At 58.5% G+C, this 94,208-nt stretch carries 75 protein-coding genes, 1 tRNA gene and 1 pseudogene; 32 read left to right on the plus strand and 45 right to left on the minus strand.

The features are described from left to right. The first annotated feature begins 131 nt into the window (after positions 1-131). A tRNA-Met gene (locus tag AB5Z05_RS02310) sits at positions 132-208 on the plus strand. 59 nt (positions 209-267) lie between these two features. Here the strand turns inward: AB5Z05_RS02310 and AB5Z05_RS02315 are convergent. After that, positions 268-396 (minus strand): hypothetical protein, encoded by a 129-nt coding sequence (locus AB5Z05_RS02315; protein ID WP_265339925.1) that lies wholly within the window; start codon positions 394-396, stop codon positions 268-270. On the opposite strand from AB5Z05_RS02315, the gene AB5Z05_RS02320 reads away from it, so the two are divergent. After that, positions 380-1,879 carry a leucyl aminopeptidase family protein gene (locus tag AB5Z05_RS02320; protein ID WP_368150002.1) on the plus strand — a complete coding sequence of 500 codons (1,500 nt, stop codon included), beginning with the start codon at positions 380-382 and terminating at the stop codon, positions 1,877-1,879. The genes AB5Z05_RS02315 and AB5Z05_RS02320 overlap by 17 nt on opposite strands. Positions 1,880-1,893: 14 nt before the next feature. After that, positions 1,894-2,574, plus strand: a complete 681-nt coding sequence (gene yjjG / locus AB5Z05_RS02325) for a pyrimidine 5'-nucleotidase (protein WP_201910631.1) — start codon at positions 1,894-1,896, stop codon at positions 2,572-2,574. Positions 2,575-2,691: 117 nt separating this feature from the next. Here the strand turns inward: yjjG and AB5Z05_RS02330 are convergent, their stop codons facing one another. The 3 genes from AB5Z05_RS02330 to dusC all read right to left on the minus strand — a co-directional run bounded on the left by AB5Z05_RS02330 (position 2,692) and on the right by dusC (position 4,983). Then, positions 2,692-3,417, minus strand: coding sequence for a substrate-binding periplasmic protein (locus AB5Z05_RS02330; RefSeq protein WP_368150003.1), 726 nt, complete (start codon positions 3,415-3,417; stop codon positions 2,692-2,694). Positions 3,418-3,572: 155 nt separating this feature from the next. Further along, positions 3,573-3,941 (minus strand): RNA polymerase-binding protein DksA, encoded by a 369-nt coding sequence (locus tag AB5Z05_RS02335; RefSeq protein ID WP_019445807.1) that lies wholly within the window; start codon positions 3,939-3,941, stop codon positions 3,573-3,575. 97 nt (positions 3,942-4,038) lie between these two features. Continuing rightward, complete coding sequence (gene dusC, locus AB5Z05_RS02340) at positions 4,039-4,983, minus strand: tRNA dihydrouridine(16) synthase DusC (protein WP_368150004.1); 945 nt, start codon at positions 4,981-4,983, stop codon at positions 4,039-4,041. 123 nt (positions 4,984-5,106) lie between these two features. Between dusC and AB5Z05_RS02345 the strand changes: the two genes are divergently transcribed. The 6 genes and pseudogenes from AB5Z05_RS02345 to AB5Z05_RS02370 all read left to right on the plus strand — a co-directional run. Continuing rightward, positions 5,107-5,484 (plus strand): YbaN family protein, encoded by a 378-nt coding sequence (locus AB5Z05_RS02345; protein WP_019445809.1) that lies wholly within the window; start codon positions 5,107-5,109, stop codon positions 5,482-5,484. A 133-nt stretch (positions 5,485-5,617) separates the two neighbouring features. After that, positions 5,618-6,163 (plus strand): adenine phosphoribosyltransferase, encoded by a 546-nt coding sequence (apt, locus tag AB5Z05_RS02350; RefSeq protein ID WP_005352403.1) that lies wholly within the window; start codon positions 5,618-5,620, stop codon positions 6,161-6,163. Between the two features lie 172 nt (positions 6,164-6,335). After that, positions 6,336-8,831: a DNA polymerase III subunit gamma/tau gene (dnaX, locus tag AB5Z05_RS02355; RefSeq protein WP_368150005.1), complete on the plus strand. Its 2,496-nt coding sequence runs from the start codon at positions 6,336-6,338 to the stop codon at positions 8,829-8,831. A gap of 114 nt (positions 8,832-8,945) precedes the next feature. Further along, the gene (locus AB5Z05_RS02360) at positions 8,946-9,275 is read left to right on the plus strand and encodes a YbaB/EbfC family nucleoid-associated protein (protein WP_005333445.1); all 330 of its coding nucleotides are present in this window, start codon (positions 8,946-8,948) and stop codon (positions 9,273-9,275) included. Positions 9,276-9,592: 317 nt separating this feature from the next. After that, positions 9,593-10,435, plus strand: a complete 843-nt coding sequence (nfo, locus tag AB5Z05_RS02365) for a deoxyribonuclease IV (RefSeq protein ID WP_368150006.1) — start codon at positions 9,593-9,595, stop codon at positions 10,433-10,435. 165 nt (positions 10,436-10,600) lie between these two features. Then, positions 10,601-10,806 (plus strand): annotated as a pseudogene (locus AB5Z05_RS02370) (IS4 family transposase); the annotation flags it as partial. A 149-nt stretch (positions 10,807-10,955) separates the two neighbouring features. Here the strand turns inward: AB5Z05_RS02370 and kup are convergent. The 4 genes from kup to AB5Z05_RS02390 form a co-directional block, all read right to left on the minus strand. After that, positions 10,956-12,824 carry a low affinity potassium transporter Kup gene (gene kup, locus AB5Z05_RS02375; RefSeq protein WP_013723794.1) on the minus strand — a complete coding sequence of 623 codons (1,869 nt, stop codon included), beginning with the start codon at positions 12,822-12,824 and terminating at the stop codon, positions 10,956-10,958. Positions 12,825-13,337: 513 nt separating this feature from the next. After that, entirely contained in the window at positions 13,338-13,760 is a 423-nt protein-coding gene (locus tag AB5Z05_RS02380) for a GNAT family N-acetyltransferase (protein WP_368150007.1), read from the minus strand. A 165-nt stretch (positions 13,761-13,925) separates the two neighbouring features. Continuing rightward, positions 13,926-14,663: a hypothetical protein gene (locus tag AB5Z05_RS02385; RefSeq protein WP_368150008.1), complete on the minus strand. Its 738-nt coding sequence runs from the start codon at positions 14,661-14,663 to the stop codon at positions 13,926-13,928. Beyond that, entirely contained in the window at positions 14,656-15,123 is a 468-nt protein-coding gene (locus AB5Z05_RS02390; RefSeq protein ID WP_075114748.1) for a hypothetical protein, read from the minus strand. Before AB5Z05_RS02390 ends, AB5Z05_RS02385 begins: the two co-directional genes overlap by 8 nt. 528 nt (positions 15,124-15,651) lie before the next feature. On the opposite strand from AB5Z05_RS02390, the gene AB5Z05_RS02395 reads away from it, so the two are divergent. The 5 genes from AB5Z05_RS02395 to fdhD all read left to right on the plus strand — a co-directional run bounded on the left by AB5Z05_RS02395 (position 15,652) and on the right by fdhD (position 22,378). After that, positions 15,652-16,251, plus strand: a complete 600-nt coding sequence (locus AB5Z05_RS02395) for a 4Fe-4S dicluster domain-containing protein (RefSeq protein WP_368150009.1) — start codon at positions 15,652-15,654, stop codon at positions 16,249-16,251. A gap of 46 nt (positions 16,252-16,297) precedes the next feature. Further along, positions 16,298-18,442 (plus strand): formate dehydrogenase subunit alpha, encoded by a 2,145-nt coding sequence (fdhF, locus tag AB5Z05_RS02400; RefSeq protein ID WP_368150010.1) that lies wholly within the window; start codon positions 16,298-16,300, stop codon positions 18,440-18,442. Positions 18,443-18,638: 196 nt separating this feature from the next. Beyond that, entirely contained in the window at positions 18,639-18,938 is a 300-nt protein-coding gene (locus AB5Z05_RS02405; RefSeq protein WP_368150011.1) for a hypothetical protein, read from the plus strand. Positions 18,939-19,355: 417 nt separating this feature from the next. Continuing rightward, entirely contained in the window at positions 19,356-21,488 is a 2,133-nt protein-coding gene (locus AB5Z05_RS02410; RefSeq protein ID WP_368150012.1) for a sigma 54-interacting transcriptional regulator, read from the plus strand. Next, positions 21,485-22,378, plus strand: coding sequence for a formate dehydrogenase accessory sulfurtransferase FdhD (gene fdhD, locus AB5Z05_RS02415; RefSeq protein WP_368150013.1), 894 nt, complete (start codon positions 21,485-21,487; stop codon positions 22,376-22,378). Before AB5Z05_RS02410 ends, fdhD begins: the two co-directional genes overlap by 4 nt. Before the next feature lie 101 nt (positions 22,379-22,479). On the opposite strand, the gene asd is transcribed toward fdhD, so the two are convergent. The 4 genes from asd to AB5Z05_RS02435 all read right to left on the minus strand — a co-directional run bounded on the left by asd (position 22,480) and on the right by AB5Z05_RS02435 (position 27,079). Next, positions 22,480-23,592: an aspartate-semialdehyde dehydrogenase gene (gene asd / locus AB5Z05_RS02420; RefSeq protein WP_071910377.1), complete on the minus strand. Its 1,113-nt coding sequence runs from the start codon at positions 23,590-23,592 to the stop codon at positions 22,480-22,482. Positions 23,593-23,944: 352 nt separating this feature from the next. Continuing rightward, positions 23,945-25,252 (minus strand): D-amino acid dehydrogenase, encoded by a 1,308-nt coding sequence (locus tag AB5Z05_RS02425; protein ID WP_368150039.1) that lies wholly within the window; start codon positions 25,250-25,252, stop codon positions 23,945-23,947. 142 nt (positions 25,253-25,394) lie between these two features. After that, positions 25,395-26,915 (minus strand): cryptochrome/photolyase family protein, encoded by a 1,521-nt coding sequence (locus AB5Z05_RS02430; protein ID WP_236323333.1) that lies wholly within the window; start codon positions 26,913-26,915, stop codon positions 25,395-25,397. Further along, positions 26,915-27,079, minus strand: a complete 165-nt coding sequence (locus tag AB5Z05_RS02435) for a DUF2256 domain-containing protein (RefSeq protein WP_081849283.1) — start codon at positions 27,077-27,079, stop codon at positions 26,915-26,917. Before AB5Z05_RS02435 ends, AB5Z05_RS02430 begins: the two co-directional genes overlap by 1 nt. Positions 27,080-27,539: 460 nt before the next feature. Between AB5Z05_RS02435 and AB5Z05_RS02440 the strand changes: the two genes are divergently transcribed. Then, a complete protein-coding gene (locus AB5Z05_RS02440; RefSeq protein ID WP_368150014.1) occupies positions 27,540-28,925 on the plus strand; it encodes a tryptophanase in 1,386 nt (461 codons plus the stop codon). Between the two features lie 132 nt (positions 28,926-29,057). Here AB5Z05_RS02440 and cdd read toward each other — a convergent pair whose 3' ends face one another. From cdd to AB5Z05_RS02455, 3 genes are all read right to left on the minus strand, one after another. Beyond that, positions 29,058-29,942, minus strand: a complete 885-nt coding sequence (cdd, locus tag AB5Z05_RS02445) for a cytidine deaminase (RefSeq protein WP_368150015.1) — start codon at positions 29,940-29,942, stop codon at positions 29,058-29,060. A 197-nt stretch (positions 29,943-30,139) separates the two neighbouring features. Beyond that, positions 30,140-30,826 (minus strand): LrgB family protein, encoded by a 687-nt coding sequence (locus tag AB5Z05_RS02450; protein ID WP_236342163.1) that lies wholly within the window; start codon positions 30,824-30,826, stop codon positions 30,140-30,142. Continuing rightward, positions 30,823-31,179, minus strand: coding sequence for a CidA/LrgA family protein (locus AB5Z05_RS02455; RefSeq protein WP_005333279.1), 357 nt, complete (start codon positions 31,177-31,179; stop codon positions 30,823-30,825). The genes AB5Z05_RS02450 and AB5Z05_RS02455 overlap by 4 nt, the downstream gene beginning before the upstream one ends. A 160-nt stretch (positions 31,180-31,339) precedes the next feature. Between AB5Z05_RS02455 and AB5Z05_RS02460 the strand changes: the two genes are divergently transcribed. Beyond that, entirely contained in the window at positions 31,340-33,049 is a 1,710-nt protein-coding gene (locus AB5Z05_RS02460; protein ID WP_368150016.1) for a glycoside hydrolase family 36 protein, read from the plus strand. Positions 33,050-33,114: 65 nt separating this feature from the next. On the opposite strand, the gene AB5Z05_RS02465 is transcribed toward AB5Z05_RS02460, so the two are convergent. Both AB5Z05_RS02465 and sbcB read right to left on the minus strand, forming a co-directional pair. Then, on the minus strand, positions 33,115-33,615 hold the full coding sequence (locus AB5Z05_RS02465) for a hypothetical protein (RefSeq protein WP_368150017.1): 501 nt from the start codon (positions 33,613-33,615) through the stop codon (positions 33,115-33,117). Between the two features lie 155 nt (positions 33,616-33,770). Then, complete coding sequence (sbcB, locus tag AB5Z05_RS02470; RefSeq protein WP_368150018.1) at positions 33,771-35,198, minus strand: exodeoxyribonuclease I; 1,428 nt, start codon at positions 35,196-35,198, stop codon at positions 33,771-33,773. A gap of 343 nt (positions 35,199-35,541) precedes the next feature. Here sbcB and AB5Z05_RS02475 point away from each other — a divergent pair, with 343 nt between their 5' ends. Genes AB5Z05_RS02475 through AB5Z05_RS02485 form a run of 3 tightly spaced genes read left to right on the plus strand, consistent with a single transcriptional unit; the run spans position 35,542 to position 38,809 of the window. Continuing rightward, a complete protein-coding gene (locus AB5Z05_RS02475; protein WP_257697680.1) occupies positions 35,542-36,855 on the plus strand; it encodes an anaerobic sulfatase maturase in 1,314 nt (437 codons plus the stop codon). A 3-nt stretch (positions 36,856-36,858) separates the two neighbouring features. After that, positions 36,859-37,974, plus strand: a complete 1,116-nt coding sequence (locus tag AB5Z05_RS02480; RefSeq protein ID WP_236323340.1) for a tetratricopeptide repeat protein — start codon at positions 36,859-36,861, stop codon at positions 37,972-37,974. A 34-nt stretch (positions 37,975-38,008) separates the two neighbouring features. Beyond that, a complete protein-coding gene (locus AB5Z05_RS02485; RefSeq protein WP_368150019.1) occupies positions 38,009-38,809 on the plus strand; it encodes a formylglycine-generating enzyme family protein in 801 nt (266 codons plus the stop codon). On the opposite strand, the gene AB5Z05_RS02490 is transcribed toward AB5Z05_RS02485, so the two are convergent. The 8 genes from AB5Z05_RS02490 to AB5Z05_RS02525 all read right to left on the minus strand — a co-directional run bounded on the left by AB5Z05_RS02490 (position 38,806) and on the right by AB5Z05_RS02525 (position 48,227). Beyond that, positions 38,806-39,741: a LysR family transcriptional regulator gene (locus AB5Z05_RS02490; RefSeq protein ID WP_236323342.1), complete on the minus strand. Its 936-nt coding sequence runs from the start codon at positions 39,739-39,741 to the stop codon at positions 38,806-38,808. The genes AB5Z05_RS02485 and AB5Z05_RS02490 overlap by 4 nt on opposite strands. 187 nt (positions 39,742-39,928) lie before the next feature. After that, positions 39,929-41,311: a protein BatD gene (locus AB5Z05_RS02495; protein ID WP_368150020.1), complete on the minus strand. Its 1,383-nt coding sequence runs from the start codon at positions 41,309-41,311 to the stop codon at positions 39,929-39,931. Next, entirely contained in the window at positions 41,292-43,022 is a 1,731-nt protein-coding gene (locus AB5Z05_RS02500) for a VWA domain-containing protein (protein WP_368150021.1), read from the minus strand. The genes AB5Z05_RS02495 and AB5Z05_RS02500 overlap by 20 nt, the downstream gene beginning before the upstream one ends. Further along, positions 43,019-44,062 carry a VWA domain-containing protein gene (locus tag AB5Z05_RS02505; protein ID WP_139733156.1) on the minus strand — a complete coding sequence of 348 codons (1,044 nt, stop codon included), beginning with the start codon at positions 44,060-44,062 and terminating at the stop codon, positions 43,019-43,021. The genes AB5Z05_RS02500 and AB5Z05_RS02505 overlap by 4 nt, the downstream gene beginning before the upstream one ends. Next, the gene (locus AB5Z05_RS02510; RefSeq protein ID WP_139733157.1) at positions 44,055-44,576 is read right to left on the minus strand and encodes a DUF4381 family protein; all 522 of its coding nucleotides are present in this window, start codon (positions 44,574-44,576) and stop codon (positions 44,055-44,057) included. Before AB5Z05_RS02510 ends, AB5Z05_RS02505 begins: the two co-directional genes overlap by 8 nt. Beyond that, positions 44,576-45,559, minus strand: a complete 984-nt coding sequence (locus AB5Z05_RS02515) for a DUF58 domain-containing protein (RefSeq protein WP_368150022.1) — start codon at positions 45,557-45,559, stop codon at positions 44,576-44,578. The genes AB5Z05_RS02510 and AB5Z05_RS02515 overlap by 1 nt, the downstream gene beginning before the upstream one ends. Positions 45,560-45,567: 8 nt before the next feature. Further along, a complete protein-coding gene (locus AB5Z05_RS02520) occupies positions 45,568-46,545 on the minus strand; it encodes an AAA family ATPase (protein WP_368150023.1) in 978 nt (325 codons plus the stop codon). 143 nt (positions 46,546-46,688) lie between these two features. Beyond that, complete coding sequence (locus AB5Z05_RS02525) at positions 46,689-48,227, minus strand: arylsulfatase (protein ID WP_223849303.1); 1,539 nt, start codon at positions 48,225-48,227, stop codon at positions 46,689-46,691. A gap of 844 nt (positions 48,228-49,071) precedes the next feature. Here AB5Z05_RS02525 and AB5Z05_RS02530 point away from each other — a divergent pair. The 5 genes from AB5Z05_RS02530 (at position 49,072) to rplY (ending at position 56,410) form a co-directional block, all read left to right on the plus strand. Then, positions 49,072-50,349, plus strand: coding sequence for an HD-GYP domain-containing protein (locus AB5Z05_RS02530; protein ID WP_257725608.1), 1,278 nt, complete (start codon positions 49,072-49,074; stop codon positions 50,347-50,349). Positions 50,350-50,469: 120 nt separating this feature from the next. Continuing rightward, positions 50,470-50,892, plus strand: coding sequence for a CBS domain-containing protein (locus AB5Z05_RS02535; protein WP_368150024.1), 423 nt, complete (start codon positions 50,470-50,472; stop codon positions 50,890-50,892). Positions 50,893-51,132: 240 nt separating this feature from the next. Beyond that, positions 51,133-55,032 (plus strand): ATP-dependent RNA helicase HrpA, encoded by a 3,900-nt coding sequence (gene hrpA, locus AB5Z05_RS02540; RefSeq protein WP_368150025.1) that lies wholly within the window; start codon positions 51,133-51,135, stop codon positions 55,030-55,032. A gap of 95 nt (positions 55,033-55,127) precedes the next feature. Then, positions 55,128-56,006, plus strand: coding sequence for a hypothetical protein (locus tag AB5Z05_RS02545; protein WP_064336129.1), 879 nt, complete (start codon positions 55,128-55,130; stop codon positions 56,004-56,006). A 116-nt stretch (positions 56,007-56,122) separates the two neighbouring features. Next, positions 56,123-56,410: a 50S ribosomal protein L25 gene (rplY, locus tag AB5Z05_RS02550; protein WP_005333252.1), complete on the plus strand. Its 288-nt coding sequence runs from the start codon at positions 56,123-56,125 to the stop codon at positions 56,408-56,410. Between the two features lie 106 nt (positions 56,411-56,516). On the opposite strand, the gene AB5Z05_RS02555 is transcribed toward rplY, so the two are convergent. Beyond that, on the minus strand, positions 56,517-56,909 hold the full coding sequence (locus AB5Z05_RS02555) for a MerR family DNA-binding transcriptional regulator (protein ID WP_005360322.1): 393 nt from the start codon (positions 56,907-56,909) through the stop codon (positions 56,517-56,519). A gap of 122 nt (positions 56,910-57,031) precedes the next feature. Between AB5Z05_RS02555 and AB5Z05_RS02560 the strand changes: the two genes are divergently transcribed. Continuing rightward, positions 57,032-58,207, plus strand: a complete 1,176-nt coding sequence (locus AB5Z05_RS02560) for an acetyl-CoA C-acyltransferase (RefSeq protein ID WP_368150026.1) — start codon at positions 57,032-57,034, stop codon at positions 58,205-58,207. On the opposite strand, the gene AB5Z05_RS02565 is transcribed toward AB5Z05_RS02560, so the two are convergent. The 11 genes from AB5Z05_RS02565 to AB5Z05_RS02615 form a co-directional block, all read right to left on the minus strand. Continuing rightward, complete coding sequence (locus AB5Z05_RS02565) at positions 58,204-59,427, minus strand: EAL and HDOD domain-containing protein (protein WP_005333249.1); 1,224 nt, start codon at positions 59,425-59,427, stop codon at positions 58,204-58,206. The two genes, AB5Z05_RS02560 and AB5Z05_RS02565, sit on opposite strands and share 4 nt — an antisense overlap. Before the next feature lie 115 nt (positions 59,428-59,542). Continuing rightward, positions 59,543-60,811, minus strand: a complete 1,269-nt coding sequence (locus AB5Z05_RS02570; RefSeq protein ID WP_368150027.1) for an OmpP1/FadL family transporter — start codon at positions 60,809-60,811, stop codon at positions 59,543-59,545. 252 nt (positions 60,812-61,063) lie between these two features. After that, entirely contained in the window at positions 61,064-62,350 is a 1,287-nt protein-coding gene (locus AB5Z05_RS02575; RefSeq protein WP_368150028.1) for an outer membrane protein transport protein, read from the minus strand. Positions 62,351-62,752: 402 nt separating this feature from the next. Next, positions 62,753-63,532, minus strand: a complete 780-nt coding sequence (locus tag AB5Z05_RS02580; RefSeq protein WP_368150029.1) for a DUF3379 domain-containing protein — start codon at positions 63,530-63,532, stop codon at positions 62,753-62,755. Then, the gene (locus tag AB5Z05_RS02585; RefSeq protein WP_005333245.1) at positions 63,525-64,124 is read right to left on the minus strand and encodes a sigma-70 family RNA polymerase sigma factor; all 600 of its coding nucleotides are present in this window, start codon (positions 64,122-64,124) and stop codon (positions 63,525-63,527) included. Before AB5Z05_RS02585 ends, AB5Z05_RS02580 begins: the two co-directional genes overlap by 8 nt. Positions 64,125-64,137: 13 nt before the next feature. After that, on the minus strand, positions 64,138-65,649 hold the full coding sequence (locus tag AB5Z05_RS02590; RefSeq protein WP_368150040.1) for a hypothetical protein: 1,512 nt from the start codon (positions 65,647-65,649) through the stop codon (positions 64,138-64,140). A gap of 20 nt (positions 65,650-65,669) precedes the next feature. Next, the gene (locus AB5Z05_RS02595; RefSeq protein WP_158113027.1) at positions 65,670-67,121 is read right to left on the minus strand and encodes a VWA domain-containing protein; all 1,452 of its coding nucleotides are present in this window, start codon (positions 67,119-67,121) and stop codon (positions 65,670-65,672) included. After that, complete coding sequence (locus tag AB5Z05_RS02600; RefSeq protein WP_368150030.1) at positions 67,112-68,104, minus strand: VWA domain-containing protein; 993 nt, start codon at positions 68,102-68,104, stop codon at positions 67,112-67,114. The genes AB5Z05_RS02595 and AB5Z05_RS02600 overlap by 10 nt, the downstream gene beginning before the upstream one ends. Next, entirely contained in the window at positions 68,101-68,640 is a 540-nt protein-coding gene (locus AB5Z05_RS02605) for a DUF4381 domain-containing protein (RefSeq protein ID WP_368150031.1), read from the minus strand. The genes AB5Z05_RS02600 and AB5Z05_RS02605 overlap by 4 nt, the downstream gene beginning before the upstream one ends. Next, positions 68,625-69,527 carry a DUF58 domain-containing protein gene (locus tag AB5Z05_RS02610; RefSeq protein ID WP_368150032.1) on the minus strand — a complete coding sequence of 301 codons (903 nt, stop codon included), beginning with the start codon at positions 69,525-69,527 and terminating at the stop codon, positions 68,625-68,627. Before AB5Z05_RS02610 ends, AB5Z05_RS02605 begins: the two co-directional genes overlap by 16 nt. After that, positions 69,518-70,468: a MoxR family ATPase gene (locus tag AB5Z05_RS02615; protein ID WP_139407632.1), complete on the minus strand. Its 951-nt coding sequence runs from the start codon at positions 70,466-70,468 to the stop codon at positions 69,518-69,520. The genes AB5Z05_RS02610 and AB5Z05_RS02615 overlap by 10 nt, the downstream gene beginning before the upstream one ends. A 182-nt stretch (positions 70,469-70,650) precedes the next feature. Here AB5Z05_RS02615 and fadI point away from each other — a divergent pair, with 182 nt between their 5' ends. Then, positions 70,651-71,961, plus strand: a complete 1,311-nt coding sequence (gene fadI, locus AB5Z05_RS02620) for an acetyl-CoA C-acyltransferase FadI (protein ID WP_368150033.1) — start codon at positions 70,651-70,653, stop codon at positions 71,959-71,961. Beyond that, positions 71,961-74,108 (plus strand): fatty acid oxidation complex subunit alpha FadJ, encoded by a 2,148-nt coding sequence (gene fadJ / locus AB5Z05_RS02625; RefSeq protein ID WP_368150041.1) that lies wholly within the window; start codon positions 71,961-71,963, stop codon positions 74,106-74,108. Before fadI ends, fadJ begins: the two co-directional genes overlap by 1 nt. A gap of 168 nt (positions 74,109-74,276) precedes the next feature. Here fadJ and AB5Z05_RS02630 read toward each other — a convergent pair whose 3' ends face one another. The 4 genes from AB5Z05_RS02630 to AB5Z05_RS02645 all read right to left on the minus strand — a co-directional run bounded on the left by AB5Z05_RS02630 (position 74,277) and on the right by AB5Z05_RS02645 (position 81,538). After that, positions 74,277-75,797 (minus strand): SpoVR family protein, encoded by a 1,521-nt coding sequence (locus AB5Z05_RS02630; protein WP_368150034.1) that lies wholly within the window; start codon positions 75,795-75,797, stop codon positions 74,277-74,279. A 9-nt stretch (positions 75,798-75,806) separates the two neighbouring features. Further along, complete coding sequence (locus tag AB5Z05_RS02635) at positions 75,807-77,078, minus strand: YeaH/YhbH family protein (RefSeq protein ID WP_005360363.1); 1,272 nt, start codon at positions 77,076-77,078, stop codon at positions 75,807-75,809. 23 nt (positions 77,079-77,101) lie between these two features. Further along, positions 77,102-79,024: a PrkA family serine protein kinase gene (locus AB5Z05_RS02640; protein WP_033113275.1), complete on the minus strand. Its 1,923-nt coding sequence runs from the start codon at positions 79,022-79,024 to the stop codon at positions 77,102-77,104. A gap of 597 nt (positions 79,025-79,621) precedes the next feature. After that, on the minus strand, positions 79,622-81,538 hold the full coding sequence (locus AB5Z05_RS02645; protein ID WP_368150035.1) for an ATP-dependent DNA helicase RecQ: 1,917 nt from the start codon (positions 81,536-81,538) through the stop codon (positions 79,622-79,624). A 355-nt stretch (positions 81,539-81,893) separates the two neighbouring features. On the opposite strand from AB5Z05_RS02645, the gene sstT reads away from it, so the two are divergent. Together sstT and AB5Z05_RS02655 are read left to right on the plus strand one after the other, a co-directional pair. After that, complete coding sequence (gene sstT, locus AB5Z05_RS02650) at positions 81,894-83,144, plus strand: serine/threonine transporter SstT (protein ID WP_139402298.1); 1,251 nt, start codon at positions 81,894-81,896, stop codon at positions 83,142-83,144. A gap of 207 nt (positions 83,145-83,351) precedes the next feature. Continuing rightward, on the plus strand, positions 83,352-84,338 hold the full coding sequence (locus AB5Z05_RS02655; RefSeq protein WP_368150036.1) for a hypothetical protein: 987 nt from the start codon (positions 83,352-83,354) through the stop codon (positions 84,336-84,338). Positions 84,339-84,604: 266 nt separating this feature from the next. On the opposite strand, the gene AB5Z05_RS02660 is transcribed toward AB5Z05_RS02655, so the two are convergent. The 3 genes from AB5Z05_RS02660 to pabB form a co-directional block, all read right to left on the minus strand. Continuing rightward, a complete protein-coding gene (locus AB5Z05_RS02660) occupies positions 84,605-85,903 on the minus strand; it encodes a serine/threonine transporter (RefSeq protein WP_106843342.1) in 1,299 nt (432 codons plus the stop codon). Between the two features lie 216 nt (positions 85,904-86,119). Beyond that, positions 86,120-86,686, minus strand: a complete 567-nt coding sequence (locus tag AB5Z05_RS02665; RefSeq protein WP_005351753.1) for a CoA pyrophosphatase — start codon at positions 86,684-86,686, stop codon at positions 86,120-86,122. 42 nt (positions 86,687-86,728) lie between these two features. After that, positions 86,729-88,012 carry an aminodeoxychorismate synthase component I gene (gene pabB / locus AB5Z05_RS02670; protein ID WP_236323224.1) on the minus strand — a complete coding sequence of 428 codons (1,284 nt, stop codon included), beginning with the start codon at positions 88,010-88,012 and terminating at the stop codon, positions 86,729-86,731. Positions 88,013-88,306: 294 nt separating this feature from the next. Between pabB and AB5Z05_RS02675 the strand changes: the two genes are divergently transcribed. Continuing rightward, the gene (locus tag AB5Z05_RS02675) at positions 88,307-89,833 is read left to right on the plus strand and encodes a fumarate hydratase (protein WP_005351759.1); all 1,527 of its coding nucleotides are present in this window, start codon (positions 88,307-88,309) and stop codon (positions 89,831-89,833) included. Between the two features lie 209 nt (positions 89,834-90,042). On the opposite strand, the gene AB5Z05_RS02680 is transcribed toward AB5Z05_RS02675, so the two are convergent. Further along, positions 90,043-90,621: a PhnA domain-containing protein gene (locus tag AB5Z05_RS02680; RefSeq protein WP_368150037.1), complete on the minus strand. Its 579-nt coding sequence runs from the start codon at positions 90,619-90,621 to the stop codon at positions 90,043-90,045. 184 nt (positions 90,622-90,805) lie between these two features. On the opposite strand from AB5Z05_RS02680, the gene AB5Z05_RS02685 reads away from it, so the two are divergent. Then, complete coding sequence (locus tag AB5Z05_RS02685) at positions 90,806-92,026, plus strand: methyltransferase (protein WP_368150038.1); 1,221 nt, start codon at positions 90,806-90,808, stop codon at positions 92,024-92,026. Positions 92,027-92,333: 307 nt separating this feature from the next. Next, entirely contained in the window at positions 92,334-93,797 is a 1,464-nt protein-coding gene (locus AB5Z05_RS02690) for a chitinase (protein ID WP_201984398.1), read from the plus strand. The last annotated feature ends 411 nt before the right edge of the window (positions 93,798-94,208 follow it).

A 94,208-nucleotide genomic window follows, 5' to 3' on the forward strand; every position in this document is an offset into this window, starting at 1 on the left:
CATAACCCGAAGGTCGTCGGTTCAAATCCGGCCCCCGCAACCAAATTTTTCGTCAGCGTACGATTGTGTAAACAATCGAAAGCAGACAAACGCCATCAAGCTACTGCTCGGCTTGATGGTGATAATTCGGACGCGGGGTGGAGCAGCTCGGTAGCTCGTCGGGCTCATAACCCGAAGGTCGTCGGTTCAAATCCGGCCCCCGCAACCAACTTTCTGTACGTTCCCTTCCTGCATTGCCAATCATTGAACAATCCTTCTTGATGCTCGTCACCATCTGGTGATTGCTGCTATTTCTGACGCTTTTTCAAGACCAAAACTGGTCGTATCAACCATTTGTTGGGTATCATCAGGTATCTCTTCATGGATGAGGCACGCGCCTGTGATCACTTCCTTCACCTATCTTCCTCCTGCTATTGAAAGCCGGGATGCCACGCTGACCGAAGCCCTTGCCCAAGGGCTGCCGTTGCAACTGCTGCTGATCGCCGAAGAGCAGAAGGAGTCTTTACTTTCGCTGCCCGCCCTTGCGGGTCTCCAGACCCAGCTTGCGCTGGGGAAAAAAGCGCCCTTTACCCTGATGCATGGCAATACCCTGTTGCAGGTGATGTTTGTGGCCGGCAGTGTGACGCGGGATCACCGCCTCTATAAACAGATCAGAGGCTGGATTGCTCCTCTTTCTGGGCTCAATGTGGAGCGCCTCGGGCTGCATCTGGAAGGTTTTTCCCCCTCCGAGCGAGTGATGCTGGCCGAAGTGATGTTGTCAGCCCTGCTTGCTGCCAATATTTCGTTGCCCACCAGCAAGCGCCGCAGCGAAATCAGCTGGAGCTACCAGCAGATCAAGGTTTCACCCGCGGTGGTGCTGGACTTGGCGCGCCTTTACAGCGAAGCGGGGGGTAACGGGTTGGCTCGCCATCTGGCGGTGTTGCCTGCCTCCGAGCTGACGGCCGCCAGCTATCGCGAGTTTGTCAGCAAGCTGGCGCAAGATGAGGGGTGGCAGTGCCATCACTATGATCAGGCACAGCTGGCCGAGTTGGGGGCGGGGGCGTTTCTGGCCGTTGCTCGTGGCTCGGAAGACAATCAGGGGGCAATGGTCAAGCTCAGCTACTATCCACCCAAGCCGGTGCGCTGCATTGCACTGGTAGGCAAGGGGATCTGTCACGACTCCGGCGGTTACAACCTCAAGGTCTCTGGCAGCATGTATGGCATGCATCTGGACATGGGGGGCAGCGCGGTGGCGCTGGGGGCCCTCTACGCCATCAGCCGGGCTCAGCTACCCTACGAGGTACACTGCTGGCTGGCCATTGCCGAGAACCATATCGGCCCTCACGCCTATCGTCCTGGCGAGGTGGTGACTGCCATCAATGGCACCTCCATCGAGGTGGTCGATACCGATGCCGAAGGGCGAATGGTATTGGCCGATACCCTGGCAATGGCGGTGCAGGATACTCCGGATCTGCTGCTCGATTACGCGACCCTGACCGGGGCCTGCAAACGGGCGCTGGGTAGCCGCTACAGCGGCGTCTTTACCAATCGCAGCGAATGGATGGCATCACTGGTCAATCTGGGTCAGCGCAGCGGTGAGCGGATCTGGCCCTTCCCGCTTGATGACGATTACGACGACAACATCGAGAGCGAGTGGGCCGATCTGTTGCAATGTGCGCCGGGCAGTTCGCCGGATCACATTGATGCGGCCCGTTTCCTCGCCCACTTCGTGCCCGAGCAGACCCCCTGGCTGCACTTCGACCTGAGCGGTTTTCGCAACAAGGGGGGCAATGGGGTGGTCTCCAGCGAAGTAACCGGCTTTGGCGTGCGTCTCACGCTGGATCTGCTGGCCAGCCCGCTTGGCAGAGTTGGTCGCCAAGCTTCTGAACAATCTGAATGATAACAAGGAGTTCTGTGAAACAACCAAGCTATGACTGGGTGCTGTTCGATTTGGATGAAACCCTGCTCGATTTTCCGGTCGCCTCTGCGCTGACGCACACCTTGCAGATCTATGGCGTACAGGCTGATGACGCCAGCATGGCGCAGTACCACGCCCTCAACCATGGGCTCTGGCAGCAATACAACGACGGCGAGATCGATGCAACGGCGTTGCAGCAGACCCGCTTCTCCCTCTTTGCACAGCAGGTTGCCGCCGATCCCATGGCGATGAACAAAACCTTTCTGGAGCAGATCATTGCCCTTAGCATGCCTCTCGAAGGGGTGGTCGAGACCCTGCAGCAGCTACGCAGCAAGGTGCGGATGGGGATCATCACCAATGGTTTCAGCGTGCCTCAGCGGGGGCGGCTCGGCAAACTGGGCTGGAGCGAGTGGTTCGAGCCGCTGGTGATCTCCGACGAGATCCGGGTGACCAAGCCGGCGCCAGCCATTTTCCAGCACACCCTCTCCCTGATGGGGCAGCCGGATCCTGCGCGGGTACTGATGGTGGGGGATAACCCGAAAACTGATATTGCCGGGGCGGCGGCGCAGGGGCTGGCAACCTGCTGGTACAACCCGGCGCGGCAAGCGGGCGAGTGCGATGCCACCCACGAAATCCACCACTTCGCCCACCTTGCCGACATTGTGCTGGGACGCTGACAGGCAGAAGTAATCCATCACGTTATCGGTGACCAAAACGTCCTGGCAAGTTGCAACCAGGGCTGTTTGAGACAGGATTGGGTTTGCTTGAGACTGCAAGGGGAGCAGATGCTCCCCTTACTTATGAGTGTTTTCCTGTGAATGCAGGGGTCTGAACTGGTAGCGATCGAGGATCTGCTGATAGTCGGGACTCTGTTTCAATTGATCGATAGCCTGATTGATCCGCTGCAGTTGCGCTTCTGTGGTGCTCTCTTTGCTCAGCATCAGGTGAACCGGTGTCTGTTCGATATGCAGCAGAATATACAGCTTGTCCTGCATGCCATCCTTACCCTGCCACTCCTGCAGTCCGTGGGGATCCAGAATAAACCCCTGGATCCGTCCCCCTTGCAACATCTTCAGCAACTGATCCAGCCGCAGGCGCATCTGCAAACGGGGCTGCAGCTCGGGCCTTGCCATCAACTGGCGGAAGGTATTGCCGTAATCAAAGCCCTTGAGCACCCCGATATGAAAGTCAGGGGTGTTGATCAACTGCTCCAGGGTGGTAATCCCGCGCCAGCGATCGGCATCTTGCCGACGGATGACGATGGCCGTCTCCTCTTCCCGATAGGGGTGGCTGAAGCGGGCATATTGCTGCCGCTCGGCGGTGATATTGGCTGACATGGCCAGTTGAACCGTGCCGAATTTCAGCTCGTGCAACACGCGAGCCCAGGGCATTTCACTGAATTTGGCCTGATAACCGGCCCGCAGGAAGATGGCGTTGAGCAGCTCCACATCCAGTCCGCGGAGCTGTTGTTGTTCATTGCGATAACTGAAGGGCTGCCAGTCGACCCAGCCGACGACCAATGACTCCTGTGCCGTAGCCTGGCAACACAAACACCATAACAACAAGAGTCTGTACACAACGCATATCCTCGAACAGGCTGATACGGTTGAGTATTGGACAGGAACGACGGAGTAACCAGTGCTGAGGGTTGAGCGGATGCACAGATGTGCATCCCTCACAGTTCGTGGGCGTGGAATCCCTTGCGATAGCGGGCTTCGCAGCGCGGGCAGCGTTGCAGGGTCGGATCCTGTTCCAGCTGTTCGATGGAAAGCGGCTCTTCACAATCGGAGCAGAGGCCATAGAGGCCGAGATCCATCTGGCAGAGTGCCGCATCGATCCGCTTGAGGCGGGCCACGCTCTGCTCAACCTTCGGCAGATCCAGCCGGCTGGTCAGTTCCACCAGTTGATCCTGCTCGCAGTGACCGACCTGTTCGGCCCACTCGTCACGGCGGCAGGCTTTGAGCTGACCGATCAGCGTTTCTCGTACTTGGGCCCAGTCTGACAGCAGGCGATTACGCCAGACAGTCAACTGTGCTTGCGTCATTTCACACACATTATCCCCCACAGGACAGACGACAGATTCGGGGCAGTATAGGGATCCGATAACTCTATCAAGATGATATGCGTCAAGTTAAACGTGGTTAGCCGTGGCTTTTGGCTGCTTGCAGCAGGGCATCGCGGATGGGAGCCGTCTCTTTGAGTACCCGGATCTCCTGAAACAGCAGGTCCGCTTCGGGATATTCCCGCTTGAGATAGCTGAACCACTGTTTGATGCGGCTGGGGTAGTAGTCGGCTTTTTCGCTGGCAAGATCCTGCTCGGTATAGCTCACCATCAACTGCAGCACCTCGGCCCAGCTCATGTGCGGGCAGCCGGTTTTCATCACGTTGGCCAGATTGGGCAGGGAGATGGCGCCGCGCCCGACCATCAGGGCATCGCAACCCGAGACCCTGGCGCAGGTGAGGGCATCTTTATGATCCCAAATTTCGCCGTTGGCGGTGACGGGGATGGGCAGGGCGCGGCGAATGGCGTCCACATACTCCCAGTGGGCGGGGGCCTTGTACCCTTCGCGCTTGGTGCGGGCATGAACGGCCAGCTCGTTGGCTCCCCCATGAAAGACCGCCTGAGCGTTCTCTAGATAGAGATCCTTGTCGTCGTAACCGAGGCGAATTTTGGCGCTTACCGGCAGATGGGCGGGCACCGCCTCGCGCACCGCCTTGACGATGCGATAGATGGTCTCGGGCTCTTTGAGCAGCACCGCACCGCCCTTGCTCTTGTTGACCGTAGGGGCGGGACAGCCGAAGTTGAGATCGACGCCGGGGGAGCCCAGCTCGATGGCGCGCAAGGCGTTCTCGGCCAGCCACTCGGGGTGTTGCCCCAGCAGCTGGACCCGCACCGGGGTGCCTGCGCGGGTTTTGCCATCTTGCAGCAGTTCAGGGCAGAGGCGGTAGAACACCTTGGCGGGCAGCAGTTGATCGACGACCCGGATAAACTCGCTCACGCAGAGATCGTAATCATTGACGGAGGTGAGAACCTCCCGCATCAGGTGATCCAGTACCCCCTGCATGGGGGCCAAAATAACGCGCATAACGGCTTTCCGACGAGAGTGGCAAGAAAAAAGAGCGCAGATTGTAGTGGGGTTGCGGCCCGCTGTCAGCACCCGCTCAAACTCTGTTAGGCTAGAGGGAGATAAATCACGCAAGGAGAAGGAATGAAGCGTTGGTGTCTGATGGCGCTCGGGTGGCTGGCATTTGCCACCGGTATTGTGGGCATTGTGCTGCCGCTCTTGCCGACCACCCCCTTCATGTTGCTGGCTGCCGCTCTGTTTGCCCGCTCATCGCCCCGTTTTCATCGCTGGCTATTGACCCATCCCTGGTTTGGCCCGCCCATCGTGGACTGGCAGCAGTATCGCGGCATTCGTCGTCAGGCCAGACGGCGCGCCATTATCTTTATTTTGCTCACCTTTTCGGTGTCACTGGCGGTGGTGCCACTGCTGTGGGTCAAGGGGTTGCTGGTTGTCATAATGGTGATCCTGCTCACCTGGTTAATGCGTCTGCCGGTGCTGGAGCCAGTTGCAATGGCGAAGTGAAGTCCCTAAGCTATTGCAGCAATAATGCTATGGAGTCGGCCTGTCATTTTTGCGTGACAGGCTTTTTTATTTCCCGCAGAAGGGAATTGAGAAAAAATGGCCACCCCTGGGTCAAAAAATAAGCGGTCAACACATGAATCCGGAAACCCTGAAATTTATCGAAGCAAGCATCAAGACCATTCCCGACTATCCGAAGCCGGGCATTCTGTTTCGTGACATCACCAGCCTGATCGAGAACGCCGAGGCCTTCAAGGCCACCATCGATCTGCTGGCCAATCATTATCGTGATCAAGGGATCACCAAGATTGTTGGCACCGAAGCTCGCGGCTTCATCTTTGGCGCGCCGGTTGCCTATGCCATGGGGCTGGGCTTCGTGCCGGTCCGCAAGCCGGGCAAGCTGCCGCGCGAAGTGATCGAGGAGTCCTATGCCCTCGAGTACGGCACCGACACCCTGCAACTGCACACCGATGCCATCGTACCCGGTGACAAGGTGCTGGTCGTGGACGATTTGCTGGCGACCGGTGGTACCGTCGATGCGACCGTCAAGCTGATCCGCCGTGCCGGTGGTGAAGTGGCCGATGCGGCCTTCATCATCTCCCTGCCGTCTCTGGGTGGCGATGCCCGCCTGACTGCCGCTGGCATCAAGGTGGTCTCACTGGTCGAGCTGGCCGGCGAGTAATGCCTCTTCGGCCCGATCCTCTGCATCGGGCCTGCGTTGAACCGGTGCCCTTGCGGGCATCGGCTTGAAAATCAAGCGATCCCTCCCGCTGTCACCGATAGCCGATACAGCCAGCCCGCCATTTGTGTTAGCATCCGGCCTCAATGCCCTGTCTTCCCTGCATGATGGATTTATGAGCTATCAGGTTCTGGCGCGCAAATGGCGCCCCCATACGTTTGAACAAGTGGTAGGCCAGCAACATGTGCTGACCGCCTTGACCAACGCCCTGGATCAGGGACGGCTGCATCACGCCTATCTGCTGAGCGGTACCCGTGGGGTCGGCAAGACCACCATCGCCCGTATTCTGGCCAAGAGCCTCAACTGCGAGCAGGGGATCAGCAGCCACCCGTGCGGCGTCTGTGATACCTGCCGCGAGATCGATCAGGGCAACTTTGTCGACTTGCTGGAGATTGACGCGGCGTCCCGCACCAAGGTGGAAGATACCCGCGAGCTGCTCGACAACGTGCAGTACCGTCCGGCCCGCGGCCGCTTCAAGGTCTACCTCATCGATGAAGTGCACATGTTGTCGCGCCACAGCTTCAACGCGCTGCTGAAAACCCTGGAAGAGCCGCCCCCCTATGTGAAGTTTCTGCTGGCTACCACGGATCCGCAGAAGCTGCCCATTACCATCCTCTCGCGCTGCCTGCAGTTTCATCTGAAGAGTCTGGATCAGACCCAGATTGCCAAGCAGCTCGAATGGGTGCTGGATCAGGAGGGGCAGCCCTTCGAGCCCCGCGCCCTGCAGGCTTTGGCCAAAGCCGCTGACGGCAGTATGCGCGATGCCCTGAGCTTGACCGATCAGGCGCTGGCCCACGGCAATGGTAGCGTGCGCCTCGACAGCGTGCTGGCGATGCTGGGCACGCTCGATCACCGCCATCTGCACCAGCTGCTGGAAGCCATTTTGCGGCAAGATGCGCCAGCGACCATGGCCAAGATCACCGAGATCGCCACCCTGGGCCCCGATTTTGATCAGCTCCACGCCGAGCTGGAAGGCTTGCTCCATCGCATCGCCATGGCGCAACTGCTGCCTGCCAGTGTGCAGGAGCAGGGGGCGGATGCCGATTCCCTGCTGCAACTGGCCAAGGCGATGAGCCCGGAAGAGGTGCAGCTCTGCTACCAGATCGTGCTGGGTGGCCGTAAAGATCTGCCCTGGGCCCCCGATGGCCGCACCGCGCTGGAGATGACCTGCCTGCGGATGCTCGCCTTCTCCCCAAGGCGCGATGCCCTGCATCCGGCCAGCCTCACCGCGTTGCCCCCGTCAATGACGAGCAATGCAACGCCGGTAGCCTCCTTGCCGGGAAAGCGCCCGGCCGCTGAATCGGCCGCACTGGCACCGATCAGCGGCGCCGTGCCCGCGGTTGATATCTCCATGCCTGCGATGGCGGATGATATCGGCAACCCCGCCGATAGCGAGGAGGAGGCGCAAGCCGCCGAGCTGTTCAGCCAGCAGGATGAGTTGCTGCGCGAGGCTGCGGGCATGGGGTATCAACCCGAGCCCGCGTTGCCCCATGCGCAGTCCGATGTGCCAGCGCACTCAGCTGCACAGCCCGTTGATGCTGATGATCGAGTGCCTTCCGCAGTCGATATGGACTATTCCCGTAGCGCGCCGGTTACCGCTCCTGAAGCTGTTTCAGCGGTATCGAGCATGCAGAGCCTGCTTGGCAAGCGAAATATGCTGCGCAGCCGCCAGCGTGGTCAGGATGCCCCGGCGGCGCCCGCGCCGCGCGCAGTGCCGGTTGCGCCAGCTCGTTCTGTCGCGCCCGCCGCCGCTCCGGTCGTCACCCAACAGCCTGCTCCGGTCAGCCAACCGGCCGGGCAGGGGATGGCGGCGATGGGACACTATGATGAGCTGCCACCGGTGGATCTCTATGGCGACGGTTACGAGCCACAGGGTGACAACGGCGATTACGAAGAGTACCTCAATCAGGGCTTTGCCGGGCAGACTCCGGTGATAAGCCACGCCTCTGTCACGGCACCGGCCCAGCCATCCGATCTGCCACCCTGGGATCTCGACGGGCAGCCGAGCTATCGGCCCGGTGAGCACAGTGCGACGGCGCCTGCGGTGACGCCAGCACCTGCGGCCCAGCCACCCGTTGTTACCACGGCGGTGGCTGCTGCCCCTGTGACGCAGGATGAGCCCGCTCAGCCGGTGATGGAGACCATCGACTGGGATGAGCTCGAGAGCGACAGCGAGCCGCAAGAGGGAGAGGCGACTCGCCTTATCCCCTCCTCGCTGCTCAATGGTTGCGGCGACCCTTGGGCCGAGTTGATCGCTCACACTCAGGTGGGAGGGCGGCTGCGCCAGTTGGCCATCAACTCGGTGATGACGCGGGAAGGGGACAAGGTACTGCTAACCCTCAAGCCCGAGCAGCGCCATCTGGTGAGCGACAAGGCGCGCGCCGATCTGGCCGAGATCATCGGGCCAGCGCTGGGTCAACCGGTGCAGGTCGAGGTGACGCTTGGTGTGGTGCCTGACCAGGAGACCCCCCTTGAGATCGAACATCGCCTTTATCTCGGGGTGCGCGAGCAGGTGACCCGGGATCTGGAGCAGGATCCCAACGTACAGTTTTTAGTTCAGCGGTTTGGTGCCGTGCTTCATCACGAGAGCATTGAGCCCCTCAACCGCTAAATTCCGTGGCCGGGAGCTTGCTTCCGGTTGAAAAGCAGTTTGGCTGTCCCCATCTAGGACAGACAAGCCCACAGCCCGGCGCTGGATGCCGGATTTCAAGACGAGAGACGACATATGTTTGGTAAAGGTGGAATGGGGAACCTGATGAAACAGGCCCAACAGATGCAAGAGCGTATGCAGAAGGCGCAGGAGCAGCTGGCTCAGATGGAAGTGACCGGTGAAGCCGGTGCTGGCATGGTCAAGGTCACCATGACCGGTAGCCACAGCGTCCGTCGCATCGAGATCGACCCCTCCCTGATGGAAGATGACAAGGAGCTGCTGGAAGATCTGGTTGCCGCCGCTTGCAACGATGCCGTGCGTCGTGTGGAAGAGCAGAACAAGGCCAAGATGGGCGAACTGACCGGTGGCATGCAACTGCCGCCAGGCTTCAAGATGCCCTTCTAAGGCGACTCTCCCCGCGCATTCTTGCTCCCTTGTCGCTGGCCATTCGGGTCACGGCAAGGGGGACGGCCGAGAGACCCAAAGACGCAGCGTTATTGCTCAGGCGATACGCTGCGTTTTTTTATGGGCGCCATGCTGGCGCGGGCGGGCTCTAACTATCCCTTCTGGGGAGAGGTTGCCACAGCGAAGGCCGATTACGTCATGAAACGCAGCGCCTTGTGTAGGCGGCGCTATTTGTCGATACCCGCTATCGGATATCCCGGTTTGGCGTGGCTGGGCGGGATCGGCATAATGGCGGCTTGCCGTATCGAGGAGATTGTATGAAATTTATCGGAGCCCACGTCAGTGCGGCCGGCGGGGTGGATAATACCATCGCCCGCGCCCAGGCCATCGGGGCCAACGCGTTTGCCCTCTTTACCAAGAATCAGCGTCAGTGGCAGGCGGCTCCCTTGTCGGATGCCACCATCCGTGCCTTCAAGGCGGCCTGTGACAAGGCCGGTTTTCTGCCGGAGCAGATCCTGCCCCACGACAGTTACCTCATCAATCTGGGCCACCCGGATCCCGATGGTCTGGCCAAATCCCGCGATGCGTTTCTCGACGAGATGAAACGCTGCGAGCAGCTGGGGCTCTGTTATCTGAACTTCCATCCCGGTAGCCATCTCAAGCAGATCCCAGAGGCGGCCAGCCTCAAGTTGGTGAGCGAGTCCATCAACTGGGCGTTGGAGCGCAGTGAAGGGGTGACGGCGGTGATTGAGAATACCGCCGGGCAGGGGACCAACCTCGGCTGGTCATTCGAGCACCTCGCCACCATCATCGAGGGGGTGGAGGACAAGAGCCGGGTCGGGATCTGTTTCGATACCTGCCACGCCTTTGCCGCGGGTTACGATCTGCGCACTGCAGAGAGTTGCGCTGCCGTCTTTGCCGAGTTCGACCGTACGGTGGGTTTTCACTATCTCAAGGGGATGCATATCAACGGCGCCAAGTGCACCTTCGGTAGCCGGGTCGATCGCCACCACAGCTTGCGGGAGGGGAATCTGGGAGAGGCGGTATTCCACCACATCATGAATGATGATCGCTTCGATCGCATTCCGCTGATCCTCGAGACCATAGACGAGTCCATCTGGGGCGAGGAGATCAGCTGGTTGCGCAGTCTGGTGAAGTGATAGTCAGCGAGCTGTGATAGTAAAACCAAACAACTGCCACACCCAGAATCCCTATCATGGCTTCATGTACCGGATCTTTAGCGGCAACCAATTGAAATAGATGTAAAAAAGGCTTCGATAGTGATCTGATTTTATCGCTAAACACAATCAACACACGCGAAGCCTATGACCATTATCAATGCTAATCACTATCTGGAGCAATGCCCGGCTCCCGCCCGCTGTACTCGAGCTCATTGCTCGGCTCTGCAAGCTTTGTCTGCGTTACCTCTGCACTGCTGCGGGCCATGAGGGGCTGTTTACATCGTCATTTCAATGCCTTGCAACTGGTGAACGCGCATCAGGTTTCCTACAAACTGTTTCAAAATCAACTGCACTGGTTTGCCCCCTTCTCCCCTCGCGGGAGAAGGGCTGGGGATGAGGGGGCCGGTAATCGGGGTGAACGGAAACAACAGAGGGAGGCCCATGCCTCCCTCTCTATTGCTGATGTTTTCTATGCCTTTAAGAGGCTATCAACCCGCCATCAGATATCCACCTGCGAACCCAGCTCGATAACCCGGTTGGGCGGGATCTCGAACTGATCCGGGGCCCGCAGGGCGTTGCGCTGCAGCAGCATAAAGAGCTTGCCGCGCAGATAGAGATACCAGGGGCGGTCTTTCATGATGAGCGACTCGTGGGCCATAAAGAACGAGGTCTCCATCATCCGGCAGCTGAGCCCCTCGGCGTTGCAGCGGTGGAAGATCTCCTCCACGTTCGGGGTCTCGCGCCAGCCGTAGCTTGCCACCACCCGCCAGAAGGTGGGGGAGAGCTGCTCGATGCAGACCCGGCGCACATTGTGGACGTAGGGCACATCCTCCACCCGCAGGGTGAGCAGGATGATCCGCTCGTGCAGCACCTTGTTGTGCTTGAGGTTGTGCAGCAGCGCATGGGGGATCACATTGACCACCCGCGACATATAGACCGCAGTACCGGCCACCCGGGTCGGCGGGGATTTTTCAAGCGAGGCGATCATCGGCTCCAGCGAGTTGCCGTGCTCGTTCAGGCGGCGAATAAGCTGGAAACGCTCGCTCTTCCAGCTGGTCATCACGGTGAACATCACTGCGCCCAGGGTGAGCGGCAGCCAGCCGCCGGAGAAGATCTTGGCGAGGTTGGCGGCAAACAGCGGCACATCGATACAGAGCAGCGCGGCAAACAGGATAGCCACCAGATACTTGTTCCAGTGCCAGCTGTTCTTGGCCACCGAGCAGGAGAGGATCGAGGTGAGCACCATGGTGCCGGTCACCGCGATGCCGTAGGCCGCCGCCAGATTGCTGGAGTGCTCGAAGCTCATGATGACGATCACCACCGAGATATAGAGCATCCAGTTGATGACCGGAATATAGATCTGGCCGGACTCCTGCTCGGAGGTGTGAACGATGCGAATGGGGGAGAGATACCCCAGCCGCACTGCCTGCCGAGTCAGCGAAAAGACCCCGGAGATCACCGCCTGCGAGGCGATCACCGTCGCCATGGTCGCCAGCAGCAGCAGCGGCACCAGCGCCCATTTCGGCGCGAGCAGGAAGAAGGGGTTGGCAATGGCGGCGGGGTTACTTAGCAGCAGCGCCCCCTGACCGAAGTAGTTGAGTACCAGGGAGGGCAGCACCACGATAAACCAGGCGAGGCGAATTGGATTTTTGCCAAAGTGGCCCATATCCGCGTAGAGCGCCTCCACCCCTGTGATGGCCAGCACCACGGCGCCGAGGGCAAAGAAGGAGGTGGTCTGGTACTGGACAAAGAAGCGCACCGCCCAGATGGGGTTGAGCGCACCCAGCACCTCGGGGTTGTGGATGATGCCGCGCAGCCCCAGCACCGCCAGCGTCATAAACCAGATCAGCATGATGGGGGCAAACAGCTTGCCCACCATGGCGGTGCCATGTTTCTGGATGGCAAACAGCAGGGTCAGCACCAGCACCGAAAGGGTGACGATATAGGGGTCGAGGGCGGGGGTGAGAATGCTCAGACCCTCGATGGCCGACATCACCGACATCGCCGGTGTGATCACCACCTCGCCATAGAAGAAGCTGCCACCAATCAGGCCGAGGATGATCAGCAGCGGCGTCCAGCGGGTGGAGGCGTTGCGGGTTGCCAGCGACATCAGGGTGAGAATGCCACCCTCGCCGGCGTTATCGGCCCGCATCACAAAGGAGAGGTACTTGACCGACACCACCAGGATCAGCAGCCAGAAGATCAGCGAGAGAAAGCCGAGAATGGAGGCCGGCTCGACGCCGAACCCGAATTGACCTGACAGGCACTCGCGCAAGGTATAGAGCGGGCTGGTGCCGATATCGCCATAGACTACGCCAATCGCCGCCAGCATGACGCCGGGAGTGGCTTGTTGTTTATCACAGTTCATGAGTTCATCTTGTCAGTTTGATGTTTACACGTTTGCCACAGCAGATCGCCCCGAACACATCAGGTATGTGTGGATACAACATCGAGGGGAAATCAAAGGATTGTGATGGGAAGGGAGCTAATCGGATATAAAGATGCGTTTCATGGGACACAGTCTGTTCATCTGTCGTTAAGCTTATAATGACACACACTCTGCGGGTTCATGCTCAGGTATAAATAATCAAAACGTCCTTTTGAGTAAGGTTATTAATTGGCCGTTGATTGAAATATTCACCCGCTCTGCGGGCAACCGTTTGTTTTATCTAGGGAAGTGGTTTGGCCACTATTTTTTACCGAAGCGAGTGAAAAACAGACGATAAAATAGTGACTAATTAATTGCTGGCAGGGTGGCAAGAGGAAGGGGGTTGGGTAGCAATGGAGTCTTTTTGCTCTATAGCCTGTGATCAAAATGATCACAGTATTTAAATAGGCAAGAGGTGCAATGCGCTGCGCTTATTGCACCCTACGGTAATTATTACTCTCCATGATAGTGCTTCAATAAAAAGTAGCGGTCAGGACTATTTTTTACGCCGCTCACTTTACCGACTATTTTAAATCCCATTTTTTCATAAAATTTTGGTGCCTGAAATGAGAGAGTGTCGACTTGAGCAGCGATACATCCCCGTTTTTGTGCCTCACGTTCAGCAATCTCCATTAATTTAATGCCAAGCCCCTGACCTCGTTTGTCATCGTGTACCCAAAGCACCTCGATCAACAGTTGATGATAAATAGTACGTCCGGCAATGCCACCGACAACTTCGTCATTATCGTCATGAATGGCAACAATTAAAGGTTGGGAGCGTTCCTCACCCATTTTATCAAAATTAAATTGTCTAAGGTTATCAACAAGTACATTTAAGATGTCATCTTTATGTTCATTATGGATTTTTATATTCATCAAATCTTATTCCATTAAAATGTAATCGTAGGGTGCAATGAACGAAGTGAATTGCACCAAGTATTAAAGAGGCAAGAGGTGCAATGCGTTGCACTTATTGCACCCTACGGCACTAATTAGATGTATACAGTAATGCCACGACATAATATTTCACATATGCGTTTATTAGAAAACATCTAAAGTAGAAAAACGAAAAACCCTACCAGCAATATGTCGACCATCTTCATTGTTAAATGTTTTTCCCGTTCTCTCACATGTAAAGTAATCTATTTCATTTCCTTCTTCATCAGAGATTGTGGTAATGATGCAACGCTTATCTCTCGGATTTTCAACGAATGCGAAATGGTCTAATCTAATTATTTTTCTGTCAATACGTTGGCAAAGACCACCCATATAAATTTCATTTTCTATATGTTCACATGAGCTAAATAAGTTCCCACATATTGAGCAGTTTCCGACAGTTTCAACAATTCCTGGGCTATTAAAGAAATTCCAACTAGGGAATAAAATACGCTCCGCATTTTTTAAGTGAGATTGGAATGTCCTTACTCCTTCATAGTCATTGATTCTAATAGCTATGGAGAGATATTCTTGAGCATCAATTAAATTACTCCAAGAATCTTCAAACTGATGGTTTTTAAGTTTAAGCCACATATTTAAAGAGGATTTCATCGCATTAATCATACATTGCATATGGAAAAACTGATTAGCTGCAACTTCATTTTGGCGTTCTGCTGCCTGATGTTTATATTCTTTTAATTTAAGTAAATATTTCTCACACTCCTTAATTTTATCTGTTTGTACGTCTACGGATCTTGTATAAACATTGAATTTACTACATGAGTCAATAAAATCGCAGTAATCTTTATGGATTTCATCGAAGGTCAGAAATTGTTCACTCATTAGACAGACCCTTATCTAGAATTTTGTTGATGGAGTTTTCAAGATAGGGTAAACCATCTAAACTGCCTTCATAGGAAAACTCAGTTATTTTTATGTCATCTACTTCCTTGTAAATTAATTTAAATTTAATATTTCCGCTTCCATTTTCTTTAAAAAAGTCGGTTATATAGCTTGATATCACACCACAAGTAATAGATATCAACTCAGGGTTTTGAGTTACGGCTGTAGATGTAATTAATAGTAAAGGGCCAAACCAGTCACCAGAACGTTGATCTATTAAAATTTCAGGTTCGGTGAAATATTCAATATTTATTTTTTGGCTCGCATACTTGTAAAATGATATTGCTGTTGAATGGTATTCATAGTTATCAGTATCTAGATAATTACATGGAAGAATGACAATTCCATTTGAATCGAGGCTGAAATCATCTATATCAATGTTATTTATATCTAACTTCATATGACCTCTTGAATTATAAATGAGTTGTTAATTGGAAATTAGATATGCATCCAACAGAGCTGGTTGCCAAGTGGCACATATTAACCGGACAGGTGAAAAACTAAAGAGGCAGGGGCTTAAAATCGGCTCTGGCTCAACAAATTAGCCAATAAGTGGTCCATATTTGTTCTGTTTGACGTGATGATGGCCTGCCAGCTTGATAGCAAAACCAAACAATAAGCCGCTCCGGCATCCTCTCCGATTAAGCCTTTGATCCTTCCGATATGTAGGTGGGGCAGGGAGTTGGTAGCAGGTGTCGAGCTCGTCACTTTTGTCGTGTCGATCACACTTCCCACCCCGTTGTCACCCTCGTCAGTAGCGGTAAACAGCAAGCCACTCTTGCTGATTACTCCTTTATTTTCATATGGTTGTGAATTTTTATCGCGCCATTTTCCCGTTTTGGTCTGATAAATGCTTTGTGGGGGGCTGGCCGCCTCTTTGCCTGTCGGCGGGCGGCCCGGTGTAACGAACCATTTAGGATCCCTCTCTATGAACAGCTTCGTGATTGCAGATCCCAGTCTCTGTATTGGGTGTCGTACCTGTGAGGTGGCCTGCGCCGTTTCACACCAGTCAGGGTCTTGCAGCGGGACCCTTGAGCGGGAGGGCGGCCTGCATCTTGCCATCGAGGATGGACATCTGGTCTCCAAGGACAGCTACTTTCAGCCGCGCCTGAAGGTGATCGTGGGCAGCAAGGTGACCACGCCGGTGCTCTGCCGCCAGTGTGAAGACAAGCCGTGCGCCATGGCCTGCCCGAACAATGCCATCGTCAGCGAGGATGGTTGCGTCAAGGTGTTGCAGGAGCGCTGCATCGGCTGCAAGTCCTGCGTGGTGGCCTGTCCTTACGGCGCCATGGCGGTGGTGCTCAAAGAGGTGGCCCCCGCTGCCGATTCGCTCTTCAAGCGTCCGCAGACCAAGGCACAGGCGCTCAAGTGCGATCTCTGCCGTCACCGCGAGGCGGGCCCGGCCTGTGTCGAGGTGTGTCCGACCCAGGCGCTGCGGCTGGTCACGCCGGAGCATCTTGAAAACCTGAACCGGCAGAAACAGCTGGCCAGTGCCGAGGCACTGCTGGCGATGGCGGCGCGGGTGTGAGCGGGCTTGCCGAGCCGTTTTTCGTTAACAAACAAGAGTGTGAGTCATGAAAAAAGTCATTACCGTGTGCCCCTATTGCGGCACCGGTTGCAAAATCAACCTGCTGGTTGAAAACGACAAGGTGGTGGGGGCCGAAGGCGCCAACGGCCGGACCAACGAGGGGCAGCTCTGCCTCAAGGGCTATTACGGTTGGGATTTCCTGAACGACACCAACCTGCTGACCCCCCGTCTCAAGAGCCCGATGATCCGCCGCGAGCGCGGTGGCAAGTTCGAGGCGGTCTCCTGGGACGAAGCCATCGAGTTTGCCAGCAGCCGTCTGGCTGCCATCAAGGCGAAATATGGCCCGGACGCCATCATGACCACCGGCTCTGCCCGTGGCCCCGGCAATGAAGCCAACTATGTGATGCAGAAATTTGCCCGTGCGGTGATTGGGACGAACAACGTCGACCACTGCGCGAGGGTGTGACACGCACCCTCAGTCTCCGGTCTGGAGACAACTGTAGGCAACGGCGCCATGAGCAACGCCATTCCCGAAATTCAAGAGACCAAGTGCCTGCTGGTGTTTGGTTACAACGCTGCTGACTCTCACCCCATCGTCGCTCGCCATATCCTCAAGGCGAAGGCAAACGGGGCCAAGGTGATTGTGTGTGATCCCCGTATGGTGGAGACCGCCCGCATCGCCGATCAGTGGCTGCCGCTCAAAAACGGTTCCAACATGGCGCTGGTTAACGCCTTCGCCAACGTGTTGATCAATGAAGGGCTCTACAACAAGGCCTTTGTCGCCAACTACACCGAAGGGTTCGACACCTTCAAGGCCACAGTGGCCAAGTACACCCCGGAATATGTCGAGGGGATCACCGGCCTCAAGGCCGCCGATATCCGCGCCGCCATTCGCACCTATGCCGAGTCGCCTGCGTCCATGATCCTGTGGGGCATGGGGGTGACCCAGTACGGTCAGGCGGTGGACGTGGTCAAGGGGCTGGCGGGTCTGGCGCTGCTGACCGGCAACTTCGGTCGCCGCGGTACCGGTTGCGGGCCTGTTCGCGGTCAGAACAACGTGCAGGGCACCTGTGACATGGGGATGCTGCCGCACCAGTTCCCGGGCTATCAGTCGGTGGCCGATCCCGAGATAAGCGCCAAGTTCGCCAAGGCGTGGGGCGTGGAGTCACTCTCCCAAAAGCCCGGCTATCGCCTGACCGAGCTTGGCCACAAGGTGGAGGAGGGCAAGTGCAAGGCCTTCTACATCTTTGGTGAAGATCCGGCCCAGACCGAGGCAGATCTCGGTCAGTTCCGCCGCACTCTGGCAGGGATGGAGCTGGTGATCGTGCAGGATATCTTCATGACCCAGACCGCCGAGATGGCCGACGTCATTCTGCCCGCCACCAGTTGGGGCGAGCACGAAGGGGTCTACAGCTCGGCAGATCGCGGTTTCCAGCGCTTCTACAAGGCGGTGACGCCCCCTGAGAACGTGAAACCGGACTGGGCCATCTTCTCGTTGATGGCGACCGCCATGGGTTATCCCATGGAGTACCACAACACCGAAGAGATCTGGGATGAGATGCGTGCGCTCTGCCCGCTCTATGCCGGGGTCAGCTACGACAAGATGGCCGATCTCAAGAGCGTGCAGTGGCCCTGTCCGACCGAGGATCACCCGGGCACCAGCACCTTGTTCGAGGGGAATGTGTTCACCACCCCGAGTGGCAAGGGTCAGCTGATTGCCTCCGAGTGGCGGCCGCCGCTGGAGCAGCCCTGTGCCGAGTACCCGCTGGTGCTCTCCACCGTGCGCGAGGTAGGTCACTACTCCTGCCGCTCCATGACCGGCAACTGCTCGGCGCTGCAGACCCTGGCCGATGAGCCGGGCTATGTGCAGATCCACCCGAGCGATGCCAAAAAGCTTGGGGTGAAGGATCAGGCGCTGGTCTGGATCTCGTCGCGCCGTGGCAAGGTGATCACCCGTGCCAACTACAACGACCGGGTCAACGCCGGGGTGGTCTACATGACCTACCAGTGGTGGATCGGGGCCTGCAACGAGCTCACCATCGAGCACGTCGATCCCGTCTCCCACACGCCGGAGTACAAGTACTGCGCGGTGAAGATCGAGCGCATCGACAATCAGCCTGAGGCGGAAGTGTACGTCCAGACTGAATACAGCGCGCTCAAGGCGAAATTGCGCAGCGCAGCCAAAGGCTGACCCGCCCTAAAAAAGGACGTTCTGCACAAATAAGGGAACCCGACTCGGATTTATCGAGTCGGGCACCCTTTTATTACCCAAAAACAGGGGATAAATGATGCAACATGAAATTGGTCGCTTATTCGGAATTTTCTATATTGGCACCTATCTGGCGGCGATATTGCTGGGAATAGGTTGCTATATTTGGCGCGACGAGATGATATTTCTGCTCGGCTTCGGTTTTTTCGGCTGTTTTATGGCAGCACGACTCGCCATGGGCAGCGTATTTTCCGCCTTGAGTATTTCCAGTGCCTGGCTGATCGGGTTTATCTCCACCACCTTGATCAACTGCCTGCTGCTGGGGGTGATCACCCTGCTGGTCTACCTCACTCACCAGTGCGTCACCACCGAGCTTGCCGACAACGCCAGCTGGCTGCTGATGGCCTTCCAGAGCCTGTCGGCCCTCTTTATCTTCGGTGGCCTGAAGTGCTGCCACAGCCGGATCATCACCTCGTAAATTGCCGATGGATGGGCAGCAAACACCATCTTGAAACCCGCAGCCAGCGAAGAGGAAAGGGCAGATCTGACAGTTGACGGCGGCCCACTTTTCGGGCGCCTTAATTGAGATCAAGAACTGATGAAATAACCGGTTAAATATGGCCGTCAGATATATTAAATCGGATTGTAATGAAATTTGAGCTCATCTATGATGAGTCGCCATTCCAATATATCCCCCGATAACGATGTTACTTTTTGTTGTCGTTCGTTAATAACAACTCTGGAATTGCAACATGCGACAGTTTTCGTCACCGCTTTTCTTATTGGCAGCCGCTTTTACGGGCTGCGGCTATTTATTTTGGTGACGAGTGCTTGTCGTGATGCGATGGCATGGACAGCCTGACTGGTGACTAAATCGAAATAACGTGAGGCCGCAATGCTAAATGTGAGTGCCATCCCCCTGGACGAGATCTCTCCCATCTGGGACGACGGTTTCCTCCTGCTCTCCAAATCCCTCCTGTCGGCCGTGACGCTCGATGATTTTATCCACAAACTCAACAAGATAGATGCCAGCTTCGGCGGCGTGACCCGGGTCAACCTGATCCTCAACATGGGTGCGGACGAGGAGGCCATCTTCTACTTCATGGGACATTCCGGCCCAAAGCATCTGGTCTGCCCCAAGGCAGAGCTGCACCTCTCCCCCCGTCCTACCAAAGAGACCCCGGAACAGGCCATCATTCTCGCTGCCGCCCGCTTTGAGAATCGCTGCCCGGCGCTGGATCGCGAAGGGGTCTACGGGGGGCTGCGCTCCTACTGCCAGCTCCCCATCACCACCGCCCGCAGCCACCTTGGCGGGGTCGAGTTTATCAACACCCAGCTAGACAGCTTCACCATGGAGACCCTCGCCAAGCTGACCCAGCTGGCGGCCATTATCGCCATTGCGCTGGAGAACGTGCTCGACAAGGAGCGTACTCTGGAGCAGGCCAACTCCCTGCGTCTTGAGCGCGACAGCTGCAAAATTCTGGTGGATGTGACCAACGCGGTGATCAAACTGGTGCGCATCGCCGAGCTGCCCAAGAGCCTGTTTACCATCCTGCACCACCACTTCGGCATCAGCAGCTTGTGTCTGGCCGAATACAACGCCACCTCCGACAGCTTCAAGAGCTATCTGGTCAATCAGCACCAGAGCGATCAGCCGGGCATCATCGATCACTCCTGTTTTGAAAAGAAGTGCCTGCAGGGGGCCCTTGGCCACAGCGAGCCGTTTTTCGTCTATCGCGAACACGGCCACGGCTGCAGCAATCGCTGCCGCTTTACCTCCCAGATCCTGCCGCCAGAGGCCGACAGCTCCTGCATTTTGCCGCTGCGCTATCGGGGCAACCTGCTGGGGGTGTTGATCCTCTCGCACCCCAACGCCGACTTCTTTGCTGATATCGATATCTCCTTGCTGGAGCAGGTGGCGGCGCGCACGGCCATAGCCATGAATAACGTGCAGGCCCAGCAGGAGATCTCCAACACCAACGGCGCCAAAGAGAAGACCATTCGCATCAACGAGCCGCAGATGCAGGGGGAGTTCCCCCACATCATCTACCAGAGCGCCGTGATGGCGAACGTACTGGAGAAGGTGCGGCTGGTGGCCGAGAGCGACAGTACCGTGCTGATCCTCGGCGAGACCGGCACCGGCAAGGAGCTGATCGCCCAGGCCATTCACGCCCTGAGTGCCCGCCACGATCACGAGATGGTGAAGGTGAACTGCGCCGCCATTCCAACCGGCCTTATCGAGAGCGATCTCTTTGGCCACGAGAAGGGGGCCTTTACCGGCGCCCTGACCCAGCGGATCGGCCGCTTCGAGCGGGCCCACAAGGGCACCCTGTTCCTCGACGAAGTGGGGGATATGCCGCTGGATTTGCAACCCAAACTGTTGCGGGTATTGCAGGAGCACGAGCTGGAGCGGGTCGGCAACAGCAACCCCATAGCGGTGGATGTGCGGCTGGTGGCCGCCACCAACTGCGATCTGCTCTCCATGGTCAAGAACAAGCGTTTCAGAAGCGATCTCTACTACCGCCTCAATGTCTTTCCCATCGAGCTGCCGCCGCTGCGCGAGCGCCGCGAGGATATTCCGCTCTTGGTCAATTTCTTTATCAAGAAGATCGCCAAGCGGATGCGCCGCACCATCACCTCGATCCCCGCCGATGCCATGAAGATGCTGGTGTCGCTCCCCTGGTACGGCAATATCCGCGAGCTGGAGAACGTTATCGAGCGCGCCGTGGTGATGACCCGCGGCCATGTGCTCAACCTCTCGCCCGATGAGCTGATGCCCCTCAAGGGCTACCACAAGATTGAGACCCTGGTCTATGACGAGCCCGCCACGCCGCTCTTTGCCGAGGAGGGGCCGACCGATGAGCGCGAGGCGATCATCGCCGCCCTGCGTGACTGCAACGGCATCGTGGCTGGTGAGCGGGGGGCGGCCAACCGCCTCGGTATGAAGCGCACCACCTTGCTTTCGAAAATGAAGCGGCTCGGCATTTCGGCCCGGGATCCCGAGATCATTGATGGGGTCGCACCATGAGAAAGGCCATAGAGCTTGAGGCGCGGAGCGAGCAAAAACAGAACGAACAGTGCGAGCAGAGAGAACAAAGAGAGCAGAGCGAACAGAACGAGCTGGCCCGCTGCGCCATCCACCGCGAGGTGGTGCACTACCGCGCCGATACACTGACATGCGACAGCGAAATGGCGCTCCCCTCTGAGACGCCGGTGGCGCTGGTCTACAACGGTATCGCCCACAGCGTGATGATGTGCTCGGCTTCCGATCTGGAAGATTTTGCCACCGGCTTTTCGCTATCCGAGGGGATCATCGACAGCCTGCTCGATATCCACGACATCGAGCAGATAGACGGCTGTCAGGGGATTGAGCTGCATATCACCCTGGCCAACCGCTGCATTCATCGCCTTAAAGAGAAGCGGCGCACCCTGGCGGGCCGTACCGGTTGCGGCATCTGCGGCAGCGAGAGTCTGGAGCAGGTGATCCGCACCCAGCCAAGCTTGCCCGACAGCCAGCGTCTGGCGGTGGGGCATATCGACAAGGTGCTGAGCGCGCTGCGCCCGCTCCAGCTGCTGGGCCAGCGCACCGGCGCTACCCATGCGGCTGTGCATCTGGATGGTGAGGGCAATATTCTCGCCATCCGCGAGGATGTGGGACGCCATATTGCGCTGGACAAGCTGGTGGGCCATCTGTGCCGCACGGGTCGCCGTGACGGTGCCATTCTGGTGACCAGCCGCGCCAGCTTCGAGATGGTGCAAAAGTGCGCCAGCGCCGGAGTGGAAATATTGCTCGCCATTTCCGCTGCCACCGAACTGGCGGTCGAGCGGGCCGAGCAGACCGGGCTCACCCTGGTGGGCTTTTGCCGTCCCGGGCGGGCCGAGATCTACAGCGGCTGTCAGCGCATTCTGCTTAAGTGACAGCAAGAGTGAGAGCCTGCTAAAGGGCTTATAAAAACTGGCAATGAAAAAGGGCGGGGAGTGTGACTCCCCGCCCTTGTTGTATCTGCTGCTGTGGCGGCTTAGCGTGCCAGCAGGATACGCAGCATGCGGCGCAGCGGCTCGGCGGCGCCCCACAGCAGCTGGTCACCCACGGTAAAGGCGGCCAGATACTCAGGGCCCATATTGAGTTTGCGCAGACGACCGACCGGAATGCTGAGGGTGCCGGTGACGGCCGCTGGAGTCAGCTCGCGGGCGGTGATGTCGCGATCGTTGGGGATCACTTTTACCCAGTCGTTGTGGGCAGCCAGCAGCGCTTCGATCTCTGCCAGCGGCACATCTTTTTTCAGCTTGATGGTGAACGCCTGACTGTGGCAGCGCAGGGCGCCGATCCGCACGCAGAGACCATCCACCGGAATGACGGCGTTTTCGATACCCAAAATCTTGTTGGTCTCGGCCTGACCCTTCCACTCTTCACGGCTCTGGCCGTTGTCGAGCTTGGTGTCAATCCAGGGGATAAGGCCACCGGCCAGCGGTACGCCGAAGTTGTCCACCGGCAGGGTGCCGGAGCGGGTCTTCTCGGTGATCTTGCGCTCGATGTCGAGAATGGCGGAGGCGGGATCCGCCAGCTCGACCGCCACTTCATCGCGCAGCATCCCCATCTGGGTGACCAGCTCGCGCATATGGCGGGCACCGCCACCGGAGGCTGCCTGATAGGTAGCTACGCTGACCCACTCCACCAGATCGGCCTTGAACAGGCCACCGAGGGCCAGCAGCATCAGGCTGACGGTGCAGTTACCGCCAACGAAGGTCTTGATGCCGTTGTTCAGGGCATGCTCGATGACGTCGCCGTTGACCGGATCCAGAATGATGACGGCGTCTTTCTCCATCCGCAGGGCGGAGGCGGCGTCAATCCAGTAACCCTGCCAGCCAGCGGCTTTCAGGCGCGGATAGACATCCTTGGTGTAGTCGCCGCCTTGCGCGGTGATGATGATATCCTGCTTGGCCAGCGCCTCGATATCGAAGGCGTCCTGCAGAGTACCGGCATCGACGCCGAAGTTGGGGGCGGCCTCACCGGCCTGGGAGGTGGTGAAGAAGGTGGGTTGAATATGGGCGAAATCCTGCTCTTCCTGCATCCGGCTCATCAGAACCGATCCCACCATGCCACGCCAACCGACCAAACCTACTTTTTTCATATTGTCCTACCCTGGATTGCTGCTAAAGAAACTTGCGATGACACCCGTAACCCCTTGTCTGGCGACGCCTGTTTACAAGCGGTTTACAGGCCATTTAAAAAATATGCGCTGCGAAAAATGCGTCTATCCACATTACGGATTGTGACGGCTTGCGCAAGTCGAATTGCGCAATATTCTGTGCCGTTTGCTGCATTAACCGGCAGCCAGAGCACCGCTCAGGCAGACGGGGAGCGAGAAGGTCAACATCAGACGAAAAGGCCACCGTTTATGGCGGTGGCCTGTCAATAAAGCGGTTGAGGACGTCCTCTGCTGGGCGTAGTTGGCGAGTGAAACAGCCCGACAGCTTGGGTGCTTAGCCGTAACGAGCCAGAGTGAGCCCCTCATCGCTGATGGCGGGTTCGCTGCCGCTGATGAGATCGCACAGAAGCTGACCCGAACCGGCCGCCATGGTCCAGCCCAGGGTGCCGTGGCCGGTATTGAGCCAGAGGCCGGGAATGGGGCTTGGTCCCACCAGCGGGGTGCCGTCCGGCGTCATGGGACGCAGGCCGGTCCAGAACTCGGCCTTGCTGATATCGCCCCCTTCGGGGAAGAGATCGCCCACCACCATCGCCAGGGTGTCGTGGCGTCTGGGGTTGAGAGCGAGGTTGTAGCCCGACAGCTCCGCCATGCCGCCGACCCGGACCCGCTCGTCAAAACGGGTGATGGCCACCTTGTAGGTCTCGTCGAGCACGGTGCTGCGCGGTGCGGCCTCGGCGTTGATCATTGGCAGGGTGAGGGAGTAGCCCTTGACCGGATAGACCGGCAGCTCCAGCCCGAGCGGGCGCAGCAGCGGCCGCAAAAAGCCGGTGGCATAGCTGCCGAGCGCACAGACGATGGCATCGGCGCGATAGCGCTGCTCGCCCGCCCGCACCGCCACGGCGCGGCCGCGGGCTTGCTCAATCTCGTCGATATCGCAGTTGAAGACGAACTTGACCCCGAGCTTCTCGGCTTCAAGGGCAAGGGCCTTGGTGAAGCGGAAGCAGTCGCCGGTCTCGTCGCCGGGCAGGCGAAGGCCGCCGACGATTTTGCCACGCACCCGCGCCAGCGCAGGCTCTGCCGCCTCGCAGCCGCTGGCATCAAGGGATTGGTAAGGGACGCCATACTCCTCCAGCACCTCGATATCGCGCTCACTGGCATCGAGCTGGGATTGGCTGCGAAACAGCTGCAGGGTGCCGAGCTGGCGCCCTTCGTAATCGATGTTCAACTCGTCGCGCAGCAGCTTCATGCAGTCGCGGCTGTATTCGGCCAGACGCACCATGCGACCCTTGTTGGTGGCATAGGCGGTCGGGGTGCAGTTGGCGAGCATTCTGAGCATCCAGCGCAGCTGGAAGGGGTCAGCGGTGGGGCGCACGGTGAAGGGGGCATGCTTTTGCAGCATCCACTTGGCGGCCTTGAGGGGGATGCCGGGGGCCGCCCAGGGGGCCGCATAACCCGGGGATATCTGCCCGGCGTTGGCATGGCTGGTTTCAAGGGCAACGCCACCCTGCCGCTCCAGAAGGGTCACCTTGTGACCCGCTTTGGCCAGATACCAGGCGCTGGTTACCCCGATCACGCCGCCACCGAGAACCACTATCTCCATATCGTCTTTCCTTGACTGATCTCCTGATGTGGCCACCACCATAATCAGCCGCCACAGGATATTCAACCGCTCTGCGCAGGATTGGGATCTCCGTCTGCTTGCCTGTCACAAGCTGGTGTTTGGTGCGATGGTGAGCCTAATTGCCAGCGTAAAGCGCTGTGATGTTGTGAGGGACATGGCCCGCTTACAACTGCTCCAGCTTGATCAGGTAGTGCTCCGCCGTGGCCAGAATGGCCTGCTGCTGCGCTGCGGCTTGGCCATCCCAGTTGGCATAGGGGAGGGCGAGGCGGGGATTGCCGCCCAGTTTGTCCCGATTGCGCCAGAGAAAGTGCCAGTAGAGGCTGTTGAAGGGGCAGCTCCCATCACCGTGGCGGGCTTTGACCTGATAGTGGCACCCCTTGCAGTAGTGGCCCATCCGCTCGAGATAAGCGCCGCTGCTGGCGTAGGGCTTGCTGCCCATCAGGCCGCCATCGGCAAACTGGCTCATGCCGCGGGTGTTGGGCAGCTCCACCCACTCGATGGCATCCACATAGATACCGAGATACCACTGATCCACCTCGTCAGGATCGATCCCCGCCAGCAGGGCAAAGTTGCCGGTCACCATCAGCCGCTGGATATGGTGGGCGTAGCCATGCTCAAGAGACTGGCCAATGGCGTGGCGCACGCAGGCCATCCTGGTTTCGCCGCTCCAGAAGAAACCGGGCAGCGGTCGGTTGGCCCCGAGAAAATTGCTCTGCTTGTAGTCGGGCATCTTCTCCCAGTAGAGGGCGCGGACAAACTCGCGCCAGCCGAGGATCTGGCGAATAAAGCCCTCCACCTGTGCCAACGTGATAGTGGCCTGATTGGCCTGCCAGTGGGTCTCGGCGGCGCGGATCACCTCAAGCGGATGAAGCATCTTGCTATTGAGTGAAAACGACAAACGGCTGTGAAACAGACTCCAGCCGCGCTCGCTCAGGGCATCCTGATAGCGGCCAAAGTGGGGCATGCAGTGGGCCAGAAAATGGGCCAGCAGCTCGCGACTCTGGCGCCTTGTGATGGGCCACTGCAGCTTGCTGGCATCCGCCTCGCCGATGGTGCTGACTCCGTGGCGGGTCAGCATGGCATCAATCTCGCTCACCTCGTTGGCAAAGGTGAGGGGGTCCGGGATCGGCTGGCTCGCCGGCAATTTGGCGCGGTTCTCGTCATCAAAGTTCCAGCGCCCGCCAAGGGGTTGGCCGCGCTCATCGAGCAGCACTTGGTATTGCTTTCGCAGGGCGCGGTAGAAGAACTCCATCCGGCTGTGGGGATAGCGCTGCCAGCCATCGCGGGGAGTGAGAAAATGCTCGCTCTCCACCTCGGTGGCAGGGATGGCAAGGCCCGCCGCCCAGCTTTTCAACTGGCTGGCGAGGCGCCACTCGTCCGGGCTCTGCCAGGCAACGCTGTCGGCCTGATGTGCTTCGAGCTGAGCTGCCAGCAGGCCGGGCAAGTCGGGCCAGCGGGCGCTCTCATCCAGGGTCAGGTAACAGACGCGGTGGCCCGCCTTGCCAAGGGCTGCCGCGAAGGCGCGCATGGCGGCAAAGAAGGCCAGCACCTTCTGGCGATGGTGGCGGCAGTAGTCGGTCTCCTGGCGCAGCTCTGCCATCAGATAGCAGACCGCCGGATCCGGCGTGCGAAACCAGCTGTGACCGGCGTTCAGCTGATCGCCGAGAATCAGGCGCAGCTCCATCAGACTCGCTCCCCCTCAGGTTGCTGGCTGCTGTGACGAGCGTGGCGACAGCGTTCGCTGCAGTAGCGAACCTCCTCCCAGCTGCGCGCCCACTTGCGCCGCCAACTGAAGGGGCGCTGGCAGACGGGGCAGATCTTCTCGGGCAGATGGGGTTTGCGATGCATGATGGCTTCCGGCCCTGGCTGATGGGGGATGTGGCGTGTGGGTAGGGAGAATAACGAAGCGCGGGCGCGTGCGGATCAACCTCACTGCCAGTTTGCCGCGCAGATGCGCACTTTGTGAGCGGGCGCACAGCCCGTCGGTGCGCCCCTTGTTTGCAAATTAACCAGCCGTTAACGTGGCGAGGCTGCCCGTTGGCAGCATCCATCTATGGATCTTGTTGGCCACCGACTGTCTACAACCGATATGGAGGGGAGTGATGCCAATCATGACAGCTACGCCCCGGGCAGCTTGCCTGCTCGCCCACTGGTATACCCGGGATCCCATTCTCACCTTCGACTTTCCTCACCGCTGATTGGCGGCACCCGCCGTTTGAATTTGTCAGCCGGACGACCCTGATCGCCCCGGCCTCTTTGCCAATCCCGATTTCAAACACACTGGCCTTGCGCCGGTGAGGAGTCTTATATGCGTCGTATACCCGAGCCGTTTCGTATCAAGATGGTCGAGCCCATCAAACAGACCACTGGCGCCGAGCGCCGCGCCGCCCTCGAGGCCGCTGGCTGGAACCCCTTCCTGCTGCTGGCCGAAGATGTCTATATCGATCTGCTGACCGACAGTGGCACAGGCGCCATGTCCGACCGTCAGTGGGCCGGCATCATGATGGGAGATGAGGCCTATGCGGGCAGCCGCAACTTCGTCGAGCTGGAGCGCACGGTGCGCGACATTTTTGGTTACCAGCATGTGATGCCCACCCACCAGGGACGCGGGGCCGAGCAGATCCTCTTCCCCGAGCTGGTCAAACGCTGCAAGGGCAAGGCGCCGGTCTTTATCTCCAACTACCACTTCGACACCACCAAGGCCCACGTGGAGTTGGCTGGCGCGCGGGCCATCAACCTGCTCACCCCGAAGGCCCTCGACACCACGGCCCCTTACGCCTGGAAGGGGGACTTTGATCTCCCTCGCCTGACTGACACCATCGAGACCCTGGGGGCCGCCAATGTGGCCGGCATCATCATCACGGTGACCTGCAACAGCGCCGGTGGCCAGCCGGTCTCCATGGCCAATATGGAGGCGGTTTCCGAACTGGCCCGTCGCCACCATATTCCGGTGGTGATCGATGCCGCCCGCTTTGCCGAGAACGCCTGGTTTATCAAGGAGCGGGATCCGGCCTATGCCAAGTGCAGCATCAAGGAGATAGTGCGCCAGATGTTTGCGCTGGGGGACATCTTCACCATGTCGGCCAAAAAGGACGGGCTGGTCAATATCGGTGGGCTCTGTTGCTTTAAAGAGGATCTCGACCTGTTTCGCGCCGTGCAGGTGCGCTGCGTGGCGATGGAGGGGTTTGTCACCTATGGCGGCCTCGCCGGGCGGGACATGGCGGCGCTCGCCATCGGCCTGAGGGAGGGGATGGATGAGGAGTATCTCACCTATCGCATCAGTCAGGTGGCTTATCTGGGTGAGCGGCTGGCCGAGGCGGGCATCCCCATCCAGACCCCCACCGGCGGCCATGCGGTGTTTGTCGATGCCAAAAAGCTGCTGCCCCATATTCCGGCCGAGCAGTTCCCGGCCCATGCGCTCGCCTGCGAGCTCTATCTGGAAGGGGGCGTGCGCGGGGTGGAGATCGGCTCCCTGCTGCTGGGGCGCGATCCCGCCACCGGCAAGCAGGAGGCGGCGGACTTCGAGCTGTTGCGTCTGACCATTCCGCGCCGGGTCTACACCCGGGATCACATGGACTATGTGGCCGACTGCCTGATCGCGGTGAAAGCGCGGGCCAGCGACATTCGCGGGTTCACCTTCGACTACGAGCCGCCGCTGCTGCGCCACTTCACTGCGCGGCTGAAACCGGTCTGATCAGCGACCGGTTAGACGGGGTGATCAACCGCGCCAAGCCGTGAGATCAAGGGCTGCTCCCGGTTAAACGGCCCAGTAAAAAAGCCCCCGCACCTTGGTGCGGGGGCTTTCGTTTATCTAAGCAAAGCCGGGTCAGACCGCCTGATACTCCAGCTCGACCGAGCCCAGCGCCTTGAGGGTCGACTGGGCGGAGTCACGCTGGCTGATCTGGCCGTTTTTGTTCTCCAGCAGCACGGCGCGGCGGATGGTGGTGAGATCTTCGCCATTAAGCACCGCATGGGCGCAGGCCATCTGCATCGGCGGCAGGCTGGGGTTGAAGGCGGCGTTCTCGGCGTAGCGGCCAGAGAAGATGCGGCCATCGGCAAACTGCAGCGCCACCGCGGCATAGCCCTGACTGTAGGGGGCGTAGCTTTGACGGGCGGCGGCCAGCGCGGCTTGCCACAGCGGGTCTTCGCTTTGAAGCTCGAGCTCTGCGTGATCCTGCGGGCTCATCAGCGCATCCGTAATGTCGAGATCTGCCGGGCCAAACGAGTGGGGCAGGAAGGATTGCAGGGCGCTCAGGTCATCGGGCAGAGAGACCTTCAGGATCTTGGCGGTGCTCAGCTCGTTCATGAACTGACGGCAGTGGCCACAGGGGGTGTAGTTGACGGTGATTTCAGAGATACCGGTCTCGCCACCCAGCCAGGCGTTGGAGATGGCGGACTGCTCGGCGTGCACCGAGTGGAACAGACCCTGGCCCGCGAACTCCATATTGGCGCCGAAGTACCAGGTGCCGCTCAGGCCGCAGGCGATGGCACCGACATAAAACTTGGAGATGGGCGCGACCGAGCAGGCGGCAGCCAGCGGCAACAGGGCTAGGCGCAGGGCGCGATCATCGAGACCTGTGGCGGCTTTCAGGGTGGCGACTTGCTCCGGCGTGAAGCGGGCGTTGAAGTCGGTACTATCCAGCATGGGCTGCACGGCTGCTTTTAGCGGGGCAGAGAGGGTATCGAATGGCTTGGCAAAACGGGGATGCATAGTGTGTCCTCAAAGGCCAATTGGGCGGCCATTGTAGGGAGCAAGCTCGGGTAAATGTGTGAGCAGGCTCACGCCCTGACGGGCAAACGGAGGGGGATGGTAATGGAAACGTTTGTCTTGTGCAAATTGTGCGGCAGGTCGCACCCCGAGAGGCCAGCAGGCCCCTCGGAATGGTCAACAGGTGGTCAATGGGGTGATCAGATCAGCCAGTGATAGATGGCGAACAGCAGCGGGGCGACGGCAGCGGTGAGGATCCCGCACACCACCATGGCGAGCGATGCAAAGGCGCCTTGGGTGATCCCCTTCTCGGCGGAGGTGGCGGTGCCGATGGCGTGGGCACAGGCCCCCATGGCGAGCCCTTGGGCTTCCGGATCGGTCACTTTGATCAGTTTGAGCAGCGGGTAGCCGATCAGGGCACCGACAATCCCCACCACCACCACCACGGCGGCCGCAATGGCGGGAATGCCGCCGATGGACTGGCTGACGCTCATGGCGAGCGGGGTGGTGATGGATTTGGTGGCCAATGAGGCGAGCAGCGCCGGATCTGTGCCCATAAAATGACCGATCAGTAAGGTTGTGCACACCGAGATCAAGACGGAGGCGAGGGTACAGATTAGGATGGGCTTGAGCTTGGCCTGGATCTGGCGCGCCTGCTGATAGAGCGGCAGTGCCAGCGCCACTACTGCGGGCTCCAGCAGCATGGTAATGGGGCTGCTGCCGCGCTCGTACTGCTCAAGGGGCAGATCAAACCAGAGCAGCAGGCCGATGATCACCGCGGTCGGCACCAGCACAGGGTTGATGATGGGCCAGGGCAGGCGGCGATAGAGGGCGCGGGTGGCGAAATAGAGCGCCAGGGTCAGAGGGATCGCTAGCCAGAAGATCATTTGTTCATCCTCTGGTAGAGCCGACCGACGGTGGCGAGGATCAGCACGATCCCGAGCACGATGCAGAGCATGATGACGCCGAAGGATTGGCGCAGGGGCTCAAGCCAGGCCACCAGCCCGACAGCGACCGGCACGAACAGCACGCCCATGTGGCGCAGCAGCAAGCCAGCGCCCAGCTCAACCCAATGCAGCTTGATCAGCTGCAGGGAGAGCAGCACAAACAGCAGCAGCATGCCGATGATGCTGCCGGGAAAGGCGAACGGCAGGATGGCTGCCACGGATTTACCTGCCAGCAGGCAGGCGACGATGACCATAAAGTCACGAAAGTACAGCAAGGCGCGTTGCGCGATCACGTGAACCTCATCGACTGGGAAGAAAAATCGCAGTTTACCAGAGAGGCCGGGTCGCGGCATTAAAACAATAACAACTGAAATCAGTTCATTTGAGGCTGATTTGATTGGCAATTTTTGAAAATTGTCTGATAGAACCCTTTTCGAACTTCAAGGAGTAGTGATGACATCCCTCTTGTCCCGAGTTCGCCAGCTGGCGAACGATAATGCGTTGCCACCCCGTCTGTTGCAAACCCGTCAGTGGGAAGGGCCCCTGTGTCGGGTGCGACTCGACAACACCGGCCCTGATGCCACCCCGGTTGACCGCTGGGTGCTGTTTGACGGCAAGCTTGGCCTGCCGGTGGAGAGCGCCATCTATGGCGAAGGATTCCAGATGCTGGCCCAGACCATGGGGTGCTGGCAATCACCGCAACATGTCGGCCGTTGCCCCGATGCCAGCGTCTATCGCATCACCGATGACAATGGCTATCACACCATTCACAACCTGTTGCTGGTGGAGCATGGCAAGGGGTGGCTGCTGCTCGCCTTTGCCAGCTGCCACCGTTTTGGTGGGGAGTTTCGCCTCTACCCCGATGGTCGCTTGCAGATCCTGATGAACTGCGAAGGGCGGGAACTCGCGGCCGGTGAGCACTGGCAGAGCGAGGTGCTGATCTGCCTCGAAGGGGCGGAGCGCGAGGATCTGCTGGCCGAGCTGGCACGGCTGATCGAGGCTGAGCACGGCTCGCTGATCGGCAAGGTGAGTGAGCGCCCGAGCGGCTGGTGCTCCTGGTATCACTACTACGCCGAGGTAAGTGCCGCCGACATTCGCGAGAATCTGCAGGTGCGCGCCGAGCGCTTCCCGGCCTTGTGCTATGTGCAGATCGATGATGGCTATCAGGCCAAAATGGGCGACTGGCTCACACCATCGGCCAAGTTCGAGCAGGGTGTCGCCTCACTGGCTGCGGAGATCAAACAGGCTGGCTGCGAGCCAGCTCTCTGGGTCGCCCCTTTTATTGCCGAACCCGGTTCACAGGTGTTTCAGGAGCACCCCGACTGGTTTGTGAAGGGGGATGACGGCCTGCCGCTCCCCTCCGAGCGGGTCACCTATGGCGGTTGGCGCTGCACTCCCTGGTATGTGCTGGACGGCACCCACCCCGAGGTGCAAGCGCACCTTGAGCAGGTGTTCCGCACCCTGCGTGAGCAGTGGGGCATCCACTACTTCAAGCTCGATGCCAACTTCTGGGGCGCCATCCACGGTGGACGTTTCCACGATCCGGCCGCCACCCGGGTTGAAGCTTATCGGCGTGGCATGGCGGCCATCCTGCGTGGTGCAGGTGAAGGGGCCTTCCTGCTTGGTTGCAACGCCCCCATCTGGCCAAGCCTTGGCCTGGTGCACGGCATGCGGGTGAGTGACGATGTGGAGCGCAATGGCCACCGCTATCGCCAGATTGCCCACGAGGCCTTCTGCCGCGCCTGGCAGAACGACAAGCTCTGGGCCCTCGACCCCGACTGCATCTGCCTGCGGGATCTACCGAGCCAGCAGGCAAGTAAAGCTGAATACAGTTTCCATCTGGCTGCACTGGTGGCGAGCGGTGGCATGATGCTGGCCGGTGATCGGCTGCAAGATCTCGATGAGGAGCAGGCGGCGCAACTGCGCAAGTTGCTGGCGCTCTGCGCCGCCCGGGCACCCTCTGCCCGTTTCGAGTCGATGGACTTTGCCTGCGGTGAAGTGAGCCTGCCCGAGGGCGGCACTCTGCTCTGCCTCTTCAACTGGGAGGGGCAACCACAGGAGTTTCTGCTGCCAGAAGGGGGAACTGATTTTTGGCATGGGCAGGCAGTCGGTACGGCTGTCACCCTGCAAGGGGGCGAAGGGCGGGTGATCCGCTACGTCTGATCACAACATCACCACATACAATTCAGGCTCCATTACGGAGCCTGAATTGTTTCAATCAGCGGCTATCAGTAACGCCACTCAAAACCGACGGCGTATTTGGCTGAGCCATAGCCCGGGATATCACTGCCGGAGGCGATCGCCTTGAGGGTCAGCAACGGGGTGATGGGCACCCCCAGACCAAAACCGATGGCCAACTGATCATTGGGGTTCCCCATCAGATCGACCCGCATCACCCGATAGAGGGACATATCCTCGCTCAGGTGCATATAGGCTTGCGAAGCGCGGTTATAGACCTGACCAAATATCTCCAGCTGGAAACCTGACTGGGCGCTGATGGCCAGCGGTACCCCGACAAACTTGTAGAGATGGGAGCCGTTGAAGTAGCTGTTGGTTATCAGGGGAGTGAAATCAGTCTGTTGATAAAGAGTGTTGAAGTTCTGTTCTACGATGCGATAGGTCTGCTCGGGCAGGCGAGCAAGATAGTCCGGCACATCGAACCGGTATGCGGCGTTGGCTGCCAGCGGCAGCAGGGCCAGTAATCCGAGCAGTGCGTGGTGACGAGGCATCAGCAAATGGCTTCCGTTCGGCCAAAGAGATCTCTTGCTTGGGAGACATCCGCTCAGGATGTTGCAAGATATTGGTTTTTGGGGAAATCCCCTTCGTCATTATGACCTGAAGAAGGGGACGGGCGGGAAGGATTTATTGTGAAACTACTCACAACTCATAAATCTTCCAGATAGTGATAGAGACTCTTTAGAATCGCGAAGTTCCGTTCGTTACTCTGGTTCTGCTCGGCCAGCGCCTCGAGACGGGGCACATAGTCCGGCAGACGGCGGCTGAAGTAGTCGCTGCAGTGCAGGCGCCAGCGTTTCTGCTCCGCTTCGCTCAAGGTGTGCGGCCAGTTGCGGGCGCGGTAGCGGAACAGCATCTCCGGCAGCCGGGCGTCGGTAAAGGCGAACTCCCGCTCACCCAGCAGATCCGCGGGGGTGGCACGCACCAGATCCATGGTGGACTTGTCGCCATGGCCAAAGAATCCTGCGTAGAGCTGGGTATCGGGGTCGCTCTCATTGCTGCCGGCGAACTCCTGATTGAACACTTCCACCAGTTTTTCCCGCACCTCGGGGTGGGCGCGCAGCAGATCCAGGCTCTTGCGGCACTGCTCACGATTGATGCCGAGCTCGTCGGCGCGCTCCGCGGTCAGGGTGGCGGCCGGCGCCAGCACCGGGCACTTGTTGATGTGCACCAGTTTCACCGGAATGCCCGCCAGATCCCCCAGCTCCTCTTTTTTGGTATAGAGGCGCTCGCGGATCTCCTCGCTGGAGAGTTCAATGAGCGGGGTGGGGTCGCGGGTCAGGTCGACCATGATCACCGCGTTCTGGTTGGTGGGGTGCCAGGCGAGCGGTGAGACCCAGCTTGCACACCCCTGCCAGGGGGAGAACATACCGGAGACGTGTACCAGCGGTTTCATGGTCACCACGTCGATCAGTGCCTTCACCTTGTTCTTGTTGCGAAGGTCAAACAGGTACCCGAACAGCTTGGGCTGGGCCTTTTTCACCAGCTTGGCCATCTCGATGGTGGCCAGCACGTCTGAGAGTGCATCGTGTGCATTGGCATGGGCGACGCCGTTGGCGACCGTCAGCTTCTCCAGCCGAAAACTCGGTTTGCCCTCATCGTCAAAGGCCCACTCGATCCCCTCTGGTCGCAGGGCATAGCAGGCCCGCAGCATATCGAGAATGTCCCAGCGGGAGTTGCCGTTTTGCCACGCGTAGCCATAGGGGTCATAGAAGTTGCGATAGAGGGTGTAGCGGGTCACTTCATCATCGAAGCGGATGCTGTTATAGCCCAGCACGCAAGTATTCGGCGTGGCGAACTGCTCGTGGATCTGGCGAATGAAATCTGCCTCGCACAGCCCATCCTTCATCGCCTTTTGCGGCGTGATACCGGTAATCAGGCACGCCTCCGGATCCGGCAGGTAGTCTGCCGGAGGCTTGCAATAGATGACCAGCGGCTCGCCAATGAGGTTGAAATCCGCATCGGTACGAATACCGGCAAACTGCGACGGCCTGTCCTTGGCGGGGCTGATGCCGAAGGTTTCGTAGTCGTGAAAGTAGAATGTTGGCTCGTTGCCCGCGTGTGCTGTTTTGCTCATGTTGCTCGAGATGAGGTATCCGATGACGGTAGCGCCTGGCGCTAGGGTGGGCGGTGCCAGGCACCACAATTGTGTGCATGGTAAACCATAGCGCAGGCAGAACGAAGGGCGAGCCGCGCAGGTGGCGGTTTATTGGGCGGTTGTTCCCGATATCTTATGCACTTCTGTCTTGCTCACCGGGACTATACGACCAATTTATCTCGTAGGATGCGATGATTTTTTATGACATCAGAATGTTAGCTTGGTCCCATATCCGCTGGTTATAAGGGGTATAACCAGCGTGTGACAGCGGGAGCCTTTAGACTGCAGGCCTCAAAACAGCAATTTTGCAGGTGGTGCAGTTATGGTGATTACTCAGGGTCCACAGTTCAACGGCAAGGCATCCAAGCGGATGCATGTGATGGCCAAACCTATCGGGGCCGTGTGTAACATCGACTGTACCTACTGCTACTACCTCAGCAAGCAGGATCTGCTGGAATACAAGAAGGGGTGTTCGCCCCAGATGGATGAGCAGACCCTTGAGACCTATATCCGTCAATATATCGAGGGGCAGAATACCCCCGAGATCATCTTCTCCTGGCAGGGGGGCGAGCCGACGTTGCTCGGGCTCGACTATTTTCGCAAGGTGGTTGAGTTGCAGCGCAAATACCAGCCGCAAGGGGGGGTGATCGCCAACGATCTGCAGACCAACGGCATCCTGCTCAACGATGAGTGGTGTGAATTTCTGGCCGCCAACAACTTTCTCATCGGTCTGAGCATCGATGGCCCCGAGTTGCTGCACAACGCCTATCGGGTCAACCGAGCGGGGCGCGGTACCTTCAATCAGGTGATGGCGGCGGTGGCGCTGTTGCACAAATACAAGGTGAAATTTGCCACCCTGACTTGCGTCAACAACCTCACCAGCAAGAATGCGCTGGAGGTTTATCGCTTCCTGCGTGATGAGGTGAAGTCGCCCCAGATGCAGTTTATCCCCATCGTCGAGCAGAAGAGTTTTCGCACCACCGCGCCCCAGACCTGGCAACCGCAGGAGCAACTCAAACAGGGGGACAAGCGCCTCAATCCCTGGCATAAAAATTCGGTGGTTGAGCCCTGGTGCGTCTCGGCAGAGGGGTGGGGGGATTTTCTCATCACCATTTTCGATGAGTGGGTGCAGCGGGATCTGGGACGGGTCTTCGTGCAATATTTTGAGGCGAGTGTCGAGACCTGGATGGGACGCAAGAATCCCCTCTGTACCTTGGGGGAGATCTGCGGCAAGGGGCTGGCGATGGAGCCCAACGGCGATGTGTTTGCCTGTGACCACTATGTCTATCCCAAGTACAAGATCGGCAATATCCACCATCAGCCGCTCAGTGAGCTGGCGTATTCGCCCGCGCAGCAAGCGTTCGGCTTTGCCAAATCGCGCAGCCTGGCCCGCCAGTGCCAGCAGTGTGACTACCAGTTTGCCTGCTATGGGGAGTGCCCGAAGAACCGCTTTATTCGCACCCACGAAGGGGAGGCTGGTCTGAATTACCTCTGTGCCGGTTGGTACAAGTTTTTCAGCCATATCGATCAGTCGATGGCCTATATCCTGCGCCGTGCCGGTTATCCGGTGGCCCATGGCAAGTACCGTGATGCGGTGATGAATAACGGCGTCATGACACATGGTCAGAGGAAATAAGCGATGCAGAGCATGTTGAGTCGCCACGAGTTCCGTCACACCCGCTCCGGCACCATGGGCGCCTTGTGGCTGGCCCTTGGCATGACCCTGTCTGGCCCAGCGCTGGCGGTAGCCAGCCCTGCGCCGCCGGTCACCACATCAGCGAATGGGGCACCCACCGCATCCGTGGCGGCCAGTGCGCCCTCAGCCGCCCAGATCCAGCAGTGGGCCTACAGTGCGCAGGATATCTCCCTGCCAGCGGTGGAGCGGGCCGATGCCCTGCGTCAGCTGGCGGCTTATCCGAACCAGAACAGTCTGGTGGCGGTGGCCAGAAGCCTGCGTGATGAGCACGCATTGGTGCGCGAAGCGGCGGTGATTGCAGCCGATCCCTATCAGTTTGCGCACCGCTGGCGACTGCTCTCACCGCTGCTGGCTGACAGCAGTGCCGAGGTTCGCCACGCCGCAACCCTCAATCTGGCGCGCGATTATGGCGCCATGAATGAGGGGCAACTGAGCGCCATTGGTCAGCCGCTGGCGGAGGTGAGCGAGTATCTCGCCCGGCAGCAGGACCCTGCGCAGCAGCTGTTGCAGGCAGATCTCTATCGCTGGACCCGGCAGTGGGACAAGGCGCAGGCAAGCTACGAACAACTGCTGGCCAATCAGCCCGATAATCCCCTGATCTGGCTTGGTCTCTCTGACAACTTGCGGGCCCAGCAACGGGATGCCGAGGCGCTGGCCTTGCTCAACAAGGGGATTCTTGCGCTGCCGCAGAATGCCAACCTCCATTACGCCAAGGCGCTGACCCAGGTGCGCCTCGATCAGAAGAGCGAAGCGGCAGTCACCATGGCACAGGCGGCGGAGCTCGCTGGTAATAACAGCTACTTCTGGTATCTCAACGGGGTGCTGCAAGAGCCGCTGGATCTCGAGAAAGCCATCGGCTCGTTCGAGCTGGCCTACCGGATCTCCGGCGCGCCGGAGCAGCTCTATGCGGTGTGCGATATCTACCTTCGCCACGATCACCCCAAGAGCGACGCCTGCATGAGTGAACTTGGCAAGATTGCGCCCCCCGAGGTGCTGGCCGAGCTCAATAGCAAGCGCGCGAGCAAGACGAGCGTGCCGCCGGTTTCCGCTGGCCAGTGATAGCTGCCACTTCTCTTACTGCACAGGTCAGGTTATGACGATCATACCGTTCAAATTCGCAATTCCGTTGCTGGCGACCACCCTGCTGGTGGCTGGCTGCACCCTCTCGGTCAAACAGGGTAACCAGCCGCTCCATCCGCTGCGACAGAAGGTTGAAGCGGACATGGTGCTGGTGGAAGGGGGCCGTTTTGAGATGGGCTCCAACGACCCTGCCGCCAAAGCGAGCGAAGGGCCGCAGCATACGGTCTCGCTCAACAGCTTCTACATGGCAAAATTCGAGGTGACCCAGGCCCTGTTCGAAGCGGTGATGTGCCCCTCCATCAGCTATTTCCAGGCACCGGAGGTACCGGTCAACAACCTCAGCTGGCAACAGGCCAATCTGTTTGTGACAAGGCTCAATGAGTTGACCGGCGCTCACTACCGCCTGCCCACCGAAGCTGAGTGGGAGTATGCAGCCAAGGGGGGCAAGCTGAGTAAAGGCTATCGTTACAGCGGCTCCGATCAGATTGATGAAGTGGCCTGGTACAGCGGCAACGCCAAGAATCGCGCCTATCCGGTGGGGCTGAAAAAGCCTAACGAGTTGGGGCTATACGACATGACCGGCAATGTGGGGGAGTTTGTGGCTGATACCTATGAAGAGACCTTCTATCGCCACAGTCCTCAAGAGAACCCGAACAATGCCCAGAAGAGCAAGAGCCACCTCGCCCATAAGTCGGTGCGAGGCGGCAGCTACGCCTATGAGGCTGAATTGTCTGAAAATTTCCGGCGTGATTTTGCCAGCCAGTCGGTGATGATGGCTGACATGGGATTGCGACTGGTGCGTGATGCCCGTTAGGGCTGATCGATGGAGGTGGCCAGCCCCAGCTCGCTGACCACTTCGAACAACTGTTGGCGCAGCCAGCGGTGGCCCGCCTCGGTGGTCCGGCTGGGGTGCCAGATGGCCGACAGGCTGAATACTGATTCCTCGAAGGGGAAGGGGAGTACCCGCACATCATACATGCTGGCAAAGGTATTTATGATGGAGGTGGGCAAAACCCCGATGATCTCGCTGCACGCAATGATGGGCAGCATCTCCATGGCGGTCGGCACCCGTACCACGATATTGCGGTTGGCCATTTGCGGCAGGTGCTCGGCGGTGATCATGCTGCCTCTGACCTGCCACTGGGCCAACGCCACATGCTCCTCGGTAAAATAGGCCTCCACCGTCAAGTTGCTGCCCAGTCGCGGGTGGTTGCTGGCACACACCACCTTCACCTGCTCGCCATAGAGCACCTCGCTCTTGAGCATGCTGCGCCCGCTCTGGGTCATGTCGATGATGAGATCATAACGCTGCATCCGCAGGTCACTCTCCATATCCTCGGTAAAGAGGGGATGCACCTCGAGCGAAATACCCGGGGCGTGTGCCCGGATCTTGCCCAGCAGTGCTGGAACCAGTTGGGCGCTGACCAGTCTGACACAGGCGATGGAAAAGACTCGCTGGGAAGTGCGTGGATTGAAGGTGCGCGAGGTCGAGAGGGTCGAGCTGAAGTTTTTCAGTGCGGCCGCCATCGCCGGATAGATGTCGATGGCAAACGAGGTGGGCTCCATCCCCACGACCTTGCGATTAAACAGAGGATCACCGTAGATCTCCCGCAGTCGCTTGAGGGCCTTGCTGACGGCGGGTTGGCTGATCTCCATGCGTGTCGCCGCCCGGGAGAGGCTGCGCTCTTCATAGATGGCGACAAAGATCGGGATCAGGTTCAGCTCGGTACTTCGGATGTCTAACAAGAGAGGCCTCGTTACATGTTCGTGGAAAAATCACACTGCCTTGGCTCTGTCGGGTAGCCGGAGGGGAGAACCTGCCACGCCAGTCAGGTGGCGTGGCAGCCAGCGGGTATCCCACTTTGGCAGTGTAATGAAGTGGGCAAAGTGGGACAACCAGTGCAGGGGTTGGTTGCTGCGTGGCGCACTTTATTTATCTGTTTGCGTTGCTGGATGACTGATCCGCTGAGGTCGGTTTGCCAGTCAGGGGGGGCAATTCCGGCAGGGCCGCTTGCCAGCCGACAATGTGGCCCAACCGTGAGCGGATGTTGCCATGACTGGCGCCCCGTCGCCTTTGCAGGCGCACCAGCAGGCGCCAGCCCATCCTGAGCGCATCAGCCCGATCAAGGGGATCTTGCTGGAATACAGCCTGTTGTTGCTGCCAAGCCTGATCGGAACTGACACGGCTAAGTTCCAGCCAACCCCTCTTGGCCCGCAGATAGCGATAGGCCAGTACCCGCACCGCCCCCCACTGTCTGCTCCAGATGGCGGCCCCATATTGCCAGCCGAGCGGGCGAGGGTGGTGACGGTAGTAACGGGCCATAGCCAGGAGCGCCAGCACCAGCAGGGCTACACCACTGGCTACTCCAAGCAGCCGATGCCAGTAGGCCGCCAGCCAGGAGGCGGGAGTGTGGCGCACTTGCAGGGTCTGCCCAGGGAGGGTCAGGGTCTGCAGCTGGCCAGTCTGGCTGTTCCACCAGGCAAGCTCCAGCGCGGGCAGGGTCAACTCACCACCGCGCTGCACGATATAGGTAGTCTGATCTTCCCGTGTCGAGAGGTACTCCCCCCGATCCTGGGTATCGTTCAGTCGGGCTTGCGCCGGATAGGCCTGTACCCGCCCATCGCTTGCAAGCGGAGTGATCAGCGGCGGGATCAGCACCGAGAGGGTATCCTGTCCGTTGGCGGTAACAGTTCGGGTGATAGCATCCCCCACCCGCAGCTCGCCGTCAGCATGGTCATCCGCAGAGCGCTGCCAACGCTGGCTCAGGGTGAGATTGCTGGCGCTCAGCCAACGCCCGCCGACCGTCAGGGCAGGGTCGGGCAGAGCGGCGGCAAAACGCTGAGGGTGGGTGGTGAGGGTGATCTGCCGGGAGCCCCCTTCAGGGCGCGCCACGGTGGCCCGCACCGCGATGGCGGGGATCTCGAACTGGCCGGATTGCTGGGGATAGAGCGTCAGCTCCCTGCGCTGATGTGACCAGGTCTCGCCATCGCGGCGCAGGGTGAAGTTGGTCGCCAGCTCGCTGCGTGGCTTGACCATGACCCCCGGCAGCTCGAACTGGCCGATGTGGGTACCCGCGGTAAACCAGCGGTTGGTCGCCAGCTCCAGATAGAGGGTGATCTGTTGGTTGACGGCATAGGGGCGCTTCTCCTCCCCCTGATCTTTCAGCCAGCTCTTGAGGGTCACCTGAGTGGCGTCAGTCGCATAAGCGGCCTCGGCAGCCTGTGCTTCGACCGTGATCAGCACGGCCCCGAGCAGGGTAGCGGTCGCCACATATCCGCACAGCCAGTGGCGGAGTTTATTGCGCCGGTTGCACATGGGTAGGCTCCTTGTGGGTGGCAGAATGAGGACGGGCGGTTGCGCCCGTTTGCTGCGCTTGTAGCTGGAGGCGGAATTTGGCTTGCAGGAAGTCACCGGGATCAGACTCCACCCGGCGCAGCCACTTTTCGGCCTGCGCCGGATTGGCCAGGACCTGATCTGCGGTCAGGGTTTCGCGCGCCATCAGGGATGAAGCCACGGTCTCTTCCGCCCCGTCGGCACTGCGTGGCTCATCATCGGGCAGTTCACTGGAGTGATCAGGTCCATCCGGCGTGCCGGTCTGGCTCTGACTGGCGCGGTTGATCTCGTCAACAATCCGGCTCATCACCTGATAGTTGTGGGCGGCTGATTGGCGCACGCTCGGGTCGCTGGCCTCGTCAGCCAGTTTCCGGAACAGCCGGCGGGCGGCTAGATACTCACGCTGTCTGGCGAGGGCATTGCCGGCAGAGAGCAGAGCCTGTTCGGAGTCGGCTTGCAGGAATGCTGACTGGGCCAGCGCAAACTCGGCGCCATAGTAGTAGGCCACCCCCTTGTAGAAGGGATCTTCATAGTGTTTAGCCGCCTCCAGATAGTCCCCCTGCTGGAAGTACCACTGCCCCTGCTGATCCGGGGTGAGCCAGAGGTTGAACCACTGCTGTTTCAGCTCCTTTGCCCAGTGATTGATCGCAGGCTCTGTCGGCTCTGCGGGCGCCAGCGAGAAGGTGGTGGCCTGCGCAGGCGTCGTCTGTAACAGGGATAGACCTATGGCTGCCACCAGACCCCACTGCACCAGCCAGCCTTTGCGAAACCAGAGCAGCAGCAGGGCGACGACCGGAAAGAGCAGGTAGTAACCCATGTCCTGCCAGGGCATCAGGGAGTCGTTGTGGATCAAAAAGTTGCGTTCAATCCCCCGGTTGATGCGCTCTACGTCGCGATTATCCACCGTCATGGTGAGCAGGGTGCCATTGCTGTCACTGGCCAGTCGCCGTAATGAGGCAAGCTCCAGCGGGCGTTTGCCACTCAGGGCCGGGTCGCCAGCGGCCAGGATCAGCAGCTGACGGGATTGACCACGGAAATAGTCAGCCAAGGGGGCGATGGCGGCGGGGCTGATGCCATCACTCACCAGTAAAACGGTGCTGCCGGTCTCATCGGCCAGAAGTTCGGTGAGCAGCGGGATCACCTGTTCGGTGCGCTTGCCCGCTTTAGGCATGATCTCGGGACGGATGGCGGTGAGGATAGGGTCATAGACGGCACTGTCACGGGTCAGCGGCATGGCGGTGTGGGCAGAGCCGGCAAAGACCACCAGCCCGTTGCGCCCGCCATCGCGGGTCGCCAGCAGATCGCTGATCTTCTGCTTGGCCCGCGTCAACCGGTTGGGGGCGATATCCGTTTCCAGCATGGAGTCGCTGTTATCGAGCAGGATCAGCAGGGCGCCCTGATCTTCGCCAAAGGGGGAGGGTTCACGGCTCCAGGTCGGCCCTGCACAGATCAGGATGGTCAGCCCCATCAGCAGCCCCAGCACCTTGAGGGGCAGGTTCCTTTTCCAGCCGGTGTCCCCCAGCGTCAACGCCTCGCGCAGATGGGGCGGCAGCCGCTGTTGCCAGCTGTTCGCTTCATCCATGTGCCAGCGTAGCAGCAGGATGGCGACAAGGGGGAGCAAGGCCAGCAGCCACCAGGGGCGTAGAAAGTGGGCATTCAGCCAGAGCTGTTGCCAGTAGAGGGGATCCATCATGGCGTGTCTCCTGAGAGAGCAGTGCGCAGGCGGTAGCGCCTGAGGGTCAACAGGGAAAAGAGAGTGAGATAGAGGCCGACGCTGACGGCGATGAGGTAATGGTGCAGGCTTTCGCGAGTCTGAAAGCGGGTGCTTTCGTAGCGTTGTGGCTCCAGCTCACCGATCACCTGATAGGCGCGCGTCAGCTGCGCCTCATCAAGAGCCTGAAACAACTGGCCGCCGGTCAGGGTCGCCAACTGTTGCAGGGTATCGAGATCGAGAGCCTGTTCGCCGACGGTGGCCGGATCCCCCATGGCGATAGTATGCAGCCGCACGCCGTTGACCGCGGCTACCCGGGCCGCATCCCGCGGGCTGACAAAACTGCCGGTGTCGTTGCCATCGGTAAGGATGATGGCGACTTTCTCCCGCTTGGCGCTGTTCTGGTCTTGTTGCCCGTGGCGATCACTGTTGTTGAACACTTTGATTGCCAGACCGATGGCATCCCCCAGATGGGTGCTCTGGCCTGCCATGGCGACATCGGTCTCCTGCAGCAGGGTTTGCCAGGTGTCGAGATCGGCGGTAAACGGCGCCTGGACAAAGGCGGCATCGCCAAACAGGATGAGCCCGAGTCGATCTCCTTTACGCGTTGCAGCAAATTGTTTAAGCACCTCTTTGGCAGCGTCGAGCCGATTGAGGGACTTGCCGGGGTCGGGGGAGAAGTCGGTCTCGGCCATGGAGCCGGAGAGATCCAGCACTATCATCACATCCCGCCCGAACCGCTCGCGTACCTGAGGCGGGCCATAGATGGTGGGCTTGGCCAGCGCCAGCACCGCCAACAGCCAAACGGTGATCAGGGCGATCCGTTGCCACCAGCTGGCAGTCAGCTGGGTTGCCCCCTCACGCGGCGGCTCATCCAGCAGGTCGATCAGCAGGTCGAAGAAGGGCACCTTGATGGCACTCTGCCGGGTGCGATAGGCCGGAATAAGGCGAAACACCAGCAACGGCAGGGGCAGCAGCCAGAAACAGTGGGGGTGGGCAAACTCGAGACCGGCATCAAGCATGACGGGCCTCCGTCGCCAACGAGGCTGTTTGTATTGGAGTCTGGTGGTGGGCAAGCCAGTCGTTGCAGAGGGAAACGAGGCAGAGCTGATCACTCACGCTTAACACCACCTGATCACAGACCAGCGATACCAGCCAGCGCTCCCCCAGTTCGGTCGCGAAACGGGGCTGCCTATCAGCCATGGCATTGTCGAGGGTCTGCAGCAATGCCAAGCCAAACAGCTTGCCGTGCCGGTGATCTAGGTGGGTCAACACCTGCTTGATCAGGTGAAACAGCGCTAGATTGGCCCCGGCATCAGACCAGTTGATCGTGCGCAGGGCCGCCTGCGCTTCACGGCGGTAACGCTGTTGCCACCAGCGCTGTACCCGGTGATAGAGCCAGAGCAGCGCCAGCGCCCCCAGGCTCAGCGCCAGCAGCAGCCAGCCTGCGGTTTGCGGTTGCCAGCTGATGGTGGGTGGTACGGTCACGTCCTGCAATTCGCGCAGCATATAGGTGCCGGGCAGCTTGTGGTTCATCAGTGATCTCCTCCCAATGCGGTAATGAGGCGGGCGAGGTGGTGGCCACCGGTGTCGAGGGTGATAAGCGGCAATCCCTTGAGGGCCATCAGTCGCAGCAGTTGCTCTTTTTTCAGCTGCTGCTGGCGGGCTAGCCCCTGATCCAGCACAGGGATCTGGTGGGGAGCAATATTGAGCTGGTACTGGCCATCGCCGACTACCCAGCTGGCGTCAGCGGCTGTGGTCGACAGGGTCGACTCGAGGGGATCGGCGATGTGCAGTGCCAGCACATCGTTGTGCTGCTGCAAGTAACCGAGGCGGGTCAGGTCGGCCTCGGTGACGCCTGCCCAGTCGCTGAGAAAGATCAGGGTGGTATTTTTCAACTTGAGGCGGCCCAGCATCGCCAGCAGGGGGGCCATACCGGTCGCCTCGCTGTCGTGGCTGGTGGCCGAGAGAGCATGATTGGCGGCACAGAGCTGGCGCAGCCCTGCCAACCAGTGGCCACGGGAGCGCTGGCCTCTCAGCCACGCCACGCCATCGCAGTGCAAAATGGCGAGCCCGACCCGATCGTTCTCTTTGAGTACTTGCCAGCCGAGCAGGGCGGCGACTTCGGCGGCCACTACCGACTTCATCATCTCCACCGAGGAGAAGAACATGCAACTGCGCTGATCAACACAGAGGATCACGTGACGATCTTTCTCTTCGCTGTAACTGCGCACATGGGGGCGGCCGGTGCGCAGGGTCACTTTCCAGTCCAGGGTGCGAATATCATCCCCTTGCTGATAGTGGCGCAGCTCTTCAAAGTTGAGTCCACGGCCGCGAAAGCTTGACGGGTGACGGCCGCACAGCAGATTGCCGCTGTTTAGCCGGGGCAGCAGTGAAAACTGGCCGACCAGCCCCTGTAGCCGGACCAGCGTCAGGTAGTCACAGTGGATGCGGGGGTCACCACTGGGCGATTGCCCGCACTGTGTCAGCCTGTCATGGGATAAGGAGCGAGGTGTCATGGTATCGCTTACCCGATGACGACGTGATCGAGCAGAGTCATCACCACCTGCTGGTGATCCACCCCATCTGCCAGCGCGTCATAGCTGAGGGTAAAACGGTGGCCAAGCACGCTGGGCACCATGGCGCGCACATCGTCGGGCAGCACGTGGTTGCGCCCTTGCAGCCAGGCATAGGCGCGGGCGCACTTGTCCAGAGCAATGGATGCGCGGGGGCTGGCGCCGACCGCAATCCACTGTGGCAGCCCGGTGGCCGGGTAGCGATCGGGGTGTCGGGTCGCCATGACCAGCGCAATGATGTAGTGCTCCACCAGCGGTGAGACCGTCATGGCCGAGAGTTCTGATCTGGCCTGCAAGATGAGTTCAGGGGAAAGGGGGGCGAACCCCTCGTTCTGCTGGCGGGTACCGCGCTCTTCGGCCCGTACCAGCCGAATGATGGCAAGCTCTGCCTCATCATCGGGGTAGGCAACCGCGACCTTGAGGGCAAAACGGTCCATCTGGGCTTCTGGCAGCGGGTAGGTCCCCTCCTGCTCGATGGGGTTCTGGGTGCCCAGCACCATAAAGAGCTCGGGCAAGCGATGGCTCTTGTCACCGACGGTAACGGTGCCTTCTGCCATCGCCTCCAGCAGCGCCGCTTGTACCTTGGCGGGGGCGCGGTTTACTTCATCGGCCAGTACGATGCTGTTGAAGATGGGGCCTGGCTGGAAACGCAACTGGTGGGCTCCGTCACGCTCCTGATACATCTCGGTGCCGGTCACATCGGAGGGGAGCAGATCGGGGGTGAACTGAATGCGGCCAAAGCTGGTATTGAGGGCTTCTGCCAGTGCCTTGACCGAGCGGGTCTTGGCGGTGCCTGGCAAACCTTCAAGGAGCACGTGGCTATTGGTCAGCAGGCCGATGACCAGGGCGCGGATCACATGGGACTGGCCGACCACACTGTGACCAACTTGTTCGATGAGTTGCGAGATCTGTTGTTGCAAGGAGTTCATAGGGTTTTCCACAGGGTACATTTAACGAGACAGAGATAGGGCTAGGAGGGGCCAACGGGTTTTCAATTTCCAGCCGGCACGGGGCGAGCCGGCTGGAAATTGAAAACGCCCACCAGAGAGTGATGGGCGTTGGAGTCACCGCCTTACTTGATGGTGGCGACTTTTTGTTTGAGTGCATCCAGCTCTGCCAGTTTGCCCTTGAGCATCAGGCTCTGGGAGCTAATGCTGGCAGGGTTCATCTGGAAGCTCTGCTGCATCGGGTAGTTGGGCAGAGTGTCAAAGAACTCTTTCAGGATCCCCTGTGCAGGTACGAACAGCCACATGTTGTCTGCCATCCAGCGCAGATACATGCCTGACTCATGCGGTGCCTTCTCGAACGGATCAGCGCGCAGGTTGATGATCTGCGGCCAGTTCGGAGTCACACGCGCCGCGTCGGTGATGTTGCCCTCCATGGTGGCAAAGTTCAGTTTGAAGTCATTCCAGCGCACGGCGTTGAGTTCGCCGTTTGAGGAGAAGTAGAGCATGGAGTTGCGCGGGGAGGTGTCGGCTTTTCCGGCGAGGTACGGCATGAAGTTGTAACCGTCCAGTTTCACCCGCCACTGTTTGCCGTTGGCCTTGTAGCCCTTGGCAAGCTTCTCTTTCACATCCGGTACACCGGCAGCGGCTAGCAGCGTCGGCATCCAGTCCTGATGAGCCATCATGGCGTTGACCTTGGTGCCTGGCTTGATCACGCCCGGCCAGCGAACCAGTTGCGGAACCCGCATCCCGCCTTCCCATGTGGTGCCTTTTTCCCCATAGAAGGGGGTGGTGCCGCCATCCGGCCAGCTGACGGTCTCGGCGCCGTTGTCAGTGGTGTAGATCACGATGGTGTTGTCGGCGACCCCCAGCTCGTCCAGTTTGTCGAGCAGGATCCCCACCTGATCATCGTGCTCCAGCATGCCATCGGCATAGATGCTGACGCCGGATTTACCCTGATACTTCTCTTGCAGACGGGTCCAGACGTGCATGCGGGTGGCGTTGTGCCAGATGAAGAAGGGCTTCTTGGCCTTGACTGCTTTTTCCATGAACGCCAGCGAAGACTCGAGGAACTCTTCGTCAGCATGCTCCATGCGCTTGCGGGTCATGGGGCCGGTATCCTCAATCTTGCCGTCGGCAGAAGATTTGATGACGCCGCGTGGGCCGAACTTCTTCTTGAACTCCGGATCTTTCGGGTAGTAGTAGGTTTCCGGTTCCTCTTCCGCGTTCAGGTGATAGAGGTTGCCGAAGAACTCGTCGAAACCGTGCTTGGTCGGTAGATGCTGGTTCTGATCGCCCAAATGGTTCTTGCCGAACTGAGCCGTCATGTAACCCTGCTCTTTGAGCAGATCACCGATGGTGGGGGCCCAATCCGGAATGCCGTGGGTGGATCCGGGCATGCCGATGGTCAGCAGACCGGTACGGAATGGCTCTTCACCGGTAATGAAGGCGGCGCGGCCGGCGGTGCAGGATTGCTGACCGTAGTGATCGGTAAAGAGGGCCCCTTCATTGGCGATCCTGTCCAGGTTCGGGGTCTGGTAGCCCATCATCCCCTGGTTGTAGGCACTGATGTTCCAGTAGCCGATGTCATCGCCCATGATGGCAAGAATATTGGGCTTGGCGGCTGCTGTGGCACTACCAGCGGTGGCCATTAAGGCAAGGCTCATGGCTATTTTGTTTATTTGAATGGCCATTATTGGCTCCACTCCTAATCTGATGTGAATTGGTACACAAAATGGGCGATGAAAGCAGCGTGCGTTTAACGCGGTGGAAATATCATCCCGTGCAGGCTGTTGGAGGGGATGGAATACCCGGATGGGCACATTCCCCTTTATCGCTGTCGTTATGACCTGCAAAGAGTGATATGACCTGAATAGCCCGAGTTAACCGCCGCTTGGAAATCAGCTTTCAACATTTTCACTCTATAAATCCCGTTTATCCTTGTCGCCTTATAGCGAATATAACCGCTGGTTATCCGATATTTTTTCTCCAACCTTTCGGTCGCAGGCTATCGGGTGGGCTGGAGCGAGCATGGGAAGCTGTATCCAGAAGGCGGAGGTGTCTACCGCTATCGATGGCGACAAGGCGAATAAATGGGTGATGGAGTTCACAGTTCGGTTAATTAATTTGGGGATGGTGGCAGTTATGGGCGTTGTGGTGTGCCTTTATTCAAAATTCTTACTGGCAAACCGAGCACTCTTTAATTCTGATTAAGTCATAATTAAGTAAAGTTGGGGTGTTGATTGTTTCGCTCAGATATGAGTTTTTAAAATTGCTCACAATCTCTACGCGAGATTTAAAAAGTCTGCTCACATATTTTTGAATGGATAAATATGACTTGAATGGGAGTGGCCAAATAAATCCAGCTGTGATCTTTGTCTTTTCAAGGTGCACAGGTTCATAAATGCCTATAAAAACAAGGTAAAAGGCTCGGCTATTGACTAAGTTGATAGAAGGCGAGGCATAAAACAGCGCCAGTTTGATACGATAACATCGCATGGGACCCGGATCATGGACAGAGCGCAGGGCACAGCCCCCTTTTCGTTGCAAGTGGATCTAAGGCAGGTGGTGTATGCCTTGTCAGCCTCGCTGGATCTGGTGGGCATTGGCGATGTGGCCCACGGTAAACGGGTCGGGATTATGGCTGCCGAGTGCAGCCGGGAGCTGGGGATGAGTGAGGCCGAACGCTGTCTGCTGTTCGAATTGGGGGTGCTGCATGATATCGGTGTCTCCTCGACCATCACCCATCACCATCTGGTCAGCGAGTTCGATTGGGAGTCCTCCCAGCGCCACTGCGAGGTGGGATATCAGCTGCTCAAGGATTTCCGTTTGCTGGCCCCGCTGGCCCTGCCTATCCGTTATCACCATACCCACTGGCACCTGTTGCGCGAGATGGCCGATGTGGACCCCAATGTAGCCCGTCAGGCCAACCTTATCTTTCTGGTGGATCGCTGCGATGCGTTGGCGGCGCCCTACTATGGCGATGGTTCATTGTTGATGCATACCAACGAGATCCGCGCACGCCTGCAGGATTTCCGTGACGAGTTCTTTGCCCCCGAGCTGGTGGATGCCTTCCTGAAGGCGTCTCGCTCTGAGGCATTTTGGCTGCAGCTGGAAGCACGCTCCATCAATGATTACATGCTGGAGATGCTGCAGGTGCGGGAGCCTTGCCTGACCTTCAACGGGGAGCTAAAAGCGCTGGCGCAGATCTTCTCCGGTATTGTCGACGCCAAAAGTCCATTCACGATGACGCATTCACTCGGTGTGAGCAGGTTGTCTCGTGCGTTGGCAGAATTGATGGGGGTCAGTGCCATCCATTGCGACATGCTGGAGATCGCCGGTTTGCTGCACGATTTGGGCAAGCTCAGGGTGCCGGACGAGATCCTTGACAAGCCTGCCAGCCTGACGAAAGAGGAGCGGGCCATCATCAATACCCACAGCTTCGAGACTTACCAGATCCTGCGCCACATCGAAGGGTTTGAGGAGATTGCCTGCTGGGCGGCCTATCACCATGAGGAGCCTGACGGGGAGGGCTATCCGTTCCACCTGCCGGCATCCGCCATGGCGCTCGAAGCGCGGATCCTGCGGGTCGCCGATATTTTTCAGGCCATGGTGCAGGACAGACCTTATCGGCGCGGCCTGCCTGCCCGTGACGCATTGACCTTTATGCAGCAACTGGCGGATCAGGGGCGGGTTGATCCCGCAGTGGTGGCGGTGCTGGCCGATCACCTGCCGCAGATGATGATGGCAGCTATTCCGGATCGCGAGCCGGATCATGCCATCAATTGAGGGAGAGGCTGGCCGCTGACTCATACCGCCGCGAGCCAGCTATGCTTGGAACAAGCCGAGCATGGTGCCGGTACCGGCGCACAAGACGCCAGCTTGATGGACTACCGTAGGGGAGCAGATATGGAATCGCTAAAAGCCAAGGATTATATGCAGAGCAGACCCATCACCTTCACTGCCGACATGATGGTGCAAGCTGCGGTCGAGAAATTTCTGAACAGTCATCAGCTCGGTGGCCCGGTGGTGGATGGGCAGGGCCATCTGATTGGCTGGATCTCCGAGCAGGATTGCATCGCAGTACTGCTTAAGGAGGCCTATCACTGCGAACAGGTGGCGCAGGTCAAGGATGTGATGCGCAAGGAGGTGTTGTCGGTGGGGCCAGATACCAGCATTTTGAGCCTGGCGGAGATGATGATGGGGCAAAAGCCGAAGATCTATCCGGTAGTGGAGGAAGGGCGTCTGCTCGGTGTCATCAATCGTCACAATGTCATGCAGGCCATTCACGCCCAGCTCACCACCTGTTTTGTCCATCACACCCACAGTTAACCCTGTTTTTCTCTCTCCCAAGGCAAGCTTCGGCTTGCCTTGGCTATTTCATATGCTGCGACTTATTCATGTTATGCCATCTTACAATAATTGTTTTGCCATATCTGAGGATCGGCCAATCTCTCTGTCTTCCCATATATAACGCTACGTTAAGGCTTGCACCGCCCCCGCTCGCTCTTTAGGATCGCTCCCAGCTTATCGATATGGCCCCTCTGGGCACCTATTTAAGGAATTCGTACCTTGTCTCTCTCTATCGAGGCGCTGCGCCGCCGTCTCTCTGCCTGCATGAACCTCGACGCCCGCCGCCTTTCCAGCCGTCTGCACGGGGTCAAGAAGCTGCCTGAAGGCAAACAGGCCGCCGTGCTGGAGACCATCGCCGCCGATCTGGATGCCGCGCAAGCGCGCTATCAAACCCGTCTGGCCGGAGTACCCAAGGTCACCTATCCGGACAACCTGCCGGTCAGCCAGAAGCAGGCTGAGATCGCCAAGGCCATTCAAGAGCATCAAGTGGTGATCATTGCAGGGGAAACAGGCTCGGGCAAAACCACCCAGATCCCCAAGATCTGTCTGGCGCTCGGGCGCGGGGTGAAGGGCTTTATCGGCCACACCCAGCCACGCCGTTTGGCAGCCCGCACCGTCGCGGCCCGTATTGCCGAGGAGATGGAGTCCGAGCTTGGCCACTACGTGGGTTACAAGGTGCGCTTTACCGATCAGGTGAGCGAGCAGACCCACATCAAGCTGATGACCGACGGTATCCTGCTGGCGGAGATCCAGAATGACCGGATGCTGACCCAGTACGACACCATCATCATCGATGAGGCCCACGAGCGCAGCCTCAATATCGACTTCATCCTGGGCTATCTAAAGCAACTGCTGCCCAAGCGCCCCGATCTCAAGGTGATCATCACCTCGGCCACCATCGACCCGCAACGTTTCTCCCGCCATTTCAACAAGGCGCCGGTGATCGAGGTCTCCGGCCGCACCTATCCGGTAGAGGTGCGCTACCGCCCACTCGTCAGTGATAAAAATGAAGGGCTGGAAGAGCGTGACGAGCTGCAGGGGATCTTCGATGCGGTGGAAGAGCTGGCCGGTGAAGGGTTGGGGGACATCCTCATCTTCATGAATGGCGAGCGGGAGATCCGCGATACCGCCGATGCCTTGCGCAAACTCAACCTGCGCGATACCGAGGTACTGCCGCTCTACGCCCGCCTTTCCAACGCCGAGCAGAACAAGGTGTTCCAGCAACACGCCGGTCGGCGCATCGTGCTGGCCACCAACGTGGCGGAGACCTCGTTGACGGTGCCGGGCATTCGTTACGTTATTGACCCGGGCACCGCCCGCATCAGTCGTTACTCCTGGCGTACCAAGGTGCAGCGCCTGCCCATCGAGCCGGTCTCCCAGGCCAGTGCCAACCAGCGTAAAGGGCGCTGCGGTCGGGTGGCAGACGGTATCTGTATCCGCCTCTACTCGGAGGAGGATTTCAACGGCCGCCCTGCCTTCACCGACCCCGAGATCCTGCGTACCAACCTGGCATCCGTCATCCTGCAGATGCTGGCGCTCGGCCTTGGCAACATGGAGGCGTTTCCCTTCGTTGAGCCACCAGAGTCGCGTCATATCAAGGATGGTCTGACTCTCTTGAAAGAGCTGGAGGCGGTGCGCGAGCTGCCCGCCACCGGCGATCGCGAGGCCAAACTGCAGCTGACCGAAACCGGTCGCCAGCTCTCGCGCATCCCCCTTGATCCGCGTCTGGCGAAGATGGTGATCAGCGCAGCGCAGACCGGCTGTTTGAGCGAGGTGATGGTGATCACCGCAGCCCTCAGCATTCAGGATCCTCGCGAGCGTCCCATGGAGAAAAAACAGGCCGCCGACGAACAGCACAGGCGCTTTGAGGACAAGGATTCCGACTTCTTCGCCTTCGTCAATCTGTGGAATTACCTGAAAGAGCAGCAGGATCTGCTCGGCAGCAATCCGTTCCGCCGCATGTGCCAGAAGGAGTTTCTCTCCTACCTGCGGGTGCGCGAATGGCAGGACATTCATTTCCAGCTGCGCCAGACGGTCAAGGAGCTGGGTTTTAAAGCCAACCATGAACCGGCAGATTTCAAGACGGTGCACTGCGCGCTGCTTACCGGTCTCTTGAGCCATATCGGCAACAAGGATCTGGAAAAGCCCGAGTTCCTTGGTGCTCGCAATGGCCGTTTCCACCTCTTCCCGGCCTCGGGTCTGTTCAAGAAGCCGCCCAAGTGGGTGATGGCCGCAGAATTGGTGGAAACCTCGCGTCTCTACGCCCGCATCAATGCCAAGATTGAACCCGAATGGGTGGAGCCGCTGGCAGGCCACCTCATCAAGCTGCACCACAGCGACCCTCACTGGTCGAAGAAAAACGGCGCCGTGATGGCCAAGGAGAAGGTCACCCTTTATGGCCTGACCCTGGTCAACGAACGCACCATCAACTTCAGCCGTATCGATCCGGCGCTGTGCCGTGAGCTCTTTATCCGCCGCGCCCTGGTGGAGGGGGATTTCGAGACCCGTCACCGTTTCTTCAGCGACAATCGCAAGCTACTGGCCGAGGTGGAGGCGCTGGAGCACAAATCCCGTCGGCGCGACATTCTGGTGGATGACGAGGACTTGTTCCGCTTCTACGATGCCCGCTTGCCGGAGGAGGTGATCTCCGCCCGCCACTTCGACAAGTGGTGGAAAGAGGCGCAAAAGCGGGATCCCGAACTGCTCAACTTCGAGAAAGAGATGCTGATGAAGGGGGATGCGGCCCACATCAGCGATCTCGACTACCCCAACTTCTGGCAGCAGGGGCGCCTCAAGCTCAAGTTGACCTATCAGTTCGAGCCGGGGGAGGCCGCCGATGGCGTGACCCTGCATATTCCGCTGCCGCTCCTGAATCAGGTGGAGGTGAAGGGGTTCGAGTGGCTGATCCCCGGGCTGCGCCATGAGCTGTTGGTGGCCCTTATCAAGTCGATGCCCAAGCCGATGCGCAAGAACTTCGTGCCGGCCCCCAACTATGCCGATGCGCTGCTTGCCAGCATCAACCCCGAGCAGGGACCGCTGCTGGACGAGATGGAGCGCCAACTGCGCCGCATGACCGGCGTCACCGTACCTCGCGAATCCTGGGACTGGAATGCGGTGCCCGATCACCTGAAACTCACCTTCCGGGTGGTGGACGACAAGCACAAGAAGGTGGCGGAAGGCAAAGATCTGGAGGCATTGAAAGAGTCCCTGCGTGGCAAGGTGCAGGAGACCCTGTCGCAAGTGGCGGATGATGACATCGAGCAGTCTGGCCTCACCCTGTGGAGCTTTGGCGAGTTGCCCCAGGAGTACAGCCAGAAGCGCGGCGGGTTCGAAGTGAAAGCCTATCCGGCGTTGGTGGACGAGAAGGACTCGGTCGCTATTCAGCTGGTGGAGAGCCCAGTGGTGCAGCAGCAGCTAATGTGGGCCGGTCAGCGCCGGCTGGTACTGCTCAACGTGCCATCGCCCATCAAGTATCTGCAGGAGAAGCTGCCCAACAAGGCCAAGCTCGGGCTCTATTTCAACCCGTTTGGCAAGGTGGCGGAGCTGATTGATGACTGCATTGCCTGCGGTTGTGACAAGCTGATCGAGCAACATGGCGGGCTGGCTTGGGACGAGGCCGGTTTCGAGGCGCTCAAGGAGTTTGTTCGCGCCGAGCTCAACGATGCGGTGGTGGAGGTGGCCAAGCAGGTGGAAGCCGTGCTGACCCTCTCCCATGAGATCAAGAAGCGGCTCAAGGGCAAGATGCAGCTCGATACCGCCTTTGCCATGTCCGATATCCAGCAGCAGCTCGGCAACCTTATTCACAAAGGTTTTGTCACCGAGACCGGCTGGCAGCGGTTGCCGGACCTCTTGCGCTACCTACGGGCCATTGAGCGGCGTCTGGAGAAGCTGGCCATCGATCCCAACCGGGATCGGGTCTATATGCTCAAAGTGCACAGCGTGGAGTCGGAGTACAAGGCGCTGCTGGCCAAGATCCCTAAATCCCAGCTTATTCCCACCGAGGTGGCCAATATTCGCTGGATGATCGAGGAGCTGCGGGTGTCGTTCTTTGCCCAGAATCTGGGGACCCCTTATCCGGTCTCAGATAAACGGGTGCTTAACGCCATTGCTCAGTGCTAAGCTGCTATCTAACTGTTTTAACAGCATGATAGCGGGTGATGAGAAGGGGTTGCCGGTCAGGTCGCCCCTTCAAACCGCAAGTCAGGGAGGCAAGGATGCTGGGGATCTGGTTGAGTGTGGCGCAGGTGGTGATCAGCGGTTATCAACCCATCGCGGAACAAACCTGGGTGCAGTTGAACCCGGAATATTACCCGCTGGCGCGCACGCCGCCTGCGATGTTTGTGGCCTGGCGTGGCAATCAGTTTCCGCCGCTGGCCCAAAAGCAGAAGCATGGTCGCTGGCAGATCCTCTTTCCCGCCCGATTGGTGCCCCCCTTCGATCTGTTCGAGGGGGAGGCGCAGCTCTCCAAAACCTATCTGGCAAGGCTGCGGCGTATCGACGAGATGGCTTACGGGGTTGCCCCCGGCCAGGTCGCTGCAATCGTGCAGCAGGGGAGTGGTTCCCCTGCTTATCACGCGCAACCTGCCGCGCCCTTTATCGCCGAATTCCGCACACCTCAAGAGGCGTTCGGTGGTGTTGATATGCTCACCGACCCCGCCGAGAGCGAACCTCTACTGGTTCAGCTGGGGGTGACCTTTCGCACTGCGGGGATGAGTGGTGCCCAAGGATATGAGGGAGTAGCGAGCACCGATATGGCGCTCGCCAGCCACACGGCTAGCTTATCCGCAGGCAGTGACGCCATGCTTACTCTCTCGGCTCCTGCGGCCGGCGGTCCACAAACCGTGTGTCATCAGGTCGCAGCAGGGGAGACCCTGTGGCGCATTGCCAACCAGTTATCCAGCGCCCGGGGAGCCGATACCTACAGCTATTTGCTGGCGCTGGTGGCAGAGAACCAGCAGCGGCTTGGCAAGAGCATTCGAGTCAGAACGGGGGAGGGTCTCTACTGCCCGCGCGCCGAGACCCTGGCGAAGTTTGATGCCCTGAGCCCGGCCCAGCGTCAGCAGCAATTCGCCCGGTTGGAGCAGGGGCGCTAAATGCAGAGTCGGTGCCTTGTATCCGAATTTGGCCCGTGGTAGTATTCGCGCTCGTTTTGCGAGGTGTTGACCGGTCGCAGTTAGCACCATAAATTCATCCAAAAGAGATACATACTATGTCTTTCGTATTCCAAGCTGAAGTCCGTTCTGACCTGGGGAAAGGTGCGAGCCGCCGCCTGCGTCAAGCTGACCAAGTTCCTGCCATCGTTTACGGTGCAGGTAAAGAAGCTCTGTCCATCACTGTTGACCACAAGAAAATGATCCTGGCTCAAGAGAAGCCGGAATTCTATGAGTCTGTACTGACTCTGGTTATCAACGGTGAAGAAGTTAACGTAAAAGTGAAAGCTATCCAGCGTCACCCGGTACGTTACAAGCTGATCCACCTGGACTTCGTTCGCGTTTAATAGCGAACCGTCAGGTTGAAGAAAAGCCACTCTCAGGAGTGGCTTTTTGCTATCTGGCATCTTGTGAGCAGGCTGAAGGGACTTGCCTGATAAGCCAGCAAGGCGGTTATCCCAGCTGGCTAAGGGCTTGTTGGCAACGCTGCTCGGCGGCATCCAGCTCCAGCAGCACCATCCTGATATCTTCCATCTGCTGTTGCAGTGTCTCCCGTTTCTCCTCAACCAGTCCCAGCATGGTCTGTAACTGGGTGCGGCTGCTCTTGTCGGCATCATAGAGATCAAACAACTCGCGGATCTCGGCGAGGCTGAACCCGAGCCGCTTGCCGCGCAGGGTGAGCTTGAGGCGAACCCGATCCTGCTTGCTGTAAATGCGGGTTTGTCCCTCTCGGGCGGGATTAAGCAACCCCTGATCCTCGTAGAAACGGATACTGCGCGTCGTAATATCAAATTCCCGGGCCAGCTCACTGATGCTGAAGCGCCGTCCTTCATCCTTGTTGTTCATACAGACTTCTTGGCGAACTAAATCCTGTCTGCACCTTACCTAAACGTAAACTGCACTGCAACTCTTGTTCCATCGCGTCAGAACCCCTATGTTATGGCCATGTAACAAACAGAGGCAGGCAAATGGATATTGCAATTGTGGCGGCAAAACGGACTCCGATGGGGGCGTTTCAGGGGGCATTGGCAGAGGTAACTGCGCCTGAGTTGGGTGCCTATGCCATTGAGGCGGCACTACAGCAAAGTGGGCTGAGTCCGGAGCAGGTCGATGAAGTGTTTATGGGTAATGTGCTGGCGGCGGGCGTGGGGCAAGCGCCAGCCCGGCAGGCGTTGTTGAAAGCAGGGTTGCCAGATAGTGTGCCTGCTACCACGGTCAACAAGGTGTGCGGATCCGGCATGAAAGCAGTGATGCTGGCGGCGGATACCATCCGCCTTGGTGACAACAGGGTGGTGGTCGCGGGGGGGATGGAGAGTATGAGCCGTGCCCCCTATCTGCTGGATAATGCCCGCAGCGGCTTTCGGATGGGGCATCAAAAGGTGCTGGACCACCTATTCCTCGACGGTTTGCAAGATGCCTATGATGGCCAGCTGATGGGGATACATGCCCAGCGCAGCGCCGATCAGGCCGGTTTGACCCGCAGTGCCATGGATGAGTTTGCTCTTGCGTCGTTGCAGCGTGCGCGCGATGCGCAGCAAGCCGGCGCGTTTGCATCCGAGCTGGCAAGTGTCTATCGCGGTGATCGCTTGTTGCTGGCCGAAGACGAGCAGCCCAGCAAGGGCAGACCGGAGAAGATCCCTACCCTGAAGCCAGCGTTTGGCAAGGAAGGCACTATTACGGCGGCCAATTCAAGCTCCATCTCGGATGGTGCGGCGGCGCTGATATTGATGGATGGCGCCACGGCGCAAGCCTGGCAGGTACCAGTGCTGGCACGGATCGTCGGTTATCAGAGCCACGCGGCATTGCCCGCCGAATTTACCTCTGCGCCCATTGGCGCCATTTCACGCTTGCTGGCGCGTCTGGCATGGTCGGTGGAAGAGGTGGATCTATTCGAGATCAACGAGGCCTTCGCCATGGTCACCATGCTGGCCATGAGCGGGGTCGGCATCCCTCATCACAAGGTCAATGTGCATGGTGGGGCCTGTGCACTCGGTCATCCGTTGGGGGCGAGTGGCGCGCGCATTCTGGTGACGCTGATCGCCGCGCTGCGGCAACGGGGTCTGCGGCGAGGCGTAGCCGCGCTCTGTATCGGGGGCGGGGAGGCGACCGCTATCGCGGTCGAAGTGAATGATGAGGCGAATTAATTGGTGGCTTCCATCGCCAGCAGTTGTTCCGTGACCCAGGTGGTGGCGGCCAGATAGAGGTGACTCACCTTATCCTCGCTCAGCCCCAGGCGGGCTGTTCTGGCCGTGACCCGTGACCAGTTGGCGCTTTCGTAATCTTCACAAAACGCGAGGTAGAAACCCAGATTGCCTTTGCGCTCCAGCAGCGCCAGCCGAATATCGTCGATGAGAGGGATAGTGCCGAGCAGCTTGTCCATCGGCTGCTCCATCAGTACATCCAGCAGGGAGAATAGACCGGTGATAAAGGCCTGTTGTGCCTGCTGGCTCGGGGCGTGGGCGTGGGCCAGCAGTTCACAGAATCGGGCTCGGATCATCGACATCTGGTAGAGCTCGGCGCTCTTGCCCTTGCCGGCGCTGGTCGCGGCTACCAGCGAGACAAAGCGCTTTAGCTGGGTGTTGCCCAGATAGATGGCAGCCTGGCGAAATGACGAAATAGGGTTGGTGTGGCCTTTGAGATGGTTGACATAGCGCAACAGCTTGAGAGAGAGGGAGATATCCTGACCGAGTAGCTGCTCAATCTTGTTGATATCAGGCTCTGCCTCGTTGACCACGTTGAGCAACTGCATCACCACGACTTGTGCCGGCTCCATGGTGGCTTGCTTGACCATCTCGGGTCGACTGAAGAAAAAACCCTGGAACAGCTGGATCCCCAGCTGTTTGACCCGCTCGAACTCCGCCTTGTCCTCTACTTTTTCCGCCAGATAGGTGAGCCCCAGCGTCTGATGCCGCTGGATAAACACTTTGATCTGCATCAGGGGGGTGGCACGAAGATCAAACTTGATGATGTGGATAAAGGGGAGGAAGCGCTCCCAATCCGGTGACATGGTGAAGTCATCGAGTGCCAGTTGATATCCCAGCTTGTGCAGCTGTTTCACCTTTTCCAGCAGGGCATCATCCGGTGGGGAATCTTCCAGGATCTCAATCACCACTTTTTCGGGCGGCAGGCACTCTGCCAATCCCTCCAGCAGCAGTGAGTGGGGGAAATTGATAAAGCAGGGGCGGCCCCCCAACAGCTGATCGATATTTTGTTGGAGGAACTGTTCGACCACCAAGCGTGACGTCGCCTGCTGGGAGGAGATACTCGGGAAGACATTATTCAGACTATCGCGAAAGAGCAGCTCATAGGCATGAGTTTTGAGGTCTCTGTCGAGGATCGGCTGTCTTGCTACGTAGGAATACATGCCTTGCTCCAGTAAAGGTACTGGGTTGATTTTATGGTGTTGCAGAACACTATGCCAGTGTTCACCTTATTGAGTAAGGCAATAATTGGCATAGCGTTTTTTGCAGGGAAGGAATTTAGAAGAGATAGCTCAATTGTGCACCAGCCAGCCAGGCATCCCCTTCGGAAGTGCCCTGGAAGGTGGAGGTCGTCAGCGGATTACCCGGTTGCAGCTCCATTTTTTCAGTGACATCCACCTTTTTGCCATCGATCAGGGTCAGCCCCAGATCCACGGTCAGGTTGGGCGTGAACTGATACCCCATTCCCAGGCTGTACCAGAGCCGATCGGCATCCGGGATGGAGATGGTACGACGATCGGCTGGCACCGGGCTGGCGTCATAGGCCACACCGGAGCGCAGTTGCCACTTGGGAGTGACCTGATAGGTCATACCGATGGCGTAGCGCCAGCTATCTTCCCAGTGCTCGTCCTTGATGTGCATGTTCTGCAAATTGTTGAGATCAGCTTCCAACTGAACGAATTTGCTCCAGTTGGTCCAGTTCAGGCTGCCGTGGATAGCCAGCTTGTCAGTCAGCTGATGGAATGCCGCCAACTCTGCCGTCGCTGGCAACGGCAGATCCAGACTGCCGGTATCTCTGACCTCGGTAACGGAGCCATCTGCATTGGGTCGGCCCACGATAGCATCTCCCGAGAGGGTCAAAGTGACATCGTGACGGTAGGATAGGCCAATTCGGGTTTGTTCGGACAACTCCAGCAAGGTGCCGACATTCCAGCCCCATGCCCAGCCATCCCCTTGCAAATGTTTTGCGATCAGGTTGCGAGAGGGGAAGGTGCCACCGACTTCGCCTTCGCCCTGAATAGCAGAGATCCCGGCACCAATTGACCACATCTCATTGATCCGATAGGCGAGTGAGGTACCCAGATCCATGGTCTTGATATCGGAGACATTGCCAAAGTGTCCCGCGCTGTAGTTATCCGGCATCTTGACGCCAAGACCGTAGTAAGAGGTTGCCGAGAAGCCGAGTCGCCACTGCTCGTTGAGTGGAATGATCAGATAGGCGTTGGGTACCCAGGCTGCGGCGGCGATATCGTGTGCACTGGCATCGGAGGTTACGATACCGGCTTTGGTCGGCAAGCGGGTGTTACCTTCAATATTGACGTCAGGACTGACATAGATGACTCCGCCAGAGAGCGCCATCTGATCGAAGCGGGTCATGGCTGCTGCATTGCGGGAGAGCACACTGGCGTTATCCGCGATGGCGGCCTCACCGGCAAAGGCGCGTCCCAGGCCTGTAGCGGACTGTTCAGCCAGCTGGAACCCAGCGGCATGAGTCTGACCCGCGATCACCAGCAGGGCGATGGCGGACGGTTTGATGATGGGATGCATGGCAAAATCCTTGCTGTTACCCGAAGGTTCAATCGGTCATATGAATGGAGGCAGGATTTTATATGGTATGACCAGTAAGGCAACGGTAATGGCCAGTATCTGGATAAAACAAGATTAAATGCTGGGATGATGCACTCTAATAGCTTGATTGGAAAAGAAAAATAAACACGTGTGTGCTACATGTGTGCGCTGAAATCTAAGTTATGGATAAAAAAAGAGCGCCTGGCGGCGCTCTTTCCATTCTATCAATAATCAGAACTTCATGTTGAACTGGGCAGAAGCCAGGAAGGCGTTGCCGTGGGAAGTTCCTTTCCAACGCAGGCTGTCGGAGTGGCTACGCAGACCTTCGTTGACGTCAACTTCTTTACCGTCCAGATAAGCCATACCAAAGTCAACGCTCATATCGGTGTTGATATGGTAGGTGGCACCGGCGCTGTACCAGATACGGTCTGAGTCGGGAATGCTCAGGCTGCGGTAGTCAGCTTCGATCGGGGTGTTGTCATAGGCAAAGCCCATGCGAGCTTCCCAGGCCGGGTTGATATACCAGGTACCGCCGATTGAGTAACGAGTAGAGTCTTTAAACTTCTCATCTTTTTGCAGACATACGCCGCCAGCACATTGGCTGCTGGTTGCTTTCAGCTCCTGGAAGGCGCTCCAGTCAGTCCAGTTTACAGAGTAATGAACAGCAAACAGCGGGCTCAGGCGATGGTAACCGGCGAACTCGGCTTGTGCAGGCAGATCCAGTTTCAGATTGCCATCAACAGTGCGGTTCCCTGAAGTGAGCCCCTGGAAGTCACCATCAAAGCTCATATCGACCTGTGAACGGTAGGTCAGAGCAAAGCGATGGTTCTCATTGACTTCGTACAGAGTGCCAACGTTCCAGCCAAAGCCCCAGGTGTCGCCTTTCAGGTGAGCCAGGCGAGTATCTGTTGCCAGCGGGCCACCCTGGCTAGGTGGGTTCAGCGGACCCAGCAGACCAGCATAGCGGTTGAGTTCGGCGGCACCGTAAACGGCGTTGATACCGGCACCGACACTGAAGTGTTCGTTGATACGATAGGCAATGTTCGGGTTGATATTGAAGGTCATCAACTCGGTATCACCAGCACCGGCACCAGCCGGGAAGGTTTTGGAGTATTCGGTGGAGAGACCGTAGTTGGAGAAGATGCCAATACCCCAAGCCCACTGGTCATTCAGCGGCTGAATAAAGTAGGAGGCGGGAACGAAGGCTGCCGGAGCAATGCCACTTTCGCTGGCTGGAGCCATTTTGTTAGCGCCAGCGTAAACAGCACCATCCACATCCACATCCGGTTTGATGTAGGTGCCAGAGACAGAAACTGCCATCTTGTCGAAGGTGGTCATGGCGGCCGGGTTACGGGCCAGAACGGAGGCGTTGTCGGCAATAGCGGCTTCACCGGCATAGGCGCGACCCAGACCGGAGGCCGAGTGCTCGTTCAACTGGAATGCCGCGGCATGGACTTGACCGGTGGCCAGCGCGATGGTGGCGGCAATCAGGCTCTTCTTGAAAATAGTTGTCGTCATGGTGTTCTCTCTTGTAGGCAGATTTTTTTGCCGATATTGGCTGCACGTTCAATGCAAACCTCGACAAAATCCGTTTTTATTTCAGCTTCTTCCCAATCAATTCTGGCGTGATTCTATGGATCTGGTAGGAGGTAAGAAATCAGACCAGTGACAGCAGAATACATAAAAGTGATCGATGTGTTAATCATTTGTTTTAACTTGCTGTTTAATTCATCATTTTCAGGGTCTAAAGATGGATTATTGACCTGGATTGCCGATCTCCGTCACAAAAATAATTTTGTCAATTTTTCGAAATCTTGAGGCAAATGAGTGACAAAGGGGAGTAATCAGGGGGGGAACAGGCAGCGGCTCGTGACCGCCGCCTGCTATTGAGGATGGTTCTGAGGTTGTTAACCGGGGATGTTAAATGTCCCACTGCAGACGTGACTGCAGGGCGTTGGCAACGGGGGCAAGTGGCTCTTTCATCTCGCCAATCAGTACCATATTGGCGCCTTTGAGCTGGACTATCTCCCCTTTGAGGGTGCCATCTTCAAAGGTGGCCTGTTGCAGGGTTAATGGAACATGTTTGGGCACTAGAAAGAGAGTGACTGGCCCCATCTTTCCCTGAATCACCATATGCAGGGCCGGTCCCTGATAAAACGAGCAGTGATTGACATAGGTCACCTTGAGCCCATCCATCCCGCTCAAGGTGGCGCCATACTTCTCCATCTTGGCATTGATGTTATGCAGATTGACCTGCTCATCGACACCTTCAATAAAGGGTTCTTCGCCATAGACATGAGCCATCGCCACCTGTGCGAGGGAGAGGGCCGCAGGAGCCGTTTCTGGCAGCGTGATCCAGCGGGTGCTCATTCCCAGCAGGAAGGCGACCGATGCAGCCAGGGCGATCTGGCGCCAGGATGTCGATGTCCGGAGCTTGACTGGCGCCGTGCCAAGGGGTCGGGATGGCGGCATATCATCTGGCGCATCACTGTCTTGCAGCATGGCTTGCCTGAGCAGGATCCGCTCGGCCAGTCCGGCGGGAACCTCTACCTGCATGGCACGCTTGAGGCTTCTGTCGAAATGCTTCATCGCGTCGAGGTAGTTCCGATTAGCCTGGCTTGCTTCAGCGGTTTTGAGAAAGTCCGGTTGTTGATCGTTGGGCTGGATCATGGCGTTGCGGCGAAATTCGAGTTCATCCATGTCCGTGTCCTCTTGCTTGGTTCTTCTGCTCCATCGCCTCCTTGATCTGGTTGCGGGCGCGAAACAGTCGGGTCATGACGGTGTTTTTGTTGAGGCCGAGCATCTCGGCAATCTCCTCACCACTGAATCCTCCCACAACTTGCAGCAGTAGTGGCTCCTGGTACTCCTCGGGCAATCGGGCGATGTGACGGTGCAACCACTCGTTCTCCATCTCCTGTTCACTGTGCAGCGCATCGTGCTGGGGTTGAGGGTGATCGTCGAGATCCACCAGCTCCAGCTGTTTGCGTTCAAAGCGGCGGGCGTTCTCCCGTCTGAGGATGGTGATCAGCCACCCTTTGGCCGCCTTGTCATCCTGCAGGGTGTCGATAGCCTTCCAGGCACGCAGGAAGGTCTCTTGCACCAGATCTTCAGCCACGTTGGGGTCTCGGGTCAGCCAGTAGGCATACCGGTAGAGATCGCCGTGCAGCGCATGAACCAGTGCTTCAAATTTGGTTTGTTTGTCAGCCATGGGATCAGAGACCGGCGAAGTGGCCGGATCATTTCCACCAATATGCTGCTGAGCACGTTTTTTTCTAAAAAACAGCAGTGCCATAGGGCAATCCTTGTCAGGGGGCGTGGCGGCGGGAGCGGGAACTCCCGTGCGCCAGCAGGTAAATCAGATGCGCAATACCGGCCGTTTCATCAGCCCTGAGGGGGCGCGCCAGAGCGCGCCACTCGATGGGCGGACCAGAAGAGGGCCGTGCAAAACAGGCTCGCTCGAGTGCGGCGAGCGCGTTGCCGAGCCGATTATGCCCAGCGTCGGACAACTGGCCTAATTGATAATAGGAGACCTGCCAGCGCATGGTCGCCCACTTGATCAGCGCCTTGCGACTGGCATCCGGCTGGTGTTGGGCAAGGGCACGTTGCAGTTGATAGAAGGCGCGCCAACGGGGCCAGTGGCGCCATAGCGCACGCAGCGTTATGGCCAGCACGACCCACCAAAGGCTCTCTCGCAGTGCCACCTGCGATGTCTGCTGATCAGGTTGCCGATTTGTCGTTGTCTGAAACGTCAGCGTGATGGCGGGCAGGCTGGCCTGCTCAATCCGACCGCTTTGGGTATTAAACCAGGGCAGATCAATGGGGGGGAGCTGATAGTCACCGCTCTGCTCCGCAACCAGAGTCTGGCGCCACTGTCGCTCAAACAGCAGCTTGCCATCTCGGTAACGCTCCTGCTGTTGCTCGCCATCGGGATGTGCCTGTATGCCGCTTGGCAGTTGATGGGCCATCAGGGGGGCAAGCTGTATCTGGCTGCTGTCACCATTTTCCATGGTCAGGGTGAGGATACGGATCAGTGGTTCACCCACTTCCCCCGTGGAGGCCGGTTCAAGCCGTTGACCCAGGGTCAGCCGGGTGGCCACCGGCGTGGCGGGGGCTTTGTCGACCCGAACCTCGAGTGGTGCCGCGCGGGCCGAGAGTTTTTGCGGCTTGTTCCCTTGCTGCGTGAGCTGCCCCTGCAAGCGGGGTGAGTCGAGGAGCCATAGCCCAGGCGCTTTTGCCTGAACGAGCCAGCTGCGGGTGAGCCGGCCGGGTAGACCAGCCTGAACGGGGGCGATCCACTCGTCGCTACCGAGGCGACGGATGGTAAAGTGGGCAGAGCTGAGCTCGCTCAGGGCCGGGTTTTGCATGCTGGTAGGTAGCCACAGTGTCAGCCGGTAGATCACCGGCTGGCCGGGATAGAGCGGGCCCTGATGCTCAAGGCTAGCCTGCATCTCGAGGGGCGAGGGGGCAGCGGGTTGCGGCAGCGCCGCTGTTTTCACCTCTCTCAATGGCAGGGTGAGCGAGGGGGTAAACTCATTTCCCAGCTTGAGCGGGGCAATCACCACCTTTGTATTAGCGGGTGAGTCGCTCTGGTGCAGCGGGATCTGCCAGCGAGTCAGTTGTTGTACCGGGGTGGTGACCCGGCTCATGGTCACTCTGCCCACTGCAAATTGGCGCAGTAAGGGGGAGATCTCCAGTTCGTTGCTCTGGCGCTCGCCATCCGCTTCGATGATCAGTAGCCAATCGTTGGGGTCGGCCCCCGGCAGCAGCTCTGCCCTAGGGGGCAAAGCCCAGCAAAGTGGACTCGCGAGTGCGAGCAACAGCCCCCATCCTGCCCGCGTCACCAGGGCTCCTCCACCTTGATCAGATCTCGGCGCAGCGCCTCTTTGCGCAGTCGCTGCTCCAGCAGCAACACCGGGGGAGAGGGGGGCAGGGGCATTGCCGTCGCCTGCTGAGCGGCCGATGGTTCGGGTTGCTTGCTGTTGCTGGTATCGGGAGCCGCCGCCGCTGCGCCCTGTAACAGAGAGAGGTTATAGAGCGCATCTTCATGACCGGGTTCAAGCGCCAGGGCCGCCAGATAGGCCTCTTTGGCTGCGGCAAACTCCCCCAGTTGCAGCAGGGCATTACCGCGGTTGTAGTGGGCAGTGGCACTCGCTGCTTCCTGATAGGCTGCGATGGCTTGCCGATAGGCACCGGCTCGATACCAGGCGTTGCCGCGCCAGACCGGATCGTTGAAGGTGCGGGCGGCCCGCTGAAAATCCCCCTCTTGATAAGCCTGCATCGCTTGCAGATCTCCCTTCTCTGCTGCTTGCAGATCTTGTGGCGCAAGCAGCTGAGCTCCCACCATCAGCGCCATCATCAACCGGGCGCCGACTCTGGCCAGCAAGGCGAGCGGTAACAAGGGGATCAGCAACCAGGGGCCAAGATCCAGTGGCGCCGGGGTGAGGGCCGAGGTAGTGGTGGGCAGCGGTGCAAAGCGGGGGACATCGCTGCCAAGCCACTGCAGCTCACCGCCGAGACGGTTGGCCAGAGCGGCAATGGCCTGACTATCGGGGACGGGCAACTGCGCGGGCATGCGGGTGGCAAACCCCAACTCATTGGCCGGAATGGCGGGCATGGGGGCCGGTTGACCACTGCTGGCGAGTAGAATATCGAGGCGTGCCGACTGGGTGTCGCGGCAGAGAAGGCGTTGTTGGCAGGGCCACAGAGCAGCGATTTGGGCCATCTGATTCTGGGTGAGGTCGTCGGTGATCAGCAGTAGACGGGCCTGCTCACCGGGGGCCAGCTGCTTCATGGCAAGTGCCACAGCCCGTGCCGGGTTGCTGCCCTGCAGCGGCATGATATCGGGGCGCAAGTCGGGCAGTAGCAGCGAAAGGGCCTGATGATCCCGGGTTGGCGGCATGGCGAGGTAGGCGTCGCCTGCGTAGAGGATCAGCGCAATGCGCTCGCCCTTGGCGCGGCTCAGCAGCTGCTGTAATTGCCATCTGACCCGGGTTGCCCGATCCGGTTTGAGATCGGTGGCGGTCATCGAGCGTGACAAGTCCAGTAGCCAGATATCTAGCGGTGCTGCAGGCTGCTGTTGCAGCTCACCGCGCAGTGCCGGTCCGCTCAGAGCCAAAATGACGGGCAGGGTTGCCAACCAAAGCCAGGGGCGTTGAGGACGGGATGCTGGCAGCAGATAAGCCTGCATCGCAGGTGCGAGCAGCGGGGGCTGGCGACGACGGCGCCACCCTTGCCAGAGCCAGGGGATGAGTGCGATCAGCCACAGGGGGCGGAGCAAGATCAACTCCATCTGCGTGCGCCTCGTGTCAGCCAGCTACGCACCATGCGAAACTCCAGCCTGCCGTGCCCTGACGGCAGAAGCAACAAGCCACAAAGCAATGCCAACGGCCAGGGGTAGAGCTCGATCACCGGCTGGTACTGGGCAATCGGCATGGGGGCAGGTTCAAGGGTATTGAGAGTCGCGTTGATGGCATCGAGATCGCTTTGGGTGCGTGCCCGAAAGTAACGCCCCTGGCCTGTCTCGGCCAGCTCTTTCAGGAGCGGCTCGTCCAGTTCGCTGCTGGGATCGGCCTGACCGCTGCCTGCCTCATCATAGGGTTGGATAAAGGTATCGGGATCGGCCCCGACCCCCAGCGTGTAGATCCGTATTCCCTGCGCCGCGGCGAGTTTTGCCTCCTGCAGCGGGTCGGCATTGCCTGCGGTATTGCGGCCATCAGTGACCAGCAGCAGGGCGGTGGGGCGACCCGGATCTCCATGCTGACGCGCCAGCTGGATGGCTTCGCCAAGGGCGGTGGTTCGGCCGACAAGATCAAAATCGAGCTCGTCGCTCAAGGTCAATAGCGCCGGGATCTCCTGAGTGAGGGGAGAGAGCAGGTAGGCGTGATCGGCAAAGACAATGAGGCCCACCCTGTCTCCGGCCCGTTTGGCGATCAGCGTCTTGATCTGCTGGCGCACCGCCGTTAGCCGTGCTTGCTGCTCACCGTTATCGAGCATATCAGGGGTGCGCATGCTGTCTGACAGATCCACCGCCAGCAGCAGATCCCGACTCCCTTCATATTGAATAACCGGTTCTCCCCACCACTGTGGGCGGCAGAGGGCGAGGATAAGGGCGCACCAGAGCAGCATGGCGCGCCAAAGCGGTAATCCGGCCTGAGGACGCAGCAGCGCAAACCCGGGGTGAGCCAGATAGCCGCGGCGCAGGGGCGGCAAGCCGAAGCGCACCAGCAAGGGCAGCACCAGCGCCAGCGCAAACCAGGGCCAGGCCAGGATCATGGATGCCTCCGCGCGGTTTTACGCCTCGAGCGGGGGGCGAGCTGGAAGAAGAGGGTTTGACCCCAACGGCGATAATGTTGCTGAAGCTGTTCGCACTGCTCGCGAGTCGGGTTCTGGCTGCCATAGAGCCAACTGCTCCAGTGAGACGAGAACTGGCTGAAATCGCTGCCGCCGTGGCGATCGATGAAGGCGAGCCACGCCTCTCCTTGCAGCTGGCGCGCCTCGGGCCAGCGTTGCAGCGCTTCATGACGCAGAGCCTCCTGTATGCGTGCCACCAGCGGCGCCGGATCCCCCTCCAGCTGGCGGCACCAGCGGCGGTAACGTATCACCCTGAGGGCAATCAGGACGATCAGTAGCAGCAATAACCCTGTGATCAATAGCCACAATAGCGCCTGTACCCGAGGATCAATACTCTGTTCAATCAGATCAGGCCCCGGGTGGATGTCTCGCATCAGGGCGGCCAGTGGCGGAGTGATTGCATCGGAGGCTTGGCTGGGAATATCGACGTCGGTGGGGGAGCTCATCCCTGATGACATAACCCCTCCTGCCACTGCTGTTGCAGCGTCTGGCTGTTATCGAGCAGGTAGAGGCGCTGCACCAATGGCAACAGCAACTGCTTGCCGTGGACCAGTTGCTGTTCGGCGGCTTGCTGGTAGCGGCGGGAGAAACCGGCATGGCCCCCATCCAGCCAGCCCTGATAGTGCTGCCCTGGCCGATCGATAGCCACTGGCAGCTGGCCGTCAGGGGGAAGGGCTGCCTCAAGGGGATCGCGGATCTGCCAATAGTGAATATCGTGGCGGCGGGAGAGCAGTTGCAATTGCTGAAAGAACGCCGACTCGCAGGGTCTGTGATCGGTGATGATCGTCAGCTTGGCACCGTGAGGCAGCTTCACGCCGGACAAGGTGTCGCCCAGCGAGTGAGAAAGCGCCCGGCGGGCCAGCCCTTGCTGATAGAGATGGCAGAGGGATTCGAGCAGGGGCAGCACGCTGCCGCGCTGGCTCTGGTGATTTGGGATAAGCCCGTGGCAGATCAGGGTGTTGTGCTGCTTCTCCCCTTGCCAGATCAGGGCGGCCGCCAGCTCGCACCCCAGACGCGCCTTGAGCTGGAGCGTGGAGCCGAAATACATGGCGGGAGAGAGATCGAGCAGCAGCCAGTGCGCCTGATCGAGCTCCTCGCTATAGAGGCGGGTATAGGGACGACCGAGGCGTGCGGTCACTCGCCAGTCGATATGGCGTACCTCGTCACCAGCCTGATAGGCGCGCAGCTCGCGAAACGTGAGTCCGGGAGATCGGCCCGGTTTGCCGCGTTCGCTGTTGCTTCTGCCCGCGTGAGGTGGCTTCCTGGCCTTGGCCCAGAGCCGGATATTTAGCAGCCGTGGCAGCGACAGGGCGATATCGGGATGGAGCTCCTGCGCTAGGGACATGGCACCTGATCCAGCAGTTGGGCGATCAGGATATCGTTATCCAGATTGTCGGCCAGTGCCTGATAGCTGGGAATAAGGCGGTGGCGCAGCACAGGATAGGCTTGCAGCTGAATATCTTCCGGCAGCACATAATCACGTCCGGCGAGCCAGGCTCGGGCGCGGGCGGAGCGAGCCAGTCCCAGCGTAGCCCGAGGGCTGGCCCCCACGGCAATCAATGGCTCAAGGGCAGGGCACAGGCCGCTGCCCGGGCGGGTAGCACAGACCAGCTCCACCAGATAGTGCTCCAGTCGGCTTTGCATGGTCACCGCCAGCACTTCGCTGCGAGCACGCTGCAAGTTGGTCTGACTCAGAGTCACCGGCGCCGCGCCAAGCTGTTCGCCGCTGGCGTTGAGCTGCAAGATGGCGAGCTCCATGGTGGGGCTCGGGTAATCCACCATCAGCTTGAGCAGAAAGCGGTCGAGCTGGGCCTCCGGCAGGGGATAGGTTCCCTCCTGCTCGATTGGGTTCTGGGTGGCGGCGACCATAAAGAGGGGTGGCAGCCGCCAGCTCTTTTTGCCCACGGTGATCTGGTGTTCGGCCATGGCCTCCAGCAGCGCTGATTGCACCTTGGCCGGCGCTCGGTTGATCTCGTCCGCCAGCACCAGATGATTGAAGAGGGGGCCTGGCTGGAATACAAAACTGGCATCCTGCGGGTGAAACACCTCGCTGCCGGTGAGATCGGCAGGCAGCAGGTCGGGAGTAAACTGGATACGGGCAAAGCGTCCCTCGACGGCGCCAGCGAGCGCCTTGACGGCGCGGGTTTTGGCAAGGCCGGGGGCCCCTTCGATTAACACATGTCCTTCACATAACAGGGCAATCAGGAGCCCTTCTATTAGCTCCTCCTGCCCCAGGATCTGACTGCCAAGATAGTCCCTAAGTGCTCTGAACTCGGCCGCTGCCATGCGATAAACCCGTTGTTTTTATGGAAGTTGATCTTTTTATACTCTAGTTGCTTCCCAAGGGCGAGCAAAGGGGCCTTGCCGTGCTTAATTTAGTTTCAATCAGCTGTATGAAACTTGTGATTGGATTGTTAAGATGTGGCGCAATGAGGTCAGACCTCTGCCTTTTAAACCAAGGAGCCAGGATGAAACAGCCATTGAAACTGACGACTCGCCAGGGCGAACGGATTGCCGTCGTGGCGGGGCTGCGTACCCCCTTTGCCAAGCAGGCCACCGCCTTTCATGGCGTGCCAGCAGTCGATCTCGGCAAACTGGTGGTGAGCGAGATGCTTGCCCGTACCGATCTCGATCCCAAGCTTATCGACCAGCTGGTATTTGGCCAGGTGGTTCAGATGCCGGAAGCCCCCAACATTGCTCGCGAGATCGTGCTCGGTACCGGCATGAGCGTCAATACCGATGCCTACAGCGTCTCCCGCGCCTGCGCCACCAGTTTTCAGGCGGTGGCCAACGTCACCGAATCCATCATGGCCGGTACCGTAGACATCGCCATTGCCGGCGGCGCTGACTCCTCTTCCGTGCTGCCCATCGGGGTGAGCAAGAAGCTGGCCCGCGCCCTGGTGGATCTCAACAAGGCGCGCAATCTGCAGCAGCGCTTCAACATTTTGCGCCAGTTGCGGGTCAAGGATCTGCTGCCGGTGCCGCCTGCTGTGGCTGAATATTCGACCGGTCTCTCCATGGGGCAGACCGCCGAGCAGATGGCCAAGAGCCACCAGATCAGCCGCGAGGCGCAAGATGCGCTGGCTCATCGCTCTCACACTCTGGCCGCGCAGGCTTGGGCCGATGGCAAGCTCAGTGGCGAGGTGTTTACCGCCCATGTGCCGCCCTACAAGTCGCCGCTCGAGCGGGACAACAATATCCGTGAAAGCTCGGATCTGGCGAGTTACGCCAAGCTCAAGCCGGTTTTTGACCGGGGTCATGGCACAGTGACTGCGGCCAACGCCACGCCGCTGACCGATGGCGCCGCCGCAGTGTTGCTGATGCGCGAAGGTCGGGCGAAAGAGCTGGGACTCGAACCGTTGGGTTATATCCGCAGCTTCGCCTTCTCGGCCATCGATGTGTGGCAGGACATGCTGATGGGCCCCTCCTATGCCACGCCGCTGGCGCTGGACAGAGCTGGTATCACGCTCGGTGATCTGACCCTGATCGACATGCACGAAGCCTTTGCCGCCCAGACTCTGGCCAACCTCAAGATGTTTGCCAGCCACGATTTTGCCCGTGACAAGCTGGGCCGCGATCAGGCCATCGGCGAGGTGGACATGGAGAAGTTCAACGTCCTCGGTGGTTCGCTGGCCTATGGCCACCCCTTTGCCGCGACCGGTGCGCGGATGATCACCCAGACCCTGCACGAGCTGCGTCGTCGCGGCGGGGGACTGGGGCTCAACACCGCCTGTGCGGCGGGTGGATTGGGCGTGGCTATGGTGTTGGAGGTTGAATGATGAGCGCTAAGACTTTTTCCCTGGATGTTCGCAAAGATGGCATCGGCATCCTCACCATGGATGTGCCGGGCGAGAGCATGAATACCCTGAAGGCCGCCTTTGTGGAGGAGATCCGCACCGTGCTGGCCGAAGTGAAACGCAACAAGGATTTGATCGGTCTGGTGGTCACCTCCGGCAAAAAGGACTCCTTCATTGCCGGCGCTGACATTACCATGCTGGCCGCCTGCACCAGTGCCAAGGATGCCGAGACCCTGTCGCGAGAAGGGCAGGAGATCTTTGCCGAGATCGAGGGGCTGACCATTCCGGTGATCGCCGCCATTCACGGCCCCTGCCTCGGTGGCGGGCTGGAGCTGGCGCTGGCCTGCCATGGTCGGGTGGTGACCGATCACGGAAAATCTGTGCTGGGATTGCCGGAAGTTCAGCTTGGTCTGCTGCCGGGCTCTGGCGGTACCCAGCGTCTGCCGCGCCTCATCGGGGTGGCCAAGGCGCTGGATCTGATGCTGACCGGCAAGCAGGTGCGGGCCAAACAAGCCAAGAAATTGGGGCTGGTGGACGATGTGGTGCCGCCGTCAATCTTGCTGGATGCTGCCATCAAGCTGGCCAAGAAGGGCAAACCGCGCCATCAGTTGAAACGGGATCTGCAGGGCAAGGTGCTGGAGACCAACAAACTGGGTCGCAAGGTGCTGTTCGATCAGGCTAGCAAGGGGGTTAAAGCCAAGACCCGTGGCAACTACCCGGCGCCGGAGCGGATCCTGGACGTTGTGCGCATTGGCGTGGAGGAGGGAATGAAGGCCGGTCTGGCCGCCGAGTCCCGCCACTTTGGCGAGCTGGTGATGACTGCTGAGTCTGCCGCCCTGCGTTCCATCTTCTTTGCCACCACCGAGATGAAGAAAGAGGTCACCTATCAGGGGGCCGAGCCGCGCAAGGTGGCCCATGCCGCCGTGCTGGGCGGTGGTCTGATGGGGGGCGGCATTGCGTTCGTCACCGCTACCAAGGCGGGAGTGCCGGTGCGGATCAAGGATGTGGCAAGCGCCGGGATCGGCAATGCCATGCGCTACAGCTATGACATTCTGGCCAAGAAGCTCAAGCGCCGTCACATCTTGCGCAGCGAATTGGAAAAGCAGATGAGCCTGTTGACCGGTACCCTCGACTACTCCGGTTTTCACCGGGTCGACATAGTGGTGGAGGCGGTGTTTGAAGATCTCGCGCTCAAACACCAGATGGTGAAAGACGTGGAGCGTGAGTGCGGTGAACACACAGTGTTTGCCTCCAACACCTCCTCCTTGCCCATCAACCAGATTGCGGCAGAGGCGGCGCATCCGGAGCGGGTCGTGGGGCTACACTACTTCAGCCCGGTGGACAAGATGCCGCTGGCGGAGATCATCCCCCACGCTAGCACCAGTGCCGAGACGGTCGCCACCACCCTGGCTTTTGCCCGCGCCCAGGGCAAAACGCCCATCGTGGTGAAGGACGAAGCCGGTTTCTACGTCAACCGCATCCTTGCCCCCTACATGAATGAAGCGGCAAGACTGGTGCTGGAAGGGGAGCCGGTGGAGGTGCTGGATAGCGCGCTGCTGGACTTTGGTTTCCCGGTTGGCCCCATCACCTTGTTGGACGAGGTGGGGATCGATGTAGGGGCCAAGATCTCCCCCATTCTCGAAAAAGAGCTGGGCGGCGAGCAGTTCCAGGCGCCCAAGGCGTTCGACAAACTGCTGCAAAATGATCGCAAGGGACGCAAGAATGGCAAGGGCTTCTACCTCTATGGCAAGGCGGCACCGCGTAACAAGCTGACCGGCAAAGAGGGCAAGAAGAGGGTGGACGAGAGCGTCTATGGCGTGCTCGGTATCAAGCCGTCTGCCAAGCTGGCTCGTCAGGAAATCGCCGAGCGCTGCGTGTTGCTGATGCTCAACGAAGCGGCCATGGCGTTGGATAGCGGTGTGGTGGCGTCGGCCCGTGATGGCGATATCGGCGCCATCTTCGGCATCGGTTTCCCGCCTTTCCTTGGCGGCCCGTTCCGTTATATGGACACGCTCGGGATCGATCATCTGGTTGGCCGTCTGGAGTATTACCAGAAGCGCCACGGCGACCGGTTTGCACCCTGTGCCCGCCTCAAGGCGATGGCCGCAGAGCAGCAGACCTTCTACTGATAATCGCAGCAGAGTGACCGCAAGGCAAAGAGGCCCGCACACCATGCGGGCCTCTTTCTATGTTGTGGTTTGTTCGGGTTGTACGGCTTGGGCTGCGCTCATGCTGGCAGAAGCAACCGATTAAAAAACGGCCCACCGAAGTGGGCCGTAGAGATATCTGATCGCGGGTCAGATCCCCGGTTTGCGCTCCGGGCAACGACCTATGATATCGGGTGGCAGCTCGCCGTTATCCTGCTCCAGCACCACATCGAATCCCCACAGTTGATGGAGGTGTTTGAGCACCTCATGGCGAGAGTCGCCAAGGGGGATGCGGTTGTGGGGCACATAGCGCAGGGTGAGGGAGCGATCCCCCTTCACGGCAACGTTGTAGACCTGAATATTGGGCTCCAGATTGCTGAGGTTGTACTGGGCCGACAGAGTATTGCGCACCTGACGGTACCCCTCGTCATTGTGGATGGCGGAGACCTTCAGATAGTTCTTCAGATCGTCGTCATCAATGGCGAACAACTTCATGTCCCGCATCACTTTGGGACTGAGGAACTGGCTGATAAAGCTCTCATCCTTGAAGTTCTGCATGGCAAAGTGGAGGGTTTCGACCCAGTTGCTGCCGGCATAGTCGGGGAACCAGTATCTATCTTCCTCGGTCGGGTTCTCGCAGATGCGGCGCAGGTCGGTAAACATGGCAAACCCCAGCGCATAGGGGTTGATCCCCGAGTAGTAGCGGCTGTTGTAAGCCGGTTGATAGACCACGTTGGTGTGGCTGTGCAGCACCTCCATCATGAAGCGATCGCTCAACTTGCCCTCGTCATAGAGGTGATTGAGGATGGTGTAGTGCCAGAAGGTGGCCCACCCCTCGTTCATCACCTGAGTCTGCTTTTGCGGATAGAAATATTGGCTGATTTTGCGCACTATACGCACCACTTCCCGCTGCCAGGGCTCCAGCAAGGGGGCATTCTTCTCGATGAAGTAGAGAATGTTCTCCTGGGGTTCTGCGGGGTAGCGCCTGTCCTCCACCCCTGCCGCTTTATGCTGCTTGGGTAGGGTACGCCACAGCTCGTTGACCTGAGTCTGCAGATAATCTTCCCGTGCCTTCTGACGCCGCTTTTCCTCGGCCATGGAGATCTTCTGGGGACGTTTGTAGCGATCCACCCCGAAGTTCATCAGGGCATGGCAGGAGTCGAGCAGCTGTTCCACCGCCTCGATGCCATGCTTCTCTTCACACTGGGTGATGTAGTTCTTGGCGAACAACAGGTAGTCGATGATGGAAGAGGCATCGGTCCAGGCCTTGAACAGGTAGTTGTTTTTGAAGAAGGAGTTGTGACCGTAGCAGGCGTGTGCCATCACCAGCGCCTGCATCGGCATGGTGTTCTCCTCCATCAAGTAGGCGATGCAGGGATCCGAGTTGATGACGATCTCGTAGGCCAGCCCCATCTGGCCGCGCTTATAGTTGCGCTCGGTATGGATAAAGCGCTTGCCGAACGACCAGTGCTGATAGCCGATAGGCATGCCGACGCTGGAGTAGGCATCCATCATCTGCTCGGCGGTGATCACCTCGATCTGGTTGGGGTAGGTATCCAGTCGATAGAACCTGGCGACCCGGGCTATCTCCTGATGATAGGTCTCCAGCAGATCGAAGTTCCAGTCTGGTCCGTCATCCAGTGGCGCTACACGTTTTTCTGTTTCGATCATGTGACCTCCTCACGCCGCTTGTTTCTTGAACAGCTCGCGGAACACCGGATAGATATCCTCGACCTTGCGAATGTGCTCCATCGCAAAGTGGGGGAACTGGCTGGCTACCGACTCATATTCGTGCCACAGGGTCTGGTGGGCACGAGTGGTGATCTCGATGTAGGAGTAGTACCTCACCCTTGGCATTATGTCCCGCGCCAAGATCTCCCTGCACTGTGGTGAGTCATCAGCCCAGTTGTCACCATCCGACGCCTGCGCCGCATAGATGTTCCACTGGTTGGCGGGGTAACGCTCGTTGATGATGTCGTTCATCATCTTGAGGGCGCTGGAGACGATGGTGCCGCCTGTCTCCTGAGAGTAGAAAAACTCGTGCTCGTCCACCTCCTTGGCCTGGGTATGGTGGCGGATATAGACCACCTCGACGTTCTTGTAGGTCCGGCTCAGGAACAGATAGAGCAGGATATAGAAACGCTTGGCCATCTCCTTGGTGGCCTGATCCATGGAGCCCGAGACGTCCATCAGACAGAACATCACCGCCTGGCTGGAGGGGACGGGCCGTTTGACGAAGTTGTTGAACTTGAGATCGAAGGTGTCGATAAACGGCACCGCATCGATCCGTCGTTTCAGCTCCCTGATCTCCTTCTCGAGCAGGGCGATCTCGGCAAAGTGTTCGTTGGGATCGGTGGCCAGCAGGGCCAGCCGATCTTCCAGTTCATGCAATTGGCGTTTCTTGCCTGCTTGCAGCGCCATGCGCCTTGCCAGCGAATTTTGCAGGGAACGCACCACGTTGATGTTGGCGGGCACCCCGTTTGAGGTGTAGCCAGCACGGTAGGTTTTGACTTCCATCAGCTGATTGAGCTGGGTTTTCTGCAGCCTGGGCAGCTCCAGATCTTCAAACAACAGATCGAGATACTCATCCTTGGAAATCTGGAACACGAAATCATCGGCCCCTTCCCCCTGATTTGATGCTTGTCCCTCGCCGGAACCCTGTCCACCGCCTCCTCCTTTGGGACGGTCAATCTTGTCACCGGAGACGAACTGATCATTGCCGGGATGCACCATCTCCCGTTTACCGCCGTGCCCCTGATGAAAATGGGGCTCGCCAATATCCTTGGTCGGGATGCTGATGCTCTCGCCCTTGTCAACGTCCTGAATGCTGCGCTTGGAGACAGCATCCGAGACCGCTTGTTTTATCTGCTTCTTGTAGCGGCGGATGAAGCGCTGCCGATTGACAGCGCTTTTGTTTTTGCCGTTGAGCCTGCGGTCGATAAAATGCGCCATAACTCCCCCTTGAACAGTCAGGGTCAGGATGACTTGCGTACCCTGAGATACCATTCGGAGAGCAGTCGCACCTGTTTGCGGGTGTAGCCTTTCTCCATCATCCGTTCGACAAAGTTATCGTGCTTCTTCTGCTCCTCGGCCGAGGTTTTGCTGTTGAAGGAGATAACCGGCAGCAGCTCTTCCGTGTTGGAGAACATCTTCTTCTCGATCACGGTGCGCAGCTTCTCGTAACTGGTCCAGTTGGGGTTACGGCCTGCATTGTTGGCCCGGGCACGCAGCACGAAGTTGACGATTTCGTTACGGAAATCTTTCGGGTTGCTGATCCCGGCGGGTTTTTCAATTTTCTCCAGCTCGCTGTTGAGGGACGCTCTGTCAAACAGCTGGCCGGTTTCGGGGTCACGGTACTCCTGATCCTGGATCCAGAAGTCGGCGTAGGTGACGTAGCGATCGAAGATGTTTTGACCGTACTCGGAGTAGGACTCGAGATAGGCGGTCTGGATCTCCTTGCCGATGAACTCCACATAACGCGGGGTCAGATAACCCTTGATGAACTCAAGGTAGCGATCGTGCAGCTCTTGCGGGAACTGCTCGCGCTCGATCTGCTGCTCCAGCACATAGAAGAGGTGCACCGGGTTGGCGGCCACTTCCGCGTGGTCGAAGTTGAAGACGCGGGAGAGGATCTTGAACGCAAAGCGAGTAGAGAGACCATTCATCCCCTCGTCCACACCGGCGTAGTCGCGATACTCTTGATAGCTCTTCGCCTTGGGATCGGTATCCTTCAGGCTTTCGCCATCATAGACCCGCATCTTGGAGTAGATGCTGGAGTTTTCCGGCTCTTTCAGCCGTGACAACACCGAGAACTGGCCCAGTAACTCGAGAGTGCCCGGAGCGCACTTGGCCTCGGTCAGCTCGCTGTTGACCAGCAGCTTCTCGTAGATTTTCACCTCTTCCGAGACGCGCAGGCAGTAAGGCACCTTGACGATGTAGACCCGGTCGAGGAAGGCCTCGTTGTTCTTGTTGTTGCGGAACTGCTGCCACTCGGATTCGTTGGAGTGAGCCAGCAAGATGCCGTCAAAGGGAAGGGCAGAGAGCCCTTCGGTGCCGTTGTAGTTCCCCTCCTGGGTTGCAGTCAGCAGCGGGTGTAGCACCTTGATGGGCGCCTTGAACATCTCCACAAACTCCATCACCCCCTGGTTCGCTTTACACAGCGCGCCTGAGTAGGAGTAGGCATCGGCGTCATCCTGGGCGAAGTGCTCCAGCATGCGGATGTCGACCTTGCCGACCAGTGAGGAGATATCCTGGTTGTTGTCATCACCCGGTTCCGTTTTGGCGATGGCGATTTGATCGAGGATGGAGGGGTTGACCTTCTCCACCTTGAACTTGGTGATGTCGCCGCCAAACTCGTGCAGGCGTTTGGCCACCCAGGGGGACATGATGGGACGCAGGTAGCGGCGCGGGATGCCGTACTCTTTTTCCAGGATCTCCCCATCCTCTTCGATGTCGAACAGACAGAAGGGGTGATCATTGACCGGTGAGCCCTTGATACGATAGATGGGCACCTTCTGCATCAGGGATTTGAGTTTTTCTGCCAGCGAGGATTTACCGCCGCCAACGGGGCCCAGCAGATAGAGGATCTGTTTCTTCTCCTCCAGCCCTTGGGCGGAGTGTTTGAGGTAGGAGACGATCTGTTCGATGGCCTCTTCCATCCCGTAGAAATCCTTGAAGGCGGGATAGCGTGCCACGACGCGGTTGGAGAAGAGTCGGCTCAGTCTGGGGTTGGCTGAGGTGTCTACCATCTCCGGCTCACCAATGGCGGTCAGCAGACGTTCGGCTGCGGAGGCGTAGCAGGCTTTATCCTGCTTACACATATCCAGGAATTCCTGGATGGTATATTCCTCTTCTCTCGCTTTTTCATATCGCTGTTGGTAATGCTCGAATATGCCCATAACTTTGCCCTCGTTATAGTCGCTTACCCTGAAAAAAGTGGATGACTGCTTTTGTGTTGTGCGCTTTTAAAGCCTAGTCAACAGACTCCAGTAATCCATCACGGTTGATAGGTTAAATTCTGAAGAAACCTGCCCGATCCTTTTGCGGGGAGGGTCAGTCAACAACACCGCTATGTTACTGACTGTTAAATTATTTTTGCCACGATAGTGAGGTAAATGTCAAAGACATAAAAAATAAATGTTTATGGGAAACAGGGAACTTATTGCGAAAAGATTAAGGGGTTTGACGAAAGGCAATGGGGCTGCGGGTTGGCGGGGTTATGGATGAGAATGTCATTACGTGAACGTCAACGTAAATCACTTTGTTTGGAGTTTTGGCTCTAATTTTTACATTGACGCTACATTTTGAGTGCCCTAGATTGGCGATGTGTGAGCAGCAAGATGCTTTAGCAAGAGAGTTGACTGTTGCCTCACCAAGCTCTGTTTAAGCACGTTTCCGTTGGCTTGACCCTCGCAACCGCGAGGGTCTTCTTTTTCTTTTTCTTTTTCTGTAAACGCTTGTTTCTGCTGGTGGCTATTGACGCCGCCAGCACTCATCTAGCAAGGGTAGGCTTGTTGCACTGCCGCCAGGACGCGGGCAAACGGGTGCGCGACCAACTGGCCTGCACCCGCCAGCGATTTGGCCTTGACCCGGCTGGTCAGCGGTGTGGTGATGCCGCACAGGAAACGGGCCAGAACACGAGCATCCACCGAACCTGTCTTGGCAATCAGCGGATCGCACCAGGCGCGGATCCCCGCCTCGTTTGGCATGGTCAGTGAGGGTAGGGGAGGAAGATGTGCCACCTCGCCGCGACAAACAGAACAGTGGCCACAATGAACCGGCGCCACCTCATCGGCAAAATAGCGGGCGAGGCGGTGGCTCAGGCACTCACTTGAGGTGAAAAAGTCGAGCATGGCTTGCAGTCTGGCCAGCTCACTCTGCTCTTTTTGCAGGAACAGGGCATGCAGGGCATTTGCTTCCTGCTCGTTGTCCCATTCCTGACGGGTGATCCGGTAGACCTCGGTCATCTGTTTGCTTTCAAGCTCGATCCAGCCTTGCTGCTGCAGGTAGTCGAGCGCCGCAACCGCCCGCTGTCGCTCTCCCTGATAGCCCTGCCAGAGGGCGTCAAAGTCCATGGTGCACCAGCTGCGGGCTTGCGGGGCACAGGCGAACAGCTGCTCCAGAAACTGGCGGCGTTCCGGATTGAAGCGGCTCACTATCTCGCCTTTATCCAGCACAAGCTTGAAGCGGTAATCTGCATAGTAGCTGTAGGCCGGGGTGATGATGCCCGCCATCTCTAGATAGACCAGCAGGGTTTTAAGGGGCAACTGGCGGATATTGGTGTCGTTGGATAGGCGCAGCAGGGGGAATTCCCACTCGTTCCCGCTCTGCTTGATGATGGCAAGCAGCTGGAGGATGGCACTCAAATCCGGCGTATCGCCGTAGACGAAGTTCTCCAACACCGGCAGCTGGCTCTGGTTGGCCAGCACGATACAGCGCGATGGTTGGCCATCCCGTCCGGCGCGGCCAATCTCCTGGCTGTAGTTCTCGATAGATTTGGGCAGATCGTAGTGAATGACCCGCCGGATATCCGCTTTGTCGATCCCCATGCCAAAGGCGATGGTGGCGACGATGCAGTCCACCTTGCCCGCCATGAAGTCGTGCTGGATCTGACTGCGCAGCGCCGAGTCGAGTCCGGCATGATAGGCGCGGGCGTTGATCCCTTCTCTAATGAGTTGCTCGGCACAGGCTTCTGCGGTGTGTTGCAAGGTGACGTAGACGATGGTGGGGGCCGTTGGATCGTTGGCCAACTCCTTTGCGAGCCAGCTAGCCCGCGCGTCGGGCGCCAAGGGAATGACCGCCAGATCAAGATTGGAGCGGTAGAAACCGGTGACCACGACCCCCTCCGGCGCTATGCCGAATTTGGTCTGCATATCCTGAATAACCGCCGGCGTGGCGGTGGCCGTCAGCAGCAACACCTGCGGGATCTTCAGGTCATGGCGATAGCTCGGCAGCTTGAGGTAGTCGGGGCGAAAGTTGTGGCCCCACTCCGAGATACAGTGCGCCTCATCGACGACCAGCAGCGAGAGCGGCACTTGCTGGATAAAACGGCGAAAACGCTCGTTCTTGAGTCGCTCCACCGAGATCATCAGGATCTTGAGCTGGCCATCCAGCGCCTGCTGCATCACTCGTCGGCTCTCCTCCGGGCTCTGGCTAGAGTCGAGGGTAGCGGCGCTTATTCCCTTGCTTTTAAGGAAGGCGAGTTGATCGTGCATCAGCGCCAGCAGCGGCGATATAACCAGGGTCAGGTGAGGCAGGGCGAGGGCAGGCAGTTGATAACAGAGCGACTTGCCTGAGCCGGTGGGAAAGATGGCGGCGGCACTCTGACCTGCCAGCACCCGGCTGATCACCGCCTCCTGACCTGGCCTGAGTGCGGAGAAACCAAAATATTGGTTGAGCAGGGATATGATCATGGCAAGGCTCCGCAGCAAATGGGGGATGATAGCACAGCGATTCCGGTCATGGATGACACAGGAATGGTCGTGAGGGTGAGGGCAGAGAGTGTCGATAAAACGTACAAAAATGGGTGGTTGCGCTGTGGTTAAGGTTTTGTTGCGGTTTTTTGTGATGGAAACGGGATATTTTTTGGTGAGTCTCTGGAAAAAAAAGATGGCGAATGGGATATTCCGTCATGCAATCCGGTGACTGGCGGATCGGCCCGACAGAAGGCTGGCCACAGACACCACATTCGGGCGACAGGGGTCTTCCGATGAGTGGTTGCAGACAGGACTCATGATTCATGCACTACGGTGCTTAGGGATTTTTTTGATGACACAACAACACCCCCTCCTTCGGCTGGTCAATAGCACCAGTCTGGTCAGCCAGATCCTGGTTGGTCTGGTATTCGGTATCTTGCTGGCTCTGTTTGCCCCCGAGTGGGCGAAAACGGCAGGTCTGCTCGGCAGTCTGTTTGTTGGTGCACTGAAAGCGGTAGCCCCGCTGCTGGTATTCGTACTGGTGATGGCGGCCATCATTGGTCACAAGCAGGGTCAGAAGACCAATATTCGCCCGCTGCTGGCGCTCTACCTGTTTGGTACCTTCTCTGCGGCCGTGGTCGCGGTGATTGCCAGCTTCCTGTTCCCCTCCAACCTCCATCTGGTGGCCAATACTGCCGAGATCACCCCGCCAGGCGGGATCACCGAGGTGCTGCAGACCCTGCTGTTCAACGTGGTGACCAACCCGGTCAAGGCGCTGATGGATGCCAACTATATCGGGATCCTGGCGTGGGCCATCGGTCTGGGTATCGCCATGCGCCATGCCAACGAGAGCACCAAGGCGCTGATCACTGACCTGTCTCACGGTGTCTCCGCCATCGTGAAAGCGGTGATCCGCTGTGCTCCGCTCGGGATCTTGGGTCTGGTTGCTTCCACTCTGGCAGAGACCGGCTTTGACGCCCTGTTTGGCTATGCCCAACTGCTGGTGGTGCTGATCGGCTGCATGCTGTTTATCGCCTTCGTGGTCAACCCGTTGATCGTGTTCTGGAAGATCAAGCGCAACCCCTATCCGCTGGTGCTGACTTGCCTCAAAGAGAGCGGTGTGACCGCCTTCTTTACCCGCAGCTCTGCCGCCAACATCCCGGTCAACATGGCGCTGTGTGAAAAACTGCGCCTGCCCAAAGATACCTACGCGGTCTCCATCCCGCTGGGTGCCACCATCAACATGGCGGGTGCGGCCATCACCATCACTGTGCTGGCCATGGCGGCGGTACATACCCTGGGGATGGAAGTGGACATGGCAACAGCCGTGCTGCTCTCCGTGGTTGCCACCATCAGTGCCTGTGGCGCTTCCGGTGTGGCGGGCGGCTCCTTGCTGCTGATCCCGCTGGCCTGTAGCCTGTTTGGCATCAGCAATGACATCGCCATGCAGGTGGTAGCAGTCGGCTTTATCATCGGCGTGCTGCAGGATTCTGCCGAGACGGCGCTGAACAGCTCCACCGACGTGCTGTTCACCGCCGCTGCTTGCATGGCCGAAGATGAAACCCTGCTGGAACCTTCCGCGCTGCCCAGCAGCGAGGCGTGAGCCGGTAGCTCGATTTTTCGATTCAGCCCCTCTCTGTGAGGGGCTTTTTATATCAGCGGGCCTAAATGTGTTGAGGAGAGGAGTACGCAAGAAAACATTCATTTTGATGAAATGTTTGGTTACAAATAGCCGACAGACAGTGCGGGTGCTGCCCCGTTAAAATAGCTGCGGAATAATAAGGTTCAGGCTAAAAAACGAGATTAAATAATGAAAAAAACTACGCTTTCGTGGGCAATTATTGGTGCATTAGGTTTGGTTGGTTGCGGTGGTGGTGGCGGAGATAGTGGTGGTGGTACCACGCCACCGGAGCCGCAACCGAGGGCGCTGCCGGTGGCTGGCGTCTATCTCCCCGTCCTGATGGACGCTCAGGGGCAGTTAATCAACCGTCCGGTCAACGACAGTTATCGTGCGGTCGGTCTTGTCTATCCGGCGTCCACAGAGGGCACGGGTTGGGCGATGAACATTGCTGAGAAAAGAAGTGCCACAGTCAGCACTTATACCTTCCCTCAAGGCTTCTCTTCTCTGAATAAAGGTGAGGGTTACCCACTGACGTTGTCGTTGCTGGTGAACAAAAGCCAACCCAGTACCTTCGACTCGGCTGAGCAAAAGTCCAATACCAATGTCGATGGGTTGGTCAAGGTGGCGTCTGTACCAGATACGGCGGGAAGCAGCCAGTCACTCTGGGTACTCGATTATCGACCCGTCAAAGCCAAAATCGATTCTGCACTCACTATTCAGAATTGGGGCGGCCAAGTGGCATTGCAGCCGATGGTCACTGCGCCTATCAACGCGGACTCCTGGTACAACCTTGGGGAGAGTGCACTGTTTCAAGATTTCAAAACCGAGCGCAGCAACAATGGTTTGGGGATCAAGCTGACCATCCTGTTTAAAGAAGGGTGTTCTGTAAGCGGTGAGACAGAGGCCAACACTCCAGGTCTGAACAAGCTGACGCTGACTGGCTGGAAGGAGTGCAGCTTCAATACTTTGACAGGGCCTGCTGATATCAAAGACGGAAAAATTTATGAGGGGCTTTGGGAAACAAAGATGCGCGATTTTGCCAATCGTAACGCCAGTGTCACTGCTTATCTGGCTATGAAGCCGGGTAACAGCAATGGCCAGAAAGATACGCTGATGATCGGCATTCCTGAAATCACCGGGATCACGCCATTCCTGTTGGAAGCGCAACCACTCTAATCAGCCAGAGATAGTGCGTGTTTATCAAGAGATGCCAGTCGCTTACCCGACTGGCATTTTTGTTGGTCGAGGTTCGGTGCGAAGCCCTGAAACATCATGATGTGGTTGCCGGATAAGGGTTGTTTCCTTGGTTGTTGTGTGAGTTCAGGTGCTGTGGCTGCAATAACTGCGTGATGAGTGGCAAGACTATTCAGGACGGGACAACGCAATAAAAAAAGCCAGCCGAGTGTTCGGCTGGCTTTTTGCTATCAGCGGCAGGTAGGGGATTAACCGACCAGCTGATAGAGGATGGCGGAGATGGCGATCATGCCCATGGTTGCAACGAAGACGTTGCTGATATGGCCCTGATACTTCGCCATGGCCGGTACGCGCTTGATGGCGTACATCGGCATGATGAACAGGATGGTCGCGATGATCGGGCCGCCCAAGGATTCAATCATGCCCAGGATGGAAGGGTTGGCAATGGCAGTGCCCCACAGGGTCAGGATGAAGAAGGCGATAATGAACATCTCGACTTTCTTGGCGTTCGGCTCTTTGCCGGACTTGCGCATGTTCTGCACGATCATCCCTTTCAGACCTTCACGGGCACCCAGATAGTGGCCGAAGAAGGAGGATACGATGGCTACGAACGCAACCAACGGACCGAAGTAGGAGATGATGGGGCTGGCATGCTGGTTCGCCAGATAGGAGAGCACGGCGATGTTCTGGGCCTTGGCTTCTGCCAGTTGGGCCGGTGTCAGGCTCATGACGCAGGAGAAGACGAAGAACATCACGAAGCCCAGCAGCACCATGGCGGTACGCTTGAGGATGGCATCGGCCTTCTCGACAGCCTGATCACCGTGGTCGCGGCGCTGGGCCAGAGAGAAGCTGGAGATGGCCGGGCTGTGGTTGAAGGAGAAAACCAGTACCGGGATGGTCAGCCACAGGGTAGTGGCGAAATCCTTGGCAGAGGGCACTTGCTCCAGCGCGGCACCGGTCCAGTCCGGAATGAGGTACAAAGAGATACCGGCCAGAATGGCGATCAGCGGATAAACCAGCAGCTCGGTCACTTTCAGCATCAGCTTTTCACCGGCCAGCATCACCGACATCATGCCCATGATCAGCACGATGGAGAGGATCCAGCGCGGCGGGGCACTCATCTGCAGCTGGTTGACCATAAAGCTTTCCACGGTGTTGGTGATGCCCACGCCGTAGATCAGCACGATGGGGTAGATGGCGAAGAAGTAGAGCAGGGTGATTAATTTACCGGCACCCACGCCAAAGTGTTCTTCCACCACTTCGGTGATGTCTGCGTTTGGCTTTTTGGAGGAAAGGACGAAGCGGGCCAGACCACGGTGGGCCAGATAGGTCATGGGACCTACCAGCAGCGCCATGACGACCAGCGGCCAGAAACCGCCCATACCCGCGTTGATCGGCAGGAACAGGATACCCGCACCAACCGCGGTCCCGAACAAACTGATGACCCAGGTAGAGTCGCGTTTTTCCCAACGAGTGGTTTGAGTAGAGCGGATCCCTTGCTCTGTTGACGCCGCAACTCCCTGCGTGCCAGTGACTGTGTTTGACATCTATCTCACCCCGAATGTGTGGTTCTTATTAAGTCGGCGCAAGGATACGGTTTTTCTAATCAAAAATGTTGATCAAATTCATCTTTACGGCACGAAAAACCGCACTTTCTTATGGAAATGTGATCAAAACAAGAAAAATTCAATTATTGTTTATCAATTGGCACGTTATTTTAGTGTTAATGATTAAATCTCGCTCAGTCAAATGTAGGTAAATTGTTATTTTGCGAGATGCTGGGCTAGTTGGTTGATCATGCTGGCGGTAGCCCCCCAGATAAAGTGCTGTTGCCAGGGTATCCAGTAGATGGTGTGTGCTTTCCCCCCTCTGGAAAGGGTCAGGGGGATGTGGTTGCGCCGATCCAGCAGATGGGTCAGCGGCACTTCGAAGGCGTGATCCACCTCATCCGGACTCAGGATGAGGGGATAGTTGCCATCGAGCAGCCCCAGCACCGGCAGTACCTCGAATCGTGACACCGTATTGAGCGGGTTGAGGGTGCCGATCACTTCGATCAGCCGGGCCGGAATGCCGAGCTCCTCTTCGGTCTCCCGCAGCGCCGTGGCAATCAGGTTCTCGTCGCCGGGATCCTGTCGCCCGCCGGGGAAGCTGATCTGCCCCCCATGATGACGCAGCCGGGGGCTGCGCCGGGTCAATAACACGCTGAGCCCCTCATCGCGCATCACCACCGGGATCAACACTGCCGCCGGACTGAGCCCGCCGATGGCGAGGCGATGGGCCGGGGCGGGTCGCTGCAACTGGAAGCGGGTCAGCAGTTCGTGGCGATCCATGGCGGGGAGCTCTCCTGTGCGTTGACCTGACAGTGGGGAGGGTTACAGCGCCGACAGCAGCGGCAGGATACGGGCGACCTTGTCATAGGTCTCCTGATATTCGCTGTCGGCGTCGGAGTCGGCGATGATGCCCCCACCGGCCCAGCAGTGCAGGCGACCCGCTTCGGCGATCAGGGTACGAATGCAGATGCTGGTATCCATCCGGCCATGCTGGCTGAGATAGCCGATGCTGCCGCAATAGGCGTTGCGGCGCTGGGGCTCCAGCTCTTCGATGATCTCCATGGCGCGGATCTTGGGGGCGCCGGTGATGGAGCCACCCGGGAAACAGGCGCGCAGCAGATCGACTCCTTGCCAGCGTGCATCGAGCTCACCGTGGATGGTGGAGACCAGATGATGTACCGCCGGAAACGACTCCACCGCAAAGAGATGAGGCACGCTGACCGAGCCCGGCCGGCTGACCCGACCGATGTCGTTGCGCAGCAGATCAACGATCATCAGATTCTCTGATCTGTCCTTGTCCGCCTGCGCCAGCTCCCGCGCGACTTGCCGATCGGTGGCCGGATCAGGGTGGCGAGGGCGAGTGCCTTTGATGGGTTTGGTTTCGATATGACGGCCATCGAGCAGCAGGAACCGCTCGGGGGAGAGGCTCAGCAGTGCACTGTCCGGCAGGCGGATAAAGGCTGAGAAGGGGGCCTTGTTGGCGGTTGCCAGCAGGCAATAGGCCTGCCACTCATCCCCCTGATAGGGGGCGCTGAAACGCTGGGTCAGGTTGATCTGGTAGCAATCCCCTGCGGCAAGATATTCCTGAATACGGGCAAACTTCTCGCCATACTCAGCACGGCTCATATTGCTCTGCCACGCCCCCAGCAAGGCAAAAGCGGGGGCCGGTTTGGCCTGCTGCTGTTCAAGCCAGGCCAGCCGGTTGGCAAGTCCCGCTTCATCCCCCCAGTGCACCAGTTGCCAGTCGCCGGTCGCCACATTGCGCAGCAGTGCCCAGTCGTAGATGCCCACCGCCATGTCTGGCACCGCGATATCGGCGGCGGCCTGCACCGGCAGTCGCTCGAAGCGACGGCCGAGATCATAGCCAAACAGGCCTAGGGCGCCGCCAATAAAGGGCAGGTGAGTGGCGCACAGTTCCAGCTCCCCCAGCAACTGTTGCTGGGTATGGGCCAGCAGGGCGAGGGGATCTTCGCTGTGTTTGCTGATATTCACCCCGACACGCAGAGTGGTCACTTCGCAGCGGGTTTCGAGGGTCGCCAGCGGATCGGCAGTGATGACATCAAAGCCGTTATCGGCGCCGAGTGGTCCCGCTGACTCCAGCAACATGGCCCACGGCTGATGTTGCAGGCGGGCAAAAAGCTGATGGAGTTCAGCACTATGGTCTAGATGATGGATATGAAGTGTTGGCGTCATTTTATGTTACACAGGCAACAGTTTGGTTCCCGAACCCTAGTCGGTGCTGGTGGGCAAGCGTATCATAGGTGTCGGTGACTTAAGAAAAAACTGCCGTGTCGTTCGTTTTTTGCTGGTTGATAGTTTTTAGCCAGCACGTCAGCACGGCCCATCATATGGAAGCCCTTGCCCTGCTCCGTGGCAGAGACAAGGACCAGTGAGGATGATATGAGCATTATAAAAAAACAGGATTTCATCGATTCTATCGCAGATGCCCTCCAGTACATCTCCTATTACCACCCGTTGGATTTTGTTCAGGCTGCCAAAGCGGCGTATGACCGTGAGGCCAACCCGGCCGCCAAAGATGCGCTGGCCCAGATCCTGATCAACTCCCGCATGTCCGCCGAAGGTCATCGTCCGCTCTGCCAGGACACCGGCATCGTGACCTGTTTCGTCAAAATTGGTATGCAAGTCCAGTGGGACAGCGACATGACAGTGCAGGAGATGGTGGACGAAGGGACCCGTCGTGCCTACACCAATCCTGACAACCCGCTGCGCGCCTCCGTGCTGGCCGATCCGGCCGGCAGTCGCAAAAACACCAAAGACAACGCCCCTGCCGTGGTCCATATCGACATGATCCCCGGCAACAAGGTGGAAGTGAGCATTGCGGCCAAAGGCGGCGGCTCCGAGAACAAATCCAAGATGGTGATGCTCAACCCCTCTGACGATATCGTCGAGTGGGTGCTGAAAACCGTGCCGACCATGGGCGCAGGCTGGTGCCCGCCCGGCATGCTGGGCATCGGCATCGGTGGTACTGCCGAGAAAGCGGCGGTGCTGGCCAAAGAGGCTCTGATGGAGCACATCGACATTCAGGAGCTGATCGCCCGTGGCCCGCAAACCACCGAAGAGAAGCTACGGGTCGAGCTCTACGACAAGGTCAACAAGCTGGGGATCGGTGCCCAGGGTCTGGGCGGTCTGACTACCGTGCTGGATGTGAAGGTGAAATCTGCGCCGACTCACGCCGCCTCCAAGCCGGTGGTGATGATCCCCAACTGCGCCGCCACCCGCCACGTTCACTTCGAGCTGGATGGTTCAGGCCCTGCCGAACTGACTCCGCCGAAACTGAGTGACTGGCCGGAGATCACCCGTGAAGCGGGTGGCAACGTGCGCCGCGTCAACGTCGATGGCATCACCAAGGCCGAACTGGCCAGCTGGAAGAGCGGTGATACCGTGCTGCTCTCCGGCAAGATCCTCACCGGTCGCGACGCCGCCCACAAGCGTATCGCCGACATGCTGAAAAATGGCGAAGGGCTGCCTGAAGGGGTCGATTTCACCAACCGCTTTATCTATTACGTTGGCCCGGTTGATGCGGTGCGTGACGAAGTAGTTGGCCCGGCTGGCCCCACCACCTCCACCCGGATGGACAAGTTCACCGACATGATGCTGGGTGAAACCGGCCTGATCGGCATGATCGGCAAATCCGAGCGTGGCCCGAAAACCGTCGAGAGCATCAAGCAGCACAAGGCCGTCTATCTGATGGCGGTAGGCGGCGCCGCCTATCTGGTGGCCAAGGCTATCAAAAAGGCGCGTGTGGTAGCTTTTGCCGATCTCGGTATGGAAGCGATCTACGAGTTTGAAGTGGAAGATATGCCGGTGACTGTTGCGGTCGACTCCGAAGGTAACAATATCCACGAAACCGGCCCAGCCTACTGGTCTGCCAAGATTGCCGAGCTGGATGGCAAACTCTCCTCCTGAGTGACCGTTTCCGCTGCCGGTTAACGGTATCGGCCCTGTAAAGAAGGCGCGTCCATCCGGATGCGCCTTTTTGCTTTGGCTCGTCTGTTATGGGTTCAAGTTGGCCGTTTGCGGCAAGCAGGTATAAAAAAAGGATGGCGTGACGCCATCCTTTTCGTTGTGTTTGTGTTTGTGCTCTGGCCGCAGACAGCAGAGCAATCGCCCTTGGTTTAGGCCTTTTTCAGGTAGGCAGCAACCAGTACGATCTGCACGCCGTTGACTTTGCCTTCGATATGGAGCGGGTTGTTGGTCAGACGGATGCCCTTGACCAGGGTGCCGCGCTTGGCGGTGAAACCGGCGCCTTTCACATCCAGATCCTTGATCAGGGTAACGGAGTCGCCCTCTTGCAGCACGGCGCCGTTGGAGTCAAAAGTCGGTACGCTGTCGTCATCTTCGTCAGCAATACCAGCTTCAGCCCAGGCCTTGGCTTCGTCTTCCATGTACATCATGTCCAGCAGATCCTGAGCCCACACTTCACCCTTGCCGGAGAGTGCTTTCAGCTGGCGCCATGCCATCACCTGCACCGCAGGCACCTGGCTCCACATGCTGTCACTCAGGCAACGCCAGTGGTTGACCACCAGGGTATCCGGTTGTTCCAGCTGACCACGGCAGGTGTCACAGATAGCAACGCTGTGATCATCGTCGCTGGCGGGGGAGTGAGGCACCACGAAGGCGGTCAGCGCCTGCTCGGCGCTGCACAGTTCACACTTGGCGCCCGCGCGCGCTTGCAGAATGGCGTTGATGGTCATGTTGTTGGTCCCATAGCTAGTGGTAAAGCGACCCGCGTTGGACGGGGCGCGTGAAAGAGGGGGCGGAATATAGCATAAAACCCCGTACTTTGTCAGGTCTGCCCTGGGTCACAGGGTTGGTGGTGCTGTTGTGCGGCACAGATCGTCAGGTATTGAGAGTGCAATTTGAAGCGGGATCGCTAGAATGAGCCTCCTTTTTGACTGTAAGGCAGGGGCATTCGTGCTGGCTCAACGTTTTCAACAACTGGATCGACTGCTCACCCGCTACCGACGCTGGTGGCAATATCAGCCATATCATCATTTGACCATGGCCTTTGCCGATGAGGTGCCCGAACTGGCGGCGTTGCTCAATGGGCTGACGCTCGGCCAATTGGCAGAGCTCGATGCGGATATGGATGCTCTCAGCAGTCTTCTTGCCCCCTGGATTGCCGAGGGAGCTGAGCTGCAGCAACTCAGCCAGCTTGCCCCGTTTACCCCGGAGCCCATCACCTGCAGCAAGGAGATGGCGCTGCATATGCCGGGGCGCAAGCAGGCCCAGATCGAGTCGTTCACCGCCTGTTTGCCGGCCCATCAGGGCCCCTATCTGGAGTGGTGTGCCGGCAAAGGGCATCTTGGGCGGCTGGTATCACTCCATCGACAGGCTCCGATCCTCAGTCTGGAGTTGCAAGGGCAGCTTTGTGACGAAGGTCGGCTGCTGGCCGAGCGGGATGGCGCCAATATGACCTTTACCTGCGCCGATGCTTTTGCCCCCGAGTCGGCGGTGCTGATCGCCCCCGAACATCACGCTATGGCACTCCATGCCTGCGGCGAGCTCCACACCCATCTGCTGGAGCGGGTGGCCGAGCGCAGTGCCAGCGGCGTGACCATCTCTCCCTGTTGTTACCACCTGATCCGTACCAGCCACTATCGCCCGCTGTCAGCCGCGGCCAGCGCCAGCGAGCTGGTGTTGAGCAAGGCGGATCTCAAGTTGCCGCTACAGGAGACGGTCACTGGCGGTGCGCGGATCGCCCGCCTGCGCGAGCAGGAAGTGGTGTGGCGGCTCGGGTTTGACTGCCTGCAGCGTCAGGTGCGCGGTGTGGATGAGTATCTGCCGGTGCCCAATATGCAAAAGAGCCTGCTGACCGGCACGTTTGAGGCATTCTGCGTTTGGGCTTCCGAGCGCAAAGGGATTGTGCTGCCCGCCGGGCTCGACTACCTCACCTGGTTGGAACACGGGGAGCGCCGCTTTGGTGATGTCGCCCGCATGGAGCTGGTGCGTCATTTGTTTCGCCGTCCCCTCGAGATCTGGCTGGCGCTGGATCGCGCGCTCTTTTTGCAAGAGCAGGGCTATCGGGTCGAAGTGGGGGAGTTCTGTGCCAAACCCATGACCCCGCGCAATATCCTGATCCGTGCCGTGCGTGCCTGACATCCGGCTATTTTGAGCATTTTTCTTGAACATTGATGATGGCTGACAGGTTGAGCCTGTCAGCCATTTTTTCCATCACGAACAATGACCGTATGGCAGGCCACCTGGCCGTCTCAACTGTTCTAAAAATGGGCGAAAGATCACGCTGTGGCGTTTTCGTTTGGGTTCTTTTTCTTTGTTTCAGCTGCACTGAATATCACAAGGTGAAATGGCTCACAAATTCTGCTTATTTCTTAATTCTCATCGTGAATTTAGTTGTTGAAACACCTACTCTTGGAACGCATTAATTCAAACAAGGACGATAAACATGTTCAAACCCAAGCGTTGTGCCTGGCTGATCGCTGCCGCCTGCGCATTGCCAAGCTATGCCGCAATGAGTGCAGCCATGAATATTCAACCCGATCCGCAAAATGCGGGAGGATATGTGATTGCGGCCCCGGATCTGGCTGCCATGGAAAAAGCCAAGACGGCTAATCCCATGTATGCAATATGGGCCAAGGCATTGGCGACCCGGTCAAATAAAATCGTTGATGCCATTGAACCGGGTCTGGCAAGCAATCCTGACAACGTAAAACGGGTTGAACGGGTATTTCCCCAATCTGAATGGGAATATTTAACCCAGATGGCAGCGCCGGAATATACTTATGTCCGCTTCTTGCGAGCCATCGGTAAATTTCCTGCGTTCTGTGGCGAATATACCGACGGTCGCGACTCTGATGCGATCTGTAAAAAATCCATCGTGACCGCCTTTGCGCACTTCTCTCAGGAGACCGGTGGCCATATTGCCAAGGAGAATGTCTCCGATAACCCGCTGGGGTTGGAGGAGTGGCAGCAGGCGCTGGTGCATGTGCGGGAGATGGGCTGGTCAGAGGGACAGACCGGCTATACCACCGGCTGTGGCCAGAACGACTGGCAAAACAAGAAGTGGCCCTGTAGTACCGGACAAGGTTACTTTGGCCGCGGCGCCAAGCAGCTTTCTTACCACTTCAACTACGGTGCCTTCTCCGAGGCGATGTTTGATGGCGATGCCTCCGTGCTGCTCAACAACCCGGGGCTGGTGGCGGACTCCTGGCTCAACCTCGCTTCTGCCATCTGGTTCTTCCTCACCCCGCAGGCCCCGAAACCGGCCATGCTGCACGTGATTGATCGCACCTGGGTACCCTCCAAGCGGGAGGCCGATGCGGGTATCGGCTATGGCTTTGGTACCACCATCAACGTGATCAACGGTGGTATCGAGTGCGGTGAGCAGAACAAGGACAAGGGGCAGCCGGTCAATCGTATCCGCTACTGGGAAGGGCTGGCCAACCACTACCAGATCCCGATCAAGGCGGATGAGAAGAACACCTGCTGGCAGCAGACTCCCTATGGCAGCCTCAATCTTAACGGCGCTACCGACGTGCTCTACACCAACTGGGATGGCAACTGGAAATACTATCCGGATCGCCCGGGCGGTTACTCCTTCGAGTGCGAGCTGGTGGGCTTTCAGACCGCCTATTCTGCGCTGGTGCCGGGTGATTACGAGAAGTGCGTGACCAACTTCTACGGCTCCCACGCCAACTGGCCGAAAGTGCGGATCGTGGACAAACTGACTCCACCGCCGGTCGATCCGAGTGAACCACCCATCGGTGGCAACCCGGCATGGGAAGCGACCAAGGTCTACACCGCTGGCAGCAAGGTGAGCTACAAGGGCGCCGTCTATCAGGCCAAATGGTGGACCCAGGGGGATGATCCCGCCAAAGGTGGCCCCTGGGTTATAGTTCCTGCCAAATAAGATGGCGTAATTTAACTCCCAAAGAGGAGAGGGGGGATAACTCCTTCTCCTCGTTAATTATCAACAGTACATCACTGAATATTATCTTGTATTTTCAATGGTGCTTATGTTCTAACTGATAAGGTGAGTTTTTATCTGAAAATTGAAATAAAATAGTATTTAATCAAAGTTTAGAATAAAATTTATATTCAGGTTCGTTAGCCCCCATAAACTAGCGTCTTCTGATGAGCGTAGTGCGCTACTTGCGAATTCATTTTCCACCATAAAATGAAACCTCTCATTGCGAATGTGAGGAGTATCTTCTCTATTGGTAAATTGTCATTTATCACCTGAAATGGTGAGGTCTTGCTATATCTCTCAGCTTTATCTCGGTACATTGTCGCTTATTCCCTTGAGAAAATAGATATAAAC

Origin of the sequence: Aeromonas sp. R2-4 (assembly GCF_040908365.1) — a bacterium.
Taxonomy (GTDB): Bacteria; Pseudomonadota; Gammaproteobacteria; order Enterobacterales; family Aeromonadaceae; genus Aeromonas; species Aeromonas veronii.

Coding starts and splice junctions, on each gene's coding strand:
- fdhD (WP_368150013.1), top strand. CDS start 21,485: ATGAGAAAGGCCATAGAGCTTGAGGCGCGGAGCGAGCAAAAACAGAAC.
- AB5Z05_RS02345 (WP_019445809.1), top strand. CDS start 5,107: ATGAAGCGTTGGTGTCTGATGGCGCTCGGGTGGCTGGCATTTGCCACC.
- AB5Z05_RS02635 (WP_005360363.1), bottom strand. CDS start 77,078: ATGGCGCATTTTATCGACCGCAGGCTCAACGGCAAAAACAAAAGCGCT.
- sbcB (WP_368150018.1), bottom strand. CDS start 35,198: ATGAGCAAAACAGCACACGCGGGCAACGAGCCAACATTCTACTTTCAC.
- AB5Z05_RS02690 (WP_201984398.1), top strand. CDS start 92,334: ATGTTCAAACCCAAGCGTTGTGCCTGGCTGATCGCTGCCGCCTGCGCA.
- AB5Z05_RS02380 (WP_368150007.1), bottom strand. CDS start 13,760: ATGAATATAAAAATCCATAATGAACATAAAGATGACATCTTAAATGTA.
- AB5Z05_RS02405 (WP_368150011.1), top strand. CDS start 18,639: ATGATATTTCTGCTCGGCTTCGGTTTTTTCGGCTGTTTTATGGCAGCA.
- AB5Z05_RS02360 (WP_005333445.1), top strand. CDS start 8,946: ATGTTTGGTAAAGGTGGAATGGGGAACCTGATGAAACAGGCCCAACAG.
- AB5Z05_RS02615 (WP_139407632.1), bottom strand. CDS start 70,468: ATGGCAGCGGCCGAGTTCAGAGCACTTAGGGACTATCTTGGCAGTCAG.
- AB5Z05_RS02600 (WP_368150030.1), bottom strand. CDS start 68,104: ATGATCCTGGCCTGGCCCTGGTTTGCGCTGGCGCTGGTGCTGCCCTTG.
- AB5Z05_RS02480 (WP_236323340.1), top strand. CDS start 36,859: ATGCAGAGCATGTTGAGTCGCCACGAGTTCCGTCACACCCGCTCCGGC.
- AB5Z05_RS02595 (WP_158113027.1), bottom strand. CDS start 67,121: ATGGAGTTGATCTTGCTCCGCCCCCTGTGGCTGATCGCACTCATCCCC.
- AB5Z05_RS02410 (WP_368150012.1), top strand. CDS start 19,356: ATGCTAAATGTGAGTGCCATCCCCCTGGACGAGATCTCTCCCATCTGG.
- AB5Z05_RS02500 (WP_368150021.1), bottom strand. CDS start 43,022: ATGATGGATCCCCTCTACTGGCAACAGCTCTGGCTGAATGCCCACTTT.
- AB5Z05_RS02605 (WP_368150031.1), bottom strand. CDS start 68,640: ATGTCATCAGGGATGAGCTCCCCCACCGACGTCGATATTCCCAGCCAA.
- AB5Z05_RS02430 (WP_236323333.1), bottom strand. CDS start 26,915: ATGGAGCTGCGCCTGATTCTCGGCGATCAGCTGAACGCCGGTCACAGC.
- AB5Z05_RS02335 (WP_019445807.1), bottom strand. CDS start 3,941: ATGACGCAAGCACAGTTGACTGTCTGGCGTAATCGCCTGCTGTCAGAC.
- AB5Z05_RS02675 (WP_005351759.1), top strand. CDS start 88,307: ATGAGCATTATAAAAAAACAGGATTTCATCGATTCTATCGCAGATGCC.
- AB5Z05_RS02645 (WP_368150035.1), bottom strand. CDS start 81,538: ATGATCATATCCCTGCTCAACCAATATTTTGGTTTCTCCGCACTCAGG.
- dusC (WP_368150004.1), bottom strand. CDS start 4,983: ATGCGCGTTATTTTGGCCCCCATGCAGGGGGTACTGGATCACCTGATG.
- fadJ (WP_368150041.1), top strand. CDS start 71,961: ATGAGCGCTAAGACTTTTTCCCTGGATGTTCGCAAAGATGGCATCGGC.
- AB5Z05_RS02390 (WP_075114748.1), bottom strand. CDS start 15,123: ATGAAGTTAGATATAAATAACATTGATATAGATGATTTCAGCCTCGAT.
- nfo (WP_368150006.1), top strand. CDS start 9,593: ATGAAATTTATCGGAGCCCACGTCAGTGCGGCCGGCGGGGTGGATAAT.
- AB5Z05_RS02530 (WP_257725608.1), top strand. CDS start 49,072: ATGGACAGAGCGCAGGGCACAGCCCCCTTTTCGTTGCAAGTGGATCTA.
- AB5Z05_RS02565 (WP_005333249.1), bottom strand. CDS start 59,427: ATGTATTCCTACGTAGCAAGACAGCCGATCCTCGACAGAGACCTCAAA.
- AB5Z05_RS02580 (WP_368150029.1), bottom strand. CDS start 63,532: ATGGATGAACTCGAATTTCGCCGCAACGCCATGATCCAGCCCAACGAT.
- AB5Z05_RS02395 (WP_368150009.1), top strand. CDS start 15,652: ATGAACAGCTTCGTGATTGCAGATCCCAGTCTCTGTATTGGGTGTCGT.
- AB5Z05_RS02465 (WP_368150017.1), bottom strand. CDS start 33,615: ATGCCTCGTCACCACGCACTGCTCGGATTACTGGCCCTGCTGCCGCTG.
- AB5Z05_RS02460 (WP_368150016.1), top strand. CDS start 31,340: ATGACATCCCTCTTGTCCCGAGTTCGCCAGCTGGCGAACGATAATGCG.
- AB5Z05_RS02545 (WP_064336129.1), top strand. CDS start 55,128: ATGCTGGGGATCTGGTTGAGTGTGGCGCAGGTGGTGATCAGCGGTTAT.
- AB5Z05_RS02435 (WP_081849283.1), bottom strand. CDS start 27,079: ATGCATCGCAAACCCCATCTGCCCGAGAAGATCTGCCCCGTCTGCCAG.
- AB5Z05_RS02685 (WP_368150038.1), top strand. CDS start 90,806: ATGAGCCTCCTTTTTGACTGTAAGGCAGGGGCATTCGTGCTGGCTCAA.
- dnaX (WP_368150005.1), top strand. CDS start 6,336: ATGAGCTATCAGGTTCTGGCGCGCAAATGGCGCCCCCATACGTTTGAA.
- AB5Z05_RS02630 (WP_368150034.1), bottom strand. CDS start 75,797: ATGATCGAAACAGAAAAACGTGTAGCGCCACTGGATGACGGACCAGAC.
- pabB (WP_236323224.1), bottom strand. CDS start 88,012: ATGTTGCTGGAGTCAGCGGGACCACTCGGCGCCGATAACGGCTTTGAT.
- AB5Z05_RS02495 (WP_368150020.1), bottom strand. CDS start 41,311: ATGTGCAACCGGCGCAATAAACTCCGCCACTGGCTGTGCGGATATGTG.
- AB5Z05_RS02440 (WP_368150014.1), top strand. CDS start 27,540: ATGCGTCGTATACCCGAGCCGTTTCGTATCAAGATGGTCGAGCCCATC.
- apt (WP_005352403.1), top strand. CDS start 5,618: ATGAATCCGGAAACCCTGAAATTTATCGAAGCAAGCATCAAGACCATT.
- AB5Z05_RS02515 (WP_368150022.1), bottom strand. CDS start 45,559: ATGACACCTCGCTCCTTATCCCATGACAGGCTGACACAGTGCGGGCAA.
- AB5Z05_RS02485 (WP_368150019.1), top strand. CDS start 38,009: ATGACGATCATACCGTTCAAATTCGCAATTCCGTTGCTGGCGACCACC.
- AB5Z05_RS02655 (WP_368150036.1), top strand. CDS start 83,352: ATGAAAAAAACTACGCTTTCGTGGGCAATTATTGGTGCATTAGGTTTG.
- AB5Z05_RS02560 (WP_368150026.1), top strand. CDS start 57,032: ATGGATATTGCAATTGTGGCGGCAAAACGGACTCCGATGGGGGCGTTT.
- AB5Z05_RS02450 (WP_236342163.1), bottom strand. CDS start 30,826: ATGATCTTCTGGCTAGCGATCCCTCTGACCCTGGCGCTCTATTTCGCC.
- AB5Z05_RS02510 (WP_139733157.1), bottom strand. CDS start 44,576: ATGAACCACAAGCTGCCCGGCACCTATATGCTGCGCGAATTGCAGGAC.
- AB5Z05_RS02535 (WP_368150024.1), top strand. CDS start 50,470: ATGGAATCGCTAAAAGCCAAGGATTATATGCAGAGCAGACCCATCACC.
- asd (WP_071910377.1), bottom strand. CDS start 23,592: ATGAAAAAAGTAGGTTTGGTCGGTTGGCGTGGCATGGTGGGATCGGTT.
- AB5Z05_RS02585 (WP_005333245.1), bottom strand. CDS start 64,124: ATGGCACTGCTGTTTTTTAGAAAAAAACGTGCTCAGCAGCATATTGGT.
- AB5Z05_RS02475 (WP_257697680.1), top strand. CDS start 35,542: ATGGTGATTACTCAGGGTCCACAGTTCAACGGCAAGGCATCCAAGCGG.
- rplY (WP_005333252.1), top strand. CDS start 56,123: ATGTCTTTCGTATTCCAAGCTGAAGTCCGTTCTGACCTGGGGAAAGGT.
- AB5Z05_RS02555 (WP_005360322.1), bottom strand. CDS start 56,909: ATGAACAACAAGGATGAAGGACGGCGCTTCAGCATCAGTGAGCTGGCC.
- AB5Z05_RS02660 (WP_106843342.1), bottom strand. CDS start 85,903: ATGTCAAACACAGTCACTGGCACGCAGGGAGTTGCGGCGTCAACAGAG.
- AB5Z05_RS02570 (WP_368150027.1), bottom strand. CDS start 60,811: ATGCATCCCATCATCAAACCGTCCGCCATCGCCCTGCTGGTGATCGCG.
- AB5Z05_RS02575 (WP_368150028.1), bottom strand. CDS start 62,350: ATGACGACAACTATTTTCAAGAAGAGCCTGATTGCCGCCACCATCGCG.
- AB5Z05_RS02425 (WP_368150039.1), bottom strand. CDS start 25,252: ATGGTGGTGGCCACATCAGGAGATCAGTCAAGGAAAGACGATATGGAG.
- AB5Z05_RS02665 (WP_005351753.1), bottom strand. CDS start 86,686: ATGGATCGCCACGAACTGCTGACCCGCTTCCAGTTGCAGCGACCCGCC.
- AB5Z05_RS02505 (WP_139733156.1), bottom strand. CDS start 44,062: ATGCTTGATGCCGGTCTCGAGTTTGCCCACCCCCACTGTTTCTGGCTG.
- AB5Z05_RS02680 (WP_368150037.1), bottom strand. CDS start 90,621: ATGACCATCAACGCCATTCTGCAAGCGCGCGCGGGCGCCAAGTGTGAA.
- AB5Z05_RS02525 (WP_223849303.1), bottom strand. CDS start 48,227: ATGAGCCTTGCCTTAATGGCCACCGCTGGTAGTGCCACAGCAGCCGCC.
- AB5Z05_RS02640 (WP_033113275.1), bottom strand. CDS start 79,024: ATGGGCATATTCGAGCATTACCAACAGCGATATGAAAAAGCGAGAGAA.
- AB5Z05_RS02610 (WP_368150032.1), bottom strand. CDS start 69,527: ATGTCCCTAGCGCAGGAGCTCCATCCCGATATCGCCCTGTCGCTGCCA.
- AB5Z05_RS02520 (WP_368150023.1), bottom strand. CDS start 46,545: ATGAACTCCTTGCAACAACAGATCTCGCAACTCATCGAACAAGTTGGT.
- cdd (WP_368150015.1), bottom strand. CDS start 29,942: ATGCATCCCCGTTTTGCCAAGCCATTCGATACCCTCTCTGCCCCGCTA.
- sstT (WP_139402298.1), top strand. CDS start 81,894: ATGACACAACAACACCCCCTCCTTCGGCTGGTCAATAGCACCAGTCTG.
- fadI (WP_368150033.1), top strand. CDS start 70,651: ATGAAACAGCCATTGAAACTGACGACTCGCCAGGGCGAACGGATTGCC.
- kup (WP_013723794.1), bottom strand. CDS start 12,824: ATGAACTGTGATAAACAACAAGCCACTCCCGGCGTCATGCTGGCGGCG.
- AB5Z05_RS02385 (WP_368150008.1), bottom strand. CDS start 14,663: ATGAGTGAACAATTTCTGACCTTCGATGAAATCCATAAAGATTACTGC.